General features: G+C 68.2%; 110 protein-coding genes and 1 pseudogene (2 of these 111 running past the window's edge). 74 read left to right on the top strand and 37 right to left on the bottom strand.

Features of this window, described 5'->3' with window-relative positions; genetic code table 11:
* Window positions 1-1,100 carry the 5' portion of an aromatic ring-hydroxylating dioxygenase subunit alpha gene (locus tag AC1RGU_RS04950; RefSeq protein WP_492695150.1) on the bottom strand. It extends 10 nt beyond the left edge of the window, so only the first 1,100 of its 1,110 coding nucleotides appear in the window; the start codon lies at window positions 1,098-1,100; its stop codon lies off the left edge, out of view.
* Between the two features lie 145 nt (window positions 1,101-1,245).
* Between AC1RGU_RS04950 and AC1RGU_RS04945 the strand changes: the two genes are divergently transcribed.
* From AC1RGU_RS04945 to AC1RGU_RS04925, 5 genes are all read left to right on the top strand, one after another.
* Entirely contained in the window at window positions 1,246-2,367 is a 1,122-nt protein-coding gene (locus AC1RGU_RS04945; RefSeq protein WP_062470629.1) for a 5-methyltetrahydropteroyltriglutamate--homocysteine S-methyltransferase, read from the top strand.
* A 27-nt stretch (window positions 2,368-2,394) separates the two neighbouring features.
* Entirely contained in the window at window positions 2,395-3,063 is a 669-nt protein-coding gene (locus AC1RGU_RS04940) for a glutathione S-transferase family protein (protein WP_492695148.1), read from the top strand.
* Window positions 3,064-3,088: 25 nt separating this feature from the next.
* Window positions 3,089-4,468 (top strand): phospholipase D-like domain-containing protein, encoded by a 1,380-nt coding sequence (locus AC1RGU_RS04935; RefSeq protein ID WP_492695146.1) that lies wholly within the window; start codon window positions 3,089-3,091, stop codon window positions 4,466-4,468.
* Between the two features lie 541 nt (window positions 4,469-5,009).
* Complete coding sequence (locus AC1RGU_RS04930; protein ID WP_492695144.1) at window positions 5,010-5,711, top strand: hypothetical protein; 702 nt, start codon at window positions 5,010-5,012, stop codon at window positions 5,709-5,711.
* A 24-nt stretch (window positions 5,712-5,735) separates the two neighbouring features.
* Complete coding sequence (locus AC1RGU_RS04925; protein ID WP_492695142.1) at window positions 5,736-6,773, top strand: Ig-like domain-containing protein; 1,038 nt, start codon at window positions 5,736-5,738, stop codon at window positions 6,771-6,773.
* Between the two features lie 13 nt (window positions 6,774-6,786).
* Here AC1RGU_RS04925 and AC1RGU_RS04920 read toward each other — a convergent pair whose 3' ends face one another.
* Entirely contained in the window at window positions 6,787-7,845 is a 1,059-nt protein-coding gene (locus AC1RGU_RS04920) for an ROK family protein (RefSeq protein WP_095744592.1), read from the bottom strand.
* A 110-nt stretch (window positions 7,846-7,955) separates the two neighbouring features.
* On the opposite strand from AC1RGU_RS04920, the gene AC1RGU_RS04915 reads away from it, so the two are divergent.
* Window positions 7,956-9,497, top strand: a complete 1,542-nt coding sequence (locus AC1RGU_RS04915; protein ID WP_492695139.1) for an ABC transporter permease/substrate-binding protein — start codon at window positions 7,956-7,958, stop codon at window positions 9,495-9,497.
* Between the two features lie 318 nt (window positions 9,498-9,815).
* Here the strand turns inward: AC1RGU_RS04915 and AC1RGU_RS04910 are convergent, their stop codons facing one another.
* The 8 genes from AC1RGU_RS04910 to AC1RGU_RS04875 form a co-directional block, all read right to left on the bottom strand.
* A complete protein-coding gene (locus AC1RGU_RS04910) occupies window positions 9,816-11,252 on the bottom strand; it encodes an aldehyde dehydrogenase family protein (RefSeq protein ID WP_492695137.1) in 1,437 nt (478 codons plus the stop codon).
* Window positions 11,253-11,305: 53 nt separating this feature from the next.
* The gene (locus AC1RGU_RS04905) at window positions 11,306-12,403 is read right to left on the bottom strand and encodes an SMP-30/gluconolactonase/LRE family protein (protein WP_492695135.1); all 1,098 of its coding nucleotides are present in this window, start codon (window positions 12,401-12,403) and stop codon (window positions 11,306-11,308) included.
* A 49-nt stretch (window positions 12,404-12,452) separates the two neighbouring features.
* Window positions 12,453-13,811 carry a glucarate dehydratase gene (gudD, locus tag AC1RGU_RS04900; protein ID WP_492695133.1) on the bottom strand — a complete coding sequence of 453 codons (1,359 nt, stop codon included), beginning with the start codon at window positions 13,809-13,811 and terminating at the stop codon, window positions 12,453-12,455.
* A 16-nt stretch (window positions 13,812-13,827) separates the two neighbouring features.
* Complete coding sequence (locus AC1RGU_RS04895; protein ID WP_492695131.1) at window positions 13,828-14,817, bottom strand: Bug family tripartite tricarboxylate transporter substrate binding protein; 990 nt, start codon at window positions 14,815-14,817, stop codon at window positions 13,828-13,830.
* A gap of 14 nt (window positions 14,818-14,831) precedes the next feature.
* Complete coding sequence (locus tag AC1RGU_RS04890; RefSeq protein ID WP_492695129.1) at window positions 14,832-15,290, bottom strand: nuclear transport factor 2 family protein; 459 nt, start codon at window positions 15,288-15,290, stop codon at window positions 14,832-14,834.
* A 52-nt stretch (window positions 15,291-15,342) separates the two neighbouring features.
* Entirely contained in the window at window positions 15,343-16,254 is a 912-nt protein-coding gene (kdgD, locus tag AC1RGU_RS04885) for a 5-dehydro-4-deoxyglucarate dehydratase (protein ID WP_062470656.1), read from the bottom strand.
* Between the two features lie 60 nt (window positions 16,255-16,314).
* Window positions 16,315-17,304, bottom strand: coding sequence for a Bug family tripartite tricarboxylate transporter substrate binding protein (locus AC1RGU_RS04880; protein ID WP_062470659.1), 990 nt, complete (start codon window positions 17,302-17,304; stop codon window positions 16,315-16,317).
* 123 nt (window positions 17,305-17,427) lie between these two features.
* A complete protein-coding gene (locus tag AC1RGU_RS04875; protein WP_062470783.1) occupies window positions 17,428-18,288 on the bottom strand; it encodes a FadR/GntR family transcriptional regulator in 861 nt (286 codons plus the stop codon).
* 110 nt (window positions 18,289-18,398) lie between these two features.
* Here AC1RGU_RS04875 and AC1RGU_RS04870 point away from each other — a divergent pair, with 110 nt between their 5' ends.
* The 18 genes and pseudogenes from AC1RGU_RS04870 to AC1RGU_RS04785 all read left to right on the top strand — a co-directional run bounded on the left by AC1RGU_RS04870 (window position 18,399) and on the right by AC1RGU_RS04785 (window position 39,336).
* Window positions 18,399-19,223 (top strand): NAD-dependent epimerase/dehydratase family protein, encoded by an 825-nt coding sequence (locus AC1RGU_RS04870; RefSeq protein ID WP_492695126.1) that lies wholly within the window; start codon window positions 18,399-18,401, stop codon window positions 19,221-19,223.
* A 14-nt stretch (window positions 19,224-19,237) separates the two neighbouring features.
* On the top strand, window positions 19,238-20,128 hold the full coding sequence (locus AC1RGU_RS04865; RefSeq protein WP_492695124.1) for an SMP-30/gluconolactonase/LRE family protein: 891 nt from the start codon (window positions 19,238-19,240) through the stop codon (window positions 20,126-20,128).
* Window positions 20,129-20,173: 45 nt separating this feature from the next.
* On the top strand, window positions 20,174-21,151 hold the full coding sequence (locus tag AC1RGU_RS04860; protein WP_307585981.1) for a TRAP transporter substrate-binding protein: 978 nt from the start codon (window positions 20,174-20,176) through the stop codon (window positions 21,149-21,151).
* Window positions 21,152-21,247: 96 nt separating this feature from the next.
* Entirely contained in the window at window positions 21,248-21,736 is a 489-nt protein-coding gene (locus AC1RGU_RS04855) for a TRAP transporter small permease (RefSeq protein ID WP_062470671.1), read from the top strand.
* 8 nt (window positions 21,737-21,744) lie between these two features.
* Window positions 21,745-23,040, top strand: coding sequence for a TRAP transporter large permease (locus AC1RGU_RS04850; protein ID WP_070059673.1), 1,296 nt, complete (start codon window positions 21,745-21,747; stop codon window positions 23,038-23,040).
* Window positions 23,041-23,062: 22 nt separating this feature from the next.
* Window positions 23,063-24,634: a galactarate dehydratase gene (gene garD, locus AC1RGU_RS04845; protein WP_492695122.1), complete on the top strand. Its 1,572-nt coding sequence runs from the start codon at window positions 23,063-23,065 to the stop codon at window positions 24,632-24,634.
* 26 nt (window positions 24,635-24,660) lie between these two features.
* Window positions 24,661-25,422: an SDR family NAD(P)-dependent oxidoreductase gene (locus tag AC1RGU_RS04840; RefSeq protein WP_447742878.1), complete on the top strand. Its 762-nt coding sequence runs from the start codon at window positions 24,661-24,663 to the stop codon at window positions 25,420-25,422.
* A 53-nt stretch (window positions 25,423-25,475) separates the two neighbouring features.
* Window positions 25,476-26,456 (top strand): tripartite tricarboxylate transporter substrate binding protein, encoded by a 981-nt coding sequence (locus tag AC1RGU_RS04835; protein ID WP_492695119.1) that lies wholly within the window; start codon window positions 25,476-25,478, stop codon window positions 26,454-26,456.
* Window positions 26,457-26,482: 26 nt separating this feature from the next.
* Window positions 26,483-27,475, top strand: coding sequence for a Bug family tripartite tricarboxylate transporter substrate binding protein (locus AC1RGU_RS04830; RefSeq protein WP_492695117.1), 993 nt, complete (start codon window positions 26,483-26,485; stop codon window positions 27,473-27,475).
* A 349-nt stretch (window positions 27,476-27,824) separates the two neighbouring features.
* Window positions 27,825-28,670, top strand: coding sequence for an archaetidylserine decarboxylase (gene asd / locus AC1RGU_RS04825; RefSeq protein ID WP_492695115.1), 846 nt, complete (start codon window positions 27,825-27,827; stop codon window positions 28,668-28,670).
* 189 nt (window positions 28,671-28,859) lie between these two features.
* Window positions 28,860-29,162: pseudogene (locus tag AC1RGU_RS04820) on the top strand (winged helix-turn-helix transcriptional regulator); the annotation flags it as partial.
* Window positions 29,163-29,375: 213 nt separating this feature from the next.
* Window positions 29,376-29,726: an FKBP-type peptidyl-prolyl cis-trans isomerase gene (locus AC1RGU_RS04815; RefSeq protein ID WP_159277610.1), complete on the top strand. Its 351-nt coding sequence runs from the start codon at window positions 29,376-29,378 to the stop codon at window positions 29,724-29,726.
* A gap of 224 nt (window positions 29,727-29,950) precedes the next feature.
* Entirely contained in the window at window positions 29,951-30,523 is a 573-nt protein-coding gene (grpE, locus tag AC1RGU_RS04810) for a nucleotide exchange factor GrpE (protein ID WP_082817966.1), read from the top strand.
* A gap of 114 nt (window positions 30,524-30,637) precedes the next feature.
* Entirely contained in the window at window positions 30,638-32,575 is a 1,938-nt protein-coding gene (gene dnaK, locus AC1RGU_RS04805; protein WP_492695112.1) for a molecular chaperone DnaK, read from the top strand.
* A 103-nt stretch (window positions 32,576-32,678) separates the two neighbouring features.
* Window positions 32,679-33,815, top strand: a complete 1,137-nt coding sequence (gene dnaJ, locus AC1RGU_RS04800; protein WP_062470698.1) for a molecular chaperone DnaJ — start codon at window positions 32,679-32,681, stop codon at window positions 33,813-33,815.
* Window positions 33,816-34,468: 653 nt separating this feature from the next.
* A complete protein-coding gene (locus AC1RGU_RS04795) occupies window positions 34,469-36,391 on the top strand; it encodes a PrkA family serine protein kinase (protein WP_062470701.1) in 1,923 nt (640 codons plus the stop codon).
* Window positions 36,392-36,472: 81 nt separating this feature from the next.
* Complete coding sequence (locus AC1RGU_RS04790) at window positions 36,473-37,765, top strand: YeaH/YhbH family protein (protein ID WP_095744575.1); 1,293 nt, start codon at window positions 36,473-36,475, stop codon at window positions 37,763-37,765.
* Complete coding sequence (locus AC1RGU_RS04785; protein WP_492695110.1) at window positions 37,762-39,336, top strand: SpoVR family protein; 1,575 nt, start codon at window positions 37,762-37,764, stop codon at window positions 39,334-39,336. The genes AC1RGU_RS04790 and AC1RGU_RS04785 overlap by 4 nt, the downstream gene beginning before the upstream one ends.
* 7 nt (window positions 39,337-39,343) lie before the next feature.
* Here the strand turns inward: AC1RGU_RS04785 and aroQ are convergent, their stop codons facing one another.
* Both aroQ and AC1RGU_RS04775 read right to left on the bottom strand, forming a co-directional pair.
* Complete coding sequence (gene aroQ / locus AC1RGU_RS04780) at window positions 39,344-39,784, bottom strand: type II 3-dehydroquinate dehydratase (RefSeq protein WP_099796126.1); 441 nt, start codon at window positions 39,782-39,784, stop codon at window positions 39,344-39,346.
* Window positions 39,785-39,831: 47 nt separating this feature from the next.
* On the bottom strand, window positions 39,832-40,854 hold the full coding sequence (locus AC1RGU_RS04775; RefSeq protein WP_492695107.1) for a LysR family transcriptional regulator: 1,023 nt from the start codon (window positions 40,852-40,854) through the stop codon (window positions 39,832-39,834).
* A 147-nt stretch (window positions 40,855-41,001) separates the two neighbouring features.
* Between AC1RGU_RS04775 and AC1RGU_RS04770 the strand changes: the two genes are divergently transcribed.
* From AC1RGU_RS04770 to AC1RGU_RS04725, 10 genes are read left to right on the top strand one after another with little or no spacing between them, the layout of a single operon-like run.
* Entirely contained in the window at window positions 41,002-41,685 is a 684-nt protein-coding gene (locus tag AC1RGU_RS04770; protein ID WP_492695105.1) for a Rieske 2Fe-2S domain-containing protein, read from the top strand.
* Window positions 41,686-41,704: 19 nt separating this feature from the next.
* The gene (locus tag AC1RGU_RS04765; RefSeq protein ID WP_492695103.1) at window positions 41,705-42,550 is read left to right on the top strand and encodes an aromatic ring-hydroxylating dioxygenase subunit alpha; all 846 of its coding nucleotides are present in this window, start codon (window positions 41,705-41,707) and stop codon (window positions 42,548-42,550) included.
* On the top strand, window positions 42,547-43,197 hold the full coding sequence (locus AC1RGU_RS04760) for a glutathione S-transferase family protein (protein ID WP_492695101.1): 651 nt from the start codon (window positions 42,547-42,549) through the stop codon (window positions 43,195-43,197). Before AC1RGU_RS04765 ends, AC1RGU_RS04760 begins: the two co-directional genes overlap by 4 nt.
* A 52-nt stretch (window positions 43,198-43,249) precedes the next feature.
* A complete protein-coding gene (locus AC1RGU_RS04755) occupies window positions 43,250-44,356 on the top strand; it encodes an S-(hydroxymethyl)glutathione dehydrogenase/class III alcohol dehydrogenase (protein ID WP_062470720.1) in 1,107 nt (368 codons plus the stop codon).
* 19 nt (window positions 44,357-44,375) lie between these two features.
* Window positions 44,376-45,305, top strand: coding sequence for an alpha/beta fold hydrolase (locus AC1RGU_RS04750; protein ID WP_492695099.1), 930 nt, complete (start codon window positions 44,376-44,378; stop codon window positions 45,303-45,305).
* The gene (gene fghA / locus AC1RGU_RS04745) at window positions 45,302-46,180 is read left to right on the top strand and encodes an S-formylglutathione hydrolase (RefSeq protein ID WP_492695097.1); all 879 of its coding nucleotides are present in this window, start codon (window positions 45,302-45,304) and stop codon (window positions 46,178-46,180) included. The genes AC1RGU_RS04750 and fghA overlap by 4 nt, the downstream gene beginning before the upstream one ends.
* 37 nt (window positions 46,181-46,217) lie before the next feature.
* A complete protein-coding gene (locus AC1RGU_RS04740; RefSeq protein WP_070059688.1) occupies window positions 46,218-46,721 on the top strand; it encodes a GNAT family N-acetyltransferase in 504 nt (167 codons plus the stop codon).
* Window positions 46,722-46,747: 26 nt separating this feature from the next.
* Window positions 46,748-47,143 carry a VOC family protein gene (locus AC1RGU_RS04735; RefSeq protein ID WP_492695094.1) on the top strand — a complete coding sequence of 132 codons (396 nt, stop codon included), beginning with the start codon at window positions 46,748-46,750 and terminating at the stop codon, window positions 47,141-47,143.
* On the top strand, window positions 47,140-47,526 hold the full coding sequence (locus AC1RGU_RS04730; RefSeq protein WP_492695092.1) for a TfoX/Sxy family protein: 387 nt from the start codon (window positions 47,140-47,142) through the stop codon (window positions 47,524-47,526). The genes AC1RGU_RS04735 and AC1RGU_RS04730 overlap by 4 nt, the downstream gene beginning before the upstream one ends.
* A complete protein-coding gene (locus tag AC1RGU_RS04725) occupies window positions 47,523-48,143 on the top strand; it encodes a 3'-5' exonuclease (RefSeq protein WP_492695090.1) in 621 nt (206 codons plus the stop codon). Before AC1RGU_RS04730 ends, AC1RGU_RS04725 begins: the two co-directional genes overlap by 4 nt.
* A gap of 14 nt (window positions 48,144-48,157) precedes the next feature.
* On the opposite strand, the gene AC1RGU_RS04720 is transcribed toward AC1RGU_RS04725, so the two are convergent.
* Window positions 48,158-48,886 carry an alpha/beta fold hydrolase gene (locus AC1RGU_RS04720; protein WP_492695088.1) on the bottom strand — a complete coding sequence of 243 codons (729 nt, stop codon included), beginning with the start codon at window positions 48,884-48,886 and terminating at the stop codon, window positions 48,158-48,160.
* A 168-nt stretch (window positions 48,887-49,054) separates the two neighbouring features.
* Between AC1RGU_RS04720 and AC1RGU_RS04715 the strand changes: the two genes are divergently transcribed.
* From AC1RGU_RS04715 to AC1RGU_RS04695, 5 genes are all read left to right on the top strand, one after another.
* Window positions 49,055-49,372, top strand: coding sequence for an ArsR/SmtB family transcription factor (locus tag AC1RGU_RS04715; protein ID WP_492695086.1), 318 nt, complete (start codon window positions 49,055-49,057; stop codon window positions 49,370-49,372).
* A 304-nt stretch (window positions 49,373-49,676) separates the two neighbouring features.
* Window positions 49,677-50,963, top strand: coding sequence for an arsenic transporter (locus tag AC1RGU_RS04710; protein ID WP_492695084.1), 1,287 nt, complete (start codon window positions 49,677-49,679; stop codon window positions 50,961-50,963).
* Window positions 50,964-50,999: 36 nt separating this feature from the next.
* The gene (gene arsC, locus AC1RGU_RS04705; protein WP_492695082.1) at window positions 51,000-51,431 is read left to right on the top strand and encodes an arsenate reductase (glutaredoxin); all 432 of its coding nucleotides are present in this window, start codon (window positions 51,000-51,002) and stop codon (window positions 51,429-51,431) included.
* Window positions 51,415-52,134, top strand: coding sequence for an arsenical resistance protein ArsH (gene arsH / locus AC1RGU_RS04700; RefSeq protein ID WP_307637953.1), 720 nt, complete (start codon window positions 51,415-51,417; stop codon window positions 52,132-52,134). The genes arsC and arsH overlap by 17 nt, the downstream gene beginning before the upstream one ends.
* A 147-nt stretch (window positions 52,135-52,281) precedes the next feature.
* Window positions 52,282-53,307: an AraC family transcriptional regulator gene (locus tag AC1RGU_RS04695; RefSeq protein WP_492695080.1), complete on the top strand. Its 1,026-nt coding sequence runs from the start codon at window positions 52,282-52,284 to the stop codon at window positions 53,305-53,307.
* Window positions 53,308-53,317: 10 nt separating this feature from the next.
* Here AC1RGU_RS04695 and AC1RGU_RS04690 read toward each other — a convergent pair whose 3' ends face one another.
* Complete coding sequence (locus AC1RGU_RS04690) at window positions 53,318-54,514, bottom strand: ABC transporter substrate-binding protein (RefSeq protein ID WP_492695078.1); 1,197 nt, start codon at window positions 54,512-54,514, stop codon at window positions 53,318-53,320.
* Between the two features lie 186 nt (window positions 54,515-54,700).
* On the opposite strand from AC1RGU_RS04690, the gene AC1RGU_RS04685 reads away from it, so the two are divergent.
* From AC1RGU_RS04685 to AC1RGU_RS04660, 6 genes are read left to right on the top strand one after another with little or no spacing between them, the layout of a single operon-like run.
* Entirely contained in the window at window positions 54,701-55,963 is a 1,263-nt protein-coding gene (locus tag AC1RGU_RS04685; protein ID WP_492695076.1) for a dienelactone hydrolase family protein, read from the top strand.
* On the top strand, window positions 55,960-56,925 hold the full coding sequence (locus AC1RGU_RS04680) for a PDR/VanB family oxidoreductase (RefSeq protein ID WP_492695074.1): 966 nt from the start codon (window positions 55,960-55,962) through the stop codon (window positions 56,923-56,925). The genes AC1RGU_RS04685 and AC1RGU_RS04680 overlap by 4 nt, the downstream gene beginning before the upstream one ends.
* A gap of 23 nt (window positions 56,926-56,948) precedes the next feature.
* Entirely contained in the window at window positions 56,949-58,304 is a 1,356-nt protein-coding gene (locus AC1RGU_RS04675) for an aromatic ring-hydroxylating dioxygenase subunit alpha (protein ID WP_492695072.1), read from the top strand.
* Window positions 58,301-58,786 carry an aromatic-ring-hydroxylating dioxygenase subunit beta gene (locus tag AC1RGU_RS04670; RefSeq protein ID WP_307637947.1) on the top strand — a complete coding sequence of 162 codons (486 nt, stop codon included), beginning with the start codon at window positions 58,301-58,303 and terminating at the stop codon, window positions 58,784-58,786. Before AC1RGU_RS04675 ends, AC1RGU_RS04670 begins: the two co-directional genes overlap by 4 nt.
* Window positions 58,783-59,376, top strand: a complete 594-nt coding sequence (locus AC1RGU_RS04665; RefSeq protein WP_492695070.1) for a cysteine hydrolase family protein — start codon at window positions 58,783-58,785, stop codon at window positions 59,374-59,376. Before AC1RGU_RS04670 ends, AC1RGU_RS04665 begins: the two co-directional genes overlap by 4 nt.
* A complete protein-coding gene (locus AC1RGU_RS04660; RefSeq protein ID WP_492695068.1) occupies window positions 59,373-60,158 on the top strand; it encodes an SDR family oxidoreductase in 786 nt (261 codons plus the stop codon). The genes AC1RGU_RS04665 and AC1RGU_RS04660 overlap by 4 nt, the downstream gene beginning before the upstream one ends.
* Window positions 60,159-60,165: 7 nt before the next feature.
* On the opposite strand, the gene AC1RGU_RS04655 is transcribed toward AC1RGU_RS04660, so the two are convergent.
* Window positions 60,166-61,164, bottom strand: coding sequence for an AraC-like ligand-binding domain-containing protein (locus tag AC1RGU_RS04655; protein WP_492695066.1), 999 nt, complete (start codon window positions 61,162-61,164; stop codon window positions 60,166-60,168).
* Between the two features lie 128 nt (window positions 61,165-61,292).
* On the opposite strand from AC1RGU_RS04655, the gene gnd reads away from it, so the two are divergent.
* Complete coding sequence (gene gnd, locus AC1RGU_RS04650; RefSeq protein WP_492695064.1) at window positions 61,293-62,714, top strand: decarboxylating NADP(+)-dependent phosphogluconate dehydrogenase; 1,422 nt, start codon at window positions 61,293-61,295, stop codon at window positions 62,712-62,714.
* A 143-nt stretch (window positions 62,715-62,857) separates the two neighbouring features.
* Here the strand turns inward: gnd and AC1RGU_RS04645 are convergent, their stop codons facing one another.
* Window positions 62,858-63,367 (bottom strand): gluconokinase, encoded by a 510-nt coding sequence (locus AC1RGU_RS04645; RefSeq protein WP_492695062.1) that lies wholly within the window; start codon window positions 63,365-63,367, stop codon window positions 62,858-62,860.
* Between the two features lie 113 nt (window positions 63,368-63,480).
* Window positions 63,481-64,311 (bottom strand): helix-turn-helix transcriptional regulator, encoded by an 831-nt coding sequence (locus AC1RGU_RS04640; protein ID WP_492695060.1) that lies wholly within the window; start codon window positions 64,309-64,311, stop codon window positions 63,481-63,483.
* A 286-nt stretch (window positions 64,312-64,597) separates the two neighbouring features.
* Between AC1RGU_RS04640 and AC1RGU_RS04635 the strand changes: the two genes are divergently transcribed.
* Window positions 64,598-69,703: a DUF5801 repeats-in-toxin domain-containing protein gene (locus AC1RGU_RS04635; RefSeq protein ID WP_492695058.1), complete on the top strand. Its 5,106-nt coding sequence runs from the start codon at window positions 64,598-64,600 to the stop codon at window positions 69,701-69,703.
* Between the two features lie 91 nt (window positions 69,704-69,794).
* On the opposite strand, the gene AC1RGU_RS04630 is transcribed toward AC1RGU_RS04635, so the two are convergent.
* Entirely contained in the window at window positions 69,795-70,889 is a 1,095-nt protein-coding gene (locus AC1RGU_RS04630; RefSeq protein ID WP_492695056.1) for a PA0069 family radical SAM protein, read from the bottom strand.
* A 134-nt stretch (window positions 70,890-71,023) separates the two neighbouring features.
* On the opposite strand from AC1RGU_RS04630, the gene AC1RGU_RS04625 reads away from it, so the two are divergent.
* The 6 genes from AC1RGU_RS04625 to AC1RGU_RS04600 all read left to right on the top strand — a co-directional run bounded on the left by AC1RGU_RS04625 (window position 71,024) and on the right by AC1RGU_RS04600 (window position 75,152).
* Window positions 71,024-71,626 carry a GbsR/MarR family transcriptional regulator gene (locus AC1RGU_RS04625; RefSeq protein WP_354347325.1) on the top strand — a complete coding sequence of 201 codons (603 nt, stop codon included), beginning with the start codon at window positions 71,024-71,026 and terminating at the stop codon, window positions 71,624-71,626.
* A gap of 69 nt (window positions 71,627-71,695) precedes the next feature.
* Window positions 71,696-72,127, top strand: coding sequence for a thiol-disulfide oxidoreductase DCC family protein (locus AC1RGU_RS04620; RefSeq protein WP_492695054.1), 432 nt, complete (start codon window positions 71,696-71,698; stop codon window positions 72,125-72,127).
* 40 nt (window positions 72,128-72,167) lie between these two features.
* A complete protein-coding gene (locus AC1RGU_RS04615) occupies window positions 72,168-73,112 on the top strand; it encodes an SAM-dependent methyltransferase (protein WP_492695052.1) in 945 nt (314 codons plus the stop codon).
* 30 nt (window positions 73,113-73,142) lie between these two features.
* A complete protein-coding gene (locus AC1RGU_RS04610; RefSeq protein ID WP_492695050.1) occupies window positions 73,143-74,183 on the top strand; it encodes an SRPBCC family protein in 1,041 nt (346 codons plus the stop codon).
* The gene (locus AC1RGU_RS04605) at window positions 74,180-74,797 is read left to right on the top strand and encodes a DUF4166 domain-containing protein (RefSeq protein WP_492695048.1); all 618 of its coding nucleotides are present in this window, start codon (window positions 74,180-74,182) and stop codon (window positions 74,795-74,797) included. Before AC1RGU_RS04610 ends, AC1RGU_RS04605 begins: the two co-directional genes overlap by 4 nt.
* 7 nt (window positions 74,798-74,804) lie before the next feature.
* Window positions 74,805-75,152 (top strand): DOPA 4,5-dioxygenase family protein, encoded by a 348-nt coding sequence (locus AC1RGU_RS04600; RefSeq protein ID WP_070059711.1) that lies wholly within the window; start codon window positions 74,805-74,807, stop codon window positions 75,150-75,152.
* Here the strand turns inward: AC1RGU_RS04600 and AC1RGU_RS04595 are convergent.
* From AC1RGU_RS04595 to AC1RGU_RS04585, 3 genes are all read right to left on the bottom strand, one after another.
* Window positions 75,149-75,781: a phosphoribosyltransferase gene (locus AC1RGU_RS04595; protein WP_492695045.1), complete on the bottom strand. Its 633-nt coding sequence runs from the start codon at window positions 75,779-75,781 to the stop codon at window positions 75,149-75,151. The genes AC1RGU_RS04600 and AC1RGU_RS04595 overlap by 4 nt on opposite strands.
* Before the next feature lie 83 nt (window positions 75,782-75,864).
* Window positions 75,865-77,199, bottom strand: a complete 1,335-nt coding sequence (locus tag AC1RGU_RS04590; protein WP_492695043.1) for a Rieske 2Fe-2S domain-containing protein — start codon at window positions 77,197-77,199, stop codon at window positions 75,865-75,867.
* A 31-nt stretch (window positions 77,200-77,230) separates the two neighbouring features.
* Entirely contained in the window at window positions 77,231-78,214 is a 984-nt protein-coding gene (locus tag AC1RGU_RS04585; RefSeq protein ID WP_492695041.1) for a tripartite tricarboxylate transporter substrate binding protein, read from the bottom strand.
* 115 nt (window positions 78,215-78,329) lie between these two features.
* Here AC1RGU_RS04585 and AC1RGU_RS04580 point away from each other — a divergent pair, with 115 nt between their 5' ends.
* Window positions 78,330-79,157: a helix-turn-helix domain-containing protein gene (locus tag AC1RGU_RS04580; RefSeq protein WP_307585898.1), complete on the top strand. Its 828-nt coding sequence runs from the start codon at window positions 78,330-78,332 to the stop codon at window positions 79,155-79,157.
* Window positions 79,158-79,167: 10 nt separating this feature from the next.
* Here the strand turns inward: AC1RGU_RS04580 and AC1RGU_RS04575 are convergent, their stop codons facing one another.
* The gene (locus AC1RGU_RS04575; protein WP_062476661.1) at window positions 79,168-79,824 is read right to left on the bottom strand and encodes a glutathione S-transferase; all 657 of its coding nucleotides are present in this window, start codon (window positions 79,822-79,824) and stop codon (window positions 79,168-79,170) included.
* 91 nt (window positions 79,825-79,915) lie between these two features.
* Here AC1RGU_RS04575 and AC1RGU_RS04570 point away from each other — a divergent pair, with 91 nt between their 5' ends.
* Both AC1RGU_RS04570 and AC1RGU_RS04565 read left to right on the top strand, forming a co-directional pair.
* Complete coding sequence (locus AC1RGU_RS04570) at window positions 79,916-81,136, top strand: polyhydroxyalkanoate depolymerase (RefSeq protein WP_492695038.1); 1,221 nt, start codon at window positions 79,916-79,918, stop codon at window positions 81,134-81,136.
* A 406-nt stretch (window positions 81,137-81,542) separates the two neighbouring features.
* A complete protein-coding gene (locus AC1RGU_RS04565; RefSeq protein ID WP_492695036.1) occupies window positions 81,543-82,241 on the top strand; it encodes an N-acetyltransferase in 699 nt (232 codons plus the stop codon).
* On the opposite strand, the gene AC1RGU_RS04560 is transcribed toward AC1RGU_RS04565, so the two are convergent.
* Entirely contained in the window at window positions 82,238-83,140 is a 903-nt protein-coding gene (locus AC1RGU_RS04560; RefSeq protein WP_492695034.1) for a LysR family transcriptional regulator, read from the bottom strand. The genes AC1RGU_RS04565 and AC1RGU_RS04560 overlap by 4 nt on opposite strands.
* Before the next feature lie 85 nt (window positions 83,141-83,225).
* Between AC1RGU_RS04560 and AC1RGU_RS04555 the strand changes: the two genes are divergently transcribed.
* Together AC1RGU_RS04555 and AC1RGU_RS04550 are read left to right on the top strand one after the other, a co-directional pair.
* Entirely contained in the window at window positions 83,226-84,338 is a 1,113-nt protein-coding gene (locus tag AC1RGU_RS04555; RefSeq protein WP_492695032.1) for an adenosine deaminase family protein, read from the top strand.
* A gap of 8 nt (window positions 84,339-84,346) precedes the next feature.
* On the top strand, window positions 84,347-85,330 hold the full coding sequence (locus AC1RGU_RS04550; RefSeq protein WP_492695030.1) for a Bug family tripartite tricarboxylate transporter substrate binding protein: 984 nt from the start codon (window positions 84,347-84,349) through the stop codon (window positions 85,328-85,330).
* A gap of 21 nt (window positions 85,331-85,351) precedes the next feature.
* On the opposite strand, the gene AC1RGU_RS04545 is transcribed toward AC1RGU_RS04550, so the two are convergent.
* On the bottom strand, window positions 85,352-85,810 hold the full coding sequence (locus tag AC1RGU_RS04545) for a CBS domain-containing protein (protein ID WP_095744536.1): 459 nt from the start codon (window positions 85,808-85,810) through the stop codon (window positions 85,352-85,354).
* 148 nt (window positions 85,811-85,958) lie between these two features.
* Here AC1RGU_RS04545 and AC1RGU_RS04540 point away from each other — a divergent pair, with 148 nt between their 5' ends.
* Both AC1RGU_RS04540 and AC1RGU_RS04535 read left to right on the top strand, forming a co-directional pair.
* Window positions 85,959-87,269, top strand: coding sequence for an O-acetylhomoserine aminocarboxypropyltransferase (locus tag AC1RGU_RS04540; protein ID WP_062476631.1), 1,311 nt, complete (start codon window positions 85,959-85,961; stop codon window positions 87,267-87,269).
* Window position 87,270: 1 nt separating this feature from the next.
* Window positions 87,271-88,077, top strand: coding sequence for an alpha/beta fold hydrolase (locus AC1RGU_RS04535; RefSeq protein WP_492695028.1), 807 nt, complete (start codon window positions 87,271-87,273; stop codon window positions 88,075-88,077).
* A 25-nt stretch (window positions 88,078-88,102) separates the two neighbouring features.
* Here AC1RGU_RS04535 and AC1RGU_RS04530 read toward each other — a convergent pair whose 3' ends face one another.
* Together AC1RGU_RS04530 and AC1RGU_RS04525 are read right to left on the bottom strand one after the other, a co-directional pair.
* The gene (locus AC1RGU_RS04530; RefSeq protein WP_369632093.1) at window positions 88,103-88,768 is read right to left on the bottom strand and encodes an NAD-dependent epimerase/dehydratase family protein; all 666 of its coding nucleotides are present in this window, start codon (window positions 88,766-88,768) and stop codon (window positions 88,103-88,105) included.
* Between the two features lie 21 nt (window positions 88,769-88,789).
* On the bottom strand, window positions 88,790-89,173 hold the full coding sequence (locus tag AC1RGU_RS04525; RefSeq protein ID WP_139705773.1) for a thioredoxin family protein: 384 nt from the start codon (window positions 89,171-89,173) through the stop codon (window positions 88,790-88,792).
* 98 nt (window positions 89,174-89,271) lie between these two features.
* Between AC1RGU_RS04525 and AC1RGU_RS04520 the strand changes: the two genes are divergently transcribed.
* Window positions 89,272-89,622: an Mpo1-like protein gene (locus AC1RGU_RS04520; protein ID WP_492695025.1), complete on the top strand. Its 351-nt coding sequence runs from the start codon at window positions 89,272-89,274 to the stop codon at window positions 89,620-89,622.
* Window positions 89,623-89,644: 22 nt separating this feature from the next.
* Here AC1RGU_RS04520 and AC1RGU_RS04515 read toward each other — a convergent pair whose 3' ends face one another.
* Window positions 89,645-90,856, bottom strand: a complete 1,212-nt coding sequence (locus AC1RGU_RS04515) for a YihY family inner membrane protein (protein WP_492695023.1) — start codon at window positions 90,854-90,856, stop codon at window positions 89,645-89,647.
* 66 nt (window positions 90,857-90,922) lie between these two features.
* Between AC1RGU_RS04515 and AC1RGU_RS04510 the strand changes: the two genes are divergently transcribed.
* Window positions 90,923-91,336, top strand: coding sequence for a DUF2069 domain-containing protein (locus AC1RGU_RS04510; RefSeq protein WP_489057548.1), 414 nt, complete (start codon window positions 90,923-90,925; stop codon window positions 91,334-91,336).
* A complete protein-coding gene (locus AC1RGU_RS04505; RefSeq protein WP_159275170.1) occupies window positions 91,333-92,760 on the top strand; it encodes an FAD-binding oxidoreductase in 1,428 nt (475 codons plus the stop codon). The genes AC1RGU_RS04510 and AC1RGU_RS04505 overlap by 4 nt, the downstream gene beginning before the upstream one ends.
* Here the strand turns inward: AC1RGU_RS04505 and AC1RGU_RS04500 are convergent.
* The 3 genes from AC1RGU_RS04500 to nthA are packed head-to-tail and all read right to left on the bottom strand — an operon-like array spanning window position 92,757 to window position 94,434.
* The gene (locus AC1RGU_RS04500) at window positions 92,757-93,134 is read right to left on the bottom strand and encodes a nitrile hydratase accessory protein (protein WP_159275169.1); all 378 of its coding nucleotides are present in this window, start codon (window positions 93,132-93,134) and stop codon (window positions 92,757-92,759) included. The two genes, AC1RGU_RS04505 and AC1RGU_RS04500, sit on opposite strands and share 4 nt — an antisense overlap.
* The gene (gene nthB / locus AC1RGU_RS04495; protein ID WP_159275168.1) at window positions 93,131-93,796 is read right to left on the bottom strand and encodes a nitrile hydratase subunit beta; all 666 of its coding nucleotides are present in this window, start codon (window positions 93,794-93,796) and stop codon (window positions 93,131-93,133) included. The genes AC1RGU_RS04500 and nthB overlap by 4 nt, the downstream gene beginning before the upstream one ends.
* Entirely contained in the window at window positions 93,793-94,434 is a 642-nt protein-coding gene (nthA, locus tag AC1RGU_RS04490) for a nitrile hydratase subunit alpha (protein ID WP_492695022.1), read from the bottom strand. Before nthA ends, nthB begins: the two co-directional genes overlap by 4 nt.
* 36 nt (window positions 94,435-94,470) lie before the next feature.
* Between nthA and AC1RGU_RS04485 the strand changes: the two genes are divergently transcribed.
* Genes AC1RGU_RS04485 through AC1RGU_RS04475 form a run of 3 tightly spaced genes read left to right on the top strand, consistent with a single transcriptional unit; the run spans window position 94,471 to window position 96,958 of the window.
* A complete protein-coding gene (locus AC1RGU_RS04485; protein WP_159277652.1) occupies window positions 94,471-95,310 on the top strand; it encodes a thymidylate synthase in 840 nt (279 codons plus the stop codon).
* Window positions 95,311-95,315: 5 nt separating this feature from the next.
* Window positions 95,316-95,834 (top strand): dihydrofolate reductase, encoded by a 519-nt coding sequence (locus AC1RGU_RS04480; RefSeq protein WP_492695020.1) that lies wholly within the window; start codon window positions 95,316-95,318, stop codon window positions 95,832-95,834.
* A complete protein-coding gene (locus tag AC1RGU_RS04475; protein ID WP_492695018.1) occupies window positions 95,831-96,958 on the top strand; it encodes a phosphatidate phosphatase App1 family protein in 1,128 nt (375 codons plus the stop codon). The genes AC1RGU_RS04480 and AC1RGU_RS04475 overlap by 4 nt, the downstream gene beginning before the upstream one ends.
* Before the next feature lie 16 nt (window positions 96,959-96,974).
* On the opposite strand, the gene AC1RGU_RS04470 is transcribed toward AC1RGU_RS04475, so the two are convergent.
* Complete coding sequence (locus AC1RGU_RS04470) at window positions 96,975-98,216, bottom strand: NADH:flavin oxidoreductase/NADH oxidase family protein (RefSeq protein ID WP_492695016.1); 1,242 nt, start codon at window positions 98,214-98,216, stop codon at window positions 96,975-96,977.
* 69 nt (window positions 98,217-98,285) lie between these two features.
* Here AC1RGU_RS04470 and AC1RGU_RS04465 point away from each other — a divergent pair, with 69 nt between their 5' ends.
* Both AC1RGU_RS04465 and AC1RGU_RS04460 read left to right on the top strand, forming a co-directional pair.
* Window positions 98,286-98,780, top strand: coding sequence for a MerR family transcriptional regulator (locus tag AC1RGU_RS04465; RefSeq protein WP_492695014.1), 495 nt, complete (start codon window positions 98,286-98,288; stop codon window positions 98,778-98,780).
* A 55-nt stretch (window positions 98,781-98,835) separates the two neighbouring features.
* Window positions 98,836-99,075 (top strand): hypothetical protein, encoded by a 240-nt coding sequence (locus AC1RGU_RS04460; protein WP_095951069.1) that lies wholly within the window; start codon window positions 98,836-98,838, stop codon window positions 99,073-99,075.
* A gap of 15 nt (window positions 99,076-99,090) precedes the next feature.
* Here AC1RGU_RS04460 and gdhA read toward each other — a convergent pair whose 3' ends face one another.
* On the bottom strand, window positions 99,091-100,434 hold the full coding sequence (gene gdhA / locus AC1RGU_RS04455) for an NADP-specific glutamate dehydrogenase (protein WP_095744520.1): 1,344 nt from the start codon (window positions 100,432-100,434) through the stop codon (window positions 99,091-99,093).
* A 231-nt stretch (window positions 100,435-100,665) separates the two neighbouring features.
* On the opposite strand from gdhA, the gene AC1RGU_RS04450 reads away from it, so the two are divergent.
* Window positions 100,666-101,157 (top strand): hypothetical protein, encoded by a 492-nt coding sequence (locus tag AC1RGU_RS04450; protein WP_492695012.1) that lies wholly within the window; start codon window positions 100,666-100,668, stop codon window positions 101,155-101,157.
* A gap of 56 nt (window positions 101,158-101,213) precedes the next feature.
* Here the strand turns inward: AC1RGU_RS04450 and AC1RGU_RS04445 are convergent, their stop codons facing one another.
* Together AC1RGU_RS04445 and AC1RGU_RS04440 are read right to left on the bottom strand one after the other, a co-directional pair.
* The gene (locus AC1RGU_RS04445) at window positions 101,214-102,233 is read right to left on the bottom strand and encodes a TRAP transporter substrate-binding protein (protein ID WP_095951067.1); all 1,020 of its coding nucleotides are present in this window, start codon (window positions 102,231-102,233) and stop codon (window positions 101,214-101,216) included.
* A 45-nt stretch (window positions 102,234-102,278) separates the two neighbouring features.
* Complete coding sequence (locus tag AC1RGU_RS04440) at window positions 102,279-103,061, bottom strand: IclR family transcriptional regulator (protein ID WP_062476577.1); 783 nt, start codon at window positions 103,059-103,061, stop codon at window positions 102,279-102,281.
* 196 nt (window positions 103,062-103,257) lie between these two features.
* On the opposite strand from AC1RGU_RS04440, the gene AC1RGU_RS04435 reads away from it, so the two are divergent.
* Genes AC1RGU_RS04435 through AC1RGU_RS04415 form a run of 5 tightly spaced genes read left to right on the top strand, consistent with a single transcriptional unit; the run spans window position 103,258 to window position 107,996 of the window.
* The gene (locus AC1RGU_RS04435; RefSeq protein WP_139705810.1) at window positions 103,258-104,241 is read left to right on the top strand and encodes a TRAP transporter substrate-binding protein; all 984 of its coding nucleotides are present in this window, start codon (window positions 103,258-103,260) and stop codon (window positions 104,239-104,241) included.
* A gap of 36 nt (window positions 104,242-104,277) precedes the next feature.
* Window positions 104,278-104,745: a type II 3-dehydroquinate dehydratase gene (locus AC1RGU_RS04430; RefSeq protein ID WP_492695010.1), complete on the top strand. Its 468-nt coding sequence runs from the start codon at window positions 104,278-104,280 to the stop codon at window positions 104,743-104,745.
* Window positions 104,742-105,308 (top strand): TRAP transporter small permease, encoded by a 567-nt coding sequence (locus AC1RGU_RS04425; RefSeq protein ID WP_159277659.1) that lies wholly within the window; start codon window positions 104,742-104,744, stop codon window positions 105,306-105,308. The genes AC1RGU_RS04430 and AC1RGU_RS04425 overlap by 4 nt, the downstream gene beginning before the upstream one ends.
* Window positions 105,305-106,585, top strand: coding sequence for a TRAP transporter large permease (locus tag AC1RGU_RS04420; protein WP_062476564.1), 1,281 nt, complete (start codon window positions 105,305-105,307; stop codon window positions 106,583-106,585). Before AC1RGU_RS04425 ends, AC1RGU_RS04420 begins: the two co-directional genes overlap by 4 nt.
* Before the next feature lie 4 nt (window positions 106,586-106,589).
* Window positions 106,590-107,996 (top strand): ELWxxDGT repeat protein, encoded by a 1,407-nt coding sequence (locus AC1RGU_RS04415; protein ID WP_492695007.1) that lies wholly within the window; start codon window positions 106,590-106,592, stop codon window positions 107,994-107,996.
* On the opposite strand, the gene AC1RGU_RS04410 is transcribed toward AC1RGU_RS04415, so the two are convergent.
* The 3 genes in view from AC1RGU_RS04410 to pqqD are tightly spaced (at most 12 nt apart) and all read right to left on the bottom strand, a layout consistent with a single transcriptional unit that may run on beyond the window.
* Window positions 107,977-108,909 carry an alpha/beta fold hydrolase gene (locus AC1RGU_RS04410; RefSeq protein ID WP_492695005.1) on the bottom strand — a complete coding sequence of 311 codons (933 nt, stop codon included), beginning with the start codon at window positions 108,907-108,909 and terminating at the stop codon, window positions 107,977-107,979. The genes AC1RGU_RS04415 and AC1RGU_RS04410 overlap by 20 nt on opposite strands.
* A 12-nt stretch (window positions 108,910-108,921) precedes the next feature.
* The gene (pqqE, locus tag AC1RGU_RS04405; RefSeq protein WP_492695003.1) at window positions 108,922-110,100 is read right to left on the bottom strand and encodes a pyrroloquinoline quinone biosynthesis protein PqqE; all 1,179 of its coding nucleotides are present in this window, start codon (window positions 110,098-110,100) and stop codon (window positions 108,922-108,924) included.
* Window positions 110,078-110,188 carry the 3' portion of a pyrroloquinoline quinone biosynthesis peptide chaperone PqqD gene (gene pqqD / locus AC1RGU_RS04400; RefSeq protein ID WP_070059765.1) on the bottom strand. 159 nt of this gene lie beyond the right edge of the window, so only the last 111 of its 270 coding nucleotides appear in the window; its start codon lies off the right edge, out of view — the gene reads right to left on this strand; the stop codon is at window positions 110,078-110,080. The genes pqqE and pqqD overlap by 23 nt, the downstream gene beginning before the upstream one ends.

The raw sequence follows: 110,188 nt of genomic DNA, 5'->3' as shown, positions 1-110,188 counted from the left end.
TGGCTCTCTGGGGCGGGACGGATCGGGATCGCGGCGCGCGCGGGCCGTTCCTTCTCGATCATGCGGTCGATGAGGCGCCGCGCCCACATCGAGCCGGCGTCGATGTTGAGGTTGTAGAACTGGTGGTCGGGGTGCTCGTCGATGGCTTTCTGCTGTGCCTCGAGCACGATCTCGTCCTCGCGGAAGATGCCCGAGACGCCCTCGCGCAGCTCGTGCGTGAGGCGCTGTTCGCCCAGGCAGTAGTTGCGCGCGAAGGCCCAGAAGTACAGGCAGGTCTTGTCGGTCTCGGGCGTGATGGTGTTGAGCACATAGCCGTTGACGCCCTTGCTGCGGTCGCCGGGGTTGCTGCCCGACGGCACCGCGCCACTGCCCGCCTCGGCCACGCCGACGTCGATGTTCACGGTGCACGGACCTTCGAAACGGATGATCTGCCAGCGGTCGACCTTGCCCGTGTAGCCGCGCGCGTGGCGGATCTGGTTGCCCCAGAACGGCGGCGCGTCGATGTTCTCCATCCAGCGCGTGACGGTGGCCGAGCGGTCGCCGTGCGTGGCAACGAAGGGCGCCTCGGCCACCTCGCGGTTGCCGATGGACGAGCCGTGCACGAAGGTCTCGTGCGTGAGGTCCATGAGGTTGTCGACCACGAGGCGGTAGTCGCAGTGGACGCGGATCATCTTGCCGTCGCCGGCCCAGGCCGGGTCGTCGTTCCAGTGCATGTCGGGCACCAGCGCCGGGTCGGCCTTGGCCGGGTCGCCGGGCCAGATCCACACGAAGCGGTGCTTCTCGACCACCGGAAAGCTGCGCACGCAGGCCGAGGGGTTGAGCGTCTCCTGGCTCGGCATGTGGGTGCAGCGGCCCTGGCTGTTGTAGACCAGGCCGTGGTAGCCGCAGACCAGCTCGTCGCCCTCGAGGCGGCCCAGCGACAGCGGCATCAGCCGGTGCCAGCAGGCGTCTTCGAGCGCGGCCACCTGGCCGTCGGTGCGGCGAAACAGCACCACTTTCTGGTTGCAGATGGTGCGTGGCAGCAGCGCGTGACGCACTTCGACGTCGTAGGCGGCGGCATACCAGGCGTTGAGCGGAAAGGCGGTCGTGGGCGTCTTCATGAATACGCAATGTATACATAACAGAGAGAAATTCCAGTATGAAACCCCTTATTCGAGGGTAAATACTGACGTCTACGTATACAAACAGGCTTTTCACGAAGGCGCTAGGATTCCGCTCGTTCACAGTCACGACGGAGTTCATTCCATGTCCCAGCATGCCGCCCTGCCCGCCCGCTACGACCACGTGGGCAGCTTCCTGCGCCCGCAGTACCTGCTCGAAGCCCGCGAGCAGAAAGCCAAGGGCCAGATCACGCCCGAGCAACTGCGCGAGGTCGAAGACAAGGCCATCACCGAGATCGTCCGCTTCCAGGAAGACATCGGCCTCAAGAGCATCACCGACGGCGAGTTCCGCCGCACCTACTTCCACATCGATTTCCTCGACCAGCTCGGCGGCGTGAAGACCGACATCCCGGTCACCATCCGCCGCCCCGACGGCACCGAGGAACTGGCGCCGCCCGCGATGCGCGTGATCGACAAGGTGCGCCACGTGAAGGACATCCAGCTCGCCGACTTCCAGTACCTCAAGAGCCAGGTCTCGGCCGGCCGCACGCCGAAGGTGACCATCCCCTCGCCAACGATGCTGCACTTCCGCGGCGGGCGCGCGGGCATCAGCAAGGACGCGTACCCTGAGCTCGACCCCGTGTTCTACGACGACGTGGCCAAGGCCTATGGCGACGAGTTGCGCTCGCTGGCCGCCGCCGGCTGCACCTACGTGCAGATGGACGACACCAACCTCGCCTACCTGTGCGACGAGCACATGCGCGAAGCCGCCCGCAAGCGCGGCGACGACCCGAACGAGCTGCCGCACCGCTACGCCGCCTTCATCAACAAGGTGGTGGCGCAGAAGCCGCCGGGCATGCTGCTGGCCATGCACCTGTGCCGCGGCAACTTCAAGAGCACGCACGCCGCGGCCGGCAACTACGAGCCGGTGGCCGAGGCGCTCCTGAAGGAGATGGACCTCGACGCCTACTTCATGGAGTACGACGACGCCCGCTCGGGCGACTTCAAGCCGCTGCGCTACCTGCCCAAGGGCAAGACGGTGGTGCTCGGCCTCGTGACCACGAAGTTCGGCGAGATGGAAGACAAGGACGAGCTCAAGCGCCGCATCGAGGACGCCAGCAAGTACGCCTCGCTCGACCAGCTCGCGCTGTCGCCGCAGTGCGGCTTCTCCAGCACGGTGCATGGCAACAACATCGCGGTGGAAGCACAGCGCAACAAGCTGCGGCTCGTGGTCGAGACGGCGCAGGAGGTCTGGGGCTCGACCTGACGCGCGCTTTCTGTTGAAGTCGGGGGCATGACGACGACGCAGATTTACTCCGGCCCCCTCAGCATGTTCGGCGCAAAGGTGCAGATCGCCGCGTACGAAAAAGGCATCACTTTCGAGCTCATCATGGTGCCGTTCACCACCGACGACGCCTACGAGCCCAAGCACCCCGAGGTGCTGCGCGTGAACCCGGTGAAGCAGCAGGTGCCGGTGCTGGTCGACGAGGAGGTGGCGCTGTTCGACTCGACACAGATCTTCGAGTACCTCGAAGACCGCCATCCGCAGCCCGCGCTGTGGCCCGAAGGCATTGCCGACCGGGCCCGCGCGCGGCAGCTGGAGCAGAAGTCGGACGAGGTGTTCTTCCCCAACGTCATCAAGCTCTTCGGCTTGCAGGACGCCATGCAGAGCGCCCCGGCCGTGGCCGCATGCGCCGGCTGCGCGCGCTTCTACGAAGAGATGGAAGGCCTGCTCGCCACGCGCGAATACCTGGCCGGCCCTTACTCCTTCGCCGACATCGCCTTCTACATGGCGCATGTGTTCGCCGACCGCAAGGGCGCCGGCATGACCGGGGCCACGCCGCGCCTCGTGGCCTGGCGCGAGCGCGTGGGCGCGCGGCCCGCGGTGCGCGCGGTGGTCGATCCGATGATGCGGTTCCTGGCTTCGCAAGGGCGCGGCGTGCCGGCCTTCCTGCAGCGCTGAGCGGGCACCGAGGCATCACCCGCCCATGCCGGACACCCTCTTCGACTGGCTGCCCTCCCCTTCGCAGCATTTTCTTGTCGTCACTTTCGCGTTGCTGGTCTATGTGCTGACCACGCGCACGCGCCGCGAGCAGCGCGCCCCCACCACCGCCATCGCGTGGGTCATGGGGCTGGTGCTCATGCCCTACGTGATCCTGCCGATGTACCTGCTGTTCGGCCAGCGCAAGCTGCGCCCGGCCGGCGCGCCCCGGCCGCCGCGTTCGCTGCCGCCGGGCCACTGGGCGGCCGACCTGATCGAGAGCTTCGGCCTGGCGCCGCCCGGGCGCTGCGCGATCCGCATGCACGCCGACGGCGAGGCCGCGCGCGAGGCGCTGTTCGAGGTGATCGACGGCGCGCGCCAGCGCCTGGACGTGTGCACCTTCATCATCGGCGACGACGCGCTCGGCCACGCCGTGCTGGCGCGGCTCGCGCAGCGCGCGCGCGAGGGCGTCAAGGTGCGCGTGCTGCTCGACGGCTTCGGTGCGCTCTCGCTGCCGCGCCATCACTTCGACCGGCTGCGCGCGGCCGGCGGCGAGGTGGCGGTGTTCCGCCCCTTCTTCAGCCTGCGCCGCATCGGGCCGCGCAACCTGCGCAACCACCGCAAGCTCACCATCGCCGACGACCGCTGGCTGTGGTCGGGCGGGCGCAACCTCGCGGGCGAGTACTTCTCCGGCAACGACAAGCACCCCGAAGCCTGGCACGACCTGTCGTTCGACCTGCAGGGCAGCGTGGCCGCCGCCGCCGCGCGCCAGTTCGACCACGACTGGAGCTCGGTGCGCGGACGCAAGGCGCGCGCCATCACCGCCGCCGACGTGCCCGCGGGCCCCGGCTGCGCGATGGCCCAGTTCCTGCCGAGCGGCCCCGACCAGACCGAGGACACGGCGCATGCGCTGCTCATCGACGCCTGCTTTCGCGCCGAGCACCGCATCCTCGCGATCACGCCCTACTTCGTGCCCGGCGACGGCCTGCGCGACGCGCTGCGCCTCGCCGCGCGGCGCGGCGTGCAGGTGACCATCGCGATGCCCGCGCAGTCGAACCACCGGCTGGCCGACTTCGTGCGCGCACGCGCCATGCGCGACCTCGCGCGCGCCGGCGTGAGCTTTCGCATGCTGCCCTTCATGGCCCACGCCAAGGCCGTGGTGGTCGACGACGAACTGGCGATGTGCGGCTCGATCAACCTCGACCTGCGCAGCCTGCTGCTGAACCACGAGGCGGCGGTGGTGTTCTACGGCCACGAAGACATCGAATGGCTGGCCGAATGGATCGAGACCACCGCCTCGGCCGGCGAGTCCTACCGCGCGCGGCGCCCGGGGCTGCTGCGCGACGTGGCCGAAGGGCTGCTGCTGACCGTCGCCTTCCAGCTGTAGGCGGGCGGTGCATCGCCCAAGATGCACGAATGCAACACAATTGCAACCAATTGAACAATCACACTAGAATCGCCACCGGTTCCGGTGGATGACCGTTCTTCCGGAGCCCCCTGCATTTGCGGGGCAGCCCGCTCCGGCCTGGCCTCATGGGGGCCCACCGAAGCGCCATTCGTACCGCCGTTGTCGTGAGAAAGTGCCCAAATAACAGGCACCACTACAGCGAGGCAAGTTCCCTTCCTACGAGCCCAGAAATTAAGATAAAGGTTCACTGATTGTTGCCACATCGTGTGGAGGAATGAGCGGTCCGCCCGCCCCTTTGCACTGAATGAGCAACCAGTAGTCCCCCGCACTTCAGAAGCATCGGCGCCCGTCAGGGCGTATCGCCTTCGGCGACCTCGATGCGATGCAGGAGCGTGACCGGCAAAGGCGGTCGCCGCGGGGTTTGAGCGCTGGGCGCCGGGCGACACCTTCGCGCGGCCCCAAGCGATCCCCTTTGTTGTCGATCACTGCCGGATTCCCCTGAGCACGGGGAGAAAAATCGATGCCTTTCATTGATTCGCTGCTGGCGCTCGCGCGCCGGCTGGGCGCAGCCTTGCCTGTCGTTTGGGCCCTGCTGCTGCCCTTGTCCGCCGCCCCGACCTGGGCGGCCCTGAACGAAGTCGGCCGCGCCACGCCGAGCGTGCACCGCCTGCGCTTCTTCATCGACCCGCAACTGGCGGTCGACATCGGCGCGCCCGAGGCCGGCCGCCGGCTCGCGCAGTACGTGGCCGACCTCAACACCGTGTTCCAGCGCGAGACGGTGCGCAGCTTCACCTTCGATCCCGCAAAAGACCTGCAGGTCGTCGCGCCCGGCGCGGCGCCGCCCTGCGGCTTCAGCGGTGTGGCCGGCGGCGAGATCGTGCTGTGCGTCGGCCCCTCGAAGCGCGGCTACAGCCACGGCGGCCTGACCACCAGCACCACCTTCCCGCCCACCGGCGTGACCTGGAACCTGAACTGGACCGCCATCCACGACCCGCTGCGCCTGTCGCGCGCCATCACGCCGGCCGCGCCCGAGTCCACCGAGAAGGACTACCTCGGCCGCCAGCTCAAGACCCTGCTGCACGAGCTGGAGCACGTGTTCGGCGCCGGCTCGGGTGAGTACTACAACGCTATCGCCGTCGCCGACACCACCGAGACCGCGCCCGCCAGCGACCTGGCCCTGGTGAAGCACACCGACCGCTACTGGTGGCCGCGCCAGCACTGACGCCTCGACCCGCTGCTGGGCACCGTGTTCGAGCAGCGCTACGACCCGGCCGCCAACCGCGTCGCCACGCTCGGCCTGATCCGCTTCACCGAAGGCACCAAGGCGCAGATCAACACCGACTGGCGCGACTGGCCCAAGCTCGGCAGCTCGAAGTTCATGGCCGCGACCACCGCCACGCAGGTGCGCGTGACCGAACGCGAGAGCGGCGCCGCGCTGACCGGCGCGCCCGTCTCGGTGTGGCGCGACCCGGGCGCCGGCAAGCCGCTGGAGCCGATCGCGCAGGGCATAACGAACGCCGAAGGCCGTTTCGTGTTCGACTGGCGCTGCGGCTTCAGCTGCTTCGCCGTCGGCAAGACGACGTTGCTCGTGAAGGCCCAGGCCGCGGGCCGCGCACCGGGCGCGACCTGGTTCACCATCTTCGACGCCTTCGAGCAGAAGGCCGTGCAGGGGCAGGCCGCCTTCAGCATCGACCTGCCGCTGGGCGTGCCCGACAGCCAGAAGCCGGCCGTGTCCCTGGCTGCGCCCGCGATGGCGACCGTAGGCCAACCGGTGGCGCTGGCGCCCGTGGCGGTCGACAACGTCGGCGTCTTCGGCGTGAAGGTGATCGGCACCGACAGCCTGCCGATCTGCACCTTCACCGCCCCGCCCTACACCTGCCAGTGGACGCCGACCGCGCCGGGCGTGCAGATCATTCGCGTGATCGCCATCGATGCGGCGGGCAATGCCGAGGTCGCGTCGGCGCAGGTGATCGTGCGCGCGCCCGCCGACACCACCGCGCCGACCGTCACGCTGAACGTGCCGCCCATGGCCTCGTCGGCCGCCGGTCTGCCGGTGCGGCTGTCGGCCAGCGCGACCGACGATGTCGGCGTGGCCGAGCTGGCCTTCATCGTCGACGGCAAGACCGTCTGCGCGCTGCGCGCCGCGCCCTACGCCTGCAGCTGGACGCCCGCGCGCGCCGGCCTGGCGAACATCGAGTTGCGCGCCACCGATGCGGCGGGCAACGTCGCCACCACCTCGGCCACTGCGCGCGTCGGCGCGGAGCTGCGGCCCGAAGACCTGTAAGGGGTAGCGCTCGTCAACGCCGGTTCGTGAAGCTGGCGTTGCCCAGCCCGGTGCCGATGGTCAGCACGCCCCAGTGGCGCACGTCGCGCATGAAGGGCAGCTCGCTCAGGCCCTGCACCACCGCATCGTTGTGCATGAGCACCAGCGTCGCGCCCGAGCCGATGATCGGCAGCCGCCGCCACAGCGCGGCCGGCAGGTGGAAGGCGCGGCTCTCCCAGTCGCCCGGCAGGTTCTGCGCGCCGCGCGCAATCGAGCCGTCGGAGCGGATCAGCCCCGGGCAGCCGATGCCGATGAAAGGCGCGAGCCGGATCTTGCGGCGCTCGGCGTAGACGACCATGTCCTCGAGCATGTCGGCGATGCGTTCGACCATGTGGCTGCGGTTCGGGCCGTCGTCGGCGTGGCGCCACTTTTCTCGCTTGACCACCTTGGCGCGCGAGAAGTCGGGCGCCTTGCGGTGGCGCGTCTTCACGATGCCGCAGCGCACGTTGGTGCCGCCGATGTCCACCGCCAGGATCGCGTCGTGCCCCTTCAGGAGCGGCGGCGGCGTCAGGTGCGCCCAGCCGATCAGCCCGCCGTCGTCCACGTTGTGCGACAGCCGGCCCAGCTGCACGTGCACGCCCAGGTCCTCGAGCATCGCGCCCGCCTCCAGGATCGCGCGCTCGCCCACGTCGCTCTCGGGAAAACCGCCGCCAACCACGATGCGCTGCACCTTGCGCCACGAGGGCTGGCGCACGAAGCGCTGGACCACGAAGGCGAGCTCTTCCGCGAACTCCTCGATGGCGCCATGCATCACGTCGCCGGCGGCCGTGGCGGTCTTTCCCTGCAGCGCGCGGTCGAGCTGCTTCTTGCTCAGGTCGCGCGAGTGGGCCGCGCCCAGCGGGTCGCGGCCGGTCTTGCGGCGCCGCTTGCGCCATCGCTCGAGCAGTTCGCGAAACGCCGTCTGGCTGGCCTGGTCGCCGACGAAGCCGTCCTTGTCGCGCAGCTGCAGGCTGTAGCCGTCCACGCGCAGGCCGGGCAGCTCGCGCAGGCCGTGGATGTCGGGACCGGGGGGCGCGTGCCTGGTTTTTTTCATGACGGCCACTATGGGCCGCCGCGCGGCCGTGGCGCATCGGCTTCGCGCACCACGGCGTGTAGGAGACGGACGGGTACGGCTGGCGCAGCGATGCCGATACACTGATCCGGATGCACCTGCCTCGCAGCTTCTGGCACCCCGCCCTGTGGCTTTTCGCGATGCTCTGGCTGGCCGCCGCCGCGCCCCGCGCGCAGGCCGCCGACGAGACGCTGCGCGTCGGCTCCAAGCGCTTCACCGAGTCGTACATCCTGGCCGAGGTGCTGGCGCAGACCGCCGCGCCGCACACCGTGTCGCCGCCCGTCGTGCGGCAGGGGCTGGGCAACACGGCCATCGTGTACGAGGCGCTGCGCTCGGGCGCCATCGACCTGTACGCCGAATACACCGGCACCATCGCGCTCGAGATCCTCAAGGGCTCGCCCGCCGACACGCGCGAGGCCATGAACGCCGCGCTCGCGCCGCTCGGGCTGGGCGTGGCGATTCCGCTGGGCTTCAACGACGGCTACGCGCTGGCCGTGCGCGCCGCCGACGCCGACAAGCTCGGGCTGCGCACGCTGAGCGACCTGGCCAAACACCCCGAACTGCGCATCGGGTTGTCGAACGAATTCATCGGCCGCGCCGACGGCTGGAAGGGCCTGGCCGCGCGCTACGGCTTCACGCAGACGCCGACCGGGCTCGACCACGGCCTGGCCTACGAGGCGATGACGGCCAAACAGATCGACGCGATCGACATCTACACCACCGACGCCAAGATCGACCACCTCGGCCTGCGCGTGCTCGTGGACGACAAGCAGTACTTTCCGCGCTACGACGCGGTGGTGCTCTACAAGCTCGACCTGCCTGCGCGGCTGCCGAAGGCGTGGGCTGCGTTGCAGACGCTCGAAGGCAAGATCGACGAGCACGCCATGATCGCGATGAACGCGCGCGCCGAACTGCAGGGCGTGCGCTTTGACACCATCGCGCGCGACTTCCTGGCCGGCGCCACCAAGGACGGCAAGACGCCGCCGAGCGCCGCACGCGGCTTCACGGCCAAGCTCTTCGGTCCCGACCTCTGGCCGCTCGCGCGCCAGCACCTGCTGCTGGTGGCGGTGTCGGTCGGCGTGGCCATCCTCATCGGCGTGCCGCTCGCGATCCTCGTGTTTCCGCACCTGCGGTTGCGCGCCGTGGTGCTGGGCTTTGCGAGCGTGATGCAGACCGTGCCGTCGCTGGCGCTGCTCGCGGTGCTGATCTCCTTGCTGGGCGCCATCGGCGCCCTGCCCGCATTGATCGCGCTCACGCTGTATTCGCTGCTGCCGATCATGCGCAACACCGTGACCGGGCTGGCCGAAGTGCCGAATGGACTTCGACTGGCCGGCACCGCGCTGGGCATGACACCGCCGCAGAGCCTTCAGTTGGTGTTGCTGCCTCTCGCGTTGCCCACGCTACTGGCGGGAGTTCGCACCGCGACAGCCATTGCCATCGGCACGGCCACCATCGCGGCTTTCATCGGCGCGGGTGGTTTCGGTGAGCGCATCGTGACGGGGCTGGCACTCAACGATCGCGAGCTGTTGATGGCGGGTGCGTTGCCGGCTGCCGCGATGGCGCTGATCAGTGAAGGGGTCTTCGAGTTGATCGAATTTCTGATGCGTCGCAGTCGCAGGGCACCATTGGCCTGAGCTGTTCAGGGCGACGCTCACGCCGACGCGGTACCTTGCTCCGCGAATGTCCCCCGGGCTTCGCCCTCCTCCTTGATTTCGCTGCGCAAGGCACCGCATCGACGTGAGCGTGTTCAGTGCGGTCGTTGATCGGCGAGCACCCACAGCGCGTCCCGTGCGCAGGACACTGGGTGCTTCCCGCAGCGAAATCAAGGAGGAGGCCGCAGGCCGGGGGACATTCGCGGAGGGAAGTACCCGGTGGCCTGCGCACGCGCCCCGAACCAAGCGGACATAAAAAAGCCCCCAAACAGGGGGCTTTCAACGAGACAAGAAGAAGCGTCAGGCCAACGTGTAAGCCGTCTTCACCGTCGTGAAGAACTCCTGCGCGTACTTGCCCTGCTCCCGCGGCCCATAGCTCGACCCCTTGCGGCCACCGAACGGCACGTGATAGTCCACCCCCGCCGTCGGCAGGTTCACCATCACCATCCCCGCTTGGCTGTGCCGCTTGAAGTGCGTCGCGTACTTCAGCGAGGTCGTCGCAATGCCGGCCGAGAGACCGAACTCGGTGTCGTTCGCCGTCGCCAGTGCCTCTTCGTAGTTCTTCACGCGGATCACGCTCGCCACCGGCCCGAACACCTCTTCGCGATTGATGCGCATGTTCGCCGCGGACTCGCTGAACAGCGCCGGCGACATGTAGTAGCCGTCCGTCTCCAGCTTCAGCAGCTCACCGCCCGCCGCCAGCGTGGCGCCCTCGCCCTTGCCGATGGCGACGTATTCCATGTCCTGGTCGAGCTGCGACTTCGACGACACCGGCCCCACGTCGGTGCCCTGCGCGAGCGCGTCGCCGACCTTGATCTTCGCCATGCGCGCCTTCATCGCCTCGATGAACTTCGGATAGATGCCCTCGGTCACGATCAGGCGGCTCGACGCCGTGCAACGCTGGCCGGTCGAGTAGAACGCGCTCTGCACGCTGAGCTCCACGGCCTGCGCGAGGTCGGCGTCGTCGAGCACCACCTGCGGGTTCTTGCCACCCATCTCGAGCTGCACCTTCTTGTGGTTGGTGACGCACTGCACTGCGATGTTGCGGCCCACGCCCACCGAGCCGGTGAAGCTGATCGCGTGGATGCCCGGGTGGTTCACCAGCGCATCGCCGATCACGCTGCCGCGCCCCATCACCAGGTTGAACACGCCGGCCGGAATGCCCGAGCGGCTGATGATCTCAGCCAGCGCCCACGCGCAGCCCGGCACGAGGTCGGCGGGCTTGAGCACCACGCAGTTGCCGAAAGCCAATGCGGGCGCGATCTTCCAGGCGGGAATGGCGATGGGGAAGTTCCACGGCGTGATGAGCCCGACCACGCCGACCGGCTCGCGCGTGATCTCCACGCCGATGCTCGGACGCACCGACGGCAGCACCTCGCCCGACAGGCGCAGGCACTCACCCGCGAAGAACTTGAAGATCTGCCCCGCGCGCGTGGCCTCGCCGATGCCTTCGGCCTTGGTCTTGCCCTCTTCGCGCGCCAGCAGCGTGCCGAGCTCTTCCTTGCGCGCGAGGATCTCGGTGCCGATCTTGTCGAGCGCATCGGAGCGCGCCTGGATGCTGCCCGTCGCCCAGGCGGGGAAGGCGGCGGTGGCTGCTGCCACAGCCGCGTCGACGTGACCCTTGTCGCCCTGCGTGTACTGGCCCAGCACGTCGGCCAGGTTGCTGGGGTTGATGTTGGGGCTGTAGCTTTGGCCAGCCAGCCATTCGCCATTGATGAGGTTGTTGAATTCAGTCATCGTCGATGTCCTTGTGTGCGTGTTGCGGTGAGGAGGTTGGAAAAGTCCCAAGGCTAGGTGGCGCCTTCGGACTCCACGTAGAGGGCGTACAGCGAATGGCTGGCCGCCATGTAGAGGCGGTTGTTCTTGGGGCCGCCGAACGTCAGGTTGGCACAGCGTTCGGGCAGGCGGATGAAACCGATGGGCTTGCCTTGCGAATTGAAGATCTTGACGCCATCGAGGTCTTCGGATTTCGCCTGCGGCTGATAGACCTTCATGCCGTTGCCGGCATCGACGGGTTCGGGAGCGACGGCGCCGTTCCAGCCCCAGCCCATCCAGAGATTGCCGTCGCGGTCGACGCGAAAGCCATCGAGCGCCGCAGCGCCCGTGCCATCGATGAGCTTCACCTTGTTCGACACGCTGCCATCGACCGCCACGTCGTAGCTCCAGAGGCTGCGGTTGGGCGTGCCCTTCCACTCGACAACGTAGAGCTTTTTCTCGTCCGGCGAGAAGGCCAGGCCGTTCGGGTTCACGAGGTCGGTGATCACCGCCGAGAGCTGGCCGTCGGGCGTGAGGCGGTACACGTTGGTCGTCGCCTGCTCGGGCGCGGCCTTCTCGCCTTCCCACGTGCCCGAGATGCCGAAGATCGGATCGGTGAACCACACGGTGTCGTCCGATTTCACGACCACGTCGTTCGGCGAGTTCAGGCGCTTGCCCTGGTAGCGGTCGGCCAGCACGGTCACGCGCCCGTCGGATTCGGTGCGCACCACGCGCCGCGTCACCGAGTGCTCGCAGCTGATGAGGCGGCCCTGCCGGTCACGCGTGTTGCCGTTGCAGTAGCCGGCGTTCGCCTTGTGGACCTTGAACTCGCCGGTCTTCTCCTCGTAGCGCATCAGACGGTTGTTCGGGATGTCGCTGCACACGAGATAACCCTCGCGCGGCAGGTACACCGGGCCCTCGGCCCAGCGCATGCCGGTGCCGACCTGCTCGAGCGTGCTGCTGTAGATGCGGTACTTCGCAAAGCTGGGGTCGAGGATCAGCACCGACGGATCGGGATACCGCTGCTGCGGCTTGTAGGGAAACGACTGGGCGCCCGCGACGGCGGCCACGGCGCCGAGTGCCGAGCCGGCAGCCGCTTGCAGCAGGCGACGGCGATCCATGTGCTTGTTCATTCAGTCTCCTTGGATGTTTCAGCCGTCAGCGCACGAAGGCACCGGGCGCTCAGCGGACCATGCAGGGGCGCTTGTTGTCGAAGGTCCAGTTCGGAATGAGGAACTGCATCGCCTGCGCATCGTTGCGCGCGCCGAGGCCATGTTTCAGGTACAGCTGGTGCGCCTTCTCGACCTCGGCCATGTCGAGCTCGATACCCAGGCCGCCGCGCGTGGGCACCTGCACGAGGCCGCCCTCGATCTGCAGCGGCGCCTTCGTGAGGCGCTGGCCGTCCTGCCAGATCCAGTGCGTGTCGATGGCCGTGACCTTGCCGGGCGCGGCGGCGGCCACGTGCGTGAACATCGCGAGCGACACGTCGAAGTGGTTGTTCGAATGCGAGCCCCAGGTCAGGCCCCAGGCCTGGCACAGCTGCGCCACGCGCACCGAGCCCTGCATCGTCCAGAAGTGCGGGTCGGCCAGAGGAATGTCGACCGACTGCAGCGACAGGCTGTGCACCATCTCGCGCCAGTCGGTGGCGACCATGTTGGTCGCGGTCGGCAGGCCGGTGGCGCGGCGGAACTCGGCCATCACCTCGCGGCCCGAGAACACGCCCTCGGCGCCGCACGGGTCTTCGGCATAGGCCATCACGCCGTGCAGGTCGCGGCACAGGCGGATGGCGTCGGCCAGCAGCCAGCCGCCGTTGGGGTCGAGCGTGACGCGCGCCTGCGGAAAGCGCGCGTGCAGCGCGCGGATGGCTTCGACCTCTTCCTCGCCGCGCAGCACGCCGCCCTTGAGCTTGAAGTCGGTGAAACCGTAGCGCGCATGCGTGGCCTCGGCCAGTCGCACGATGGCCTCAGGGGTCATGGCCTCTTCGTGGCGCAGGCGGAACCAGTCGTTGTCGGCGCCGGGGTCGGTCTCGTACGGCAGGTCGGTCTTGGTGCGGTCGCCCACGTAGAAGAGGTAGCCGAGCATCTGCACCGCATCGCGCTGCTGGCCTTCGCCGAGCAGCGCGGCCACGGGCACGCCCAGGTGCTGGCCCAGCAGGTCGAGCAGCGCGGCTTCGGCGGCGGTCACGGCGTGGATGGTCACGCGCAGGTCGAAGGTCTGCAGGCCGCGCCCGCCGCTGTCGCGCGCGGCAAACGCACTGCGCATGCGGTTGAGCACGGCGTTGTGGTTGCCGATGGGCTGGCCCACGATGAGGTCGCGCGCATCTTCGAGCGTCTGGCGGATCTTCTCGCCGCCCGGCACCTCGCCCACGCCAGTGTGGCCGGCGCTGTCGGTGAGGATCAGCAGGTTGCGCGTGAAGAACGGGCCGTGCGCGCCGCTGAGGTTCATCAGCATGCTGTCGTGGCCCGCAACGGGCACGACGCGCATGGCGGTGACGACGGGCGCGCCCGACACGACATGGGAAACGGATTCAGGACTTGTCATCTTCGGGCTCGGTGGCTCAGTCTGCGGTGATGTGGCGGGTGTCGATCAATGTCTTCCATCGCGCCCACTCGCGCAACTGGAAGGCGGTGAAGTCCTCGGGCGTGCTGGCGACGATTTCCAGGCCCTGGTCGAGCATGCGCTTCTTGGTATCGGGGTCCTGCATGGCGGCGATGACCGCGTCGCTCAGCTTCTTCTTCGTGGCGGGCGGCAGGCCCTTGGGCGCGGCCATGCCCTGCCACGAATAGACCTCGGCGCCCTTCACGCCAGCCTCGGCGAGCGTGGGCACGTCGGGCAGCACGGGCGAGCGCTTGTCGCCGGTGACGGCCAGCGCGCGCAGCTTGCCGGCGCGGATGTGCGGCAGCACGGCGTTCACGTTCTGGAACGAGAAGTCGACCTGGTTGCCCAGCAGGTCGTTCACCGCCGGCGCGCCGCCCTTGTAGGGCACGTGCACGCCTTCGGTCTTCGATTGCTGCCAGAAGAGTTCGGCCGACAGGTGGTCGGACGAGCCGTTGCCCGAGCTCGCGAACGAGACCTTGCCGGGCGTCTTGCGCAACAGCGCGAGCACGTCGGCCACGCTGCGCTCGGGCCGCGCGACATTCGCCACGAGCACGTTGGGCGCCTGCACGGGCACGCTGATGTAGTCGAAGTCTTTGGTCGCGTCGTAGGGCACGCTCTTTTGCAGATGCGGCGTGACGACGAAGGCGCCGAGCGACGACACCAGCAGCGTGTAGCCGTCGGGCAGTGCGCGCCGCACGAAGCCGGTGCCGATGGTGCCGGTGGCGCCGGGCCGGTTGTCGACCACGAAGCTGCCGCCGAGCTTGCCCTGCAGCTGCTGCGCCAATGCGCGCGCCACCATGTCGGTGGAGCCGCCGGCAGGGAACGGCACGATGATCGTCACGGGCTTCTGCTGCGGCCATGCATCGGCCTGGGCCGAAGCGTGCAGCGGCGTCAGCAGTGCGGTGGCGGCGAGCGCGAGGCCCGTCGCCAGGAATTGCGTTCTCTTCATGCGCGGTGGTCCGATCAGGAAGGAAGGCGCACAGCCTGGCGCGCGAGCAGCTTCCACTCGCCGCCCTGCTTCTGCCAGATGCCGAGGATCTTCAGCGCGACCTTGCCGGGCTTGCCCGAGTCGTTGGTGTCGGCCGTGAGCGTGTGGCGCACGATGGCGGTGTTTCCGTCGACGACCTTGATGGTCTGGTCGGTGATCGCGATGGTCACGAAGTCCGACTTGCGGTCGAGCAGGTCGGCGATGAAGCTGGCCTGCGTGTCGACCTTGCCGCCCGAATGGCCGTAGCTCAGGTCGTCGGCCACCAGCGCGCGCAGCGCGGCCGGCGTCGGGTCGACCATGGCGACGCGCAGCCGCTCGGCGGCCGCGGCCACTGCCGGTTCGGCCGATGCGCCGCTGTTGCTGCCTCCGCTGGCGGCGCAGCCCGCGAACACGGCGGTCGCTGCGGCGGCGAGCAGGAATTTTCTGATGAGCATGTCGTTGTCTCCTGTTTGTTTTGTGGTGCGGTCGACTGTGATCAGTGCCGGCTTACTGCGGGCCGAGCGTGTCGATGAGCGCCTTCAGCGCGTCCATCTCGTCGGGCTTGAGGTCGGTCAGCGGCGCGCGCACGGGGCCGGCGTCGTGGCCGACGAGCTTGGCGCCCGCCTTCACGATGCTCACGGCGTAGCCGGGCACGCGGTTGCGCAGTTCCAGGTAGGGCATGAAGAAGTTCTTCAGCAGGCGGTGCTGCGTGGCCATGTCGTCGTTCGCGACCGCGTGATAGAAGTCCATCGCCGTCTTCGGAATGAAGTTGAAGACCGCCGACGAGTACACGGGCGTGCCCATCGCCTTGTAGGCCGCGGCATAGACCTCGGCCGTGGGCAGGCCGCCCAGGTAGGCGAAGCGGTCGCCCATCTTCTGGAAGATCGCAACCATCGCCTCGATGTCGCCCACGCCGTCCTTGAAGCCGACGAGGTTCGGGTTGCGCTCGGCCAGGCGGGCCAGCGTGTCGGGCTTGAGGCGGCTCGAGGCGCGGTTGTAGACGATCACGCCGAACTTCACGCTCTTGCACACGGCCTCGACGTGCGCGGCCAGGCCTTCCTGGCCGGCTTCGGTGAGGTAGTGCGGCAGCAGCAGGATGCCGTGCGCGCCGGCCTTCTCTGCCGCTTGCGCGCATTGGATGGCGAAGCGCGTCGGGCCGCCGGCGCCGGCAATGATCGGCACCACGCCGCGGCAGGTGTCGACCGCGGTCTGAATGATGCCGGGGTACTCATCGCCGGTCAGCGAGAAGAACTCGCCCGTGCCGCCCGCGGCGAACAGCGCGCTCGCGCCGTAGGGTGCCAGCCATTCGAGGCGCTCGATGTAGCCCTTCTTGTTGAAGTCGCCGTTGCTGTCGAAGTCGGTCAGCGGGAACGAGAGCAGGCCGGAGCCCATGATGGTCTTGAGTTCTTGCGGGTTCATCGGAAGTCGTCCAGTGAAAAAGAGAAATGAGGAAAAGAAAAAAGAAGAAGAAGGGGCCGCTCAGTCGAGCTTGAGATTGGCCTGCTGGATGACCTGCGCCCAGCGCGCGCGCTCCTTGGCGAAGAACTGGTCCTGCTCGGGCGCGGTCATGGTCACGACCTCGGCGCCCTGCCCCGCAAGCCGCGCCCGGATGTCGGGCGTGCGGATGATGCGGACCAGTTCCTTGTTGAGCCGGGCGATCACCGCGTCAGGGGTGCCGCGCGCCGCGACCACGCCCTGCCATGTGCCCGACTCGTAGCCGGGAACGCCCTGCTCCGCGATGGTCGGCACGCTGCCGATCAGCGGCATGCGCGTCGACTTCGACACCGCGATGAGCTTGAGCTTGCCGCTCTGTACATGCGGGTACGTGGCCAACATGCCGTTCATGAGCACCTGCGTCTGGCCCGCGACGGTGTCGAGCACGGCCTGCACGCCGCCCTTGTAGGGCACGTACTCCCACTTGGCGCCGCTCTTGCGCTGCAGCTCGACGCCGGCCAGGTGCGCGGTGCTGCCGCTGGCGGTGACGGCGAAGTTGAGGTCGCTCTTCTTCGACAGCTCGACCAGCTCCTTCAGCGTGTTGGCCTGCACCGACGGGTGCACCACCAGCAGGTGCGGCGAGTAGGCCAGCATGGCCACGCTGCGCAGGTCCTTCGACGGATCGAACGGCAGCTTGGGGTACAGCGACGGGCTGATGGCCAGCGCGCCGAGGTCGCACAGCATGAGCGTGTGGCCGTCGGCCGGCGCCTTGGCCAGCATGTCGGCGCCGAGGTTGCCGTTGGCGCCCGCGCGGTTCTCGATGACCACGGGCTGGCCCAGCGCCTCGGACAGCGGCTGGCCGATGGCGCGCGCAATGATGTCCGACGAGCCGCCCGGCGGGTACGGCACGATGAGACGGATGGGCTTGGAAGGCCAGGTGCCGCCCGCCCCTTGCGCGAACGCGTGCAAGGGCAGGCTGGCGGCCAGTGTGGTGGCGAGGGCGGCGCCGAGCGCGCCGCGTCGGTTGACGGTCATGGGGGCTGTCTCCTGAAGTTCGATGCAGGCATGCGGGGCCGCGATGGCGCCGCATGTTATCAGTCATCGTACAACTAGAAAATCAGCTTGTCCAGACTTGAACCCCGAAAACCCGGGGAGAACTCAGCGCGAAGGGGTGTTGTCGGACGAGGCGGTGCCGTGGCCGGCCGCCTCCGCCCTGGCTTTCTGTTGTTGCGCGGCTTCCTGCGCCATGCGCAGCCGCTCGCGGCTGTTGGTCAGGTGGATGCGCATCGCGGCGCGTGCCGACTCGGGGTCGCGGCGCGCGATGGCCGCGTAGATTTCCTCGTGCTCGCGGTTCACGCGGCTCAGGTAGCTGCCGTCCTGCACGCGGATCGCGCTGATGCGCGTGCGCGGGATGATCGTCGTGCCCAGGTGCCGCATGATGTCGGCGAAGTAGGGGTTGCCGGTCGACTGCGCGATCTCCAGGTGGAAGGCGAAGTCGGGTCCCACGGTGTCGCCGCCCACCTTGACGTTCTGCTCGAACGCGTCAAGCGCCTGGCGCATCGCCACCAGTTGCTCGTCGGTGCGCCGGCTCGCGGCCAGCCCGGCGGATTCGGTCTCCAGGCTGATGCGCAGCTCGAGCACGGCGAGCACGTCGACCGAGGTCGCGATCTCGCCGGGATCGAGGCGGAACACCCCGCCCATGCCACCCGGACGCGGCTGCAGCACGAAGGTGCCCACGCCGTGCAGCGTCTCGACCAGCCCGCCCGCCTGCAGCTTGGACAGCGCCTCGCGCACCACGGTGCGGCTCACGCCGTAGGCCTGCATGATGGCCGACTCGGTCGGCAGCTTGTCGCCGGGGCGCAGCGACTGGCTGCGGATCTTCTCGCCCAGGTCTTCCACCAGCCCGTTCGCCAGACCGCGCGCGCGCTGGCGCGGCCGCCCCACGAAAGCGGCGTTGCCCGCCGGGTTGTCAGCGGTCGTTGTCTGAACTTCGGGATTACCCGCAGTCGTTGAGGCCATGACGACGATCATAATCCCCTCACAGTTGTACGACAACAGATAACTTATCACCTAAAAAACGGTGACGACGTTGTCCACCTCCTCCGCTTCCCCTCACACATCCCGAAGACATGTCGACGCCTGAAGCCCCCTCCCCCCAGCTCGGCCGCCTGCTGCTGACCGGCGCCGCCGGCGGCCTGGGCCGCGTGCTGCGCGAACGGCTCGCGCCTTTTGCGAACGTGATCCGCCTTTCCGACATCGCCGACATCGCGCCGGCCACGGGCGCGCATGAAGAAGTCGTGCCCTGCGACCTGTCCGACAAGGCCGCGGTCGACGCGCTGGTGGCCGGCTGCGACGCCATCGCCCATTTCGGCGGCGTGTCGGTCGAGCGCCCGTTCGAAGAAGTGCTCGAAGCCAACATCAAGGGCGTGTTCAACCTGTACGAAGCCGCGCGCCGCCACGGCGTGAAGCGCGTGGTGTTCGCCAGCTCGAACCACGTGATCGGCTTCTACAAGCAGGACGAGCACATCGACGCGCACGCCGCGCGCCGGCCCGACGGCTACTACGGCCTGTCGAAATCGTTCGGTGAAGACATGGCGCAGTTCTACTTCGACCGCTGGGGCATCGAGACGGTGAGCATCCGCATCGGCTCGTCGTTCCCCGAGCCGGCCAACCGCCGGATGATGCACACCTGGCTCAGCTACCGCGACCTCACGACGCTGATCCAGAAGTCGCTCTTCACGCCCAACGTGAAGCACACGGTGGTCTACGGCATGTCGGCCAACCGCGACCTGTGGTGGGACAACGCCGCCGCCGCGCACCTGGGCTTCGCGCCACAGGACAGCTCCGAGGTGTTCCGCGACAAGGTCGAGGCGCAGCCGAAGGTGGCGCCCACCGATCCGAACGCCATCTACCAGGGCGGCGCTTTCACCGCGCAAGGCCCGTTCGGCGACTGAACGCGCCGCACCACATGCAAGCCGAACTCGTTCTCGACGCACGCAACGGCACGGGCGAAAGCCCGGTGTGGCTGGCCGCGCAGCAGGCGCTGTACTGGGTCGATATTCCCGCGCGCACACTGAACCGCTGGCACGCCAGTGAAGGCCATGCGAAGTGGCAGGCCGATGAAATGATCGCCTGCATCGCTTCGCGCGCCGACCGACCCGGCGAATGGATCGCCGGCATGGAAAGCGGCCTGTTCTCGCTGCGCGAGCGCACCGACGGCACGCTCGCGGCCACGCCGCTCGCCCCGGTGGCGCACGCCGCGCCGGGCATGCGCTTCAACGACGGCCGCTGCGACCGGCAAGGCCGCTTCTGGGCCGGCACGATGCTGCTCGACATGGCCGCCGGCGCACGCGTCGGCCGCCTGTACAGCTACGGCGCCGGCGACGAGAGCGCAGCCCTGAAGCTGGACGACCTGATCGTGCCCAACGGCCTGGCCTTCAGCCCCGACGGCCGCACGATGTACCTGTCGGACTCGCACCCGAGCGTGCAGGCCGTCTGGGCCTTCGACTACGACACCGACACCGGCACGCCCCACAACCGCCGTCTCTTCATCGATATGAAGCCCCTGCCCGGCCGCCCCGACGGCGCGGCGATGGACGTCGACGGCTGCTACTGGATCTGCGGCAACGACGCCGGCCTGGTGCATCGCTTCACGCCCGACGGCCGGCTCGACCGCTCCCTCGCCGTGCCGGTGAAGAAGCCCGCCATGTGCGCCTTCGGCGGCCCGACGCTCGACACGCTGTTCGTCACCTCGATCCGCCCCGGCGGCATCGACCTGTCGGACCAGCCGCTGGCCGGCGGCGTGTTCGCGCTGCGCCCCGGCGTGGCGGGCGTGCCCGAGCCGGCCTTCGGCGGCTGACCCTTTTCTTTTTTATTGACGACAACCACCAAGAGGACGAGACAAATGAAGCTCTACAAGACACTCATCGCACTTGCTGCCGGCGCGGCGGCCGCGTTGACCACGCTGGCTGCCGGCGCCACCGAGTTCCGCTCGGCCGACATCCACCCCGACGACTACCCCACCGTGACCGCCGTGAAGTTCATGAGCGAACGGCTCAAGGCGCTGTCCGGGGGCAAGCACAGCATCAAGGTCTTCAACAACAGCGCGCTCGGCAACGAGAAGGACACGATCGAGCAGACCAAGATCGGCGCGCTGCAAATGGTGCGCGTGAACATCGCGCCCATGAACAACATCTGCCCCGAGACGCAGGTGCCGACCATGCCCTTCCTGTTCCGTTCGGTGGAGCACCTGCACAAGGTGCTCGACGGCCCGGTCGGCGAAGAAATCCTGAAGTCGTGCGAGAAGCAGGGCTTCGTGGGCCTGGCCTACTACGACAGCGGCGCGCGCTCGATGTTCACGGCCAAGAAGCCCGTGCGCAACTTCGCCGACATGAAGGGCCTGAAGGTGCGCGTGCAGCAGTCCGACCTGTGGGTGTCGATGCTCGAGGCCATGGGCGCCAACGCCACGCCGATGCCCATGGGCGAGGTCTACACGGGCCTGAAGACCGGCCTCATCGACGCAGCCGAAAACAACTACCCCACCTACGAAAGCGCGCGCGCCTTCGAGGTCGCCAAGTACTACAGCAAGACCGAGCACTCGATGGCGCCCGAGATGCTGCTGTTCTCCAAGCGCGCGTGGGACAAGCTCTCCACCGAAGAACAGGGCTGGCTGCGCCAGGCCGCCAAGGAATCGGTGCCCTACATGCGCAAGCAGTGGCAGGAGCGTGAAGTGAAGTCGCTGGCCACGGTGAAGGCCGGCGGCGCCGAGATCATCGACGTCGACAAGGCCCCGTTCCAGGCCGCGATGAAGCCGGTGTACGACAAGTTCATCACGGACGCGAAGCTCAAGGACCTGGTCAAGCGCGTCCAGGACACGAAGTAAACAGGGCTCGCCCCCAGGCTTCGCGCACTTCGTGACCCTGCGCCCCTGCCGGGGGCCACGAAGGGGCGGAGCCTCTCCATTTTTCGCGCTGGAAATATGTACACCAAACTTTGCCGCACGCTCGCCCGTGCCTGCATGTGGTTGGGCATCCTCGGTCTCGTCGCGGTGATCTGCGCCGTGAGCTGGCAGGTGTTCGGCCGCTACGTGCTCAACAACACCCCCACCTGGGCCGAGAGCCTCGCGCTGCTGCTGGTGCTCTACGTGACCATGCTGGGCGTGGCCGTGGGCGTGCGCGACGCGGGCCACATCGGGCTTGAATCGTTCCTCGTGCTCGCGCCCGACTGGCTGCGCCTGAAGATGGAATACCTCATCCACGCGCTGATCCTGCTGTTCGGCCTGGCCATGGCCTGGAACTGCGCCTCGCTCGCCGAATCGGTGTGGGACTACCGCCTGCCCACGCTGTGGATTTCCGAAGGCTGGAAGTACGTGCCCGCCGCCGTGTCGGGCGTCCTCATCGTGATGTTCTCGATCGAACACATCATCGCCTTGGCCCAAGGCCGCGAAGTCGAACCCGCCTGGGGCTGAACCTCATCATGACGACCCCTCTTCTCATTCTTTGCCTCTCGTTCACGCTGTTCCTGCTGCTCGGCGTGCCGGTGGCGTTCTCGATCGGCCTGTCGGCCCTGGCCACCCTGCTGTACGAAGGCCTGCCGCTCGCGGTGGGCTTCCAGCAGATGACCTCGGGCATGGGCATCTTCTCGTTCCTGGCCATTCCCTTCTTCATCTTCGCCGGCGAGCTCATGCTCTACGGCGGCATCGCGGACCGCATCGTCAACTTCGCACGCAACCTCGTGGGCCACGTGCGCGGCGGCCTGGGCATGTCGAACGTGGTGGCCTGCACCCTGTTCGGCGGCGTCTCGGGCTCGCCCGTGGCGGACGTCTCGGCCATGGGCGCCGTGATGATCCCGATGATGAAGAAGGAGGGTTATCACGCCGACTACGCGGTCAACGTGACAACCCACGCGGCACTGGTCGGCGCGCTGATGCCGACGAGCCACAACCTCATCATTTACTCGCTCGCAGCAGGCGGCAAGGTGTCGATCGCGGCGCTGATTTTGGCGGCACTGCTGCCGGCGGCGGTGCTCACGTTGAGCAACCTCGCGGCCGCCTACCTGGTGGCCGTGAAGCGCGGCTACCCGGCCGGCAGCTTCCCGGGCTGGGCCATCGTGGCGCGCTCGTTCGCGGCGGCGCTGCCGGGCCTGTTCATCGTGGTGCTGATCCTCGGCGGCATTTTGTCGGGCATCTTCACCGCGACCGAATCGGCGGCGGTGGCGGTGCTCTATGCGCTTGCGCTCACGATCTTCGTGTACCGCACGCTGAAGTGGGAGCACTTCATCAAGGCCGCCTCGAAGGCCGTGCGCACCACGGGCGTGATCCTGCTGCTCATCGGCATCTCGAGCACCTTCGGCTACCTCATCAGCCTGTACGGCGTGGCCGAGCTCACGGGCCAGATGCTGTCGCAGGTGACGACCACGCCGTGGATGATCTTCCTGCTCATCAACATCATCCTGTTCGTGCTGGGCACCTTCCTGGACATGGCCGCGACCATCCTGCTGTGCACACCGATCTTCCTGCCCATTGCACAGCAGTACGGCATGACCTCGGTGCAGTTCGGCGTGGTGATGCTCATCAACTGCGCGCTGGGCCTGAACACGCCGCCCGTGGGCACCACGCAGTTCGTCGGCTGTGCCATCGGCGGGGTGTCGGTGGGCACGGTGATGCGCACGATCTGGCCCTTCTACGGCGCGCTGATCTTCGCGCTCGGCGTGGTCACTTTCGTGCCGGCGTTTTCCACCTGGCTGCCCAGCCTGTTCATGGTGGTGAAGTAAAGAAAAGAGAAAGGGCCTCCCGATGGCCGATGCGAACACCCGACCGCCGCTGTACATCCGCATCCACGCGGCCGACAACGTCGCCATCGTCGCGAACGACGGTGGCCTGAAGGCCGGCACGGCCTTCGACGACGGCCTGGTGCTGGTCGACACCGTGCCCCAGGGCCACAAGGTGGCACTCGTCGACCTGGCCGAAGGCGACGCCATCCGCCGCTACAACGTGGTGATCGGCTATGCGCTCAAGGCGCTGCCGCGCGGCAGCTGGGTGCACGAGCGCGTGATGCGCATGCCGGTCGCGCCCGAGCTCGACGGCCTGCCCATCGCCACGGTCAAGCCCCCTGCCCTGCCGCCGCTCCAGGGCTACACCTTCGAGGGCTACCGCAACGCCGACGGCTCGGTGGGCACGCGCAACATCCTCGCGATCACGCAGACCGTGCAGTGCGTGGCGGGCGTGACCGAGTTCGCCGTGCAGCGCATCAAGGCCGAGCTGCTGCCGAAGTACCCGCATGTGGACGACGTGGTGGCGCTCGAACACAGCTACGGCTGCGGCGTCGCCATCGATGCGCCCGACGCCATCGTGCCGATCCGCACCCTGCGCAACATCAGCCTCAACCCGAACTTCGGCGGCGAGGTGATGGTCGTGAGCCTGGGCTGCGAGAAGCTGCAGCCCGAGCGGCTGCTGCCGCCCGGCACCATCCCGATCACCGACCAGCGCGGTGCGCCCGCCGAAGATCTCGACGTGGTCTGCCTGCAGGACGACGCGCACGTCGGCTTCATGTCGATGATCGATTCGGTGATGCGCCAGGCCGACGCGCACCTCGCGCGCCTGAACCAGCGCCGGCGCGAGACCGTGCCCGCGAGCGAACTCGTCGTGGGCGTGCAGTGCGGCGGCAGCGACGCCTTCTCGGGCGTCACCGCCAACCCGGCCGTGGGCTTTTGCACCGACCTGCTGGTGCGCGCGGGCGCCACCGTGATGTTCTCGGAAGTCACCGAGGTGCGCGACGGCATCGACCAGCTCACCTCGCGCGCATCCACGCCCGAGGTGGCCGACGCCATGATCCGCGAGATGGCCTGGTACGACGCCTACCTCGACAAAGGCCGCGTCGACCGCAGCGCCAACACCACGCCGGGCAACAAGAAGGGCGGGCTGTCGAACATCGTCGAGAAGGCGATGGGCTCGATCGTGAAGTCGGGCTCGGCGCCGATCACCGGCGTGCTCGCGCCCGGCGAGAAGCTGGCGCACAAGGGCCTCATCTACGCCGCCACGCCGGCCAGCGACTTCATCTGCGGCACGCTGCAGCTGGCGGCCGGCATGAACCTGCACGTATTCACCACCGGCCGCGGCACGCCCTACGGGCTGGCCGAGGTGCCGGTGATCAAGGTCGCCACGCGCAGCGACCTCGCGCGCCGCTGGCACGACCTGATGGACGTGAACGCGGGCCGCATTGCCGACGGCGAGGCCAGCATCGAGGACATCGGCTGGGAGATGTTCCGCCTGATGCTCGACGTGGCCAGCGGCCGCAAGAAGACCTGGGCCGAGCACTGGAAGCTGCACAACGCGCTGGTGCTGTTCAACCCGGCACCGGTCACCTGATCGAACCACCCTCACGGAGCACAGCCATGGAAGACCTCAAGGACAAGACCGCCCTCGTCACCGGCGCCAGCACCGGCATCGGCGCCGCGGTGGCCATCGCGTTCGCCGCGCGCGGCATGCGCGTGGCCGTGCACTACAACAGCTCGGCCGATGCGGCGACCCGCGTGGTCGACACCATCCGCGCCGCCGGCGGCACGGCCTTCGCGCTGCAGGCCGACGTGCGCGACACCGCCGCGATCCGCGCCTGCGTGCAGGAAACCACGGCGCAGTTCGGCCGCATCGACGTGCTGGTGAACAACGCCGGCAGCCTGGTCAAGCGCATGCCCATCGCCGAGTTCGACGATGCGCTGTTCGACGAGGTGATGCACATCAACGCGCGCTCGGTGCTGGCCTTCTGCCGCGAAGCCGTGCCGCAGATGCGCAAGCAAGGCAGCGGCGCCATCATCAACGTGACCTCGGTGGCCGCGCGCACCGGCGGCGGCCCCGGCGCCTACCTGTACGCGGGCGCCAAGGGCTTTGTGAGCACCGCCACACACGGCCTGGCACGGGAACTCGTGGGCGACCGCATCCGCGTGAACGCGGTGGCACCGGGCGTGATCCAGACGCCGTTCCAGGACCGCTTCTCGACGCCCGCGATGCTCGAAACCTTCAGGACCGGCATCCCGATGGGGCGCCTGGGCACGGCCGACGAATGCGTGGGCGCCTTCCTGTACCTGGCCTCCGAGCAGCTCTCGGGCTACGTGACGGGGCAGGTGCTCGAAGTGAACGGCGGGCAGTACATGCCCTGACGCACTCCCCCGCCTTCTCAGCACAACAGATCAACAACGGAGACAGAGACACCATGCAAAGAAGCCAGTTCGTCCGCGGCCTTGCCGCCCTTTCGGCCACCGCCGCCCTCTTGTTCGGCCTGGCCGCGCCCGCCGCGGCGCAAGCCAACGACTTCCCGAACCGCACCATCGAGCTGCTCGTGCCCTACCAGCCCGGCGGCGGCACCGACGGCCTGGCGCGCGCGTTTTCCGAAGCGAGCCGCAAGCACATCTCGCAGAGCATCGTGATCGTCAACCGTCCCGGCGCGGGCGGCGCCATCGGCTGGACCGAGGTGATCAACGCCAAGCCCGACGGCTACAAGCTCGCCGTGCTCACGGTGGAGCTGCTCACGCTGCCGCACCTGGGCCTGGCCAAGTTCAACTACGACGACTTCCAGCCCATTGCGCAGCTCAACGCCGACCCGGCCGCGATCACCGTGAAGGCCGATGCGCCGTGGAACACCATCGAAGAATTCCTCGCCGCCGCGAAGAAGTCGCCCGAGAGCATCCGCGTGGGCAACTCGGGCAACGGCTCGATCTGGCACCTGGCCGCCGCCGCGCTCGAAGACAAGACCGGCACCAAGTTCGGCCACATCCCGTTCCAGGGCGCCGCGCCCGCCGTGCTGGCGCTGCTGGGCGGCCACATCGAAGCCGTGGCCGTGAGCCCCGCCGAAGTCACGACGCACGTGCAGGGCGGCAAGCTCAAGGTGCTGATGGTGATGGCCGACAAGCGCGTGAAGGGCTTCGAGAAGATCCCGACCGCCAAGGAGCGCGGCATCGACCTGTCGATCGGCACGTGGCGCGGCCTGGGCGCGCCGAAGAACACGCCGCCCGAAGTGATGGCCAAGCTGCGCGAGATCACCGCCAAGACCGCCGCCGAGCCGCTCATGCACGAGGTGATGGACAAGCAGAACCTGGGCTACGTCTACACCGACGGCGCGGTGTTCAAGGAAACGCTGGCCAAGGACAACGCCTACTTCAAGGCGCTGATCACCAAGCTCAACATCAAGCCGTGAACGCGACACGACAAGGAGACACGGCCATGCAACGTCGCACACTGATCCAGTCCGCCCTCGCCACCTCGCTGGCCGCGGCCCTGCCCGCCTTCGCGCAGGGCGGCAGCACCTGGCCCACGGGCAAGGCCATCACCTACCTCGTGCCCTTCCCCGCGGGCGGCACCACGGACGTGCTGGGCCGGCTCATCGGGCAGAAGCTCGGCACCGTGCTGGGCACGAGCGTGATCATCGACAACAAGGGCGGCGCCGGCGGCAGCGTGGGCTCCGAGATCGGCGCGCGCGCCGCGCCCGACGGCTTCACGCTGGTGGGCGGCACGATCAGCTCGCACGCGATCAACGTGAGCCTGTACCCCAAGCTGGGCTACGACCCGCAGAAGTCGTTCGCGCCCGTGACGCTGATCGGCACCAACCCCGTGGTGCTGGTGGTGAACCAGGCCAGCCCCTACAAGACGCTGAAGGACGTGATCGCCGCGAGCAAGGCCAAGGCCGGCGGCCTCTCGTCGGCCTCGGCGGGCACGGGCACCTCGCAGCACCTGGCGCTGGAGCTGCTCGGCTTCAAGTCGGGCGTGAAGTTCACGCACATCCCCTACAAGGGCAGCGGCCCGGCGATCCAGGACGTGATCGGCGGCCAGGTCGACATGATGTTCGACACCACCGTGGTCGCGGGCCCGCACATCCAGAGCGGCAAGCTGCGCGCCATCGCCGTCACCTCGGCCAAGCGCCTGGCCTCGATGCCCGATGTGCCCACGGTGGCCGAGTCGGGCGTGCCCGGCCTGCAGGACTTCGAGGTGGTGTCGTGGCAGGCGATCTTCGTGCCCGCGGGCACGCCGGCGCCCGTCGTCGACCGCCTGCACACCGAGATCCGCAAGATCCTCGCAACCCCCGAGATGCAGGACAAGCTCAAGGGCTTCGGCATGGAGCCCGCCGACCTCACGACCGCGCAGATCGTCGCCTTCCAGAAGACGGAAGTGGAGAAGTGGGCGCAGGTGATCAAGGCGGCGGGCATCAAAGCCGACTGACCTCCCCCCAGCAGCGACGGCACCCGACAGCCTCCACACCCCGACAAGCGCCTGGTGGGCGGTGTGGTGCGGGCGGCCCCTCTGTGCCGCCGAGGCGCGCAGCGTTTCGCGGATCAGGGCTCGCAGCTGTTTGAGCGAAGCGAGTTCTGCGAGACCCCGCGAAACGCGAGCACCGCAGGGCAGCCGCGAAGCGGCCGGCACAGTGGGGCCGACCGCGCCGCACCGCCCACCGGGCGCGTGCCCCGCAAAGAGCGCCCACCCTCGCGAACCAAGGGAAGCTTCCTACGTCCCCCGAGAGAAGCGCTTTATAGAATGCCCGTCCGATTCCGCATTCCAGGCCTTCCATAACGTGTCCGATCGCTCCGCAGTTCTGCCCCAATACCTGTTCCCCAAGCAGGCCCTGACCAATTTCGCCGGCTGGGTCGCAGGCAAGGAACGAGGCGCGGTCACCACCTGGATCATTCGCCGCTTCGTTGCCAAGTACAACGTCGACATGGGCGAAGCGCTCGAGTCCGACATCCATCACTACAAGAGCTTCAACCAGTTCTTCACGCGCGCCCTCAAGCCCGGCATGCGCCCGCTCGCGCAGGCCGACCTCGTCTGCCCCGTGGACGGCGCCATCAGCCAGTTCGGCGCCATCCAGGGCGACCAGATCTTCCAGGCCAAGGGTCACAACTACACGACCACCGCGCTGGTCGGCGGCGACGCGGCGCTGGCCGCCAAGTTCGCGCACGGCAGCTTCGCCACGCTGTACCTGAGCCCCAAGGACTACCACCGCATCCACATGCCCTGCGACGGGCGGCTGGTGCGCATGATTCATGTGCCCGGCGACCTGTTCTCGGTCAACCCGACCACCGCGCGCGGCGTGCCCGGCCTGTTCGCGCGCAACGAGCGCGTGGTGTGCGTCTTCGAATCGGCCAACGGCCCCTTCGTGCTCGTGCTGGTGGGCGCCACCATCGTCGGCAGCATGGCCACCGTGTGGCACGGCGTGGTCAACCCGCCGCGCGTGGGCGAGCTGCGCGAGTGGCACTACAACGACCAGCAGATCGACATCAAGAAAGGCGACGAGATGGGCCGGTTCTTGCTGGGCTCGACCGTCGTCATGCTGTTTCCGGCGCCCGCGCTGGCCTTCAACCCGGACTGGTCGCCCACCCGCGCGATCCGCCTGGGCGAAGCCATGGCCAACTACGCCTGATTTGTGAAGCTTTGTCTCGAAACCCGCATGCTGCATGCCTGTACAGCTATAAAACCAGTAGCATCCTGATCCTTCGCGCTATAGTCGTCGGCCAGCCAGACGGTCCATGACGACCAATCACAAACAAGAGTGCGCCGCCCCGGCCCGCCCCCGGCCGACGGTCCGCCCAGCTTCGAGGAGATGATGTCGATGAGTACCAAGGAAAACGCAGCCATCAGCCAGTTGCTCGCCCTGCTCGAAGCCCGTTATGCGCTGCGTGTGCTGTGGGCCCTGCGCGACGGCCATGCCCAGACCTTCCGGCTGCTGCAGGACAGCGTCGGCGGCATCACTCCCAACACCCTCAACACCCGCATCAAGGAATTGCGCGAAGCCGGCGTCGTGAGCCACGGCAGCGACGGCTACTGCCTCACGCTGAGCGGGCAGGACCTGCTCAAGCGCCTGTCCGACCTGCAGGCCTTCGCCGCCAAGTGGCAGCTCGGGCAGAGCAAGAAGGCCGCGGGGCCGGCCGCCGCGCCGCCCGCATCGGCCGATGCCTCCGCGCCCGTGGCGCCTGCTGCGCCGGCACCTTCCGCCCCCGACGCAGCACCTCCAGCAACCACGCCGCCCAGCTCCGACAGCCAGGGCTGAAGCGGGGGCCCGCCGGGCCTCGGTAAACTCCGCGCCTCCGATTCCTCTCCCATTTCATCGACGCAAGGAGCGTTTCCCATGCCCACCACCCCCTCCGGCCTGCAATACGAAGACACCGAAGTCGGCACCGGCGCCGAAGCCAAGGCCGGCCACCACGTGCACGTGCACTACACGGGCTGGCTCTTCAACGACGGCGTGCAAGGCGCCAAGTTCGACTCCAGCCGCGACCGCAACGACCCCTTCGCGTTCTCGCTGGGCGCCGGCCAGGTCATCAAGGGCTGGGACGAAGGCGTCGCCGGCATGAAGATCGGCGGCAAGCGCACGCTGATCATCCCCGCCTCGCTGGGCTACGGTGCCCGCGGCGCCGGCGGCGTGATCCCCCCGAACGCCACCCTGAAGTTCGACGTCGAGCTCCTCGACGCGCATTAAGGGCTCGCCCCCAGGCTGCGCGGCACTTCGTGTCCGCTTCGCCAACCCCCTACCGGGGGCGACACCTGCGGCCCGGCGAAGCCGGTTCCGCGGTGTCTCTCGCGAAAGCCACTTCGCCCCCCTCTTGCGGCCGCTTTGGCCGCATTTTTACGCTTGAAAAGCCCTAGAGCAGCCCCAAGTGGCTGGCTGTGTTTGTTTTCCGGCGCACGCCGGTTCTTTGAAAAATGTCTGACCCGCAACAATCCGCACAGAATTCTCAAATGCTGCAAGGCGAGCCCAGTCCCGAAGAACTGGAGGCCGCGCAAGCCGCCAACGAAGCCGAGGCGCTCGACGCCCTGGCCGTGGCGCAAGGCGAACTGGCTGCCCTTCAGACCAAGAATGCCGAACTGGCCGACCAGTACCTGCGCGCCCAGGCCGACGTGCAGAACGCCCGCCGCCGCGCCGACGACGAGATCACCAAGGCCCGCAAGTTCGCGGTCGAAGCCTTTGCCGAGAGCCTGCTGCCGGTGACCGACAGCCTCGAAGCCGGCCTGGCCGTCAAGGACGCCACGCCCGAGCAGATCCGCGAAGGCGCCGAAGCCACGCTGCGCCAGCTCAAGAGCGCGCTCGAACGCAACAAGGTGATCGAAGTGGCCCCCGCTGCCGGCGACAAGTTCGACCCGCACCTGCACCAGGCCATCTCGATGGTGCCCGCCGACCAGGACGCCAACACCGTGGTCGGCCTGCTGCAAAAGGGCTACACGATCAACGAGCGCGTGCTGCGCCCGGCGCTGGTCACCGTGGCCGCCCCGAAGTAAATCGGCACTGCCCCACAAGATTCCCACAGGAAATCCCCGCGTCGTCCCTTGAATCGCACCGGGTTATCCACAAGTTCATAACAACATATTTTTCCGAATTTCAGGAGTAAGAACATGGCAAAGATCATCGGCATCGACCTCGGCACCACCAACTCGTGCGTGTCGATCATGGAAGGCAACACCACGCGTGTGATCGAGAACTCGGAAGGTGCCCGCACCACGCCGTCGATCGTCGCGTACCAGGAAGACGGTGAAGTCTTGGTCGGTGCCTCGGCCAAGCGCCAGGCCGTCACCAACCCCAAGAACACGCTGTACGCGATCAAGCGCCTGATCGGTCGCAAGTTCGAGGAAAAGGAAGTCCAGAAGGACATCGACCTGATGCCCTACACCATCGCCAAGGCCGACAACGGCGACGCATGGGTGGAAGTGCGCGGCAAGAAGATGGCCCCGCAACAGGTCAGCGCCGACATCCTGCGCAAGATGAAGAAGACCGCCGAAGACTACCTCGGCGAAACCATCACCGAAGCCGTGATCACGGTGCCGGCGTACTTCAACGACGCACAGCGTCAAGCCACGAAAGACGCCGGCCGCATCGCGGGCCTGGACGTCAAGCGCATCATCAACGAACCCACCGCTGCAGCCCTGGCCTTCGGCCTGGACAAGCAGGACAAGGCCGACCGCAAGATCGCCGTGTATGACCTGGGCGGCGGCACCTTCGACGTGTCGATCATCGAGATCGCGGACGTCGACGGCGAGAAGCAGTTCGAAGTGCTGTCGACCAACGGCGACACCTTCCTGGGCGGCGAAGACTTCGACCAGCGCATCATCGACTACATCATCGGCGAGTTCAAAAAGGAACAAGGCGTCGACCTGGGCAAGGACGTGCTCGCCCTGCAACGCCTGAAGGAAGCCGCTGAAAAGGCCAAGATCGAGCTGTCGAACAGCGCGCAGACCGACATCAACCTGCCGTACATCACGGCCGATGCGTCGGGTCCGAAGCACCTGAACATCAAGCTCACCCGCGCCAAGCTGGAAAGCCTCGTCGACGAGCTGGTCGAGCGCACCATCGCGCCTTGCCGCCTGGCCATCAAGGACGCCGGCATCAGCGTGAACGACATCAACGACGTGATCCTGGTCGGCGGCATGACCCGCATGCCCAAGGTGCAGGAAAAGGTGAAGGCCTTCTTCGGCAAGGAACCGCGCAAGGACGTGAACCCCGACGAAGCCGTGGCTGTCGGCGCCGCCATCCAGGGCCAAGTGCTCTCGGGTGACCGCAAGGACGTGCTGCTGCTCGACGTGACCCCGCTGTCGCTGGGCATCGAGACCATGGGTGGCGTGATGACCAAGATGATCACGAAGAACACCACGATCCCGACGAAGTTCGCACAGACCTTCTCGACCGCCGAAGACAACCAGCCGGCCGTGACCATCAAGGTGTTCCAGGGCGAGCGCGAGATCGCCTCGGGCAACAAGCTGCTGGGCGAGTTCAACCTGGAAGGCATTCCGCCGGCATCGCGCGGCACGCCGCAGATCGAGGTGAGCTTCGACATCGACGCCAACGGCATCCTGCACGTCGGCGCCAAGGACAAGGGCACCGGCAAGGAAAACAAGATCACCATCAAGGCGAACTCGGGCTTGAGCGAAGACGAGATCCAGAAGATGGTCAAGGACGCCGAGCTCAACGCCGACGAAGACAAGAAGAAGCTCGAGATCGTGCAGGCGCGCAACCAGGGCGAAGCCATGGTGCACAGCGTGAAGAAGTCGCTCGGCGAGCATGGCGCCAGCCTCGAAGCCGCCGAGAAGGACGCGATCGAAGCCGCGATCAAGGACGTCGAAGAAGCCCTCAAGGGTGAAGACAAGGCCGTGATCGAGGAAAAGACCAACACGCTGATGACCGCGAGCCAGAAGCTCGGCGAGAAGATGTATGCCGAATCGCAGGCTGCGGCCAACGCCTCGGCCGCCAGCGGCCCGGCAGGCGCGGAAGCTGCGGCGCATGCCCAGGCTGACGACAACGTGGTCGACGCCGAAGTCAAGGAAGTGAAGAAGGGCTGATCCCCTGCCCTTCTAACAAGGCTGGAACACCTGAACAGGTGCTCCAGCCTTTCTCGCTTCCAGTTCCCCGACGAGTTCCCGCCGCCCGACCGAATCTGCTGCCATGGCCACCAAACGCGACTACTACGAAACCCTCGGCGTTCCCAAGAACGCGAGCGAGGAAGAAATCAAGAAGGCTTATCGCAAGCTTGCGATGAAGCACCACCCCGACCGCAACCACGGCGACACCAGCAAGGACGCCGAGGCCAAGTTCAAGGAGGTGAAGGAGGCCTACGAGATGCTGTCGGACGGCCAGAAGCGCGCGGCCTACGACCAGTACGGCCATGCCGGCGTCGACCCCAACATGCGCGGCGGCCCCGGCGCGGAAGGCTTCGGCGGCTTCGCGGAGGCCTTCGGCGACATCTTCGGCGACGTGTTCGGCGGCGGCCGCGGCCGCACCAGCGGCGGACGCCAGGTGTTCCGCGGCAGCGACCTGAGCTACGCGATGGAAGTCACGCTGGAGGAAGCCGCCGACGGCAAGGACGCGCAGATCCGCATCCCGAGCTGGGACGACTGCGGCACCTGCCACGGCTCCGGCGCCAAGCCCGGTACCAAGCCCATCACCTGCACCACCTGCCACGGCGCGGGCGCCGTGCAGATGCGCCAGGGCTTCTTCAGCGTGCAGCAGACCTGCCCGACCTGCCACGGCAGCGGCAAGATCGTTCCCGAGCCCTGCACCGTGTGCCACGGCCAGGGCAAGATCAAGAACAACAAGACCCTCGAGGTGAAGATTCCGGCCGGCATCGACGACGGCATGCGCATCCGCAGCACCGGCAACGGCGAGCCCGGCACCAACGGCGGGCCGCCCGGCGACCTGTACATCGAGATCCGCCTCAAGAAGCACGACCTGTTCGAGCGCGACGGCGACGACCTGCACTGCGTGGTGCCCGTGAGCGTCACCACGGCGGCGCTCGGCGGCGAGATCAACGTGCCCACGCTCAAGGGCGCGGCCGCCATCGACATTCCCGACGGCACCCAGAGCGGCAAGCAGTTCCGCCTGCGCGGCAAGGGCATCAAGGGTGTGCGTTCGAGCTACCCGGGCGACCTGTACTGCCACGTGCGCGTGGAAACGCCCGTGAAGCTCACCGAGCACCAGCGCAAGCTGCTCAAGGAGCTCGACGAATCGCTCAAGAAGGGTGGCGAGAAGCACAGCCCGACCGACAAGGGCTGGTTCGACAAGGCCAAGGAATTCTTCAGCTGATGATGCTGACGCGCTGACGGCCTTCGTCAGCGCCGGGCCGACGCCCTGTCGGCCCGAAGCGTGCCCTCTTTCGGCCGCTGCCGTCCTGTGGCGGCGCGCCGGGCACGCGAACGGTGCTCCCCGCACCGTTGCGGAACGCCGCCGACCGGCGCCCGCGTTGTCTTCCCACGTTGCCATGCGCCAGCCACTCGCCACAGGAGTGGCGCGGGGATTGCTTTAATGTTTTTTTGGATATGCAATAAACCAAACGACAGGTCGCGCGTTATTGCTGAAAGGCATCGGCTTTATTGAACCCGGGTTCAATTAGGAAAAGTGTTCGCCACAGAATTTCAATGAGGACGATAGCCATTCGGCATAGTCATTTCATCCGGGGACAATTACTCGAGCGCGAGCTTTTCAATTTAACAGAAACACGAATAGAAGTTCCTTGTTTTCCGAGGAACTTTACTCGGCAGAGGGGTTCAGAATAAATAAAACATTTGCCCGGTTCATTCTTTGCTTTATGCTGATTGAACCGATTGTGTAGATAGTGTGTAAGGGAGTTTTCCACGGCATACGGCCATGGGCGGGGCCCCTCTTCCAAGAGGAGCGACGCAGTCTCTGGCTGTAGGCATCGGGGTCAAAAGCCCCGCCGACCTGAAGGAGGCGCGACCATGGACGTGATCAGCAACTTTGCAGCCCGCTACGAACGCACCCGCGAGGAAGTTCTCTCGCTGCAGGAATATCTGGATATCTGCAAACGCGATCCGACGGCATATGCAACGGCCTCCGAACGAATGCTCCAGGCCATTGGCGAGCCGGAACTGGTAGATACCCGCAATGACCCCCGTCTTTCGCGGATCTTCGCGAACAAGGTCATCAAGATCTATCCGGCGTTCAAGGAGTTCTATGGCATGGAAGATGCCATCGAGCAGGTGGTGTCCTATTTCCGCCACGCCGCGCAGGGACTCGAAGAAAAGAAGCAAATCCTTTACCTGCTGGGGCCCGTCGGCGGCGGCAAGAGCTCGATCGCGGAGCGCCTGAAGCAGCTCATGGAGCATGTGCCCTTCTATGCGATCCACGGCTCCCCGGTGAACGAATCGCCCCTCGGGCTCTTCGACACCCTCGAAGACGGCGAGATCCTCGAAAAAGAGTACGGCATCCCCGTGCGCTACCTGAACCGCATCCTGTCGCCCTGGGCCGTGAAGCGGCTCGAGGAGTACGGCGGCGACATCCGCCAGTTCAAGGTGGTCAAGCGCTACCCCTCGGTGCTGCGCCAGATCGCGGTCGCCAAGACCGAGCCGGGCGACGAGAACAACCAGGACATCTCTTCCCTGGTCGGCAAGGTCGACATCCGCAAGCTCGAGACCTACGCCCAGGACGACCCGGACGCCTACGCCTACTCCGGCGGCCTGTGCCTCGCGAACCAGGGGTTGCTCGAGTTCGTGGAAATGTTCAAGGCGCCCATCAAGGTGCTGCACCCGCTGCTCACGGCCACGCAGGAAAGCAACTTCAAGGGCACCGAAGGCTTCGGCGCCATTCCCTTCGACGGCATCGTGCTGGCCCACAGCAACGAGAGCGAGTGGAAGGCGTTCCGCAACAACAAGAACAACGAGGCTTTCCTCGACCGGATCTACATCGTGAAGGTGCCGTACTGCCTGCGCGCCTCCGAAGAGATCAAGATCTACGAGAAGCTGGTGCGCAACTCCTCGCTGGCCAAGGCCCCGTGCGCGCCCGGCACCTTGCGCATGATGGCGCAGCTGTCGGTGCTCACGCGCCTGAAGGAGCCCGAGAACTCCAGCACCTTCAGCAAGATGCAGGTGTACGACGGCGAGAACCTCAAGGACACCGACCCCAAGGCCAAGTCGATCCAGGAGTACCGCGACTACGCGGGCGTCGACGAAGGCATGAGCGGCGTCTCCACGCGCTTCGCCTTCAAGATCATCTCCAAGGTGTTCAACTTCGACAGCACCGAGGTGGCCGCCAACCCGGTGCACCTGATGTATGTGCTCGAGCAGCAGATCGAGCGCGAGCAGTTTCCGCCGGAAACCGAGCAGAAGTACATCAGCTACATCAAGGAGCTGCTGGCGCCGCGCTATGCCGAGTTCATCGGCAAGGAAATCCAGACCGCCTACCTCGAGAGCTACAGCGAGTACGGCCAGAACATCTTCGATCGCTACGTGACCTACGCCGACTACTGGATCCAGGACCAGGAGTTCCGCGACGTGGACACCGGCGAAGTGTTCGACCGGGCTTCGCTCAACGGCGAACTCGAGAAGATCGAGCGGCCCGCCGGCATCGGCAACCCGAAGGACTTCCGCAACGAGATCGTCAACTTCGTGCTGCGTGCGCGGGCTGGCAACGCGGGGCGCAACCCGGCGTGGACCAGCTACGAGAAGCTGCGCGCAGTCATCGAGAAGAAGATGTTCTCCAACACCGAAGAGCTGCTGCCGGTGATCAGTTTCAACACCAAGAGCAGCGCCGACGAGCAGAAGAAGCACGAGGACTTCGTGACCCGCATGGTCGAGAAGGGCTACACCGCCAAGCAGGTCCGGCTTCTGTGCGAGTGGTACCTGCGGGTGCGCAAGAGTTCATAGCGGACAGCGGGAACAACGGACGCGTGCGAAGGACCTAACCAGCGCACCGTCCACCGTTTTGCAAGGAGCTTTGAAAACATCGTGGCCATCCTGCAGCAGATCATCGATCGCCGGCTCTCGGGCAAGAACAAGTCCATCGGCAACCGCGAGCGCTTCCTTCGGCGCTACAAGGGCCAGATCCAGGAGGCGGTGCGGCGCGCGGTCAGCGGGCGCAACATCCGCGAGCTGGAGCAAGGCGAAGACGTGACCCTGCCGCGCCACGATGTCTCCGAGCCGGTGTTCGGCCATGCGCGCGGCGGCGACCGCGAGTACGTGCACCCCGGCAACCAGGAATACCTCAAGGGCGACCGCATCGCGCGCCCCGAGGGCCAGGGCGGCGGTGGCTCGGGCAGCGGCGAGGCCAGCGACAGCGGCGAAGGCGAGGACGACTTCGTCTTCCGCCTCACGCGCGAGGAGTTCATGCGCGTCTTCTTCGACGACCTTGCGCTGCCCCACCTCGTGCGCACCCAGATCGCCGAGGTGCCCGAGTGGAAGAGCCACCGCGCCGGCTTCACCAGCGACGGCTCGCCCAACAACCTGCACGTGGTGCGCTCCATGCGCGGCGCGCTGGCGCGGCGCATTGCATTGGGCGGCGAACCGCGCAAGGAGCTCAAGCGCCTGGAGGCGCACCTCCTGGTCCTGAAAGCGCATCCACAGGTCGAGACCGCACTGATCCAGAAGGAAATCCGCGAGACCGAGGACCTCATCGCCGAGCTGCGCCGCACCATGCGGCATGTGCCCTACATCGACCCGATCGACCTTCGCTACCGCAACCGCGTGAAGACGCCCGTGCCCAGCGCCAAGGCCGTGATGTTCTGCCTCATGGACGTGTCGGGCTCGATGGACGAGGCGCGCAAGGACATGGCCAAGCGCTTCTTCATGTTGCTGTACCTGTTTCTCACGCGGCACTACGAGCGCATCGACCTCGTGTTCCTGCGCCACCACACGCAGGCGCAGGAAGTGACCGAAGAAGAGTTCTTCCACGCCACAGAAACCGGCGGCACCGTGGTGTCGAGCGCGCTGGTGCTCATGGACGAGATCATCAAGGCCCGCTACGCCAGTGGCGAATGGAACGTGTACGGCGCCCAGGCCAGCGACGGCGACAACTGGCACCAGGACAGCGGCCGCTGCCGCGAACTGCTGGTCGACAACATCCTGCCCGTGGTGCGCTACTACGCCTACGTGCAGGTGGCCGAGACCGAGCAGAACCTGTGGCAGGAATACCAGCAGCTCGAAGGCGTGGCGCCCAACTTCGCCATGCGCAAGGTATCGGACGCGCAGGACATCTACCCGGTGTTCCGCGACCTGTTCAAGAAGGAAGGGGTGCCCACATGATCACCACCGAACGCCCTCCCGGGGCCCCTGTCCTGCCGCGCAGCACCGACCTGCCCACCTCCCGCCTCGAGCGCCTGCCCAGCCCGTCCGACTGGACCTTCGAGCTCATCGAGACCTACCACACCGAGATCGCCAAGACCGCGAAGAGCTTCGGCCTGGACACCTACCCGAACCAGCTCGAGGTGATCACGGCCGAGCAGATGATGGACGCCTACGCCAGCGTGGGCATGCCCATGATCTACAGGCACTGGTCGTACGGCAAGCAGTTCATCTCCACCGAGAAGAACTACAAGCGCGGCCACATGGGGCTGGCCTACGAGATCGTCATCAACTCCGATCCGTGCATTGCCTACCTCATGGAAGAAAACACCATGGCCATGCAGGCCCTGGTGATCGCGCACGCGGCCTACGGCCACAACAGCTTCTTCAAGGGCAACTACCTGTTCCGCATGTGGACCGACGCGTCGTCGATCATCGACTACCTCGTCTACGCGCGGCACTACATCGCCGAGTGCGAGGAACGCCACGGCCTCGACGCGGTGGAAGACCTGCTCGACTCCTGCCACGCGCTCATGAACTACGGCGTCGACCGCTACCGCCGTCCGCAGAAGCGTTCGCTGGCGCAAGAGAGCGCACAGCGCACCGACCGCGAGCGCCACATGCAGCAGCAGGTGAACGACCTGTGGCGCACGCTGCCGCGCAAGAGCGAACAGGCCGCCGAGTCGGAAGCCGCGCGCCGCTTTCCGCCCGAGCCGCAGGAGAACCTGCTCTACTTCATCGAGAAGAACGCCGCCCTGCTCGAGCCGTGGCAGCGCGAGGTGGTGCGCATCGTGCGCAAGATCGCGCAGTACTTCTACCCGCAGCGCCAGACCCAGGTCATGAACGAAGGCTGGGCCACCTTCTGGCACTACACGCTGCTCAACACCATGTACGACCGCGGCCAGCTGGACGACGGCTTCATGATGGAATGGCTCAGTTCGCACACCAGCGTGGTGTTCCAGCCGCCCGTGGGCCACCGCGCCTACAGCGGCATCAACCCGTATGCGCTGGGCTTCAAGATGTTCACCGACCTGCGCCGCGTCTGCGAAAAGCCGACCGACGAAGACCGCCGCTGGTTCCCCGACTTTGCGGGCACCGACTGGGTCAAGACGCTCGACTACGCGATGCGCAACTTCAAGGACGAGAGCTTCGTCGGCCAGTTCCTCAGCCCGAAGACGATGCGCGATTTCCGCCTGTTCTCGATCCGCGACTACCAGAGCGAATCGGAGCTCGAGGTGTCGGCCATCCACGACGACAGCGGCTACCAGGCGCTGCGCGAATCGCTGTCACGCCAGTACGACATCGGCAACCGCGAGCCCGACATCCAGGTCTGGAGCGTGGCCACGCGCGGCGACCGCTCGCTCACGCTGCGCCACACGCAGCGCAACAACCTGCCGCTGAACGACAACGCCGAAGAAGTGCTGAAGCACGTCGCAAGGCTCTGGGGCTTCGACGTGCACCTGGAAAGCGTCGACAGCGCAGGCCGGGTCAGCCGCAGCTGGAAGGCTGCCGCGCCGAAGCAGAACTACTGAAGAAGGGTCAGGGCACCAGCGCGGCGATGGCCAGCGTGTAGCCCTTCACCCCCAGCCCCACGATGATCCCGCGCGCCGCAGGCGAGATGTACGAGTGGTGGCGGAACTCCTCACGCGCATGCACGTTCGAGATGTGCAGCTCGATCAGCGGCACGCTCGCCCCCTTGATGGCGTCGTGCAGTGCAATGGATGTGTGGGTGTAGGCACCCGGATTCATCACCACGCCCAGCATGTTGCCGGCCGCCACTTCGCGGCCCGCCTCCTGGACCCAGTCGATCAGCACGCCTTCGTGGTTCGACTGGCGGCATTCGATCTCCACACCGAGCTTTGCGCCCGTGTCCTTGCACAGGCGTTCGACGTCGGCGAGCGTGTCGCGGCCGTACTGTTCGGGCTCGCGCGTGCCGAGCAGGTTGAGGTTGGGGCCGTTGAGGACGAGGATTTTCTTCATGATGGATCGGTGAAGGAAGCTGGCAGATGCAGGAAGAAGAAAGCCGATTATGGGCGCGCCGCCGAGCGCGCCCGGCGCGCCGAAGGCGACACCGCCGCGGTCGACCCCACGTAGTGGTTGTACGAGCCGATGTCCGCCACGCAGCGCGCCATCAGGTCGACGAACGCCCGCAGCTTCTGCCCCATGTAGCGCTGCCGCTGGTAGGCGCAGTACAGCCGCCGCGCCTCCGGCGGCCACTGCGGCAGCACCGGCACCAGCACGCCCTGCGCCACCTCGGGCCCGGCGAAGAACACCGGCAGCGGTGCAATGCCCAGGCCGTCGATGCAGAAAGTCTTCATCACCCAGTGATCGTTGGTCTCGAAGGCCGGCTCCGTGCGCACCACATGGCGCCCCGAGGCTTGCTGCGACACCAGCCGCAGCGGCGACGGCGGCCCCGACGGCTCGCGCATCGCGATCATCCGGTGCTGCGCCAGCGCCTCGGGCGCCTGCGGCGTGCCGTGCCGCGCCAAGTACTGCGGGCTGGCGTACAGGCCGTAGGCCAGCCGGCCCAGCAGCTTGGCGACCAGGTCCGGCAGGTCGGGCGGCGCCGAGCCCACATAGCAGTCGACCTCGCCGATCTGCGGGGCCTGCGCGCCGTTCGCCACGTCGAGCTGACAGCGCACGTTCGGGTGCGATTCGAGAAAGATCCGCACCACATGGCAGACGAAGGAGGTGCTGAACTGCGTGTCCGACAGCAGCGTGAGGCGCCCCGACACCCCGCCCGTGAGCTCCTGCACCTCGGTGCGCGCCGTTTCCAACCGACCGCTCACCTCGCCGAGCAGCCCCTCGCAGCGTGCGAAGAACGCACGCCCGGCCTCCGTGGGCGCAATGCGGCGCGAACTGCGCAGCAACAACTGGGCGTCGAGCAGTTCCTCCAGCCGCGTGAGCTGCCGGCTCAGCGTGGCCTTCGACACGCCCGACAGGCTCTCGGCCTTGGTGAGGCTGCCGCTCTTCATCACGAGCACGAAGGCCTCGACCAGCGCGAGGTCGATGCGCCCGGCGGTCATGGACGCCACCGCCGCGCGGGCCATCGTTGCAGGAATGAAAAGGAGCGTCTTGGCATGGAGCTTTCATCGGTGCGGCGGACACGCTACGGTAGGCGGCACCGCCGACAAGGGCATGGCCGATGCTATGCCGATTCGCGGCGCCCTTTCCCGCTGCCCCCACGATCAAGACCCATGAATCCTTCCGCCATCTCACAGGCTTGGCACCCCGTCGCTCCCTCCGCCGAGGTGCGCGCCGGCGCCAACATCGTCGCCGGCTTTGCGCAAGGCCAGGAGCTCGCGCTGTGGCGCGCGGCCGATGGCTCGCCGCAGGCCTGGGAGAACCGCTGCCCGCACCGCAGCGTGCGCTTCACCCTCGGCCAGGTGACCGGCGGCGATCGCCTGGCCTGCGCCTACCACGGCTGGCAGTACGAGGCCGGCAGCGGCGCGTGCGTGCGCATCCCGGCGCACCCCGCGATGCAGGCGCCACGCAACGTCTGCGCGAAGGTGTTCGCCACGGCAGATGCCGCGGGCATGCTGTGGGTGCGCCTGGCGGCGGACGGCCCGGCCGCGCCACCTGAACTGGCCGCCACCGTGCCCGCCGGCTGGCACCTCGCCCGCACGCTCACGCTGCGCGTGGCCGCGTCCGAGGTGCGCGCTGCGCTGGCGCCGCATGGCTTCGCATCGACGGGAACGCCCGACGCATGGCAAGGCACGCTGGGCGAATCGCCCGTCGCCGCCCTGCTGCTCGACGCCCAGCCGCAGCTGAGCTTCCTGCACCTGTGGACCGACGCCGCCCCTGGCTCCGACGCGATGGCCCGGGTGCACCGCGCGGCGCGGCAGCTGCGCAGCGACATCGAAGCCGCCGCATCGCTCTGAACAAGAAGAAAGAGAAAACATGCCCTTCGTCACCGACGATCCCAACATGCTCGACGACTGGCTCGTCGTCGGCCCCGCCAGCGGCTTGCCACGCACGGCGCGGCTGCTTGGCGACACCCTGCACCTGCACACCGATGCCGACGGCGTGCCGCACGCCCTTCTCGGCACCGACGCACTGACCGTGCAGTCGCGCTACGGCTTCCTCTGGGTCTGCCCCAGCGGCCGCCCGGCGCGCCCGCTGTTCGCCTTCCCCGAATACGAAGAGCCCGGCCGCCGCATCGTCGACTGCGGCGGGCTCGGCGTGGCCGTGTCGGGCCTGCGCGTGATCGAGAACTTCCTGGACATGGCGCACTTTCCCTTCGTGCACCCCGACTACCTCGGCAAGGTGCCGCACACCGAAGTGGCCAAGTACAACGTCGAGGTCGATGCCGCCACCGACGAGATCTGGGCCACCGACTGCCGTTTCTGGCAACCCCGCGCCTCCGCCGCCCATGACACGGGCAGCGAGGTGTTCTACAAGTACCGCGTGATGCAGCCCTTCTCGGCCATGCTCTACAAGTCGAGCCACCGGCCCGACAAGCTCGACGCCATCGGCCTCTTCCTGCAGCCGGTGGACGACGAGCACGTCATCGCCCACACGCTGCTGGCCTACTTCGACGACGTGTCGAGCGACGCCGAGCTCATCGCCTTCCAGCACACCATCTTCGGGCAGGACAAGCCGATCCTGGAGAACCACGCCTTCAAGCGCATGCCGCTCGAAGGCCGCGCCGAGACACCCACGCGCGGCGACACCACCTCCGTCACCTACCGCCGCTGGCTGCGCGAGCGCGGCATGCGCTTCGGTACCGCGAGGGCCGCCGCATGACCGTCAGGCTCTACGACTACCCGCTCTCGGGCAACTGCTTCAAGGTGCGGCAGATGCTGCTGTGGCTCGGCGTGGACCACGCGAGCGTGCCGGTCGATTTCCACCCGGGCCGCGAACACAAGTCCGCACGATTCCTCGCGCAGATCAACCCGCTCGGCCAGCTCCCGGTGATCGACGACGAAGGCTTCGTGCTGCGCGACGCGCAGGCCATCCTGGTCTACCTCGCGAGCCGCTACGACGATGCGCAGTGCCACTGGTACCCCGCCGACCCGAAGCTGCGCGGCCAGGTCGCGATGTGGCTCGCCATGGCCGACGAGATCACGCGCACCGCCTCGGCCGCTCGGCTGCACGACGCGCTGGGCTACACGCACCTGGACATCGAGGCCTGCCGGCGCGGTGCGCGCGCGGCCTTCCGTGTGCTCGACGACCACCTGGCCGAGCAACACGCCGCCACCGGCCTGCGCTGGCTCGTGGCCGCGCCCGAGCCGACCATTGCCGACCTCGCCTGCTTTCCGTACGTGGCGCTGGCGGGCGAAGGCGGCATCTCGCTCGACGAGTTTCCCGCGCTGCGCCGCTGGGTCTGGGACTTTCGTCACCTGCCGGGCTTTGTGGGCATGTCGGGTATCTTCCCGGCTGGCCCCGCCTGAAGGCTCGCCTGAGTATCCTTGTCCCCTTCCGCTCTCTGAAGAACCGAATCCCATGAAAACCAAAGCCGCCGTCGCCTGGCAAGCAGGCCAACCCCTGACCATCGAAACCGTGGACCTCCAGGGCCCCAAGTTCGGTGAAGTGCTGGTCGAGATCAAGGCCACCGGCATCTGCCACACCGACTACTACACGCTCTCGGGCGCCGACCCCGAAGGCATCTTCCCCGCCATCCTGGGCCATGAAGGCGCAGGCATCGTGGTCGACGTCGGCCCCGGCGTCACCACGCTGAAAAAGGGCGACCACGTCATTCCGCTGTACACGCCCGAATGCCGCCAGTGCAAGTTCTGCCTGAGCCGCAAGACCAACCTGTGCCAGCTGATCCGCGGCACGCAGGGCAAGGGCCTGATGCCCGACGCCACCAGCCGCTTCAGCCTCGACGGCAAGCCCATCTTCCATTACATGGGCACCAGCACCTTCAGCAACTACACGGTGGCACCCGAGATCTCGCTGGCCAAAATCCGCGAAGACGCGCCCTTCGACAAGGTCTGCTACATCGGCTGCGGCGTCACCACCGGCATCGGCGCGGTGATCTTCACGGCCAAGGTCGAAGCCGGCGCGAACGTCGTAGTGTTCGGCCTGGGCGGCATCGGCCTGAACGTGATCCAGGGCGCCAAGATGGTGGGCGCCGACAAGATCATCGGCGTCGACCTGAACCCCGAGCGCGAGGCGATGGCCCGCAAGTTCGGCATGACCCACTTCATCAACCCCAAGACCACCGAGAACGTGGTCGACGCCATCGTGCAGTTGACCGACGGCGGCGCCGACTACAGCTTCGAGTGCATCGGCAACACGCAGGTGATGCGCCAGGCGCTCGAATGCACGCACAAGGGCTGGGGCCGCAGCATCATCATCGGCGTGGCCGAGGCCGGTGCCGAGATCAGCACGCGCCCGTTCCAGCTGGTCACCGGCCGCAAGTGGGAAGGCTCGGCCTTCGGCGGCGCGCGCGGCCGCACCGACGTGCCGAAGATCGTCGACTGGTACATGGAAGGCAAGATCAACATCGACGACCTGATCACGCACACCATGCCGCTGGAAGACATCAACAAGGGCTTCGACCTGATGAAGCGCGGCGAGTCGATCCGCGGCGTGGTCCTGTACTAAGCCCGAGGAGGCGCCCGCCATGAACCGCATGGAACCCCTGCGCAAGATAGAAGCGGGCGTCCTCGAGATCGCCTATTACGAAGCCGGCCCGGCCGATGGCCCGCCCGTGCTGCTGATGCACGGCTTTCCATACGACATTCACACTTACGCCGAAGTCGCGCCGATGCTGGCCGCCCAAGGCTGCCGCGTGATCGTGCCGTACATGCGCGGCTATGGCGCCACGCGCTTCCTGAGCGAGGCCACGCCGCGCTCGGGCGAACAGGCGGCCTTCGGTGCCGACCTGCTCGCGCTGCTCGACGCGCTGAAGATCGACCGCGCCGTGCTGGCCGGCTACGACTGGGGCGGCCGCGCCGCCTGCGTGGTGGCGGCGCTGTGGCCCGAACGCTGCGCGGGGCTGGTCTCGCTCAACAGCTACAACATCCAGAACATCGCCAAGGCGATGGAACCCGACACGGCTGAGAACGAGCACAGCCTCTGGTACCAGTACTACTTCCACAGCGAACGCGGCCGCGCCGGCCTCGCGAAGGACCGCAAGGCCCTCACGAAGCTGTTGTGGCAGCTGTGGTCGCCGACCTGGCGCTTCGACGACGCCACCTTCGAACGCAGCGCCGCCGCCTTCGACCACCCCGACTTCGTGGACGTGGTGATCCATTCGTACCGCCACCGCTTCGGCCTTGTGCCCGGCGACCCGGCCTATGCCGACATCGAACGCCGCCTTGCCGCGCAGCCGACGATCACCGTGCCCGCCATCACCTTCGACGGCATCGACGACGGCGTGCGACCGCCCGCCGATGCCTCGGCCCACGCGCACCGCTTCAGTGGGCCGCGCTCGCACCGCCTCGTGCCCGGCGCAGGCCACAACCTGCCGCAGGAAGCGCCGCGCACCTTCGCGGACGCCGTGCTTGAACTCGTGCCCGCGCTGCGCAGCCAGACGACCTCCTCTTCATGACCGACACCACCCCGACACTTCTTTCCGAACACCACGCCTTCGGCGGCGTGCAGCGCTTCGTCGAGCACCGCTCGCACGAGATCGGCCTGCCGATGCGCTTCTCGGTCTACCTGCCGCCGCAGGCCGCGCACACGCGCGTGCCCGCCCTGCTCTACCTTGCCGGCCTGACCTGCAACGAGGAAACCTTCGCGGTGAAGGCCGGCGCGCAGCGCATGGCCGCCAGCCTGGGCGTTGCGCTGATCGCGCCCGACACCAGCCCGCGCGGCGCCGGCCCCGAAGGCCTGCCGGGCGCCAAAGACAGCTGGGACTTCGGCATCGGCGCCGGCTTCTACCTCGACGCCACCGCCGAGCCCTGGGCCACGCACTGGCGCATGGAAAGCTGGATCGTGCACGAGCTGCTGCCGCTGGTGGCCCGCCACTTTCCCATCGACGGCGAGCGCATCGGCATCTTCGGCCACTCGATGGGCGGCCACGGCGCGCTCACGCTGGCGCTGCGGCACCCGGGGCGCTTCAAGTCGCTCTCGGCCTTCGCGCCGATCTGCGCGCCCACCCAGTGCCCATGGGGCCAGAAGGCCTTCGCCGGCTACCTGGGCGAGCCCGGCGACGACCGCGCGCAATGGCTCGCGCACGACGCCAGCGCGCTGATGCAATCGCAGACCGTGGCGCCCTATCCGCAGGGCATCCTCATCGACCAGGGCCTGGCCGACAAATTCCTCGCCGAGCAGCTGCACCCCGAGGCCTTCGAGGCCGCCTGCTTCGCCGCCGGCCAGCCGCTCACGCTGCGCCGCCACGCGGGCTACGACCACGGCTACTACTTCATCCAGAGCTTCATGGCCGACCACATCGCGCACCACGCGCAGACGCTGAACGCCTGAGCACAAGGGGGTGCGGTCCGCACCCGGCGTGGCTATCATGGTCCGCATGTCCGCCGCCCAGATTCCTGCCTTCCAGCTGCGCTCGCGCGATGGCGGCGCCGAGGAGAACATGGTGCTCGCGGGCATCTGGCGCCGCGCCTGGGTGTCGGCCAACCGCAGCGCCGTCCACGTCGAGCCCATCGGCCACTGGCTGCGGCGCGTGCAGACCGAATTCATCCCGCCCGCCGACGTGGTGCTGGCCGAGCGCGATGGCCAGGTGCTGGCCTTCATGGTGCTGCTCACGGCGCGCGAGTACGTGGCCCAGCTGTTCGTCGAACCGCACCTGCGCAGCCAGGGCCTGGGCAAGGCGCTGCTCGACGAGGCCTGCGTGCGCATGCCGCACGGCTGGCGGCTGCACGTGGCCGTCACCAACACCGAGGCGCAGCGGTTCTACGAACGCTACGGCCTCGTGCGCGGCGTGGTCGACCGCCACCCCGGCAGCGGACGCGAACGCATCGCCTACCATTGGTCGCCCACCCGCGCGCCCTGGCGCACGGGCTGACACCCTCCGCACTTCCTTCCTGCCCCATGCGCGTCCGCATCGACCACATCGCCCTCTGGACCACCGACCTCGAACGCTGCAAGCGCTTCTACGTCGACTACTTCGGCGCCACCGCCGGTGCCGGCTACGTGAACCCGGCCAAGGGCTTCGCCTCGTGCTTCCTGAGCCTGGGCGACGGCGCGCGCATCGAGGCCATGACCACCAGCACCCTCTCGCCCGTGGTCGCCGAGGCCGGCGCGCAGCGCATGGGCTGGACGCACCTGGCGATCTCGGTCAGCTCCGACGCCGAGGTCGATGCGCTCACGCAGCGGCTGAAGGCCGACGGCTATCCGCTGCTCGACGGCCCGCGCCGCACCGGCGACGGCTACTACGAGAGCGTGGTGCTTGACCCGGACGGCAACCGCATCGAGATCACTGCATGAGCGCATTCGTCCAGAGCCTGCACGAGACCTTCGAACGCCTCGGCCGCATCGAGACCCGCCGCATGTTCGGCGGCCACGGCGTGTGGCACGAGGGCCGCATGATCGCGCTCGTCGCCAAGGACACGCTGTACCTCAAGGCCGACGCCGGCAGCGCCTCGCACTTCGATGCGCTGAACCTGCCGCCCTTCACCTACGTGCGCGAAGGCAAGGAGATGCCGATGTCGTACCGCCTGGCGCCGGCCGACCTGTTCGAAGACCGCGAGGAAGCCGCGCGCTGGGGCCGCCTGGCCTACGAGGCCGCGCTGCGTTCGGGCCAGCCGCCGAAGCCGAAGAAGCCCAAACCCAAGACAACCCCCAAGGCCGCGAAAGCAAAGACCCGGTGAACGCCCCCCACAACAACAGCCACCGGCTCCCTCCGCTTCCCGAACGTGAACAGATCGCGCTGCTCGACCCCTTCGACAGCCTCGACCTGAAAGACATCGTGGTCGTCAGCTCGCTGGCCGAAGCCGAGCGCGCCGCGGACGAATTGCTCGACGCCGGCGTGGCGGGCTTCGACACCGAGTCGCGCCCCACCTTCGCGAAGAACGAAGTGTCGACCGGCCCGCACGTCGTGCAGTTCGCCACGCGCGACACGGCCTGGCTGTTCCAGCTGCACCGCGACGAATGCAACCCCGTGGTCGCGGGCCTGCTCGCGTCCACCGCACTGCGCAAGGTCGGCTTCGGCCTTTCGAGCGACCTGTCGCTGATCCGCCTGCGGCTGGCCATTGCGCCGCAGGCCGTGTTCGACATCGACGACGAGTTCCGCCGGCGTGGCTACCGCCGCTCGGTCGGCGTGAAGACGGCGGTGGCGCTGATGTTCAACCGCCGCTTCGCCAAGTCGCGCAAGGCGACCACCTCGAACTGGGCGCACAAGCAGCTCACCGAATCGCAGATCCGCTACGCGGCAAACGACGCCTATGCGTCGCTGCGCGTGTTCGACGCGCTCTTTCCCAACGGCTGACCGAGCACCTTCCGTCAGTCGCGCCCTGCTTCGAGGATCGCCTGCGCCAGCCGCTGCGGGTTCGAGAAGAACATCTCGTGGCTGCCCGGGCACTCCACGAGCCGGAACAACCCCAGCCGCTCCGACAGCCGCGGATGCCACGGCAGGCTGTGCGGCAGCGCCGTGTCCTGCTGGCAATTGACGTACGACTTGCCCAGCGCCAGCGCCGCCAGCGGCTGCTTCAGCTGGATCTTGTCGGTGAAGGTGCGGTACGGGTGCGGGTTGAGCTTGTCGTAGGCGGACTGCGCCAGCGGCAGGTCGGCGTCGTTGATGAAGGCCTCGCGCCAGATCTCGAAGGGCAGCATCACGGCGTTCTTGTTGGCCGCAGCCACCGCGTCGAACATGGTCACGTAGTGCGGCGGCACCATGTCGTTGAGCGCCTCGCCATCGAGCGGCACGAAGGCGTTGATGTAGACCAGCCGCCGCAGCCGCGCCGCGATGCGGTCGGCCACACCGGAGATCACCATGCCGCCGTAGCTGTGGCCCACGAGCCGCACCTGCGTGAGGTCCTTGGCCTCGATGAAGCGGACCACCGAAGCGATGGCGTCGGCCAGGCCGGTGCCCGCGCGGTCGTCGCCGGGGTTGTTGCCCGCCACGGTGGGGCAATGCACGGTGTGGCCGGCCGCGCGCAGGCCGTCGGCCACGGCCTCCATTTCGGCGCCGGTGTGCCAGGCGCCGTGAACCAGAACATAGGTGTCGGACATGGGTGTCTCCTTCGTTGGATGCGTCGTTGGGGGATGAGCCGAAGGCGACTGTAGAAAAAGCGGTACGTCGCGGATGGCCGTTGCCTGCCAGGGCGATGGCCGATTCGTGCCACCGGTCTTTCTGTGCCGTGGGTTGCCTCTCTTCAATAATTCAAAGATACTTGAACAATGGAAGAAAACGATGTGGTCCGCGCCTTGGGTGCACTCGCGCAACCCGTGCGCCTGCGGGTGTTCCGTGCCTTGGTGGTGGCGGGGCCCGACGGGCTGACGCCGGGTGCGCTGACCGAAGCGCTGGCGGTACCGGCGACGGGGCTGTCCTTTCACCTCAAGGAGCTGGTGAACGCGAACCTGGTCTCGCAAGAGCGCCAGGGGCGCAACCTCATCTACCGCGCGTCGTTCGAGCGGATGAACGGCCTGCTCGGCTACCTCACCGAGAACTGCTGCCAAGGGGAAGCCTGTCTTCCGGCAAGCACCTGCGACTGCTGACCATGAAAGCTTGTGCTGTTGCACGCAGCGTGCGTGCGCTCTGGCGTGCTCCCGCCGACGGGGCACCTTGCTCCGCGAATGTCCTCCGGGCTTCGCCCTCCCCCTTGATTTCGCTGCGCAAGGCACCCCATCGACGTGAGCATTGGGCAGTGCAGTCGTTGATCGGCCAGCACCACGACCGCGCTCGGTGTGCGCAGGACACTGGGTGCTTCCCGCAGCGAAATCAAGGAGGAGGCCGCAGGCCGGGGGACATTCGCGGAGGGAAGTACCCGGTGGCCTGTGCACACGCCCTGAACAGAAGAACATGATCCCCGCCCTCCTCATCTTCATCTTCACGCTCGTGCTGGTCATCTGGCAACCACGCGGTTTGGGCATAGGCTGGAGCGCCTCGCTGGGCGCCATCATCGCCCTGCTCTTCGGCGTGGTGCAGCTCACCGACATCCCCGTCGTCTGGGCCATCGTCTGGAACGCCACCGCGACCTTCATCGCCGTCATCCTCATCAGCCTGCTGCTCGACGAAGCCGGCTTCTTCGAGTGGGCCGCGCTGCACGTGGCCCGCTGGGGACGCGGCAACGGCCGGCGGCTGTTCGCCTTCATCGTGCTGCTGGGCGCCGCGGTCTCGGCCCTCTTTGCCAACGACGGCGCGGCGCTGATCCTCACGCCCATCGTGATGGCGATGCTCGTGGCGCTCGGCTTCACGCCGGCGACCACCCTGGCCTTCGTCATGGCGGCGGGCTTCATTGCCGACACGGCCAGCCTGCCGCTCATCGTGTCGAACCTCGTGAACATCGTGTCGGCCGACTTCTTCGGCATCGGCTTCAACGCGTATGCCTCGGTGATGGTGCCGGTCAACGTCGCGGCCGTGCTCGCGAGCCTGGGCGTGCTGCTGTGGTGCTTCCGGCGCGACATTCCCGCGCACTACGACATGGCCCGCCTCAAAAAACCCGCCGACGCGATCCGCGACCGCGACACCTTCCGCGCCGGCTGGGTCGTGCTCGCGCTGCTGCTCGTGGGCTTCTTCGGCCTGGAACCGCTGGGCGTGCCGGTGAGCGCCGTGGCCGCCTTCGGCGCGGTGATCCTGCTCACGGTGGCGGCGCGCGGCCCGGTGATCCACACGCGCCAGGTGCTGCGCGGTGCGCCCTGGCAGATCGTCGTCTTCTCGCTGGGCATGTACCTCGTGGTCTACGGGCTGCGCAACGCCGGTCTCACTGGCCAGATCGCCACGCTGCTGAACCTGTTCGCGCAAGGCGGCGTCTGGGGCGCGGCCATGGGCACCGGCTTTCTCGCGGCGGTGCTCTCCTCGGTCATGAACAACATGCCGACCGTGCTGGTCGGCGCGCTGTCGATCGAGGCCTCGGGCACGGTCGGCCTCGTGAAGGAGGCCATGGTCTATGCCAACGTGATCGGCTGCGACCTCGGCCCGAAGATCACGCCCATCGGCAGCCTGGCCACGCTGCTGTGGCTGCACGTGCTTGCGAAGAAGGGCATGACCATCACCTGGGGCCACTACTTCCGCATCGGCATCGTGCTGACCCTGCCCGTGCTGGCCGCCACGCTCGCCGCGCTGGCGCTGCGGCTCAGCCTGGGCTGACCCATTTTTCTTTCTTCTTCTCTCAACGAGCCTGCCATGAGCGACATCACGATCTATCACAACCCCGCCTGCGGCACGTCGCGCAACGTGCTCGCGCTGATCCGCAACACAGGCGACGAGCCCACCGTCATCGAGTACCTGAAGACACCGCCCGACCGCGCCACGCTCACGCAGCTCATCGCGGCAATGGGCGTGCCCGTGCGCGACGTACTGCGCCAGAAAGGCACGCCGTACGACGAACTGGGCCTGGGCGATCCCAAGTGGAGCGACGAACAGCTCATCGACTTCATGCTGCAGCACCCGATCCTCATCAACCGCCCCATCGTCGTCACGCCGCTGGGCACGCGCCTGTGCCGGCCTTCGGAAGCCGTGCTCGACATCCTGCCCAAGCCGCAGCAAGGCGCGTTCTCCAAGGAAGACGGCGAAGCCGTGATCGACGCGAAAGGCCAGCGTGTCGCCAAGCCCTGATCTGCCACACGTCGACGCCGATGCGTTCCATGTTCCCCGCCTGCAGGAGCTTCTGCCCGCCGAACGCGCCACGCATGCACCACGCATCCTGCTGCTGTACGGTTCGCTGCGCGAGCGCTCCTACAGCCGCCTGCTGACCGAAGAGGCCGCGCGCCTGCTGCGCGCGATGGGCGCCGAGCCCCGCATCTACGACCCGCGCGGCCTTCCGCTGCCCGACGGCGAACCCGAAGACCATCCGAAGGTGCAGGAGCTGCGCGATCTCGCGCAATGGGCCGAGGGCATGGTGTGGACCTCGCCCGAACGCCACGGTGCGATGACCGGGATCATGAAAGCGCAGATCGACTGGATTCCGCTGGCCGTCGGCTCGGTGCGGCCTACGCAGGGCAAGACGCTCGCGGTGATGGAAGTGTCGGGCGGCTCGCAGTCGTTCAACGCGGTGAACCAGCTGCGCGTGCTGGGCCGATGGATGCGCATGATCACCATCCCCAACCAGTCGTCGGTGGCCAAGGCCTTTCTCGAATTCGACGACGCGGGCCGCATGAAGCCCTCGCCCTACTACGAGCGCGTGGTCGACGTGATGGAAGAGCTGGTCAAGTTCACGCTGCTCACGCGCGACTGCGCGGACCACCTGGTCGACCGCTACAGCGAGCGGCGCGAGAGCGCCGAAGCGCTGTCCAAGCGAGTGAATCTCCGCAGCATCTAGACACAAGCCGGGCAGGCTTCTTGCAACGGGGACGCCCGTTGCCCGGGCAACTCCCATGGCGACGCGCGGCGCACCGACGTAGATTCCAGCGTAGAAAAAAGCGTCCGTTTCCGTCGCTTTCCCCACTTTGGCCCCGCAGGAGTGTCCATGGACGCATGGTCGAGTCAGCAACTGTCCCCGCTGTACAGGCGCGAGGTCTTCCGCTCGCGCGAGGCCGAAGAGACGCACGCGCGCGTGGCCCATGAGCTGAAGCCGCACCGCAGCGTGTGGCGCTCGGGCGATGTCGACGCGATCTTCTGCCGCGCCGAGATGAGCGCACTGTCGCTGTGCATCCTGCGCTATGGCTGCGACGTCGACATCGAGCCCGACGCGCTCGGCAACTTCGTGCTGGTGCAGATGCCGCTGCGCGGCCGTGCCGACATCCACACCGGCGGACAGACGCTGCAGATCCACCCCGGGCAAGGCGCCATCATTTCCGCCCACAAGCCGGTGCGCCTGCGCTGGCATGCCGACTGCGAACAGCTGATGCTGAAGATCGAGCTCAGCCGCCTGCAGGAGGTGGCGCGCCATGCCTTCGCGCTGCGCGGCGGCGACACCGTGGGCGAGATCGATTTCGACATGCCCCTGCGCCTGGACGATGCGGCGGGCACGCAGTGGTGCCGCATGGTGGCAAGCCTGGCTTCGCTGCTGCCGCCCACGGAGTTCGAGCGTTACGACCCGCGCTGGCTCGCGCACTGCGAAGACAACCTCATGCTCTACCTGCTGTGCCACCGGCCGAATTCGGTGCTGCAGCGGCATGCCGACGCGCAGCGCGGCACCGAAGAAACCAGCCTGCGGCAGCTGCGGCGGGCCGAAGAGTTCATGCGCGAACGGCTCGACTCGCTGCTCTCACTTGAAGAGGTGGCACAGGCCGCGGGCGTCACGCGCCGCGGGCTCGCCCTGCTCTTCAGGCGCCACCGCGACCTGTCGCCCGGCGAGGTGCTGCGCAACATGCGGCTCGATGCCGCGCATGCACAGCTGACGCGGCACGACGGCGCCAGCGTCACCGAGGTGGCGCTGAACTGCGGCTTCTCGCACCTGAGCCGCTTTGCCGCCTGCTACCGCGAGCGCTTCGGGCAGCTGCCGCGCGACACCTCACGCGACCCCGCGCGGCTGCCCGCCGCGCGGCACTGAACACACCTCCTCAGGACTTCATCGCGCACTGCACAGCGGTGCGGTCCTGGTAGCGCTCCAGCACGGTGCCGATCACCTTGTTGGCGATGCGCCCGCTGCCGTCCTTGGCGACCACGCGCAGGTAGTAGTTCTGGATCGGGAAGTTGTTGGGGCCGTAGCGGAAATCGCCGCGCACCGACTTGTAGTTGGCCGCCTTGATCGCCTTGAGCAGCGCGGGCTTGTCGGCCACCTTGCCGCCGACGTCGCGCACGGCCGCATCCATCGCCATCAGCACGTCGTAGGCCTGGCCGGCATAGAACGACGGGTTGCGCCCGTTGTTCTGCTGGCGGAACGCCGTCACAAAGCGCTGGTTGGCCGGGTTGTCGAGGTCGAACGACCAGTGCGCGGTATTGAAGAGGCCCAGCATCGGCTCGCCGACGGCGGGGATCATGTCCTCGTCGGCCGAGAAGGCGGTGGAGATCAGCGCCACGTCTTTCGACAGCCCCGCGCCGACGAACTGCTTGATGAAGCTCACGCCCATCGCGCCGGGCAGGAAGAAGTACAGCGCATCGGGCTTCGACGCACGGATCTGCGCCAGCTCCGCCGAGTAGTCGAGCTGCCCGAGCTTGGTGTACAGCTCGTCGCCCACGGCGCCCTTGAAGGTGTGCTTGAAGCCGTTGATGGCGTCCTTGCCGCCCGGGTAGCTGGGCGCGATCATCGCGACCTTCTTGAAGCCCTTGTCGCTCGCGAACTTGCCGGCCGACTCGTAGTACGCGTCGTTCGGGTACGAGGCGCCAAAGAAGTACGGGTTGCAGCGCGCGCCCGAGTAGTCGCTCGGGCCGGTGTTGCTCGACAGGTAGGGCACCTTGGCGGCGAAGAGCGGCGGGCCGACGGCCAGCGCGACCGACGAGCCGACGGGCCCGGTGAACAGGTCGATCTTGTCGCGCAGCAGCATGCGCTCAACCACCTGGCGCGCCATCTCGGGGTTGCCGGCCGTGTCGGCCTCGACGAACTCCACCGGCACGCCGCCGAGCTTGCCGCCCAGCTGCTTCATCGCCACGGCGAAGCCGGCCTTGGCCTCGGCGCCGCCGACGGCGAAGGGGCCGGACAGGTCCATCGCCAGACCGACTTTCACGGTCTGCGCGGTCTGCGCCTGCGCGGGTAAAGCCAGCGCGCCCACCAGGACGGTGAGCGCGCACAAGACGGATCGGGGCGTGGCCTGCGACATGAAAGGTCTCCTCGGGGTGAGTTCGTTGAACGTGGGGGGCAGCAAATGCAGGGCGCAGTCTCTGTGCGGCTGCGGCGCCCCGCTATCCGTTTCGTGCGGCGCAAACCGCTGCACGAAATGGACAGACAACGCCCCGGCGCGCTCCCCAGAATCGCCGCCGACCCCACCACTTCAAGAGACGAACCGATGAGCGACACCATCGACATCCCGGCCGGCGACGGCACCCAGACCTTTCGCGGCTACCTGGCCCTGCCGGCCTCGGGGCGCGGCCCCGGCATCGTGCTGTGCCAGGAGATCTTCGGCGTCAACGCCTACGTGCGCGAGGTGGCCGATCTCTATGCGCAGGAAGGCTACGTGGTGCTCGCGCCCGACCTGTTCTGGCGCATGGAGCCCGGCGTCGATCTGGGCTACTCGCCCGAAGACTGGCAGCGCGCCTTCGGCTTCTTCCAGAAGTTCGACATCGAAGCCGGCGTGGCCGACGTCACGGCGAGCGTGAAAGCGCTGCGCGCGCACCCGGCCTGCACCGGCAAGGTCGGCGCGCTGGGCTTCTGCCTCGGCGGCAAGCTGGCCTACCTGGCCGCCGCGCACTCGGGCGTGGACGCGGCCGTGGGCTATTACGGCGTGGGCATCGAGGGCGTGCTCGACCTCGTGCCGCAAATCAAATGCCCGATCGCCCTGCACTTCGCCGAGCTCGATCAGTTCTGCCCGCCCGAGGCCCGCGCCCAGGTGCTCGAAGCCTTCGCCGGCCAGCCCGATGCGCAGATGTACGTCTACCCCGGCGTCGACCACGCCTTTGCACGCACCGGCGGCGAGCACTTCGACAAGCCCTCCACGCTCATGGCGCACCAGCGCTCGATGGCGCTGTTCAAGGACGCGATCGGCCCGGTGTACGACCTCTCTGCGCTGTGGGACAAGCACTGCGAGTACGAGTTCGCCACGCGCGACGTGGTCGCCACCATGGCCACGATGGTGGGCGAGCCCTACGTGAACCACATCCCGACCATGACCGGCGGCGTGGGCGCCAAGGAACTGTCGCGCTTCTACAAGCACCACTTCATTCCGAGCACGCCGCCCGACACGCGGCTCACGCCCATCTCGCGCACCGTGGGCGCAACGCAGATCGTGGACGAGATGCTGTTCAGCTTCACCCACACGGTCGAGATCGACTGGCTGCTCCCGGGCATCGCGCCCACCGGCAAGCCGGTGGAGATCCCGCTCGTGGCCATCGTGAAGTTCCGCGGCGACAAGCTCTATCACGAGCACATCTACTGGGATCAGGCCAGCGTGCTGGTGCAGATCGGCCTGCTCGATCCGAAGGGCCTGCCCGTGGCCGGCGCCGAGACGGCGCGCAAGCTGGTCGACGAGACGCAGCCGTCGAACACGCTGATGCCGCGCTGGGAAAAATCGACCGGCCTCACCATCGCCGACCCGGCGCTGCCCCTGGGATGAGCCACACCGCCGACATGCTGGCGCTGGTCGTGGACGCGGTCACGCCGCTCACGCCGGCCATCAAGGCCTTCGTGCTGCGCTCGGCGAATGGCGAGCCGCTGCCGCCGTTCACGCCGGGCGCGCACCTGGGCGTGCAGGTGGTGCAGGCCAACGGCCACCCGGGTCAGCGTGCCTACTCGCTCGCCAAGCCGCACGACGGCTCCGACCGCTGCGAAATCGCGGTGCTGTGCGAACCGCAGGGCGCGGGCGGCTCGGCCTGGATGCACGCGCTGCAACCCGGCGCCGCGCTGGCCGCGCACGCGCCGCGCAACGACTTCGCTTTGCATGCGGGCAGCGCGCCGCCGCTGCTCATCGCGGGCGGCATCGGCATCACGCCGCTGCTGTGCATGGCGCGATCGCTCGCGGCCGAAGCCCGCCCCTTCGACTTCGTCTATGCCACGCGCAGCGAAGAAGCCACGGCCTACCTGGCCGAGGTGCGCGCGCTCGGTGGCACCGTGGTGCACGACGGCGGCGACCCGGCACGCGGCCTCGACCTGCGCGCGCTGCTGGCCGCGCCCGTGCCCGGTCGCCACCTGCATGTGTGCGGCCCGCGCGGCATGGTGCAGGCGGTGGTCGACACCGCCCGCGCGCTCGGCTGGCCCGAGGACCACGTGCACTTCGAACTCTTCGCCGGCGCCATCGAGCAGGCAGGCGACGCGCCCTTCGAGGTGCGCACGCTGCGCTCGGGCAAGACGCTGACCGTGGCGCCCGACCAGAGCCTGCTCGACGTGCTCATCGCCGCCGGCCTGGACCCGCTGTACGACTGCCGCCAGGGCGACTGCGGCGTGTGCGTGGTGGACGTGGTCGAGGGCGTGCCCGACCACCGCGACCACAACCTCAGTCCGCGCGAGAAGGCGGACGGCAAGACCCTGTGCACCTGCGTGTCGCGCGCCAAGACGCCGCACCTGGTGCTCGACATCTGATGACGTTTCAGGAGACCCACCCGATGAATTCCGTGATCCCCATCATCCCCATCGCGGCGACAAGCCCGATCGACATCCAGTCGCTCGTGCAGCCCGACCGCGTGCACAAGCGCGTCTACACCGACCCCGCCATCTTCGAGCTGGAAATGGACCGCGTGTTCGGCCAAGCCTGGATCTACATCGGCCACGAAAGCCAGGTGCCCAAGCCCGGCGACTACTTCACCACCCGCCTGGGCCGCGAGCCCGTGGTGATGGTGCGCCACACCGACGGCCAAGTGCACGTGATGTTCAACCGCTGCCCGCACAAGGGCGCCAAGCTCGTGCCCGACGGCAGCGGCAGCGCCGGCAAGTTCCTGCGCTGCCTGTACCACGGCTGGACCTTCAAATGCGATGGCAGCCTGCTGTCGGTGCCGCTGCGCAGCGGCTACGAATGCACCGCGCTCGACCTGAAAGACCCGCAGTACGGCGTGCGCAAGGTGGCGCGCGTGGCTTCGCACCGCGGCTTCGTGTTCGCCAGCCTGTCGGAAGACGGGCCCGAGCTGAAGGAATTCCTGGGCGGCGTGGCCACGTCGCTCGACAACTTCTGCGACCGCGCGCCGGAGGGCGAAGTGGAAGTGGCCGGTGGCGTGCAGCGCGTGATCCAGCGCAACAACTGGAAGATCTTCTTCGAGAACCTGCACGACACCATCCACGCCGTGGCCACGCACGAGTCGTCGTGGCGCGCGGCCAAGGAAGAGCACGAGGCCATGCCGGCCGGCACGCCCAAGCCCTTCGAGGTGGTGATCGTCGACGGCAACGGCGAGCCGCTGGAGTTCTGGGAGAAGCTGGAGCTCAAGGGCTACGACCACGGCCACGGCTTCATGGAAGGCATCTTCGTGCCGCCGACCGACCCGGTGAGCCTGGCCTACGTGGCCTCGCTCGAAGCCGCAAAGGGCGCCGAACAGGCCGACGCGATCCTGCGCGTGAACCGGCACAACACCATCGTGTACCCGAGCTGCTCGCCGCACACCTCCTTCCAGCAGATCCGCGTGATCCGGCCGCTGTCGGTGGACCGCACGCTGGTGGAGATCTTCAGCTTCCGCCTGAAGGGTGCACCCGAAGCCACCTTCCAGCGCACGCTCAAGTACACCAACATCGTCAACTCGCCCTCGTCGAACGTGATGCCCGACGACCTGGAGGCCTACAACCGCGTGCAGGAAGGCCTGGGCTCGGACGGCGGCGACTGGGTGAGCATGCACCGCGCCGCCGGGCGCGACCAGCCGCTGCCGGGCGGGCGCGCGTCCAACGGCAACAGCGAGATGCCTTCGCGCAACATGTTCGCGGCGTGGGCCGGGTACATGGGCGTCGACACAGGTGCACAGACCGGGAGCGCCGAATGAACTTCCGCGACTGGAACGAACAGCAGGACCTCACGCAATTCCTGCACCACGAGGCGCGCCTGCTCGACGAGCACCGCTGGGACGAATGGCAGAAGCTCTTCACGCCCGACGGCCTGTACTGGGTGCCGCTGGTGCACGGCCAGGCCGACCACCTCAACCATGCGTCGCTGTTCTGCGAGGACGCCCTGCTGCGCTCGATGCGCGCGCGGCGGCTCGAGCAGGCCCGCGCCTATTCGCAGCAGCCGCCCACGCGCACCGTGCACGTGCTGGGCAACATCGCGCTCGAATCGCGCGACGACGCAGGCTGCACCGTGCGCTCGACCTTCCTGCTGCTGGAGTGGCGCAAGACCGAGCAGCGCACCTTCGGCGGCAGCGTGCTGCACACGCTGCGCCGCGCCGACGACGGCTGGCGCATCCAGACCAAGCGCATCGACCTCGTCAACTGCGACGCGCCGCACGAAGCCCTGCAGGTGTTCCTGTGAAGGCCGCGCTGCTGGCGATGCACTACCAGAACGACGTGCTGCACGTCGACGGCAAGGTGCGCGTGGGCGTGGCCGCCGACGACCCGGCGCGCCCGCGCCTCATCGCCTCGGCCGCGCGGCTCATCGCCGGGGCGCGCGCGAACGGCGTGCCGGTGATCTTCGTGCGCATCGCCTTCGCGCCCGACTACGCCGACTGCCTGCGCAACTGCACGCTGTTCCGCCGCGTGGCCGAAAGCGGCGCGGTGCAGGAAGGCAGCTGGGGCGCCGGGTTCTACGACGAGCTCGCGCCCTTGCCGGGCGAAGCCGTGGTCACCCACAAGCGCAACAACCCCTTCTGGGCCAGCGGGCTCGAAGAGGCGGTGCGCGCCACCGGCGCCAGCCGCCTGTACGTGGCCGGGATCGCCACCAACCACGTGGTCGAGCACGGCGCGCGCCATGCGAGCGACCTGGGCTACGACGTGGCGGTGGTCGCCGACGCCTGCAGCACTGCGCAGGCGCACCTGCAGGCAGCGAGCCTCGAAACCCTGGCGATGCTCGCGGACGTGGTGCGCGTGGATGAGGCCGTGGCGCAGATGGGAGGCCGGCCATGACGACGCTGCAAGGCAAGGTCGCGATCGTGACCGGCGCCGCCGCGCTGCTGGGCAGCGCCATCGTGCGCGCCTTCGTGCAGGCCGGCGCGCGCGTGGTGGCGGTCGACATCGACACGGCGCGCGGCGCCGCCTTGGCGGCCGATGTGGGCGCGGGCTGCCGTTTCGTCGCCTGCGACATCGCCTCGGACGACGCGCTCGATGCGCTCGTGGCCGGCACGCTGCGCACCGAAGGCCGCATCGACTTTCTCATCAACAACGCCGTGGTCTACGGCGATGCAGGCTTGGATGCCGCGCGCGCCGACTGGCTGGGCGCGCTGAACGTCAACCTCGTCTCCGGCGCGATGCTCGTGCAGAAGACCGCCGACGCACTGGCCGCGCACGGCGGCGCCATCGTGAACATGGGCAGCGTCGGCGGCAAGTTCGGCGCGGCGGGCCGGGCGCTGTACCCGGCGGCCAAGGCCGCCATCCTGCAGCTCACGCGCAACCAGGCCGCCACGCTGGCGCCCCGGGGCGTGCGGGTGAACTCGGTGTCGCCGGGCTGGACCTGGTCGGATGCGCTGTCGCGCATGACGAACGGCGACCGCGCACGCGCCGACCGCGTCGGCGCGCCGATGCACCCGCTGGGCCGCGTGGGCGATGGCGACGACGTGGCACAGGTGGTGCTGTTCCTTTGCTCGGACGCGGCGCGCTTCGTCACCGGTGCGGACATCCCGGTCGACGGCGGCTTCTCGATGCTGGGGCCCGACCAGGGCCGTTCGGCGCGCGACTGGTTCGGGGCCTAGCCGCCGCTCAGTCGCGCGACTGCCGCAGCGCCCCCGGCGTGCCGCCCAGGTGCCGGCGGCACAGGCGCACGAAGTGCGAGGCGTCGGCCAGCCCGACGCGCAGGCCGATCTGCGCCACGCTCAGGCGGTCGAAGCGCGCATCGGCCAGCATGCGCTGCGCCACCTGCATGCGGCAGGCGGCCAGCGCATTGGCAAAGGTGGTGGCGCTGTGCCCTGCCCCGCCGCCTTCGGCCAGGCAACGGTGCAGGCTGCGCTCCGAAATGCCGAGCCCCTGCGCCACGGCCGCGGCCGTGAGGCCCGGTTCGGCATGGCGCTCGCGGGTGGCATCGAGCACGCGCTGGCGCAGGGCGGCGCGGCCGCACGGGTCGGGCATGGCCGCGCCGCCGCCCGGGCCGAGCGCCAGGGCCAGCAGCCCGCCGAGCTGGTCGGCCAGCAGCGCCGCCGGCAGCGGCGGCCGCAGGGCCACCTCGGGCGACAGCGCCTGGGCGAAACCGCTGAGCGCCGCGCCCCAGCCGCTGTGGCCGTCGATGCGGCGCGCCACGTGGTCTCCGGCGTCGGGCAGCCACGACTCGACCCAGGCGGTCGGCAGCTCGATCGACACCGTGTCGGCCGACTGCTGCAGGTGAAAGGCGTAGCAGCGCCGCGAATCGACCAGCACCGCGTCGCCGGGCAGCAGGCGCGCCGAGCGCTCTTCCTGCACCGCGACCCAGGGCGAGTCGGCCTTGCACAGCAGGTAGTAGAAGTTGTGGCGGCTGTGGGCGATGGCGCGGCGCGTGCGGTACACGTCCTGCGCGCTGCCGCGCACCCGGTTCACGTGCAGCGGCCCGAGCGGCGCGGATTCGAGCGAGGCGCCGAAGCGGCCGGCCAGCGGGCTGGTCACGTCCATCTCGAGAAAGCCTTCGCAGACCGCGCCGATCCAGTAGTCCAGCCGCTGCGGAGGCGGCACGGTGTCGGTCGACCAGGTGTGGATCGCAGCAGGGGCTGCGGGCATGGCGGCGGAAGTCATCCCGCCAACATAGCCAGCCCGGGCCCGTTTGCCAAGCGGGTATAGACGCCCTCCGACGCCGCGCCGCGCGGGTGCCCGGCACAATGGCCCGCTTCATCCACCGCACACGCACGAAGGGCCCGGCACACATGAGCAAGCAAAGCGATTTCGGATTGATCGGCCTGGCCGTGATGGGACAGAACCTGGTGCTGAACGTGGAAAGCCGCGGCTTCCAGGTCAGCGTCTACAACCGCACCGAGGCCACCACCGAGGCCTTCATTGCCGCCAACCCCGGCAAGCAGCTGGTGGGCGCGAAGACGCTTGAGGAGTTCGTCCAGAGCCTGGCCAAGCCCCGCAAGATCCAGATCATGGTGAAGGCCGGCGCACCGGTCGACCAGGTGATCGAGCAGCTGATTCCGCTGCTCGACAAGGACGACATCGTCATCGACGGCGGCAACAGCCTGTACACCGACACGGAACGGCGCGACGCCTACCTTGCAGCCAAGGGCCTGCGCTTCATCGGCGCGGGCGTGTCGGGCGGCGAGGAAGGCGCGCGCAAGGGGCCGTCGATCATGCCGGGCGGCCCGGCGTCGACCTGGGAGGTGATGAAGCCGATCTTCGAGAGCATCGCGGCCAAGGTGGACGGCGAGCCCTGCGTGATCCACATCGGCCCCGGCGGCGCGGGCCACTACGTGAAGATGGTGCACAACGGCATCGAGTACGGCGACATGCAGCTGATCTGCGAGGCCTACAGCCTGTTCAAGGCGGCCGGCTTCACGACCGACGAGATGGCCGCGATCTTCAACGAATGGAACGAGGGCGAGCTGCAGAGCTACCTGATCCAGATCACCGCCAAGGCGCTCGAACAGAAGGACCCCGAAACCGGCCAGCCGGTGGTCGACCTCATCCTGGACAAGGCCGGCCAGAAAGGCACGGGCCAGTGGACGCTGCTGAACGCGGCCGAGAACGCGGTGGTCATCAGCACCATCAACGCCGCCGTCGAGGCGCGTGTGCTGTCGTCGCAGAAGAAGCAGCGCGTGGCGGCCAGCCAGCTGCTGCAGGGGCCGAAGATCGAACTGTCGCTGGAGAAAAAGGCGCTGGTGGCCAAGGTGCACGACGCGCTCTATGCCTCGAAGGTCATCAGCTACACGCAGGGCTTCGACCTGATCCAGACCATGGGCGAGAAGAAAGGCTGGCAGCTCGACCTGGGCGGCATCGCCTCGATCTGGCGCGGCGGCTGCATCATCCGCGCACGCTTCCTGAACCGCATCACCGACGCCTTCCGCCGCGACCCGGCGCTGGGCAACCTGATGCTCGACCCGTTCTTTCAAGACCTGCTGAACCGCACGCAGCAGAACTGGCGCGAGGTGGTGGCGCTGGCGGTGCGCAACGGCATCCCGGTGCCGGCCTTCAGCGCCTCGCTGGCCTACTACGACAGCTACCGCACGGCGCGCCTGAGCGCGAACCTGCTGCAGGCGCAGCGCGATTTCTTCGGGGCGCACACGTACGAGCGTGTCGACAAACCCGAAGGCCAGTTCTTCCACACCGACTGGCCCGAAGTCATCGAATAAATAAATTGGGCTCGCCCCCAGGCTTCGCGCACTTCGTGTCGCTTCGCCAACCCCCTACCGGGGGCAACACCAGCGGCCCGGCGAAGCCGGTTCCGCGGTGTTTCTGGTGAATGCCCGCTCGCCGCCTCTTCAGGTGATGCGACTCAGCCGGCACCGGTCAGCCAGTCGCGCACCACGCCGACCGGCTGCGCCAGCGGCGCCGTCGCATCCACCGCCAGCACGCCGGCCTCGCCCACCGGCGATTCGAGCGTGGCGAACTGGTTGTCCACGAGGCTGGCCGGGAACATGTGCAGCCCGGCGCCCGCGCGCGCGGCCACGCGGCGCTCGGCTTCGGCGCGGTCGATCTGCATGAACACGAAGCGCAGGCCCGGCGCGGCGGCGCGCAACTGGTCGCGGTAGCTGCGCTTGAGCGCGGAGCAGGTCATGACGGCGCCCTGCGGCGCGTCGGCCAAGGCGCGGCCCAGCGTGGCCAGCCAGCCGGCGCGGTCGGCGTCGGTGAGCGCGATGCCGCGGCTCATCTTGTCGACGTTGGCGGGCGGGTGGTGATCGTCGCCCTCGATCAGCGGCAGCCCGAGCGCCGTGGCCAGCGCCGCGCCCATGCTGGACTTGCCGCAGCCCGAAACCCCCATCACCACGAGCCAGACCCTGTTCATGCGCGCCCTTGACCTTTGTTGAAGCTGACAGGCGCGTGCCGGAGCCGGCACGCGCGGTCACGAATCTACCGCGTCGGCGCCCGGGTGGGCGCAAAGCCGGTGCCGGCCACGGCTCAGACGAGGTGCCAGCGCCGGCTGTGCGGCCCCTGCTTCGCGAACACGTGCGCGAGGTGCTTCTTGACCGTGTTGACACTGATGCCGAGCCGCTCGGCGATCTGCTTGTTGGTCATGTCCCGGTGCATGAGCGACAGCACCTCGTCTTCCCGTGCAGTCAGCCGGAGGGCCGGCGTGGTGCCGCCGGACGCCGGCCGCCCGCCGCTGGCCTTCGCGCGCAACACGCACAGGTACAGCGCCTGCACCACCGGCCCCGGAAAGCCCAGGGTACCCGCCAGCACGGCGTCCAGCGATTGCGCAAGCTGCTCGGCGCTCGCGGCCCACTCGACGCTGCCGCGCGCCTGGCTGCGGAGCGCGGCGTCCAGGCCCTGCGGGGACGGCGCCTCCCAGCCGAGGAGCCAGTCGGTGGCGGGAAAGCGGCGGCGCAGACCGTCCAGGCTGGCGACGTTCTCCGGCGCCATCAGCGCGATGTCCACCAGCAGCAAGCGCGGCGCCTGCGGCCGGCAGCGGGCTTCCAGCTCGAAGAGGCTGTTCACCTGCACGCACGCGACCTCGTACATCCGCCCGGCCCGCTGCCGCGAGGCCAGCAGGCCCTGCCCGAACCGCGGTGACGCGCGGCCGGTGCCGGTGGCGACAAGCACCGGCACGCGGAGGTCGGCCGCAGGGCAAGGGAGGTCGGGGAACGCCGGTTGAAAGCAGTCCGATGCCAACAGCGCGGGTGGCACGAAGGGCGCGAACGGCGACAGGGGACGCAAGCCCTGCATGAACGGCAGCGGGTCTGCGTTCCACGCAGGTTCCAGCCCAGCAGACGGCAGTGGGACTTGTTCCATGGTTTCCCTCCGAGGTGCCTATTGGGAGGCAGCCGGAGCTTAATGATAAAGACCACAAATTCCTGCAGACAGGTCTGCCGACCTCGCAAGGTATCAAAGGGTAAGGGCGCGCGATCGGCGCGGCGCATCACCCAGTGGGTGACAACTTTTATCCTATGGACAGGGCGCAGCCCGGCGGTTCAGCATCCCTTTCTGCTGATATGTGAACGTGGTTGATCGCCAGTGCATGCAGGTCAATCGGGAGCACTGATTCCAGTCGGCGCATCTTTTCAACCAAGGAGTTCCCATGGCTGCGCTCAACCTGACGGCTGGCTCGACCGTCACCCTGGATGAATCCGCCAATTTGCAGAACCTTGCCGCTACTCCCGCTGCCGCCGGCGACAGTAACGACAATGACATCTCCGCAAGTTCGCTGCCCACCGCCTTCAGCACCCGCCTGACGGCCCAAGGCGTCGGCACCGCCATCAACGCGGCGTTGAGTGGCTACAACGGGACCAACACCGGCACCAACGCCTTCACGTTCAGCGTGACGGGCACGGTCACCGACATGTCCTTCACGGACGCGAACGGCGCGCCGCTCAATGGCCTGGACAGCGGCCTCAATACGGCCGACGGCGAAGACATCTTTTTGTATACCGACGCGACCAACAACAACGTCGTCTACGGAAAGACCGCCCTCAATGCCGTCGTGTTCGCCGCCTACCTGGAAGAGACGGGCAGCCCGGTGAACGGCGCCAAGATCTGGACTGTCCAGTACGAAGCGATGTCGAACCCTGACGCGGCCAACGCCGACGATCCGATCAACCTGACGGACAAGGTCTTCGTCAGCGTCAGCCAGGACACGGAGTTCAACCTCGCCGACGCGCCCTCCGGCCAGAACCTGTTCCTGATGTTCACGACCGGCAGTCCGACCATCGTCGATGGCCGGATCTCCAACGTGTCGATCATCGCGACCGGCAAGGACCCGGCCAATCAGTCCGGTGCCAACCCCAACAGCACGGCCGACGACATCAACATCTCGACCGGCGACACGATCAACACCAGCAAGGCGGGCGGACCGACCACGTTCGGCACCAACAGCCAGATGATCACCGAGCAGGAAGGCATCCGCTTCACGTTCGTGACGGGCGCCCGGGCGGACGTCACCATTCCGAACCAGGACCAGAACGAGGCCGACCTGGAGTCGAACATCGACTTCACCGGCATGTTCGGCGCGCGGACCGCCGACTTCGACGTGGTGCAGCTGCAAAGCGGCAAGAGTGCCCAGGTCAAGATCTCGGCCTTCAGCACGGCGGCGGAGTCCGGCAACAGTTTCATCGACGGCTATGCAGGCGACGCGACCGTTGCGATCACCAGCGTGCGCGTGCTCAATTCCGTCACCGGGGCCGTGCTCGAAACCTTCTCGGCCGGTGCCGAAGGCGGACTGAGTTCGAGCCTCGCCATCAGCATCACCGGCGGCGTCGCGACCATCACCGGCGTCGTGGCCGGCCAATCGATCGAATACACGACGTCGGCGGACCACAACCGCGTGCTCATCGAAAACGGGGCGGCCCTCAATGCCTCGGGCAACACGCACGCGGACTTCGACATCGGGGGCTTCCGGCTGCTGCGGTCGTCCACCGCCACGGCGCAGATCGGCTCGCAGATGATCTTCGAGGACGACGGCCCGAGCATCGCGGTCGCCGACACGGCGCCGCCCGACGCATTGACGGTGGACGAGAGCGCCCTGGCCACCAACGCGTCGGCCAGCTTCGCCGACAACTTCACCAGCACGCCGAGCTACGGCGCGGACGGCGCAGGCACGGTCACCAGCGCCTACGCACTGAGCCTGAAGACCAGCGGCGCGGACTCCGGGCTGGACGACGTGGCCACCGGCAACAGCGTGTTCCTGTTCCTCAATGCCTCGGGCGTCGTCGAGGGACGCCAGGGCACGGACGCCGCGGCGGCCGCCACGGGCGACATCGTCTTCACGGTGAGCGTCAACGCCGCCGGCACGGTCACGCTCGACCAGGTGCGTGCGATCGTGCATCCGAACACCGCCAACCCGGACGATTCGAAGACACTGGCCGCATCCGACCTGATCGTGCTGACCCGCACCGACACCATCACCGACAGGGATGGCGACCCGAACACGGGTTCGGACTTCCTCAACATCGGCCAGGCCCTGAACTTCGAGGACGACGGACCGAGCATCACGGTGGCCGACACGGCACCGCCCGACGCATTGACGGTGGACGAAACCGCCCTGGCCACCAACGCGTCGGCCAGCTTTGCCGACAACTTCTCCAGCACGCCGACCTATGGCGCGGACGGCGCAGGCACGACCAGCAGCGCCTACGCGCTCAGCGTCAAGAGCGCCGGCGTCGCCTCGGGCCTGGTCGACACCCTGACGAACCAGAGCGTGGTGCTGACCGTCAACGCCGGCGTGGTCGAAGGGCGTACCGCCATCAGCGGTGCGCTGGTCTTCACCGTCAGCGTGGACGCTGCTGGCCTCGTCACGCTCGACCAGCTGCGTGCCGTCGTGCATCCGGACACCACCAACCCGGACGATTCGAAGACGCTCGCCGCGGCCGACCTGGTCGTGCTGACCCGCACCGACACCATCACCGACAAGGACGGTGACCAGAACACGGGCTCGGACTTCCTCAACATCGGCCAGGCCCTGAACTTCGAGGACGACGGACCGAGCATCGCGGTCGCCGACACGGCGCCACCCGACGCATTGACGGTGGACGAAACCGCCCTGGCCACCAACGCATCGGCCAGCTTCGCCGACAACTTCTCCAGCACGCCGACCTACGGCGCGGACGGTGCGGGCACGGTCACCAGCGCTTATGCGCTGAGCGTCAAGAGCGCAGGGATCGCCTCGGGCCTGGTCGACACCCTGACCAATCAGAGCGTGGTGCTGACCGTCAACGCCGGCGTGGTCGAAGGACGTACCGCCATCAGCGGTGCGCTGGTCTTCACCGTCAGCGTGGACGCTGCGGGCCTCGTCACGCTCGACCAGCAGCGCGCCGTCGTGCATCCGGATGCCACCAACCCGGACGACTCGAAGACGCTCGCCGCAGCCGACCTGATCGTGCTGACGCGCACCGACACCGTCACCGACAAGGACGGCGACCAGAACACGGGCTCGGACTTCCTGAACATCGGCCAGGCCTTGAACTTCGAGGATGACGGGCCGAGCATCACGGTGGCCGACACGGCGGCCGCCGATCCACTGACAGTGGACGAGACCATCTTCGCCACCAACGCGTCGGCCAGCTTCGCCGACAACTTCACCAGCACGCCGACCTACGGCGCGGACGGCGCAGGCACGGTCACCAGCGCCTACGCGCTGAGCGTCAAGAGCGCGGGCGTCGCCTCGGGCCTGGTCGACACGCTCAGCAACCAGAGCGTGGTGTTGACCCTCACCGCCGGCGGCGTGGTCGAAGGGCGCACGGCCGGCGGCGGATTGCTGGTCTTCACCGTCAGCGTGAACGCCGCGGGCCTCGTCACGCTCGACCAGCAGCGCGCGGTCGTGCATCCGGACGCCACCAACCCGGACGATTCGAAGACGCTTTCTGCAGCCGACCTGATCGTGCTGACCCGCACCGACACCATCACCGACAAGGACGGCGACCAGAACACGGGCTCGGACTTCCTGAACATCGGCCAGGCCCTGAACTTCGAGGACGACGGACCGACCATCCTGGCGCGGACCGACCTCATCTATGCGAACACCAGCAACCCGTCACCCGGCGGCACCGGCACCTTCGACTACGAGATCGGCGCCGACGCGCGGTCGAGCTACAGCGTCTCCAACTCCGACTTTTCAGCGATCACGCTGACCGGCACGGTGGGCAATGCGGCGATCACCAGCCCGACGGTGACCTGGACCTCCGAGACGGCGACGGGCGCCTCGTTCGCCGTCAGCTTCAGCTACAAGCCGGACCCGGGCTCGGCGACCACCACCAACGCGACCGGCACGCTGAGCTTCGACAAGGTGAACGGCACCTACTCGCTCGCGCTGAATGCGCCCATCGCGGGCTTCAACACCGTCTCGACCGGCCAGGCGCTGGGCTTCACCGGCTACACGGTGGGCACATCGACGGTCGACCAGACGCAGCCCGACGTGTCGGTGGCCCAGCTGAGCAGCAACTTCTTCGTGCAGTTCACCGGCTACAGCGAGCCGGGCGGCGGCACCGGTGCCAACAACATCCAGGCGATCGCTCCGGCAGCCCCGTTGGGCACGGCCAATGGAACCGCCTTCGTGAACGGCGAGCTGTTCAAACAGGCCGGGACGTGGGTGAGCGTGTCCAACCTGGCCAACGGCGTGGCGGGCGACACGATCCAGCAGGGCGAGGTGCTGGACCTCGACTTCTTCGCCGCGAACCCGTTCGGCTTCACGACCGCGACGCCGACCACGCAGGCCGCCGGCATGTTCCTCAAGTTCGACGGCATCGGCAGCGAGGACCTGGTGCTCGTGCTCAAGCTGGTGGACCCGGACGACGGCAGCCGCACGACGAAGGCCATCATCATCGACAACGCCGACATCATCAAATCCGGCGGCACCATTCCGGCCCCGTACAGCATCTCGCTGGACAACAACGACGGCGCGGTCATCATCGAGTCGAACGACTTCAACACCGGCACCGAGAACTACGTCATCGAAGGGGCACAGCTGCTGGTGTCGACCGAAGGCGTGACGGGCACGGCCATCAACCTCAATGCGCTGACCGGGGCCGGCGGCAACAGCACCACGCTGCAGGAATTCTCGGGAACACCCGGCACCGCCAACCCCGAAGCGGCCACGTCCGACAACGACGTCATCAAGATCTCGGACATCGGCTTCGTCACCCTCAACAGCGGCCAGCTCGACGCCAACCTGCAGTTCTCGCTGGCGGTCAAGGACGCCGACGGCGACGCCACCGCGACGCAGGTGCTGGACGTCGGCATCGTCGGCGGCACCGCCTTCACCGGCGGTGCGGACAACGAAGCGATCCAGGGCAGCGCGGGCAACGACACGCTCAACGGCGGCGGCGGCAACGACACGCTGACCGGCGGACTGGGCAAGGACTCGCTCACCGGGGGCGATGGCAACGATATCTACGACTTCAATGCCGTGGCCGAGAGTGCGGCCGGTGCGAACCGGGACGTGGTCTCCGGATTCATGAGCGGTGCGGACACGCTCGACCTGTCGGGCATCGACGCCATTTCGGGCAACGCGAACGCGGACGATGCCTTCAGCTACCTCGGCGATGCAGCGTTCACCAACGTGGCCGGACAGCTGAGGTTCGATGTCGCCACCCAGACGCTGCAGGCCGATATCGACGGCAACGGCACCGCCGACTTCGAAGTGCAACTGGTGGGCGTCGTGGCGCCGCCACCGCTGGACGACTTCTTCATGTAGGCCCGGGCATTGCGTGGAAGCGAGGGCGGCCCTAGCGACCGCCCTCGTCAGCCGCAGCGGCCGGGCCGGGGCGCGTCAGCGTTGATCGCACTCAGAACAGGCTGCCCTGCCCTTGCGCGCCGGGCGGGCGGAACGCGCTGGTGTCGAGCGCGATCCGCTCGCGGTTGAAGCCCAGCCGGTGTGTCGCCTTCTGGAAGCGCTGGTGGATCAGATCGGCCCACAGGCCGCTGCCCTTCATGCGCGTGGCGAAGTCGGCGTCGTAGTCCTTGCCGCCGCGCATCTCGTGGATGCGCGCCATCACGCGCTCGGCGCGCTGCGGATAGTGCAGCTCGAGCCATTCCTTGAAGAGCGGCGCCACCTCCCACGGCAGGCGCACCACGGTGTAGAAGGCGCTGCGTGCGCCGGCCTCCCAGGCGGCTTCGAGCACCTGCTCCATGTCCTCGGTGATGAACGGAATCTGCGGCGCCACGCTCACGCCCACCGGCACGCCAGCATCCGCCAGGGTGCGGATGGTGCGCAGCCGCCGGTGCGGCGCGGCGGCGCGCGGCTCGAGCTTGCGCGCCAGCTCGCCGTCGAGCGTGGTGATCGTGACGTACACGGCCGCGAGCCGGTCGGCGGCCATGGGCGCGATCAGGTCGAGGTCGCGCTCGACCGCGCTCGACTTGGTGACCAGCGCGAACGGATGCCGCACTTCGCTCAGCAGCTCGATCACGCCGCGCGTGAGCCGCAGCTCGCGCTCGATGGGCTGGTAGCAGTCGGTGGCGGTGCCGATCGCAAGGTTGCTGGGGCGGTAGCCCTTGCGCCCGAGTTCGGCGCGCAGCACCTCGACGAGGTTGCGCTTGGCGATGAGCTTGGTCTCGAAGTCGAGGCCGGGCGACAGGTTCAGGTAGCTGTGCGTGGGCCGCGCAAAGCAGTAGATGCAGCCGTGCTCGCAGCCGCGGTACGGGTTGAGCGAGCGATCGAAGGGGATGTCGGGCGACTCGTTGCTGCTGAGCACCGACTTCACGTCCTCGAAGCGCACCTCGGTGGCCAGCGGCAGCAGCCCGGCGGCCTCGGCTTCGCCGTCTTCCAGCGTGCCCCAGCCGTCGTCGAAGGCGTCGCGTTCGTCCTTGGAGAACCGGTGCGCGAGCCGCGTGGCCGCGCCTCGGCCCTTGATGATGTGGATGGGAACCTGGGCGGCGGGCATGGCGAGTCCTTGGAAGGAAACAGGAAACAAGTCGAACAACTGTTTATTCATACAGTATTTCACTTTTGATCCCGAGATGCTGAGTTTTTTGTTTCTGTCTTGACAGAAATTCAGGAATTCCTAAACTCGACGCCATGGAACTCACCGACATTCAACGCAAGTTCGTCCTGCACTGGGGCGAGATGGGCTCCATGTGGGGCGTGAACCGCACGGTCTCGCAGATCCACGCCCTGCTCTTCGCGCACGGCAAGCCGATGCACGCCGAAGAGCTGTCGGAAACGCTGGGCGTGGCCCGGTCCAACGTCAGCAACAGCCTGAAGGAACTGCAGGCCTGGAACCTCGTGCGCGTCACCCACACGCTGGGCGACCGGCGCGACTACTTCGAGACCAGCGTCGACGTGTGGGAGCTGTTCCGCACCGTGGTGCGCGAGCGCAAGGAGCGCGAGTTCGACCCCACCATCCGCGTGCTGCGCGAGATCGTCGCCAGCCCCGATTTCCAGAAGGAGCCGCCCGATGCGCAGGACCGCATCCGCTCCACCATGGACCTCATGACCAAGCTCGCCACCTGGGCCGACGAGATGCTGCGGCTGTCGCCCGGCACGCTCGACAAGGTGCTCACGCTCGGCGCCAGCGTGCAGAAGTTCGTGCGCGGCGACAGCCCACCGCCCCCCGCCCCTCCTGGCGCGGGCAAGGGCGACGACCCCGACGCGCACCACGCCAGCCTGCCCATGATCTGAGAAAGGCCGCGTCCTTTTTTTTGCCCTCTTATTTCTGTTTTGACTGAAATATCGAGAACCGAAAGCACCATGACCCGCTTCGCCCCCGCCACCTACCCGCTCACCGTCTACTTCGACGCCACCTGCCCGCTGTGCACGGCCGAGATGGGCGCCATGCAGGCGCGCGACAGTGCCAAGCGGCTGCGCCTGGTCGACTGCTCGCCCATCGGTTTCGCAAACGGCCCGGCGCCGCGCGAGGTGCTGATGCGCTCGCTGCACGCGGTCGATGCCGCAGGCCGGCTGCGCGTGGGCGTGGATGCCATCCGCGCCTGTCGCGCCGCGGTGGGCCTGCCGGCCGGCGGCGCCGTGCTCGACCTGCCGGTGGTCGGCCGGCTGGCCGACCGCGCGTATGCAGTGCTGGCGCGCAACCGCTACCGGCTGCCGCGCTGGCTGGTCCTGCGGCTCGCGGGGCACGGTGCGATCGCGCCGGCCACCTGCGCTGACGACCACTGCAAGCTCTAAAAAACCCACGCTGTCACACCCACGTCCGAAGGAGTTTCCGATGCCCGACGTCTTCCAGCCCGACTTCCGCCTGCCCGGCACTGCGCGGCCTGCGCCGCCCGCGGTCGAAGGCCACGTGAGCCGCGAGGACACGCAGGACTACTTCACCGAGGTCGCCGACGACTACCGCGCCTGGAGCCCCAGCTACAACATGCACTTCGGCTTCTGGCGCCTGGGCCTGAACCCGCTGCGACGCGAGGGCATGCTGATCGAGATGAACCGCACCGTCGGCCGCGCGCTGCGGCTCGACACCGCCGCCACCACCGGCCCGCGCTGCGTGCTCGACCTGGGCTGCGGCGCCGGCGCCACCTCGCGCACGCTGGTCGGCGACGACCCCGCGCTGCATGCGGTCACGGTGACCAACGTGCCGGTGCAGAACGGCATCGCCGCGCGGCTCGACGCGCGGGCCGGCGTGGCCGACCGCGTGGCGCACGTCGAGGCCGACTACACCCGCACCGGCCTGCCCGCCGCCCAGGCCGACGGCGCCTGGGCGCTCGAAAGCGCCTGCTACGCCGAAGGCACCGCCAAGGCCGACTTCGTGCGCGAGGCCGCGCGGCTGCTCAAGCCCGGCGCGCGGCTGGTGGTGGTCGACGGCTTCCTGCTGCGACGCCGGCCGGGCCGCCTCGCGGGCTGGCTGCACCGCCTGTGGGCCGACAGCTGGGCCGTGCCCACACTGGCGGTGCGCGACGACTTCACGGCCGCGCTGCGCGCGCACGGCTTCGAGGACATCGAGTTCACCTCGCTGCGTTGGCGCGTGGCACCGAGCGCGCTGCACATCCCCGTGCTGGCCACGCGCTTCACGCTGGCCGAACTGTGGAAGGCGCGCGGCAGGCTCAGCCCCTGGCGCCGCAAGCACATCGTCGCCAGCTACTGCGCGCTCGCGCTGGGCATGTTCTGGCGCGACTTCGACTACGCCATGGTGACGGCCCGGCGCAGCGCCAGCTGAGACATCACAAAAAGAGGAGAAGAGATTTCCATGCGCACCGAGCCCGAAGAAAGCAAACTCGCCGACCTGCCTGCCAACGACGACGTGCCGACCCCCAAGCCCGTGCGCGGCATGCCCTTCGGCTGGTTCTGGCCCATGTTCGCCGGCGCGGCGCTGGCGCTCGTGCTGCGCCTCGTCTTCAGCGGCGGCCCCGGCCAGCCCTTCTCGGCCATGCTGGGCTCCTTCGTCTATTTCGCGCCCGCGGCGTGCGGCGCGGTCACGGTGTACCTGGCCGAGCGCATCGAACGGCGCAGCTGGGGCTACTACCTCTGGGCGCCGTGGGTGGCCACTGCGCTGTTCGTCGGCGGCACGCTGATGGTGTTCATCGAGGGCATCATCTGCGCCGCCTTCATCGTGCCGCTGTTCGCGGTGATGGGCAGCGTCGGCGGGCTGGCCATGGGCATCGTGTGCCGCATCACCAACTGGCCCAAGCCCGCGCTCTACAGCTTTGCCCTGGTGCCGCTGCTGCTCGGCGGCATCGAGCCGCAATGGCCCAACCCCGACCAGTTCTCGAACACCTCGCGCACGCTCTTCATCGCGGCGCCGGCCGGGCGCGTGTGGCACGAGCTCAACGCCGCGCGCGACATCCGCCCCAGCGAAGTCGGCGACGCGTGGGCCTACCGCGTCGGCGTGCCGATGCCGGTGTCGGGCGTGACCGTCGACACGCCCGAGGGCCGCGTGCGCCAGGTGCAATGGCAGAAGAACGTGCACTTCGAAGAGGTCGTCACCGAGTGGCAGCCCGATCGCCTGCTGAAGTGGCGCTTCCGCTTCACGCCCGACTCCTTTCCCGCCGGCGCGCTCGACGACCACGTGATGATCGGCGGCCAGTACTTCGACCTGCGCGACGCCACCTACACCCTGACACCGCGCGACGGCGGCACCGAGCTGCGCGTCGCGGTGTCGTGGCGGCTGAGCACGCGCTTCAACTGGTACGCGGACCCGGTCATGCAGTTCCTGCTTGGCGACGCCTCCGAGAACATCCTGCGCTTCTACAAGGCGCGCAGCGAAGCCACCCAGGCGGTGGCGGAATGAGCGCGCCACCCGTCTTCCAGCAGGCGCTCGGCACCGCGTGGGGCCAGCTCGGCGACGTGATTCGCCGCCACTACACGATGGCGCCGTTCTCCGACGATTACGTGTGCGTGCGCGGCACGATGAGCGAGGTCTGGCACGCCCCGTGGGCCGCGCTGCTGATGCCCTTCGGCCGGCTGTTCGGCGCGCTGGTTCCGCACCAGGGTACCCAGGTGCCGATCGAGGTGCACTACCGCTGCCACCCTGACAACGCCCACCTCTACTGGGACCGCGTCTTCCACTTCCCGGGCAGGCCGCCTTTCCATTTCCGCTCGCACATGGAACACGACGCGGCGCAAGGCAGCGAGGTGATCGAATACGTGCGCTTCGGCATCGGCATGCGCCTGGCGGTGAGCGCGGAAGACGGCGCGCTGGTGTTCCGCGACCGTGGCTACATCTGGCGCCTCGCGGGGCTGCGCATTCCGCTGCCGCTGGGCCTCTTGCTCGGCACCGCCTACGTCGAGGAACGGCCCGATCCGTCCGACCCCGACCACTTCACGATGAAGATGCTGCTGCGCCACCGCTGGTTCGGCGACGTGTTTCGCTACAGCGGACGCTTCCGCCTCGGTTCACAATGAGCCCACCATGCCGCGCCGCCCCGAAAACCTCTACGCCCAGTACCACGCCCACATCTACTTCGCCCCCGCCACGCTGGCGCAGGCGCGCGAACTCAGCGAGCGCGCCGGCCGCGAGCTGATGGTGGTGGTGGGCCGCGTGCACGAACGCCTCGTCGGCCCGCACCCGCACTGGAGCTGCCAGCTCGCCTTCGACGCCGCCGAGTTCGACGAAGTCATCGGCTGGCTCGACGCCAACCGCAACGGCCTGGACATCTTCGTGCACGGCGTGACCGGCGACGACTTCGCGGACCACACCGCGCATGCGATGTGGCTGGGCGAAGAGAGCGCGCTCGATCTGCGGATGTTCAGGCGCTAGGACTGCGCCAGCAGCGCGCAGACTTCTTCATCCGTCGTCTGCGAGAAGTCTTCATACCAGGCGCCAACCGCCCGGAACACCGTGGGACAGCGCACGCACAGCACGTCGTCGGCTTCGCGCTGCAAAGCCTCGCAGGCCTCGGGCGACGCCACGGGCACGGCGGCGATCACGGTGCCGGCGCCCTGCCGCCGCAGCCCGCGAACCGCGGCGCGCATCGTGGCACCGGTGGCGAGTCCGTCGTCGATCACGAGCACCGTGCGACCTTGCACGTCGCACTCTGAGCGATCGCCGCGATAGACCTGCGTGCGACGCGCCAACTCGGCGAGTTCAGCACGGACCACGGCATCGATCTCCGAAGGCCGCAGGTCCAGCGTGCGCACCAGGTGTTCGTCGATCTCGGGCACGCCGTCGCCCGCGAGCGCGCCGAAGGCGTACTCGGGCTGTTCAGGCAGGCCCAGCTTGCGCACTACCAGCACGTCGAGCGGCAAGCGCAGCGCGCGGGCCACCTCGAAGGCCACCGGCACGCCGCCGCGCGGCAGCGCCAGCACCACGGCGTCCGCAAAACCGCCGCGCCGCTGCAGCAAGGCAGCGAGCTGGCGGCCGGCCTGTGCGCGATCACGAAACTTCACGGCGTGTGCTCCCGACCTGGGATGTTCACACGCCGTTCGCGTCGAGGCGAGCCCCGGCGCAAAGACCCGGATCGCGGCGTGCGTTACGCAGCCTCTTGCGTTTCCACCTCGGCGTCCGATGTGCCGCCGTGGACCTTGAAGAACTGCGCCCCTTCGACCTTCTGCCCGATGGCCTGCTCATACGCCGCGCGCACGTCGTCAGGCTGCCCGGCCTGCCCGAAGAAGTCCTTCAGATACGGCCCCAGCAGCGGATGCGCGGCCAGCTCCTCGCGCGGCAGGCCGTGCAGCATCTCGTCGCGGCAGGCCGATGGCAGGAACACGTCGCGGTTCTTCTCGGGGTCGCGGATCAGGCCCTTGGGCTCGTGCGCCGGGTCGGACTGCATCGACTCGAGTTCTTCGAAGAAGCGCCGGCGCATCATCACGATGCCCTTGTCGCTCTGGCCCAACTTCTCGCGCGTGCGGTCGGTGACGGTGCCCTGCCCAACCCAGACCACGAAGTCCTGGTTGGCGACGTGGCTGGTGATCCAGCGGCCCGTGGCCGGGTCCTTGATGGGGCCGTACCACGAGGGAATGCGTTCCTGCACATACGGCTCCTGCTCGGTCGGCACGCGGCTGAGCACCCACAACACGCTCAGCGTGTGGTGGTCGTCGATGGGCACGCGCCATTCGAAGTGGTGGCCCAGGAAGAAGCCGTTGGGCCACAGCGTGACACGGCCGGTGGTCCACATCACGTTGTCTTCGCGCTCGCCGCCGCGCAGGCGCTTGTAGACGAAGCCGTGCTCGAACTCCTCGAAGGCGAGCTTGAGGTGCGTGGGCACGTAGGGGCCTTCGTCGCCCTGCAGGCGCGTGGTCCAGTTGTTGTGCGTCCACTCGAAGTGCACGGGGTCGATGGAGTTCTCCTGGCACTGGAACCAGTTGCAGGGAATCTCGGCAAACACGGCCTGCGCGAAACCGTTCTTGCAGTTGAAGAGCTCCCAGTCGGGCAGCAGCGGCGCGGGCTGCGGGCCCATGTAGGCCCACAGCAGGCCGGCCTTTTCCTGCACGGGGTAGGCCTTGATCTTCGTGTTCTTGCGCATGCGCGCGTCGGGGTCCAGCGTTTCTTCAAACGGCTGGTGGATGCACTGGCCGCTGGTGTCGTACTGCCAGCCGTGGTAGCTGCAGCGCAGGCCGCACTTCTCGACGTAGCCGTACGACATGTCGGCGTTGCGGTGCGGGCAGCGCCGGTCGACGAGGCCGTAGTTGCCGCTCAGGTCCTTGTAGAGCACGAGATCCTCGCCGAGGATGCGCAGCGGCTTCACGGCCTTGTCGTCGAACTCGCTGGCGCCGGCGATCGGGTGCCAGTAGCGGCGCAGGTAGTCGCCCATGGGCTTGCCCGGACCCACTTCGGTCAGCAGGCGGTTCTTTTCTTCGCTCAACATGCATCGTCTCCTTGTCTGCGGGTGTGTAGGGTCAGTCGGCGCGGATGCCGAACTCGCGCACCAGCCGGCCGAAGCGCTGGTCGTCGTCGGCGATCTGGCGGGCCAGCACGGCCGGCTCGCCGCCCACGGGCTCGATGCCCAGCGCGGCCATGCGGGCCTGCACGTCGGGCATCTTCAAAATCTCGTTGACGTGGCGATTCAGCGTCTGCACGACCTCGGCTGGCATCGCTTTCGGCCCGAGCAGGCCCATCCAGGCGCTCACGTCCATGTCGCGGTAGCCCAGCTCCAGGAAGGTGGGCACGTTGGGCATGAGCTTCGTGCGCTGGCGCTCGGCCACGGCCAGCGGCACCAGCTTGCCGGCGGCGATGTGGCCCGCCACCGCGCCGGGCGTGATCCAGCCCACGCTCACGTGGCCGCCCAGCGTGTCGTTGACCACCGGTGCCACGCCGCGGTACGGCGCGTGCGCAATGGCCACGCCGGCGTCCTTGTTGAAGAGCTCGCCCGCGATGTGCATCGGCGAGCCCGCGCCCGGCGTGCCGTAGGTGAAGGCCTTGCCGGCCTTGGCGCCGGCCACCAGCTGCGCCACGGTCTGGATGCCGCTCGTGGGCGCCGTGACCATCAGCACCGGGATGTTGCCGGTCTTGACGATGGGGGTGAAGTCTTTCACCACGTCGTGCGCCACGCCGGGGCCGGCCTTGAGCACGTGCTGCGCGATGGGGAAGGTGCTGGGCGTGAAGAGCAGCGTGTAGCCGTCGGCCGGCGCCTTCGCGACCCAGGCGTTGCCGATCATGCCGCTCGCGCCCGGGCGGTTGTCGACCAGCACCGGCTGGCCCAGGCGCTGCGCGAGCTTCTCGGCGTAGGTGCGCGCGATAGCGTCGGTGTCGCCGCCGGCCGGGTAGGCGACGACCAGGGTGATCGGCTTCGCGGGCCACGATTGCGCCAGCGCCGCGGTCGCGGCGCACAGCAAAAGAATGGCTCCTGCAGCGGCACGGACCATGTTTCGTTGGTGGAACATCTTGCGTTTTCCTTCTCGGTGAGACGACGTGGGGGTGTCGTCGGACTGTAGGAATGGCGCCGCGTGGCCAGAAGATATAGTTTCACTGAGTGAACCTTTTTTCTTTGGAGGCGACATGTCGGACACCAGCGGCGCGCACAGCGTGAAGTCGATCGATGCCCTGCGCCGCGGGCTCGACGTGATGCTGGCCATCCAGCGTTCGTCGGCCGTCACGCTGCAGGAGCTGCACCGGCAGACCGGCCTGTCGAAAGCCACGCTGCTGCGCATCCTGAAGACGCTGCAACAGGCCGGCTGGGTGGAGCGCAACGAGCTGGAAAAACGCTACGTGCCCACCTCGGCCACCGGCCAGTCGGGCGCTGCGGCGGCATGGCGCACGCGGCTCACGGCCCTGGCCGCATCGCCGCGCGCCACGCTGCAGCGGCTGGTGCCGTGGCCGATCGACCTGGGCGTGCGCGACGGCACGGCGATGCTCATCCTCGACACCGACCGGCCGCGCAACGGGCTGGCGGTGAACTACCGCGCGCTGGGCTTTCGCCCGCCGATGCTGCTGTCGTCGCTCGGGCGCTGCTACCTCGCGTTCTGCCCCGAGGATGAGCGGCGAGAAATCGTTGCGGCGCTGGCGCGTTCACCGAACGATTTCGACCGCGGCGCGCGACGCCCCGACAGCATCCGCCGCATGGTGGCGCATGCGCGCGACCAGGGCTACGCGGCGCGCGACCCCACATCCACCAGCCTCGACTCGCCCGACCGCTTCGGCGCGGTGTCGGTGCCGGTGCGGCTGGGCGATCAGGTGGTGGGCTGCCTCAGCTGCGCGTGGCTGCCGGCGGTGAAGAGCGAACGCGAGATCGTGTCGGCGCACCTGGGCGACCTGCAGCAAGCTGCGCAGAGCATCGAGCGCCGGCTGCGGCAGGACGGCCTCGGCCTGCCGCCCGCGAGCGCCTAAAGAAGCAGCGTCAGAACTCCGCGTCGAGCTCGTCGATCTCGTCGGGCTCCTGCAGCGCAGCGGCCACCCATTCCTTCATGGCGGGCAGCTCCATCACGCGCTTGCAGTACGCGGCGCACACGCTGTCCAGCGCCACGTCGTAGCTCAGGAAGCGCGTGACCACGGGCGCGTACATCGCGTCGGCCATGCCGGGCTGCTTGCCGAAGAGGAACGGGCCGCCGTAGGCCTTCAGGCACTCGCGCCAGATGGCGACGATGCGGTCGATGTCGCCCTGCGCGCGCGACCACACCTTGAAGTTCTTGAAGCGGGCCTTGATGTTCATCGGCAGCGCGCCGCGCATCGAGGCGAAGCCCGAGTGCATCTCGCCGCAGATGGCGCGGCAGTGCGCGCGCGCCGCGGCGTCGGCGGGCAGCAGGCCGGCCTTGGGCTTGATCTCGTTGAGGTACTCGCCGATGGCCAGCGTGTCCCACACCTTGATGCCGCCGTGCTGCAGCGAGGGCACCAGCATCGACGACGACAGCAGCAGCATCTCGGCCTTCATGGCCGGGTCGTCGGGCGGGATGACCTTCTCGCTGAAGTCCAGCCCCGCGAGCCTGCACATCAGCCAGCCGCGCAGCGCCCAGGCGCCGTAGTTCTTGCTGCTGATCGTGAGAACGGGTTTGGCCATCGCGACACTCCTTGGACGATGCGTGCTGTGTGCAAGCGCCGTGCCACGAGTTGTTGTGCTTGTTGGCCCGCAACTTGCCTGCAACCCGTGCATGCTGTACCGCGCTTACCAGAACCAGGCCGACCTGCTCTCGCCATGGCGGCTCACCGCGCAGTACCTGGGCCGCGCCCTCTGGCAGGACGGCACCGAGCGCACCGCGCTGCGGCGCATGGCCGCGCGCTGCGAGGTCTTCTCGCGCATGCGGCTCACCCACACGCGGCCGGCCTACGGCATCGACAGCGTGGTGGTCGACGGCGCCGACGTGCCCGTGCACGAAGAGGTCGCGCTGGTCTCGCCTTTCGGGACGCTGTTGCACTTTCGCAAGGCACACACCGAAGCGGTGCACCCCCGCGTGCTGCTGGTCGCACCACTGTCGGGCCATTTCGCCACGCTGCTGCGCGAAACCGTGCGCACGCTGCTGCGCGATCACGACGTGTACCTGACCGACTGGCACAACGCGCGCGACGTGCCGCTGTGGCAGGGCCGCTTCGGGCTGGACGACTACACGCTGCAGCTGATGCGCTTTGTCGAGGCCGTGGGCCCGGGCGCGCACATGGTCGCCGTGTGCCAGCCCTGCGTGGCCGCGCTGGCCGCGACCGCGCTCATGGCGGAAGACGACCACCCGGCCACGCCGCGCAGCCTCACGCTGATGGCGGGACCGGTCGATTGCCGCATCAACCCGACCGGCGTGAACGTGCTCGCGACCAGCAAGCCCATCGAGTGGTTCCGCCGCAACCTCATCAGCCATGTGCCGTGGCCGCATGCGGGCGCGATGCGGCGCGTGTACCCCGGCTTCCTGCAGCTCACTGCCTTCATGAGCATGAACCCCGAGCGCCACAAGAAGCAGTTCGAGGACATGGAGCGCCTGCTGGTCGAAGGCGAGCTCGACAAGGCCCGCACCATCGCCGAGTTCTACGACGAGTACCTGGCGGTGAACGACCTGCCGGCCGAGTTCTACCTGGAGACCGTCGAGCGCGTGTTCCAGACCTACGACCTGCCGCGCGGCGTACTCACCGTGGCCGGGCGCACGGTGAACCCCGCGGCGATCCGGCGCACTGCGTTGCTCACGGTGGAAGGCGAGCGCGACGACATCTGCGCGGTCGGCCAGACCGTGGCCGCGCAAGACCTGTGCAGCGGCATCCGCCCGTACCTCAAGACGCACCACCTGCAGGCCGGCGTGGGGCACTACGGCGTGTTCAGCGGCAGCAAATGGAACACGCAGATTTACCCGCGCGTGCGCGAGACGATCCACGCGGCCGACGAACTTCACTGAGCGCAACCCGCGTTCAATCTGGCAGAGACCGCGGGGGCTTTGGTTGCCCGAACACCCCCGGCTTCCTACAATCGACCCTATGAACGTCATGGTTTTCATCCCCGGTTTCGATCGCGCGGCGGCCTCTGCGGCCCCGGGCGACGCGCGCGTGCGCGCACCCGCGGCGATGACGGCGAGGTCGCAGCAGACCCTCGCACATCCCTGAGCCCGGCGGTCAGCCTCCTTTTCTCTTCAGCGCACATCGACCGTCGGGCACCCGCCCCGCGCGGTCGCGCGTCCTGGCTTTGATCCGCCCGGGCGACGCACCACTTCTCCCAGCGTCCGACCTTCTTCCCGCCTCCGGCCCCGTGCCGCGCGGAAGGACCTCGCCCGCTTCGCCGTCGTGTTTCGTCGTGAGGATTTCCCCGTGGTGGCTCTTGCCTGCTCCCCTTCCGTCTCTTTTTCGCCTTCGCCTGCCCTGCCGCCCTGGCCCGCATGGCTGTCGTTCGACGCGCTGCGCCGCCGCCTGCTGCGGCCGGCCGAGCTGCGCATCGACGTCGATCCGAAGAAGGGTCGCCCGAGCGAGCCGCTGACGCCCGTGTACGAGCGCATGCGCGCGATGGGCGAGCGCGTGCAGGACCTGCCCGCGCTGCGCCTGGACGACCCCGACCTGCGCGCGCGCTTTCGCGAGGCCGACGGCGAGACCTACGTGTACATCGAGGACGTGCGCCACCAGCGGCTGGTCGGCTACACCGTGTTCAACCGCCTCATCGAGCTCGACCGCCGCGCCGACCGCCACATCCGCGCGCCGCATTCGCAGTACGACCCCGCCTACCAGCGGCGCGGGCTGGCCACGGCCGTGTACCGCTGGGCGCTGGGCAGCGGCATGTGCCTGATGAGCGGCGCGCGCCAGTCGCCGGGCGCGCACGCGCTGTGGCTGCGCCTGGGGCGCGACTACACGACGGGCTTTGTCGACCTGCGCGAGAAACGGCTGAGCTACCTGGGCGACGAAGTGGATGGCGACACGCTGTCGCAGTTGCACACGCGCATGTTCATGCTCGGCGAAGGCTGGACGCTGGAGCGTTTCAGCAGCGAAACGCGCATGGCAATGCTGGAGACTGCCTAGGCCTGCGGCAGCCGCTCGCGCAGGAACCCGATGAGTTCCTGCGCCGCCACATTGCGCATCGGCCCCGGCAGGTAGGCCAGCACCACGCGCCGCTCGATGCGCGGCGCCGACAGCGGCACCACGGCCAGCTCGGGGTCGCGCAGCGACGAGGTGTACAGCTGCGGCATCAGCCCCAGCGCCTGCCCGCTGCGCACCAGCGCGTAGAGCGTTTCGGAATAGCTCACGCGGTACGGCTGCGCGCCCTGCGCGAACTGCGCGCGCGCCGGGTCGCCCAGCGCCGGCATGCTGCCGCTTTCGAACAGCACGAGGCGCTCGCTGCCGATGGCCTCCCATCGCGCCTCGCCGGCCGCCGCCAGCGCGTGGTCACTGCGCACCACGAGCACCAGCGGGTCGCGGAACAGGTCGATGCATTCCAGGCCGCCCGGCGGTTCGGTGATCGCGGCCACGGCCATGTCGAGCTGGCCGCTGCGCAGCTCGGCCAGCAGCACCGTGGAGGGTGCGTCGCGCCAGGCCAGCTCCACCTCGCCGCGCTGCTTCAGGAAGCCGGCCGCCGCCGCCGCGACGCGCGCGCTGGCCGAGGGGATCACGCCCACGCGCACGTAGGCCCGGCCGCGCTGCACCGTGCTCTCGATGTCGCGCAGCGCCACCTCGAAGGTGTGGACCAGGAAATCGGTGCGCGCCAGCACCTCGGCGCCGACCGGCGTGAGTTCGAGCCGGTGGGTGGAGCGGGTCAGCAGCTCGGCGCCGAGCAGCTTTTCCATCTGCTTGATCGCGTTGCTCAGCGCGGGCTGCGTGATGGCGAGCCGGCGCGCCGCGCGGCCGAAGTGCCCTTCCTCGACCAGCACCGAGAAACACTGCAGCTGGCGCAGCGTGAGCGCACGCAGGGGCAAGGCGGCCATGGGCGTCCTGGTTATCGATTCAATGAATCAAATTATAGAAATTCAAAATTTTCCTTATGAGCACGCACTGCCTAGACTGCGCCGCATGACCCTTGCCGCGCCTGCGCCCGCCGCCGCTCCTTTCACGCTCGAAGCGATGCTGCGCGCCATTCCCAAGGTGGAACTGCACTGCCACCTCTTCGGCACCGTGCGCCACGACACCTTCCGCCAGCTCAACCGGCGTGCCGGCGCGCCCCTCGCCGACGCGGAAATCGACGGCTTCTACACGCGCGGCGAAAAGCCCGTGGGCGTGCTGCGCGTGCTGCGCGCGCTCGACGCCCAGCTGGTGCGCAGCGCCGACGACCTGTACCAGCTCACCCTCGAATACCTGCAGGACGCGGCCTCGCACCAGGTGCGCTACGCCGAGTTCTTCTGGAACCCGACCGGCACGGTGCACGGCTCGGGCATTGCCTACCCGCTGGCGCAGGGCGCCATCGTCCGCGCGATCCACGATGCACAGCAGGCGTTCGGCATCACCGGGCGGCTCATTGCCGCCATCGACCGCGAGGCCAGCGCCGAAGCGGCCGTGGAGATGGTCGAGTGGGTCCAGGCCCACCGCTGCGACGAGGTGATCGGCATCGGCATCGACTACCGCGAGAACGACCGGCCGCCCGAGCTCTTCGCCCGCGCGTATGCCGATGCGAAGAAGGCCGGCCTCAAGACCACCGCGCACGCCGGCGAGTTCGGCATGCCCTGGACCAACGTGCGCACCGCGCTCGAGCTGCTGCAGGTCGACCGCATCGACCACGGCTACACGGTGGTCGACCAGCCCGACTTCGCGCGCCAGTGCGCCGAGCGCGGCGTGATCTTCACCGTGGTGCCGACCAACTCCTACTACCTGCGCACGCTGCCGCCCGAGCGCTGGGCGCTGGACCACCCGATCCGCCGCATGCCCGGCCTGGGCCTGCGCATCCACCCGAACACCGACGACCCGACGCTGCACCAGGTCACGCCCACGGGCGCGTGGCTGATGATGGTGCGCGACTTCGGCTTCGGCCTGGACGACCTGCGCGGCTTCATGCACAACGGCCTGGACGGCGCCTGGATCGACGACACGCAGCGCCGCCAGTGGCGCGCCGAATGGAGCGCCGACTTCGACGCGCTGCGCGCCCGCCTGCCCTGCGAACCCACGCCTTCCGCCACCCCCTTCCCCGGATGAACCCCGCCATGACCACGAACCGCCGCCTGATCCTCGCTGCCGCCGCCCTCTGCGCCGCCCTGCCCACCGGTGCCCTCGCGCAGCCCTCGTGGCCCGCTGCCAAGCCCCTCACGCTGATCGTGCCCTTCACGGCCGGCGGCAGCGTGGACGTCAACGCCCGCCTCGTGGCGCAGCGCCTGGGCGAACGGCTCAAGCAGTCGGTCGTGATCGAGAACGTGAGCGGCGCGGGCGGCGCCATCGGCGTGGCCAAGGCCGTGAGCGCGGCGCCCGACGGCTACACGCTGGTGGTCGGCCCCGACAGCGCCATCGCCATCGGCCGGCTGGTCAACCCCTCGGCCTTCCGCTTCGATCCGCTGAAAGACCTGGCGCCCGTCGGCCTGCTCAACACCGCGCCGATGGTGCTGGTGGCGCGCCCCGGCCTGGACGTGCACAGCTACGCCGACTTCGTGAAGCTCGCCAAGGCCCAGCCCGGGCACTACAACTACGCCACCTCGGGCGTGGGCACCGTGCTGCAGCTGGCGATGGAACTGCTCAAGGAACGCAGCGGCATCTTCGTGACCCACGTGCCCTACCGCGGCGGCGCACAGATCGCCACCGACGTGATCGGCGACCAGGTCGACCTCGCGATGCTGGTGAGCACCAGCGCCATTCCGCACGTGAACGGCAAGCGCCTGAAGGCCTTGGGCATCACCGGCAGCCAGCGCCTGCCGGCGCTCGCGCAGGTGCCCACCTTCAACGAGATGCCCGGCCTCAAGGGCTACGACATGGTGAGTTGGACCGGCATCTTCGCGCCCGCGAAAACGCCGCCGGCCGTGGTGGCGCGGCTCAACCAGGAACTGAATGCGGTGCTGCAGGAGGAAGGCGTGCGCGCCAAACTGGCGGAGCAAGGCGCATTGCCGGGCAGCGGAACGCCGGAGGCGTTCGGGAAGTTCGTGCAGGCCGAATACGCACGCAATCAAAAGATCGTACAGACCGCCAACATCAAAGAGTAGCGGTCAGTCGGCCGGCCGGGCTCAGCCGGCCTTTTCGTTGCTCTCGTCTTCCGGCCAGTCGCGGATGTAGGCCTTGAGCATCTTGTTCTCGAAGTTCTGCGCGTCGACCACGGCCTTGGCCACGTCGTAGAAGCTGATCACGCCCATGAGCATGCGCTTGTCCATCACGGGCATGTAGCGCGCGTGGCGCTCCAGCATGATGCGACGGATTTCGTCGAGGTCGGTTTCGAGCGTGCAGGTGACGGGCGCGTCGTCCATGGCCTTGCGCACCAGCGTGGTCCCAACCTGGCCGCCGTTGTTGACGACCGCCACGATCACTTCACGAAACGTGAGCATGCCGACCAGGTCGCCGTGCTCCATGACCACCAGCGAACCGATGTCCTTGTCCGCCATGGTCTGGGCGGCTTCCGCCAGCGGGTCGTCCGGCGTGATGGTGAAGAGCGTGTTGCCCTTGACGCGAAGAATGTCGCTGACTTTCATGGTGGTGCTCCTCTCGGGGATTCGTCGTTCTCGGCGTCGTGCCGATTTGAATATAGCCCACAATCGACGCCGACCCGAACGCCCCTGTCGCCTGTGCAAGCATTGCCGGCGTCACGGGGCATTGCGAAGAGACAACAGAAAGGCCTTCATGCCCGGTTATTCCGACCCCGGTTTCGACACCCTCGCGCTGCACGCCGGCGCCGCCCCCGACCCCACCACCGGCGCGCGGGCCGTTCCCATCCACCTGACGACCTCCTTCGTCTTCGAATCCAGCGACCACGCGGCCGCGCTGTTCAACCTGGAGCGTGCAGGCCACGTCTACTCGCGCATCAGCAACCCGACCAACGCGGTGCTGGAGCAGCGCGTGTCGGCGCTCGAAGGCGGCATCGGCGCCATCGCCACGGCCAGCGGCCAGGCGGCGCTGCACCTGTCGGTCGCCACGCTGATGGGCGCGGGCTCGCACATCGTCGCCAGCACGGCGCTGTACGGCGGTTCGCAGAACCTGCTGCACTACACGATGCGCCGCTTCGGCATCGAGACCACCTTCGTGAAGCCCGGCGACCTCGACGCCTGGCGCGCCGCGGTGCGCCCCGAGACCAAGCTCTTCTTCGGCGAGACCGTGGGCAACCCGGGCCTGGATGTGCTCGACATTCCCGCCGTGAGCGACATCGCCCACGAAGCCGGCGTGCCGCTGCTGGTCGACTCCACGCTCACCTCGCCCTACCTCATCAAGCCTTTCGACTGGGGCGCCGACCTGGTCTACCACTCGGCCACCAAGTTCCTGTCGGGCCACGGCACCGTCATCGGCGGCGTGGTGGTCGACGGCGGCAGCTTCGACTGGGAGAAGTCGGGCAAGTTCGCCGAGCTCACGCAGGCCTACGACGGCTTCCACAACATGGTGTTCAGCGAGGAAAGCACCGTCGGCGCCTTCCTGCTGCGCGCGCGCCGCGAAGGCCTGCGCGACTTCGGCGCCTCGATGAGCCCGCACACCGCCTGGCTGATCCTGCAGGGCATCGAGACGCTGCCGCTGCGCATGGAGCGCCACATCGACAACACGCAGAAGGTGGTCGAGTTCCTGGCCAGCCATCCGTTCGTGTCGCGCGTGGGACATCCGCTGATCGAGTCACACCCGAGCCATGCGCTCGCGCAGAAGCTGCTGCGCCACGGCGCGCGCGGCGCCGGCGCGGTGTTCAGCTTCGACATCAAGGGCAGCCGCGCGCAGGGCAAGGCCTTCATCGAAGCGCTCAAGCTGTTCAGCCACCTGGCCAACGTGGGCGATTGCCGCAGCCTGGTGATCCACCCGGCCAGCACCACGCACTTCCGCATGACCGACGAGGCACTGGCGGGCGCGGGCATCTCGCAGGGCACCATTCGCCTGTCGATCGGCCTGGAAGACCCGGCCGACCTGATCGACGACCTCAAGCGCGCGCTGAAGGCCGCGGAAAAAGCGGGAGCCTGAGATGAACTACACCGTCAACGGCCACGACGCCTACTGCTACACCGCCGGCAAGCCCTTCGATGCGGCCAAGCCCACGGTAGTGTTCATCCACGGCGTGCTCAACGACCACAGCGTGTGGATTCTGCAAAGCCGCTGGTTCGCCAACCACGGCTGGAACGTGCTGGCGGTCGACCTGCCGGGCCACTGCAAGAGCGCCGGCGCACCGCCGGCCAGCGTGGAAGAGGCGGCGCAGTTCGTCATTGCGCTGCTCGACGCGGCGGGCGTACAGAAGGCCGCGCTGGTCGGCCACAGCTTCGGCTCGCTGATCGCGCTCGAAGCCGCGGCGCGCGCGCCCGAGCGCATCACGCAACTCGCGATGGTCGGCACCGCTTACCCGATGGTGGTGTCGCCCGCGCTGCTCGAAAGCTCGGTGAGTGATCCGCAGCGCGCCATCGCGATGGTCAACACCTTCTCGCACTCGCTGCTGGCGCCACCGCCTTCGTCGCTCGGCCCGGGCACCTGGCTGTACGGCAGCTCGCGCGCCCTGATGCGCCGCGTGCTCGCGAGCAACCGCGAGGCCAATGTGTTCCACATCGGTTTCAAGGCCTGCAACGACTACGCGAACGGCGAAGCGGCGATGGAGAAGGTGCAGTGCCCCGTGCTGTTCCTCCTGGGCGACGCCGACCAGATGACGCCGCCGCGCGCCACCAAGGCGCTGGTGGGCAAGGCGCGCAACGCCAAGGTGGTGACGGTGCATGCCGGCCACGCGCTGATGAGCGAGGCGCCGGACGAAGTGCTGTTCGCGCTGCGCGACTTCGTCGCGGGCTGAAAAGCTGCGACGAGCGCCGGGCGGCTCAGCTGCCCAGCGCGTTGATGTCCGCCGGATCGAGCAGCACCTTGCGTGCGCCCCGGCGTGCCACCGCGAGCATCGCGCGGCCCACCTTCTCGGTGGTGGTCACGCGGTCGGGCCACCAGCGGTGGGCCAGCCCGAGCACGGGCTTGAGCACCACGATCGCGGCGTCGTACAGCGGCGTCTTCGAGCGCACGCCGTGCAGCGGCTGGATCATGCCGGGCCGGAACATGTAGGACGCGCGAAACGGCAGGCGCATCAGCGCGTTCTCGGTCGCGCCCTTCACGCGCGCCCACATGCGTTCGCCGCGCTCGCTGCTGTCGGTGCCCGCGCCCGTCACGTAGGTGAAGGTCATGCCCGGGTTGAGCCGCGCCAGCACGGTGGCGGCTGCGATCGTCAGGTCGTAGGTGATGCGCTTGTACTCGGGCTCCTTCATGCCGACCGAGGACACGCCCAGGCAGAAGAAGCAGGCGTCGAAGCCTGTCAGCTGCGACTCGATGGCGCGGTAGTCGAACATGTCGGTGTGCACCAGGTCCTGCAGCTTGGGATGCTGCTGCCCGGTGGCACTGCGTCCCACGGCCACCACGCGTTCCACGTCGGGCGCCAGCAGGCACTCGCGCAGCACGCCCTGCCCCACCATGCCGGTGGCGCCAAAGATCAGGATGTTCATGGGAAGGAAGCTCCGAAGCGGTCAGACCGCGAAGGCCGCGGGCTTTTTCTCGAGCACGGCCAGCAACAGGTCGACGTCGAGGCTGGAAGGCTGCGGCGGCTGCAGCGCGCCGAGCAGGCGCGACAGCGTTTCGATGTGCGGCAGCAGCGGACCGAGAAAGCGCGTGCCGTCCGCGCCCGCCACTAGCAGGGTCGGGAAGGTCTCGACGTCGAAGGCGTCGGCGATCTCGGCGTGGTCCTCGATGTCGACCCAGGCGAAGCGGAACTGCGGGTGCGCCTTTGCCAGCTCGACCAGCAGCGGCCGGTAGTCGCGGCAGGTGCCGCACCATTCGGCGCAGAGGCAGACGACCCATAGCGCGTTGGCATCGGCGGAAGAATCGACGGGGACGACGGGAACAGCGCTCAAGGTGGATACGGCGAAGGTGGGATGGCGAACCCGGGTGGTGCGGCCGCGGGGTCGTGGCTATTATCAACAAAGCCCCTGCGGGGCGCAGGAGACCCATGATGAACACCTCCACCCCTGCCGCACAGAACACGCCGGCCACGGTCGATCCGCGCCGCTTCACCAGCTTTGCCGAGTTCTATCCCTTCTACCTGACCGAGCACGCCAACGTCACCTGCCGGCGGCTGCATTTCGCGGGCTCGACGATTTCGCTGCTGTGCCTCGTGGCCCTGGTGGTCACGCTCAATCCGTGGTGGCTGCTGGCCGGGCTGGTGGCGGGCTACGGCTTCGCCTGGGTCGGGCACTTCGGCTTCGAGAAGAACAAGCCGGCCTCGTTCAAGCGCCCGCTGTACTCCTTCATGGGCGACTGGACGATGTACCGGGACATCTGGGCCGGCCGCGTCAAGATCTGACGACCCGAACGCCAGGGCGCTCCTAGATCAATAGCACGTCGCCCAGCCGCAGCGTGCGCAGCGGGCCCTTCTGCCACAGGTCTTCGAGCGGCTCGGCACGCGGCATCAGCAGCTCGCGCAGCAACGGTTCGATGGGCGTCGATGGGTCGGCCAGCAGCACGTAGCGCGGGTCCTGGTTGGCGGGTTCCTCGGCCAGCGGCGCGATCCAGTCCAGCCGCACCAGCGTCTCGAGCACCGGTGCCAGCTGCAGCCCGTCGACCCGCATGCGCGTCAGCAGTTCGCTCGCGCCCATGCCCTTGGCCGGCGTGGCCTGCGCGCGCGCCAGGTGCTGCAGCACTTCCATCGCGAGCTGCATCGGCCAGCCCGCCGCGCCGCCCCGACGCGCCACGCCCGTCAGCAAACTCGGCAGGTAGGCCGCGATGACGGCGCCCAGCAGCACGATCACCCAGGCCACGTAGATCCACACCAGCAGGATCGGGAAGGTGGCGAAGGCGCCATACAGCACCGAGTAGGTCGGCACCAGGCTCAGGTAGTAGCCCAGCACGCGCTTGGCGATCTCGATGGCCGCCGCCACGAAGAGGCCGCCGGCCCAGGCATGCGACCAGCGCACCGTGGTGTTCGGCACGTAGTGGTACAGCCCGGCCATGCCGGCCGCGAGCAGCAGGAATTCCAGGGAGTCGAAGGCCAGCTTGACGATGCCTCCGCCCACCACGTCGCGCGAAGCGGCGAACACGTACGAGGTGGTCGACAGGCTCACCGCAAGAATCAGCGGCCCGAGCGTGATGGTGGCCCAGTAGATCAGCACCCGCTGCGCCAACGGCCGCGGCGTGCGCACGCGCCAGATGTTGTTGAGCGTCTTGTCGATGGTGAGGATCAGCGCGATGGCGGTGATCAGCAGCACCACCAGGCCCGCGATGCCGAGGCCGCTGGCCTTGCTCGCGAACTGGTTCAGGTAGCCCAGCACCTGGCGCGCGATGTTGTCGGGAATCAGGCTCTCGATCAGCCAGCGCTGCAGGCGGCCCTGCATGGTGGCGAACATCGGGAACACGGTGAAGAGGGCGAGCGCCACCGTGAAGAACGGCACCATCGCGATGGTCGTGGTGAAGGTCAGGCTGCTGGCCGTGAGGCCGAGGCGGTCTTCGCGAAAACGCTCGCCCAATACCGCTGCGGTGTTGCGCCAAGGAAAGCGCGAAAGATCCCTCCAAAGCTGCCGACGATTCATGGCCGGTATCATGCCATCCGCTCTTTCCCGAGACGCGCCACACCCAGTGCGCCTCCCCCTCTCTCTTTCGCCGCCACCGTGTCCGACACCCCACTCCCGCCCTCTTCCGTCCGCGCCACCCGATGGGCCGCCGTGGGCAGCCTCGTCGGCCTGATCGTGCTGGGCCTGGCCTGGGAGTTGTGGCTGGCGCCGCTGCGCCCGGGCGGCTCGCTGCTCGCGCTCAAGGTGCTGCCGCTGGTCATTCCGCTCGCGGGGCTCTACAAGAACCGCATGTACACCTACCGCTGGGTCAGCCTGATGATCTGGCTCTACTTCACCGAAGGCGTGGTACGCGCCTGGAGCGACACCAATGGCGTGGGACAAATCCTCGCGCTCGTCGAGGTGCTGCTCTGCCTCGTGCTCTTCGCGGCCTGCGCGTGGCATGTGCGCCTTCGCCTGCGTCACGCCAAGGCCGCTGCTGCTGCCCGTCCCCTGGAGGCTTCCGCCCAATGACCACCTCTTCTTCCCTCCTCGACCAACTGCGCGCCATCGTCGGCGCCACGCACGTGCTGACCGAGGGCGACCTCGCGGCCTACGAGCAGGACTGGCGCAAGCGCGCGCGCGGCAAGTCGCTGGCCGTGGTGCGCCCGGCCAATGCGCAGCAGGTGGCCGACGTGGTCAAGGCCTGCGCCGCGGCCGGCACGGCCGTCATTCCGCAGGGCGGCAACACCGGCCTGGCGGTCGGCTCCATTCCCGACGACAGCGGCACGCAGGTGGTGCTGAGCCTGCAGCGACTGAACGCGATCCGCAACATCGACGCCGCCAACCTCACGATGACCGTCGAAGCGGGCTGCATCCTGCAGACGCTGCAAGAAACCGCCGAGAAAGCCGGCTACCTGTTCCCCCTGAGCCTGGCGGCCGAGGGCAGCTGCACCATCGGCGGCAACCTCGCGACCAACGCGGGCGGCACGCAGGTCGTGCGCTACGGCAACACGCGCGACCTGTGCCTGGGCCTGGAAGTGGTCACGCCGCAAGGCGAGATCTGGGAAGGCACGAGCGGCCTGCGCAAGGACAACACCGGCTACGACCTGCGCGACCTGATCGTCGGCAGCGAAGGCACGCTGGGCGTCATCACCGCCGCCACCATGAAGCTGTACCCGCTGCCCGCCGCGCAGCTCACGGCCTGGGCGGCCGTGCCCTCGCTCGACCACGCGGTCACGCTGCTGGGCCTGGCACACAAGCACCTGGGTTCGGGCCTCACGGGCTTCGAGGTGATGGGCAAGTTCGCGCTGAGCCTGGTCGACAAGCACATGCCGCAGCTGCGCGTGCCCTTCATCGCCGACGAGGCCGTGCCCTACTGCGTGCTGCTCGAGAACTCCGACAGCGAGTCCGAGGACCACGCCCGCGCGCGCTTCGAGGCGCTGCTCGAAACCGCCTTCGAAGACGGCTGCGTGACCGACGCGGTGGTGGCCGAGAACCTCACGCAGGCGCACCAGCTCTGGCACATCCGCGAGAGCATTCCGCTCGCACAGGCCGAAGAGGGGCTGAACATCAAGCACGACATCTCGATCCCCGTGTCGCGCATCCCGGCCTTCGTGGAAGCCACCGACGCCCTGCTGAAACGCGAGATCGCCGGCGTGCGGCTCGTGAACTTCGGCCACCTGGGCGACGGCAACCTGCACTACAACGTGCAGGCGCCCGAGAACATCGACACCAAGGCGTTCTTGAAGAACGAGGAAGAGCGCATCAACACGCTGGTCTACGACGCGGTCGAGCAGTTTGGCGGCTCGTTCTCGGCCGAGCATGGCGTGGGCTCGCTCAAGGTCGACAAGCTCGAGAAGCACAAGTCGCCGGTGGCGCTGGAGATGATGCGGGCGATCAAGCGCGGGCTCGACCCGAAGAACATCCTGAACCCGGGGCGCGTGATCCGGGTCTAGCCAGAAAAATCCTCGCCGCGCAGCTCGATCGGCTGGCCATGCGGCGTGCGCTCCGCCGCGTGGTCCCAGGCGTGGCGGTAGCGGGCCAGCTCATCGCCGGAACTCGCGCCCTTGCGGGCCACGAGGCCTTCGAGTGCGGCGAGCCAGTGGCGGTAGTAGGTGTCGCCCGTGTCCGGGTCGCCCGCGGCCTGCGCGGCGGTGATCTGGGCGGCCAGCGCCTCGGCCCATTCGACCCAGCTGAACAGCCCGCGCTCGTGCAACGCCAGCGTCATCGCGAAGGCCTGCGCCTCCCACGGTTCCCTGAACACCGGCCCGTCGGCGTCGCGCGGCATGCCCGGGGCGAGTGCGAGCGGCGGCATGTCGTTCGCCTTCATGCCGCGGGCTCCAGGTAGCTTTCCCACGCATCGACGGACACGGCCAGGTTCTGGCGCGGCGCGCCGTCGCCCCACAGCTCGGCCTCGTCGAAGACCACGGTGTAGAGCCATTGCGGCTGCTCGCCCAGGCCCTGCGCATTCGCATCGGCGAACACGTGCGCGCCGTGGATGTGTTCGATCGTGCCGCGCTTGCCCTGCACATAGGCCGGCAGGCGCGTGTGGTGGTCGACGCGCCCGAGGTGCATGCGCACGGCCTGCCCGACCGCAAAGCGCGCAGGCGCCGATGCGGGGCGCTCGGTGCCGGAGCCCTTGGCGAGCACGGCGGGCACGTTCTCGGCCTGCAGCACGCGGGCGACCGGCGCGGCCGGATGGTGCATCTGCCCGGACGCGATCTCGTCCGCGAAGACCTGGCCGCGTTGCAGCATGAGCTGCTCCAGCGCGCCGAGCCAGATCTGGTAGTAGCTCAGGTCGCGGTAGTCGGACAGCGTCTCGCGCGCGGCGCGGCTGGTGTCGATGTTCCAGGAGCCGGTCGCACCCATGGCCAGGGTGAGCGCCAGCGCGCGCGGCTCCCAGGCGCCATGGAACAGCTCGCCTTCGGGCTCGGGCGTGACGGGGCCGAAGCCGGGTTGTCCGCCGAGGTCGGCATGCGTCGTGTAGGTCATGTCGTGCTCCTTGCCGACGGCGCCTCGACCACGCGCGTGCCGATCATCGAATCGCGCGAGACCAGCGCGGCGAGTTCGTCTTCGCTCCAGCCCTCGGTGCCCGCCGGGCGCTGCGGGATGACAAGGTAGCGCACCTCGGCGGTCGAGTCCCAGACGCGGATGCGCGTGGTCTCGGGCAAGGTGGTGCCGAAGTCGGCCAGCACCCCGCGCGGGTCTTTCACCGCGCGCGAGCGGTAGGGCGCGCTCTTGTACCAGGTGGGCGGCAGGCCGAGCACGGGCCAGGGGTAGCAGCTGCAGAGGGTGCAGACGACCATGTGGTGCTGGTCGTCGGTGTTGGCCACCGCGACCATGTGTTCGCCCTGGCGGCCGGTGTAGCCCAGCGAGGCGATGGCCGCCGTGGCGTCGGCCATCAGCCATTCATGGAACTTGCGGTCGACCCAGGCCCGCGCCACCACCCGTGCGCCGTTGCGCGGGCCGATGCGGGTCTGGTAGGTGTCGATCAGCGCGTCGAGCGCGGCGGGGTTGATGTAGCCTTTTTGCGTGAGCACGCTTTCGAGGGCGCGCACGCGCAGGTCCATCTCGCCGAGTTCGCTGCTGTGGTCGTGGGAATGGTCGTGGGAGTGGTCATGGCCGGTCATCGGCCGATGCTAGCGCCGCCCCGTAAAATTCCCAACATGACCCTCCCTGCCCGCCCCGTCCGCTCCCAGTACGAAGATTTCATGCGCCACGTCGACACACACGGCGTGTTCAAGAGCGACCGCACGGGCACGGGCACCAAGAGCGTGTTCGGCCACCAGATGCGCTTCGACCTGAACGAGGGCTTTCCGCTGGTGACCACGAAGAAGGTGCACCTGAAGTCCATCATCCAGGAACTGCTGTGGTTCCTGACCGGCTCCAGCAACAACAACTGGCTCAAGGAGCGCGGCGTCACCATCTGGGACGAATGGGCGCGCGAAGACGGCGACCTGGGCCCGGTGTACGGCGTGCAGTGGCGCAGCTGGCCCACGCCCGACGGCGGGCACATCGACCAGATTTCCGACGTCATCAAGACGCTGAAGAGCAACCCCGACTCGCGCCGCATCATCGTGAGCGCCTGGAACGTGGCCGAGCTGTCGAAGATGGCGCTCATGCCCTGCCACGCCTTCTTCCAGTTCTACGTGGCGCCGCCGCAAGCCGAGGGCGAGCGCGGCAAGCTCAGCTGCCAGCTCTACCAGCGCAGCGCCGACATCTTCCTGGGCGTGCCCTTCAACATCGCCAGCTACGCGCTGCTCACGCACATGGTCGCGCAGCAGTGCGACCTCGACGTGGGCGACTTCATCTGGACCGGCGGCGACTGCCACATCTACAGCAACCACGCCGAGCAGGTGAAGCTGCAGCTCAGCCGCACGCCCTTCCCCTACCCCACGCTGAACATCAAGCGCAAGCCCGACTCGATCTTCGACTACCAGTACGAAGACTTCGAAGTGCTGGACTACAGGCACGGCGATCCGATCAAGGCGCCGGTGGCGGTGTGAACGCGATGAGCGCCACCACGCCCCGCATCAACCTGATCTTCGCGCGCGCCGCCAATGGCGTGATCGGCGTGAACAACACCATTCCCTGGCACCTGCCGGAGGACATGGCCCACTTCAAGCAACAGACCGCGGGCGCGCCCGTGGTGATGGGCCGCAAGACCTGGGATTCGCTGCCGCCGCGCTTTCGCCCGCTGCCGGGCCGCCGGAACATCGTGGTCACGCGACAAGCTGACTGGCAGGCCGAAGGCGCGCAAGCGGTCGGCAGCCTGCCCGATGCGCTGTCGCTGTGCACGCCGTCGGACTCGCCCGAGGTCTGGGTGATCGGCGGCGCACAGATCTACGCCGAAGCCGAGCCGCTGGCCCAGCGCGCCGTGGTCACCGAGATCGCACGCGACTACGAAGGCGACGCGCACGCCCCCGTGCTCGACGCCGCCATATGGCGCGAGACGCAGCGCGAGTCGCACGTCTCGGCCAAGGACGGCCTGCCCTTCAGCTTCGTGACCTACGAACGCGTCACTGCATGACGATCAAGCACCGCGCGCCCGGTACCTCGCCACAACTGTCGCGTCGCACCGTGCTGGCCGGTGCCGCCCTGCTCGCCGGCCTCGCGCCGCTGCAGGCCCTGCATGCTGCCGGGCCGCTGGAGTCGGACGAAGAGGCGCTGTTCATGCCCGGCACCGCGCGCCCCACGGCCGACGGCCGGCTCGAGGTCGACGTGCATGCCTGGGTGTTCGAGCGCGAGCACCGCTGGGGCCTGGACGCCGCGCTCGCGCGCTACCTCGGCATGAACCTGAAGAAGCTCACGCCGGCCGCGCGGCTGCGCTTCAGCCAGCGCACCGCGCTGTTCCATGCCGAGTCGGAAGAAGACAAGGTGATCGACGTCGTCTTCGACGGCTCTGCCACGCGCCTCACGATGCCGCCCACGGGCGCCGACGGCCGCAGCAACCTGCGCGCCGTCGTCGAGGCCTCGCACATCCCGGCGTCGCAGGAGTGGCTGCCGTTCCATGGCGTGACCGGTCCGGGCGAGCTGCTGCCGCGCTTTCGCGGCCGTGCGCAGATCGTGCCGGCGCAGGGCGTGTCGGTCATCTCGGACATCGACGACACCATCAAGCGCACGCAGGTGCGCGACCGGCGCGAGATGCTGCTGAACACCTTCGCGCGCCGCTTCGAGGCCGCGCCGGGCATGGCGGCGCACTACCGCGCGCTGGCGCAGGCGCCCGGCACGCGCTTTCACTATCTCTCGGGCAGCCCGATCCAGCTGTACCCCGCGCTCACGGACTTCATTCGCGACGCCGACTTTCCCGCCGGCAGCATGCACCTGCGCGAGAGCACGACATGGCGCACGCTGATCCCCAGCGCCGAAGACTCGCGCGCGCACAAGCTCGGCGTGATCGAGCGGCTGCTGGCCGAATTTCCGCAGCGCCGCTTCCTGCTCGTGGGCGATTCGGGCGAGGCCGATCCCGAGATCTATGCGCAGGTGTTCCGTGCGCATCCGCAGCGCATCGACGGCATCGTGATCCGCGACGTGACCGACGAGAACCGGCTGTCCGATCGCTACCGCGCCACCTTCGAAGGCATCGCGCCCGTGGTCTGGCACCTGCTGCGGCCCGACACCACCGCCTGGCCGATTCAACCGGCCAATCGATAGCGGCACCGACGACGGTTCACGCCGCGCGCGCGCCCAGCCAGCGCCGGTAGCGCTTCGTCAGCCGCTTCGTGCGCAACTGGTCGAGCACCAAGGTCAGGAAGGGCGAATGCGCAGGCGCGCTGTTGCGGCCCGGACGCAGCGTGCGCAGCCGGCGCTTCACCAGCGCCATGCGCGCCAGTGCGGCCATGACCTGGTCCTTCCAGTCGACCTGCGGGCTCTGCGCCGCCGCGTCTTCGCCCGCGCGCCAGCGTGCGGGCAGGTCGGGCGCCACGGCCAATGCGGTGGCCATGCCCACCACCGCGACGCCCTCCCCCAGCACCCGTTCGGCGACGGCGCGGCGCACGATGCCGCCCGTGGTCATGACCGGCATGCGCGCCTCGGCGGCCAGCTCCCGGGCGAACTCCAGGAAGTAGGCCTCGCGCGCCAGCGTGCGGCCGTCGGCGGTGCGGCCCTGCATCGCCGGGCTCTCGTAGCTGCCGCCCGACAGTTCGACCAGGTCCACGGCCTCGTCGTTGAGCCAGCGGATGACCTGCTTCGCATCGTTCTCCGAGAAACCGCCGCGCTGGAAGTCGGCGGAGTTGAGCTTCACGGCCACGGCGAAGCCACGCGCCACGCGGGCCCGCACAGCACGCACCACGTCGAGCAAAAAGCGCGCGCGGTTCTCCAGGCTGCCGCCCCAGGCATCGGTGCGCTGGTTGGTCAGCGGCGACAAGAACTGCGAGAGCAGGTAGCCGTGCGCCGCATGCACCTGCACGCCGGTGAAGCCCGCGCGCTCGGCGGCCTGCGCCGTGGCGGCGAAGCGGTCGACGGTCTCGGCGATCTCCGCCTCGCTCATCGCCTTGGGTTGCACGAAAAGCTTGCTGTGCTTGCCCAGGTCGAGCGCCACCGACGACGGCGCCCACGCCGTGCCGCCCATGTTGATCTGCACCTGGCGACCCGGATGGTTGATCTGCATCCACACCTGCGCGCCGCCGCTGCGCGCGGCCGCGGCCCATTCGGCGAAGCGCTCGAGCGGCGTATCGGCTTCGAGCACGACGCCGCCCGGGCCGGTGAGTGCGCGGCCGTCGATCATCACGTTGCCCGTGAGGATCAGGCCCGCCCCGCCCTGCGCCCAGACACGGTAGAGGTCGTGCAGCGCCGCGCCCGGCAACTGCCCGGCATCGGCCATGTTCTCCTCCATGGCGGCCTTGGCCAGGCGGTTGGGCAGGACGCTCCCGTTGGGCAGGGTCAGCGGCAGGAAAAGCGGCGAGGAGTTCACGATGAGGACCGGGTGGTGGAGTGGAAAAACCCGATGCTAAGATTAAAGCCAACTTGAAGGTCAAGCGATATGAAGATCGGTGAACTGGCAGACAAGACCGGCATGGCGCCCTCGGCCATCCGCTTCTACGAACAAAGCGGCCTGCTGCCCGCGCCCGAGCGCGGCGCCAATGGGTACCGCGTCTACACCGAGGCCGCGCTCAAGCGGCTGCAGCTGATCCAGATCGCGCAGAACCTCGGCTTCTCGCTGGACAGCCTGCGCAGCGCCTTCGCGGGCTGCGAGGTCTTCTCGGGGGACGACCTGCTCGAACGGCTCGACGGCCGCGTGCGCGAAATCGACCAGCTCATGGCCGGCCTGCGCGCGCAGCGGCGCGACCTGACCGACCTGCGCGCCACCTTGCGCCAGACCTGGGCCGCTGGCGAATGCATGGACCCCGCCACGCTGGCCGAAAGCATGGCTACGACCAGAAACAAAGTGGCACGTCCTTCGCGCGCGCCGAAAGAACTGGAAACTTCGGTACACGCCTCGAAAGGCATGCGCGGCGCAGGGTTTAGACAGCGCTAATTGTTTGTGCGCACAATGTCCGGACCGCCCTCCCCTCAACCCAAGGAGACGACCCATGTCCATGGAATTTCTTCGGACCCTCGCCGAGCAGAAATTGCCATACGTCCTCCACACGCCCGCAGACATCGACAGGCTGCGCGTGCTGCGTGCCGCCGATCTCGTGACTGCCTTCATTCCGCCGTCGGAGCACGCGCCCGACGAGCGCGCAATCCATCAGCTGGCCCAGGTGGAATCGATCACCGCGAAGGGCCGCCTGGCCCTGAACAAGGCGACCTCTTCGTTCATCGAACTCTGAGGTGCGCCCGCACGCTCAGACCACGCCCTGCGCCAGCATCGCATCGGCCACGCGCACGAAGCCGGCGATGTTCGCGCCATCGACGTAGCTCACGCTGCCGTCGGCGCGCGAACCGTAGTGCAGGCACGACTCGTGGATGCCTTGCATGATCTGCAGCAGGCGCGCATCGACCTCGTCGCGCGTCCATGACAGCCGGGCCGCGTTCTGGCTCATCTCCAGGCCCGACGTGGCCACGCCGCCCGCGTTGCTGGCCTTGCCCGGTGCGTACAGCACGCCGTGGCCTTCGAGCACCTTCACGGCCTCCATGGTCGAGGGCATGTTGGCGCCTTCGGCCACGCACACCACGCCGTTCTTCACCAGCGTGCGCGCGTCTTCCTCGTTGAGCTCGTTCTGCGTGGCGCTGGGCAGCGCCACGTCGACCGGCACGTGCCACGGCGTGGCGCCGGCCACGAAGCGGGTGCCGGTGCGCTCGGCGTAGTCGCTCACGCGGCCGTAGAGGTGGTTCTTCACGTCCATCAGCACGGCGAGTTTTTCGGGTGTGAAGCCTTCCTCGTCGACCACGGTGCCGCTCGAGTCCGACACGGTGACCACCTTGGCGCCCAGCGCCATGGCCTTCTCGATGGTGTACTGCGCCACGTTGCCCGCGCCCGAGACGCTCACGCGCAGGCCGTCGAAGCTGCGGCCCTTGCGCTTGAGCATTTCCTGCGCGAAGTAGACGTTGCCGTAGCCCGTGGCTTCGGGGCGGATCAGCGAGCCGCCGAAGCTCAGGCCCTTGCCGGTGAACACGCAGTCGGCGCGGTTGGTGAGCTTCTTGACCATGCCGGCCATGAAGCCGACCTCGCGCCCGCCCACGCCCACGTCGCCCGCCGGCACGTCGGTGTCGGAGCCCACGTGGCGGAACAGCTCGGTCACCAGGGCCTGGCAGAAGCGCATCACCTCGCCCTGGCTCTTGCCCTTGGGATCGAAGTCGGCACCGCCCTTGCCGCCGCCCATGGGCAGCGTGGTCAGCGCGTTCTTGAAGGTCTGCTCGAAGGCCAGGAACTTGAGGATCGACAGGTTCACCGAGGGGTGGAAGCGCATGCCGCCCTTGTAGGGGCCGATGGCCAGGCTGTGCTGGATGCGGAAACCGCGGTTGACCTGCACCTCGCCGTGGTCGTCCACCCAGGACACGCGGAACATGATCACGCGCTCGGGCTCCACCAGCCGCTCCAGCAGGCTGTGGCTCGTGTACTTGGGGTGCTTCTCGATGTAGGGCCACAGGCTCTCCATCACTTCGGTCACGGCCTGCAGGTACTCGGGCTGTCCGGGGTTGCGTTGTGCGACGTGTGCGAGGAACCCCCCGACGGATGCGTGCTTCATTCCAATCAATCCTCTGTTTTCCAAAACGGTGCATAACCTTATGCGAATCCTGCATTTTGCCGGATCGGAGAACCAGATTGAGGCGCAAAGCCCTAACAAGGTGCGTTGTTTGGAACGTGTGGCGTGCTGAGGCCCCAACTTGGAACATCGCCGTGGCACACCGGCGCCCGCAAAAGCGGTCAGAATCCCGCCCCGAGCGCCTTCCCGCATGGCCCGTCTCGGAATTCAAAGATGCAGATCAGCTACCGCTTCCAGTTCTCGCAGGCGCATGTGCTCACCGGCTTCCTGCGCAACCTGCAGCAGGTCTGGTGGGTCCGGTTCAAGTGGCCGTTGGCGCTGCTGTTCGCCCTGGCCCTGGCCGTGTGTGTTTGCGAAGGGTTTCCCGCCCTGGCGGCCGTATTCGCGGTCGGCATCGCGCTGCTGCTGAGCGCGCCGGCCATCGCCCGGCTGGCCCTCCACCGCTTCAGAAAGAGCCCCTTCTACAACGACGAGATCGACTTCTCGCTGTCGGAGAACGGCTCCCATGCGCGGGGCCGCCACAGCGAGGTGCGCCACGGCTGGGAGGCCTACACCAAGGCCCGCCGCTTCAAGGACGGCCTGCTGCTGTGCCACGGCCCGGACGCCTTCCACTGGCTGCCCGATGCGGCCGCGGCCGATCCGGCGGCCATTGCAGCGGCGCAGCAGCTCGCACGCGCGCGCATCCGGGACTACCGCGAGCTCTGACCGGGAACCGGGGACGATGAAGGCAAGGCGCCCCGGATCAAGGGCGCGCCCGCCTGCTACTTGCGCGCCTTCTCGATCTCCGCCATCAGTTCCTTGACGGTGGCCTCGCCGACCGAGGCCGTGTACTTGTCGATCACCGGCTTCACCTTGGCGCGCAGCTTCGCCATCTCTTCGGGCGGCAGCTCCGAAACCGTCATGCCGGCCTTCTTGAGCGCATCGAGCGCGCTGTCGGCGGCGCCGCGCGAGGCCTGGCGCTGGAACGTGGTCGCCTCCGCGGCGGCCTCGTTGACGATCTTCTTTTCGTCGGCACTCATGCCGTCCCAGGTCTTGCGGCTGATCAGCAGCGCCTGCGGGTTGTAGATGTGGCGAGTCTGGGTGATGTACTTCTGCACTTCCGCGAACTTGGACGACAGGATGGTCGTGTTCGGGTTCTCCTGGCCGTCGACCGCCTTCTGGTCGAGCGCGGGGTACAGCTCGGGGAACGGAAGCGGCGTGGCGTTGGCGCCCAGCGCGCTGAACATGTCGATGTAGATCGGCGACTGGATCACGCGGATCTTCAACCCCGCGATGTCGTCGGCCTTGACGATCGGACGCTTGCTGTTCGTCAGGTTGCGAAAGCCCAGGTCCCAGTAGCCCAGGCCGTGCAGCGCCTTGTCCTCCAGCTTGGCCATCAGCTTCTGGCCGAAGGGGCCGTCGGTGACGACGTCGGCTTCCTTGCCGCTGTTGAAGAGGAACGGGAAGTCGTAGGCCGCGAACTCCTTCACCTGCGCCGACAGGATGCCGGCGTTGAGCACGGTCATCTCCACGGTGCCCCCCTGCAGCGCCGACACCGTCTGCAGGTCGCCGCCCAGCGTGCCGCCGGGGAACAGCTTCACGGTGATCTTGCCGCCCGACTTCGCGGCCACGAGGTCGGCGAACTTCTGCGCGCCCTGCGCCTGCGGATGGCCGGCCTGGTTCTGGAACGCGAACTTGATGGTGCGCTCCTTGAGCTGCGCGAACGCACCGGGGGCAGCGAACGCGAGGGCCGCCGCCACGGCGGCCATCAACAGAGTGCGCTTCGAATGCTTCGTCTTCATGGTGATGTCTCCTTCTCTTTTTGGGGGTGGTGAAACCGGCAGGGCCTACGCCCTCTTCTTGAACAACGCCGAGGCCCCGCTGGCGCGCGCCACCTCCTCGGCGGCCTGGCACAGCGCCGGTCCCAGCGCTTCCATGCGCTGCGGCGTGAGCCGCACCGACGGGCCCGCGATGGTGACGACCCCGATCGCCGTGCCGTCGGCGCCGAACACGGGCGCGGCCATGGCAGTCATCGCGGGGGCGAACACCTCGTTGATCATGCTGAAGCCGCGCTGGCGCGCCGCCTTCACGAAAGCCATCACGGCCTTGAGCGACGTGGGGGCCTTGGGGCCGTAGTCCTCGGGCTTGCCCAGCCCCTTCTTGGCGACGAGCGCCATCGCGTCGTCCTCGCCCATGGTGGACAGCCACGCGTGCCCGGCGGCGCTGCACGAGAGCGCCACCGACAGGCCCATGTCGGGGTCGTAGCGAAGGCCGTGCGTGGCGCCCTGCGCCTTGGCAACGAAGGTCAGGTCTTCGCCGTCGACCACCGCCAGGCGCACGAGCTCGCCCGAGGTCGAGGCCAGCTGGTCGAGCAGCGGCTGCGCGATGTCGACGATGCCCGAGCGGCTGAGGAACGACAGGCTGATCGAGACCAGCTTGATGGTCAGCACGTAGTGGCCGTCGCGCGCCTCCTGTCGCACGTAGCCGCAGCGGATGAGCTCCGCGAGCAATCGGTGCGATGCACTCAATGGAATCTGCAATTCGCTGGCCAACGCCGACAGCGCGCACCCCTCGGGATGCTCCGCCAGATGTTCCAGCACCTTGAAGCTGCGTTCCAGTATTCCGCTCATTTCGTCCTCCAGATGTCGTCTCGTCAACGCGGGCGATGCGGCCCGCCACTCAGGGTCCGCCAGCGTAGCAGAACTCGGGGAAGGGATTTCCATTATGGAAATTCTTTCCAACAAAAATACGATCGCCTTCGTCCGGCACTTTTTCCTTCCCTCTTTCTTCCTTCCCGCCCGAGGACCCTTCGTGAAACTTCTTCGTATGCTTGCCGTGGCCGGCCTGTGCGCCGGCCTCACCGCCCCGTCGTGGGCGCAGCAGGAGCGCGTGATCCGCTTCGGCCACCTGAACAACGCCGACCATCCCGTGAGCTTCGGCGTCAAGCGCTTTGCCGAACTGCTGTCGGCCAAGAGCGGCGGCAAGATGAAGGTCCAGGAGTTCCCCGCCTCCCAGCTGGGCAACGAGATGCAGCAGCAGTCGGCCCTGCAGGGCGGCGTGCAGCAGATGTCGGCACCGGCCACCACGTCGCTGGCCGGCATCGTCAAGGAGTTCGGCCTCGTCGACTTCCCCTTCTCGGTGAACAACTTCGCGCAGGCCGATGCGCTGCTCGACGGCCCGTTGGGCCAAGCCCTGATCGCCAAGCTCCCCGAGAAGGGCCTTGTCGCCCTGGGCTACTGGGACCTCGGGTTTCGCAACGTCACGAACAGCAAGCGCCCCATCGCCAAGCCTGAAGACCTCGAGGGCTTGAAGATCCGCGTGATCCCCAACCCCGTGTTCCTCGAAACCTTCAAGGCCTTCAAGGCCAACCCCGTGCCGATGCCTTTCGCCGAGCTGTACGGTGCGCTCGAAGCCAAGGCGGTCGACGGCCAGGAGAACCCGTATGCGGTGATCCTCTCGAACAAGTTCTACGAAGTGCAGAAGTTCGTCAGCGCCACCAACCACGTGTACGCCGCCAACATCGTGCTGGTGAGCAAGAAGTTCTGGGACTCGCTCACGCCGGCCGAGCAGAAGATGATGAACGACGCGGCCAACGAGGCACGCGGCTACCAGCGCCAGGTCAGCCGCGCCGCCGCGCAGAAGGCGGTGGGCGACCTGCAGGCCAAGGGCGCGCAGTTCAACGAACTCAGCGCCGCCGAACAAAAGCGCATGCGCGACATCGCCAAGCCCGTCGTCGACAAGTTCGCCGCCCAGTACGACCCCGCCATCGTCAAGCTCTACAACGACGAGCTCGCACGCATCCGCAAGTAAGTCAGCAAGCCAGCCCGTCCCTCACCGAAGCTCCCCATGAAGATCCTCGTTCTCCACGGCCCCAACCTCAACCTGTTCGGTCGCCGCGAACCGCACATCTACGGCAAGACCACGCTCGCCGAAATCAACGCGCAGCTGCAGGCGCTCGCCGTCGAACTCGGCGTGACGCTGGACACCATCCAGTCGAACCACGAAGGCGACCTGATCGACTTCCTGCACACCCACATCGACGATGCGCAGGGCGCGCTGGTGAACCCCGCCGGCCTCACGCAGCACGGCGTGCCGCTGCACGACGCGATCAAGGCCATGCCGTTCCCGACCATCGAGGTACACATGTCCAACATCGCCGCGCGCGAAGCATGGCGCGCGCATTCGATCATCTCGCCGGCGGTGAAGGGCACGGTCCAGGGCCTGGGCCCGCTGTCGTACCTGGCTGCGCTGCGCGCGCTGGTCGACATGCAGCGCCAGGCGCAGACTCAAGTTCAGGCGCAGGCCGCCGCATGAACCGCTGGCTCGACCGGTGCTGCACCGGCATCGAGGCGCTGATCGCGGCCGCGCTCGCGGTCATGGTCGTGCTCGTGTTCGGCAACGTGGTGCTGCGCTATGGCTTCAACTCGGGCATCACGGTGTCCGAGGAAATCTCGCGCTGGCTCTTCATCTGGATGACCTTCCTGGGCGCCGTGGTGGCGCTGAAGGAGCACGGCCACCTGGGTGTCGACATGGTGGTGCAAAAGCTGCCCCCCATCGGCAAGAAGATCTGCCTGGCCGTCGGCCATGCGGTGATGCTCTACATCGTCTGGCTGTTGCTGCAGGGCAGCATCGCACAGGCGCGCATCAACTGGGACGTGACGGCGCCCGTCACCGGCGCGTCGATGGCCATCGTCTACGCCGCGGGCATCGTGTTCTCGGTGCTGGCCGGGCTCATCCTGGCGCTCGACCTGCTGCGCCTGCTCACGGGCCGCATCGCCGACCATGAACTGGTGATGGTGCAGGAGTCGGAAGAAGCGGTGCAGCTGCAGCAGATCCTGGGTTCGCAGGACGCCAAGGAACCGGGGGCACGGCCATGACCATCGCTGTTTTCGTCGGCTCGCTGTTGCTTGCCATGGCGATGGGCATTCCCATCGCCTTCTCGTTGCTGGCCAGCGGTGTCGCGCTGATGTGGCACCTCGACCTGTTCGACGCGCAGATCCTCACGCAGAACGTGATCGGCGGCGCTGACAGCTTTCCGCTGCTGGCCGTGCCCTTCTTCATGCTCGCGGGCGAGATCATGAACGTGGGCGGTCTGTCCAAGCGCATCGTCGACTTCGCGCTCGCGCTGGTCGGCCACGTGAAAGGCGGCCTGGGCTACGTGACCATCATGGCCGGCTGCCTGCTGTCGGCGCTCTCGGGCTCGGCCGTGGCCGACGCCGCCGCGCTCACCGCGCTGCTGCTGCCGATGATGGTGCGCGCGGGCCACGACAAGCCGCGCGCGGCTGGCCTCATTGCGGCCACCGGCGTGATCGGCCCCGTGATTCCACCGAGCATCGGCCTGGTGATCTTCGGCGTGGCGGCGAACGTGTCGATCTCCAAGCTGTTTCTCGCGGCCATCGTGCCGGGGCTGCTGATCGGCGGCGCGCTGTGGATCACCTGGGCCTGGCTGGTGCGGCGCGAAAAGATCGTGCCGCCGCCGCGCAAGTCGTCGGCCGAGATTGCCGCCGCCTTCCGCAACGCGCTGTGGGCGCTGATGCTGCCGGTGATCATCCTCGTGGGCCTGCGCATGGGCGTGTTCACGCCCACCGAGGCCGCGGTGGTGGCCGCCGTGTATGCGCTCTTCGTGTCGACGGTGGTGTACCGCGAGATCACCTGGAAGGACCTGTACGCCATCTTCGTGAGCGCGGCCAAGACCAGCGCCATCGTGATGTTCCTGATCGCCGCGGCGATGGTGAGCGCCTGGCTCATCACGGTGGCCGACCTGCCCTCCAAGATCGTGGGCATGCTGCAGCCGTTCATGGGCAACCAGATGCTGCTCATGATCGCGATCATGGTGCTCGTGATGGTGGTGGGCACGGCGATGGACATGACGCCCACCATCCTCATCCTCACGCCGGTGCTCATGCCGGTAGTGAAGGCGGCCGGCATCGACCCCGTGTACTTCGGCGTGCTGTTCATCATCAACAACTCGATCGGCCTCGTCACGCCGCCGGTGGGCACGGTGCTCAACGTGGTGGCCGGCGTCGGCAAGATCTCGATGGACGACGTCACGCGCGGAGTGGTTCCGTTCATGCTGGCCGAGTTCGCGATCCTGTTCGTGATGGTGGCGTTTCCGCAGCTGGTGATCGTGCCGGCGCGGTGGTTCGGGGGCTGAGCCGATGCGCGCCGTTTTCCTCACCGCGCTCGCCCTGCTCACCGCCCTGCCCGCCGCTGCACAAGACCCCGAACGCGAAGTGCTGCCCGAGCAGCGCCAGCGGCTGGCCTTCATCGCGCCCTCCGGCCTCGCGCCGCTGGGCAGCGGCAAGATGGTCTTCAGCGCCTTCCATGTCACGACGGGCCAGGAGCTGTGGGTCACCGACGGCAGCAACGCCGGCACCACCCTGTTGAAAGACATCCGGCCGGGCTTCCGGGGGTCGTTCCCTGCCGGTCAGGTCGCGTTCAAGGGCCACGTTTACACCACGGCCACCGACGGCGCGAGCGGGCTCGAGCTCTGGCGCACCGACGGCACCGCCGCCGGCACGACGCAGGTGATCGACCTGCGCCCCGGCGAGGAAGGCGCGATGCCCAACGAGCTGACCGTGTTCCGCGACGCGCTCTACTTCGTGGCCGACGACGGCCAGACCGGCTTCCAGGTGTGGAAGACCACGGGCGATGCGAAGGGCACCACGCGCGTGTCCGCCGTCGACGCCGGGCCGCGCGCCCTCACCCGCCAGCTCACCGTGGCCGGCCCGCGCCTGTTCTTCACCGCGACCACGCGCACGCACGGCCACGAACTCTGGGTGACCGACGGCACGCCCGAGCACACGCGCCTGGTGAAGGACATCCGCCCGGGCATCGAGGACGCGGGCATCCAGAACCTCACGGCCGTGGGCAACGACATTTACTTCACCGCGCACGACGGCGAACACGGCGCCGAACTATGGAAGAGCGACGGCACCGAACACGGCACGCAGCTGGTGAAGGACCTGCGCCCCGGTGCCGCGCCTTCGCGACCGACGCACCTGGCGGTGCTGGGCCGCACGCTGTACTTCTCGGCCGACGACGGCGTGCACGGCATCGAGCTGTGGAAGACTGACGGCACCGCGAAGGGCACGGCGCTGGTGAAGGACATCCGCCCCGGCCCGGGCGGTTCCATGTCGAGCGCGATCGCCGTGATGGGCGGCAAGCTCTACTTCGCGGCGACCGACGGCGTGTCGGGCGCGGAGCTGTGGCGCAGCGACGGCACGGCGGCGGGCACGGTGCGCGTCAAGGACATCGCACCGGGCGCGGAGAACGGCTCACCCGCGCGCTTCGCCGTCATCGGGGCGCGCCTGTGGTTCGCGGCGAACGGCGGCGGTGGCCGGGGCGTCGAGCCATGGACCAGTGACGGCACGCCGGCCGGCACGCGCGCCGTGGCCGACCTCGCCGCGGGCGAACGTCACGCGATGCCGTTGGGCTTTCGCGCACTCGGCGACGCGGTGCTCTTCGTGGCCGACGACGGCCATGGCAACGACCGACTGTGGGCACACCGCAAGGACGGCCGGGTGACGCTGATCGGCGATCCGCTCAAGGCGAGGCTGCGCTGACACCGAAGGCCTGCGTGGCCGCGTAGTCGCGCAAGGCCTGCTGCATGGCTACGGCGATGGCGGGGTGCGTCGGGTCGTGACCCGCGCCCTGCGCCCACTGCAGCGGCGCGCCCAGCACCTGCGCCAATGCCTGAGCGCCTTCGGGCGGACACAGCGCGTCCTGCGTGCCGTGCACGATCAGCGTGGGCACAGCAGGCAATGCGGCGCAGCGCTGCAACAACGAGGGCGTATCGAGCCAGCAGCCGTGCCGCAGGTAGTGGCTCTGCACGCGGTAGCGCGCCACGAGCCGCGGCAGCATCGCCTCGTCGATCGGCGGCGCAGCGCCACCGGTGGCGAGGCGCTGTTCCCAATCGAACCAGTTGCGCGTCAGCTCGCACTGCCGCGCCCAGGTGCCGTGCGCGAAGACCTCGGCGATCGGCACCGTCACCGGGCATCGCCGGCGCCCGGCCTCGTCCCACAGTGCGCGCCATGCGGAGCCGTCGTACTGCAGGGCCCCGGCGAAGAGCGCGTGGATGTCGCTCTCGCGCGCGAGGAACACGTTGCGCAACAGCAGGCCCGCCACGGCCTCCGGTGCGTCGAGCGCATGCATCAGCGCCAGCGTGGCGCCCCACGAGCCGCCCACCACCAGCCATCGATCGATGCGCAGGTGTGCGCGCAGCAGACGCAGGTCGGCCAGCAGATCGGCAAGCGTGTTGTGTTCGATCGATCCTGCAGGTGTGCTGAGGCCCGAACCGCGCTGATCGGGGCAGACGATGCGGTAGTGCGCGGGATCGAAGTCCCGGCGCAACAGCGGCGAGCAGCCCGAGCCCGGCCCGCCGTGCAACACCACCACGGGCAGGCCCGCCGGGTTGCCATGCTCCTCGACGTGCATCACGTGCCCGCCATCCAGCGGCAGGCGATGGGTGATCGTCATCGGGGTGTGCTCTCAGCTCAGCGCGTTCGCGTCGGTGCGAAAGACGAGGTCGCCCGCACGCCGCGCGCCCGGCACGAAGCGGATCGGCGTGCCATGGTCGCGCGGATCACCCGCCGCCTTGACCATCGCCTCCACCTCCTCATGCCGCGGACTCTTCGGGCACACCGGGTCCGTGGCCGCCGCGTCGCCGGTCAGCAGGAAGGCCTGGCAGCGACAGCCCCCATGGTCCTTCTCCTTCTCGTCGCAGCTCTGGCAGGTGCTGCTCATCCAGCCCGTGCCACGGTACGCGCCGAAGGCCGGGCTCTCCTGCCAGATGCTGCGGATGCTGTGCTCGCGCACATTGGGAAAGTCGAGCCCGGGCAGCATGCGCGCGCTGTGGCACGGCAGCGCCACGCCGTCGGGTGCGACCACGAGGAACACGCTGCCCCACCCCGCCATGCAGGGCTTGGGCTTGCCCTCGGCGTAGTCGGGCACCACCCAGAGGATCTTCATGCGGCCGTCCAGCCGCGGGCGATGGGTTTCCACCACCGCCTCGGCCGTGGCCAGCATGTCGCGCGAAGGCATCAGCATCTCGCGGTTGCGCCAGGCCCAACCGTAGTACTGCACGTTGGCGAGTTCGAGAAAGTCGGCCTCCATCGCCTCGGCCATCTCGATGATCCGGCCCACGTGCGGCAGGTTGTAGCGGTGCATCACGCAGTTCAGCACCATCGGGTAGCCGAGGTCCTTGATGGTGCGGGCCACGCGCTGCTTGAGGTCGAAGGTCTTCGTGGAGCTGAGGAAGTCGTTGAGTTCGCGGCTCGAATCCTGGAACGACAACTGGATGTGGTCCAGCCCCGCGCGCTTGAGCGTTTCGGCGCGCTGCGGCGTGAGGCCCACGCCCGAGGTGATCAGGTTGGTATAGAAGCCGAGCTCGTGCGCCGCCGCGACCAGCTCCGGCAGGTCGTCGCGCAGCAGCGGCTCGCCGCCCGAGAAGCCCAGCTGCACCGCGCCCATCGCACGTGCTTCGCGAAACACGCGAATCCATTCGGACGTGTCCAGCTCCTCGCGGTAGCGCGTGTAGTCGACCGGGTTGGAGCAGAAGGCGCAGTGCAGCGGGCAGCGGTAGGTCAGCTCGGCCAGCAGCCACAGCGGCGGCTTGGCGACCGCGCGGGGTGCGCGGGCTTGCACCTCAGCGGATCCAGTGGCGTCCATGGGCCTGCTCCAGGAATTCGAGCACGTCGGCATGCAGGTCGCTCTCGCCGAAGGTGCGCTCCAGGTCGGCCACAAGCGCGGCCACCGA

It is taken from the genome of Variovorax sp. GW823-FHT02B07, assembly GCF_058797695.1.
This window is presented reverse-complemented; position numbering and strand designations above follow the sequence as displayed.

Bases quoted from the DNA above. Each gene is read 5' to 3' on its own strand.
- AC1RGU_RS04945 (WP_062470629.1), top strand. From the start codon at position 1,246: ATGTCCCAGCATGCCGCCCTGCCCGCCCGCTACGACCACGTGGGCAGC.
- AC1RGU_RS04940 (WP_492695148.1), top strand. From the start codon at position 2,395: ATGACGACGACGCAGATTTACTCCGGCCCCCTCAGCATGTTCGGCGCA.
- AC1RGU_RS04935 (WP_492695146.1), top strand. From the start codon at position 3,089: ATGCCGGACACCCTCTTCGACTGGCTGCCCTCCCCTTCGCAGCATTTT.
- AC1RGU_RS04930 (WP_492695144.1), top strand. From the start codon at position 5,010: ATGCCTTTCATTGATTCGCTGCTGGCGCTCGCGCGCCGGCTGGGCGCA.
- AC1RGU_RS04920 (WP_095744592.1), bottom strand. From the start codon at position 7,845: ATGAAAAAAACCAGGCACGCGCCCCCCGGTCCCGACATCCACGGCCTG.
- AC1RGU_RS04915 (WP_492695139.1), top strand. From the start codon at position 7,956: ATGCACCTGCCTCGCAGCTTCTGGCACCCCGCCCTGTGGCTTTTCGCG.
- AC1RGU_RS04910 (WP_492695137.1), bottom strand. From the start codon at position 11,252: ATGACTGAATTCAACAACCTCATCAATGGCGAATGGCTGGCTGGCCAA.
- AC1RGU_RS04905 (WP_492695135.1), bottom strand. From the start codon at position 12,403: ATGAACAAGCACATGGATCGCCGTCGCCTGCTGCAAGCGGCTGCCGGC.
- gudD (WP_492695133.1), bottom strand. From the start codon at position 13,811: ATGACAAGTCCTGAATCCGTTTCCCATGTCGTGTCGGGCGCGCCCGTC.
- AC1RGU_RS04895 (WP_492695131.1), bottom strand. From the start codon at position 14,817: ATGAAGAGAACGCAATTCCTGGCGACGGGCCTCGCGCTCGCCGCCACC.
- AC1RGU_RS04890 (WP_492695129.1), bottom strand. From the start codon at position 15,290: ATGCTCATCAGAAAATTCCTGCTCGCCGCCGCAGCGACCGCCGTGTTC.
- kdgD (WP_062470656.1), bottom strand. From the start codon at position 16,254: ATGAACCCGCAAGAACTCAAGACCATCATGGGCTCCGGCCTGCTCTCG.
- AC1RGU_RS04880 (WP_062470659.1), bottom strand. From the start codon at position 17,304: ATGACCGTCAACCGACGCGGCGCGCTCGGCGCCGCCCTCGCCACCACA.
- AC1RGU_RS04875 (WP_062470783.1), bottom strand. From the start codon at position 18,288: ATGGCCTCAACGACTGCGGGTAATCCCGAAGTTCAGACAACGACCGCT.
- AC1RGU_RS04870 (WP_492695126.1), top strand. From the start codon at position 18,399: ATGTCGACGCCTGAAGCCCCCTCCCCCCAGCTCGGCCGCCTGCTGCTG.
- AC1RGU_RS04865 (WP_492695124.1), top strand. From the start codon at position 19,238: ATGCAAGCCGAACTCGTTCTCGACGCACGCAACGGCACGGGCGAAAGC.
- AC1RGU_RS04860 (WP_307585981.1), top strand. From the start codon at position 20,174: ATGAAGCTCTACAAGACACTCATCGCACTTGCTGCCGGCGCGGCGGCC.
- AC1RGU_RS04855 (WP_062470671.1), top strand. From the start codon at position 21,248: ATGTACACCAAACTTTGCCGCACGCTCGCCCGTGCCTGCATGTGGTTG.
- AC1RGU_RS04850 (WP_070059673.1), top strand. From the start codon at position 21,745: ATGACGACCCCTCTTCTCATTCTTTGCCTCTCGTTCACGCTGTTCCTG.
- garD (WP_492695122.1), top strand. From the start codon at position 23,063: ATGGCCGATGCGAACACCCGACCGCCGCTGTACATCCGCATCCACGCG.
- AC1RGU_RS04840 (WP_447742878.1), top strand. From the start codon at position 24,661: ATGGAAGACCTCAAGGACAAGACCGCCCTCGTCACCGGCGCCAGCACC.
- AC1RGU_RS04835 (WP_492695119.1), top strand. From the start codon at position 25,476: ATGCAAAGAAGCCAGTTCGTCCGCGGCCTTGCCGCCCTTTCGGCCACC.
- AC1RGU_RS04830 (WP_492695117.1), top strand. From the start codon at position 26,483: ATGCAACGTCGCACACTGATCCAGTCCGCCCTCGCCACCTCGCTGGCC.
- AC1RGU_RS04815 (WP_159277610.1), top strand. From the start codon at position 29,376: ATGCCCACCACCCCCTCCGGCCTGCAATACGAAGACACCGAAGTCGGC.
- grpE (WP_082817966.1), top strand. From the start codon at position 29,951: ATGTCTGACCCGCAACAATCCGCACAGAATTCTCAAATGCTGCAAGGC.
- dnaK (WP_492695112.1), top strand. From the start codon at position 30,638: ATGGCAAAGATCATCGGCATCGACCTCGGCACCACCAACTCGTGCGTG.
- dnaJ (WP_062470698.1), top strand. From the start codon at position 32,679: ATGGCCACCAAACGCGACTACTACGAAACCCTCGGCGTTCCCAAGAAC.
- AC1RGU_RS04795 (WP_062470701.1), top strand. From the start codon at position 34,469: ATGGACGTGATCAGCAACTTTGCAGCCCGCTACGAACGCACCCGCGAG.
- AC1RGU_RS04785 (WP_492695110.1), top strand. From the start codon at position 37,762: ATGATCACCACCGAACGCCCTCCCGGGGCCCCTGTCCTGCCGCGCAGC.
- aroQ (WP_099796126.1), bottom strand. From the start codon at position 39,784: ATGAAGAAAATCCTCGTCCTCAACGGCCCCAACCTCAACCTGCTCGGC.
- AC1RGU_RS04775 (WP_492695107.1), bottom strand. From the start codon at position 40,854: ATGGCCCGCGCGGCGGTGGCGTCCATGACCGCCGGGCGCATCGACCTC.
- AC1RGU_RS04770 (WP_492695105.1), top strand. From the start codon at position 41,002: ATGAATCCTTCCGCCATCTCACAGGCTTGGCACCCCGTCGCTCCCTCC.
- AC1RGU_RS04765 (WP_492695103.1), top strand. From the start codon at position 41,705: ATGCCCTTCGTCACCGACGATCCCAACATGCTCGACGACTGGCTCGTC.
- AC1RGU_RS04760 (WP_492695101.1), top strand. From the start codon at position 42,547: ATGACCGTCAGGCTCTACGACTACCCGCTCTCGGGCAACTGCTTCAAG.
- AC1RGU_RS04755 (WP_062470720.1), top strand. From the start codon at position 43,250: ATGAAAACCAAAGCCGCCGTCGCCTGGCAAGCAGGCCAACCCCTGACC.
- AC1RGU_RS04750 (WP_492695099.1), top strand. From the start codon at position 44,376: ATGAACCGCATGGAACCCCTGCGCAAGATAGAAGCGGGCGTCCTCGAG.
- fghA (WP_492695097.1), top strand. From the start codon at position 45,302: ATGACCGACACCACCCCGACACTTCTTTCCGAACACCACGCCTTCGGC.
- AC1RGU_RS04740 (WP_070059688.1), top strand. From the start codon at position 46,218: ATGGTCCGCATGTCCGCCGCCCAGATTCCTGCCTTCCAGCTGCGCTCG.
- AC1RGU_RS04735 (WP_492695094.1), top strand. From the start codon at position 46,748: ATGCGCGTCCGCATCGACCACATCGCCCTCTGGACCACCGACCTCGAA.
- AC1RGU_RS04730 (WP_492695092.1), top strand. From the start codon at position 47,140: ATGAGCGCATTCGTCCAGAGCCTGCACGAGACCTTCGAACGCCTCGGC.
- AC1RGU_RS04720 (WP_492695088.1), bottom strand. From the start codon at position 48,886: ATGTCCGACACCTATGTTCTGGTTCACGGCGCCTGGCACACCGGCGCC.
- AC1RGU_RS04715 (WP_492695086.1), top strand. From the start codon at position 49,055: ATGGAAGAAAACGATGTGGTCCGCGCCTTGGGTGCACTCGCGCAACCC.
- AC1RGU_RS04710 (WP_492695084.1), top strand. From the start codon at position 49,677: ATGATCCCCGCCCTCCTCATCTTCATCTTCACGCTCGTGCTGGTCATC.
- arsC (WP_492695082.1), top strand. From the start codon at position 51,000: ATGAGCGACATCACGATCTATCACAACCCCGCCTGCGGCACGTCGCGC.
- AC1RGU_RS04695 (WP_492695080.1), top strand. From the start codon at position 52,282: ATGGACGCATGGTCGAGTCAGCAACTGTCCCCGCTGTACAGGCGCGAG.
- AC1RGU_RS04690 (WP_492695078.1), bottom strand. From the start codon at position 54,514: ATGTCGCAGGCCACGCCCCGATCCGTCTTGTGCGCGCTCACCGTCCTG.
- AC1RGU_RS04685 (WP_492695076.1), top strand. From the start codon at position 54,701: ATGAGCGACACCATCGACATCCCGGCCGGCGACGGCACCCAGACCTTT.
- AC1RGU_RS04680 (WP_492695074.1), top strand. From the start codon at position 55,960: ATGAGCCACACCGCCGACATGCTGGCGCTGGTCGTGGACGCGGTCACG.
- AC1RGU_RS04675 (WP_492695072.1), top strand. From the start codon at position 56,949: ATGAATTCCGTGATCCCCATCATCCCCATCGCGGCGACAAGCCCGATC.
- AC1RGU_RS04670 (WP_307637947.1), top strand. From the start codon at position 58,301: ATGAACTTCCGCGACTGGAACGAACAGCAGGACCTCACGCAATTCCTG.
- AC1RGU_RS04660 (WP_492695068.1), top strand. From the start codon at position 59,373: ATGACGACGCTGCAAGGCAAGGTCGCGATCGTGACCGGCGCCGCCGCG.
- AC1RGU_RS04655 (WP_492695066.1), bottom strand. From the start codon at position 61,164: ATGACTTCCGCCGCCATGCCCGCAGCCCCTGCTGCGATCCACACCTGG.
- gnd (WP_492695064.1), top strand. From the start codon at position 61,293: ATGAGCAAGCAAAGCGATTTCGGATTGATCGGCCTGGCCGTGATGGGA.
- AC1RGU_RS04645 (WP_492695062.1), bottom strand. From the start codon at position 63,367: ATGAACAGGGTCTGGCTCGTGGTGATGGGGGTTTCGGGCTGCGGCAAG.
- AC1RGU_RS04640 (WP_492695060.1), bottom strand. From the start codon at position 64,311: ATGGAACAAGTCCCACTGCCGTCTGCTGGGCTGGAACCTGCGTGGAAC.
- AC1RGU_RS04635 (WP_492695058.1), top strand. From the start codon at position 64,598: ATGGCTGCGCTCAACCTGACGGCTGGCTCGACCGTCACCCTGGATGAA.
- AC1RGU_RS04630 (WP_492695056.1), bottom strand. From the start codon at position 70,889: ATGCCCGCCGCCCAGGTTCCCATCCACATCATCAAGGGCCGAGGCGCG.
- AC1RGU_RS04625 (WP_354347325.1), top strand. From the start codon at position 71,024: ATGGAACTCACCGACATTCAACGCAAGTTCGTCCTGCACTGGGGCGAG.
- AC1RGU_RS04620 (WP_492695054.1), top strand. From the start codon at position 71,696: ATGACCCGCTTCGCCCCCGCCACCTACCCGCTCACCGTCTACTTCGAC.
- AC1RGU_RS04615 (WP_492695052.1), top strand. From the start codon at position 72,168: ATGCCCGACGTCTTCCAGCCCGACTTCCGCCTGCCCGGCACTGCGCGG.
- AC1RGU_RS04610 (WP_492695050.1), top strand. From the start codon at position 73,143: ATGCGCACCGAGCCCGAAGAAAGCAAACTCGCCGACCTGCCTGCCAAC.
- AC1RGU_RS04605 (WP_492695048.1), top strand. From the start codon at position 74,180: ATGAGCGCGCCACCCGTCTTCCAGCAGGCGCTCGGCACCGCGTGGGGC.
- AC1RGU_RS04600 (WP_070059711.1), top strand. From the start codon at position 74,805: ATGCCGCGCCGCCCCGAAAACCTCTACGCCCAGTACCACGCCCACATC.
- AC1RGU_RS04590 (WP_492695043.1), bottom strand. From the start codon at position 77,199: ATGTTGAGCGAAGAAAAGAACCGCCTGCTGACCGAAGTGGGTCCGGGC.
- AC1RGU_RS04585 (WP_492695041.1), bottom strand. From the start codon at position 78,214: ATGTTCCACCAACGAAACATGGTCCGTGCCGCTGCAGGAGCCATTCTT.
- AC1RGU_RS04580 (WP_307585898.1), top strand. From the start codon at position 78,330: ATGTCGGACACCAGCGGCGCGCACAGCGTGAAGTCGATCGATGCCCTG.
- AC1RGU_RS04575 (WP_062476661.1), bottom strand. From the start codon at position 79,824: ATGGCCAAACCCGTTCTCACGATCAGCAGCAAGAACTACGGCGCCTGG.
- AC1RGU_RS04570 (WP_492695038.1), top strand. From the start codon at position 79,916: ATGCTGTACCGCGCTTACCAGAACCAGGCCGACCTGCTCTCGCCATGG.
- AC1RGU_RS04560 (WP_492695034.1), bottom strand. From the start codon at position 83,140: ATGGCCGCCTTGCCCCTGCGTGCGCTCACGCTGCGCCAGCTGCAGTGT.
- AC1RGU_RS04555 (WP_492695032.1), top strand. From the start codon at position 83,226: ATGACCCTTGCCGCGCCTGCGCCCGCCGCCGCTCCTTTCACGCTCGAA.
- AC1RGU_RS04550 (WP_492695030.1), top strand. From the start codon at position 84,347: ATGACCACGAACCGCCGCCTGATCCTCGCTGCCGCCGCCCTCTGCGCC.
- AC1RGU_RS04545 (WP_095744536.1), bottom strand. From the start codon at position 85,810: ATGAAAGTCAGCGACATTCTTCGCGTCAAGGGCAACACGCTCTTCACC.
- AC1RGU_RS04540 (WP_062476631.1), top strand. From the start codon at position 85,959: ATGCCCGGTTATTCCGACCCCGGTTTCGACACCCTCGCGCTGCACGCC.
- AC1RGU_RS04535 (WP_492695028.1), top strand. From the start codon at position 87,271: ATGAACTACACCGTCAACGGCCACGACGCCTACTGCTACACCGCCGGC.
- AC1RGU_RS04530 (WP_369632093.1), bottom strand. From the start codon at position 88,768: ATGAACATCCTGATCTTTGGCGCCACCGGCATGGTGGGGCAGGGCGTG.
- AC1RGU_RS04520 (WP_492695025.1), top strand. From the start codon at position 89,272: ATGAACACCTCCACCCCTGCCGCACAGAACACGCCGGCCACGGTCGAT.
- AC1RGU_RS04515 (WP_492695023.1), bottom strand. From the start codon at position 90,856: ATGATACCGGCCATGAATCGTCGGCAGCTTTGGAGGGATCTTTCGCGC.
- AC1RGU_RS04505 (WP_159275170.1), top strand. From the start codon at position 91,333: ATGACCACCTCTTCTTCCCTCCTCGACCAACTGCGCGCCATCGTCGGC.
- AC1RGU_RS04500 (WP_159275169.1), bottom strand. From the start codon at position 93,134: ATGAAGGCGAACGACATGCCGCCGCTCGCACTCGCCCCGGGCATGCCG.
- nthB (WP_159275168.1), bottom strand. From the start codon at position 93,796: ATGACCTACACGACGCATGCCGACCTCGGCGGACAACCCGGCTTCGGC.
- nthA (WP_492695022.1), bottom strand. From the start codon at position 94,434: ATGACCGGCCATGACCACTCCCACGACCATTCCCACGACCACAGCAGC.
- AC1RGU_RS04485 (WP_159277652.1), top strand. From the start codon at position 94,471: ATGACCCTCCCTGCCCGCCCCGTCCGCTCCCAGTACGAAGATTTCATG.
- AC1RGU_RS04480 (WP_492695020.1), top strand. From the start codon at position 95,316: ATGAGCGCCACCACGCCCCGCATCAACCTGATCTTCGCGCGCGCCGCC.
- AC1RGU_RS04475 (WP_492695018.1), top strand. From the start codon at position 95,831: ATGACGATCAAGCACCGCGCGCCCGGTACCTCGCCACAACTGTCGCGT.
- AC1RGU_RS04465 (WP_492695014.1), top strand. From the start codon at position 98,286: ATGAAGATCGGTGAACTGGCAGACAAGACCGGCATGGCGCCCTCGGCC.
- AC1RGU_RS04460 (WP_095951069.1), top strand. From the start codon at position 98,836: ATGTCCATGGAATTTCTTCGGACCCTCGCCGAGCAGAAATTGCCATAC.
- gdhA (WP_095744520.1), bottom strand. From the start codon at position 100,434: ATGAAGCACGCATCCGTCGGGGGGTTCCTCGCACACGTCGCACAACGC.
- AC1RGU_RS04450 (WP_492695012.1), top strand. From the start codon at position 100,666: ATGCAGATCAGCTACCGCTTCCAGTTCTCGCAGGCGCATGTGCTCACC.
- AC1RGU_RS04445 (WP_095951067.1), bottom strand. From the start codon at position 102,233: ATGAAGACGAAGCATTCGAAGCGCACTCTGTTGATGGCCGCCGTGGCG.
- AC1RGU_RS04440 (WP_062476577.1), bottom strand. From the start codon at position 103,061: ATGAGCGGAATACTGGAACGCAGCTTCAAGGTGCTGGAACATCTGGCG.
- AC1RGU_RS04435 (WP_139705810.1), top strand. From the start codon at position 103,258: ATGCTTGCCGTGGCCGGCCTGTGCGCCGGCCTCACCGCCCCGTCGTGG.
- AC1RGU_RS04430 (WP_492695010.1), top strand. From the start codon at position 104,278: ATGAAGATCCTCGTTCTCCACGGCCCCAACCTCAACCTGTTCGGTCGC.
- AC1RGU_RS04425 (WP_159277659.1), top strand. From the start codon at position 104,742: ATGAACCGCTGGCTCGACCGGTGCTGCACCGGCATCGAGGCGCTGATC.
- AC1RGU_RS04420 (WP_062476564.1), top strand. From the start codon at position 105,305: ATGACCATCGCTGTTTTCGTCGGCTCGCTGTTGCTTGCCATGGCGATG.
- AC1RGU_RS04415 (WP_492695007.1), top strand. From the start codon at position 106,590: ATGCGCGCCGTTTTCCTCACCGCGCTCGCCCTGCTCACCGCCCTGCCC.
- AC1RGU_RS04410 (WP_492695005.1), bottom strand. From the start codon at position 108,909: ATGACGATCACCCATCGCCTGCCGCTGGATGGCGGGCACGTGATGCAC.
- pqqE (WP_492695003.1), bottom strand. From the start codon at position 110,100: ATGGACGCCACTGGATCCGCTGAGGTGCAAGCCCGCGCACCCCGCGCG.